Here is a 115,343-nt window from a genome sequence, read left to right as displayed (position 1 = left end):
TGCCAATCATGGAGGTGGCGGTGAACTGCGCCCCAAGCAGAGCATGACCTGGCATTACCCCAATCACGGTCAGCGGAATGGGCGCCATGATGATGAGCGGCACCAGATAGGAGCGGAACTGAGCCACCACCAGCAGGTAAATCGCTATCATGCCCACCGCATAGGCGATACCCATGTCACGGAAGGTCTCGTAGGTGATTTTCCACTCGCCATCCCACAGCACGGCCACTTCGGTCAGCCCTGAGGGTCGATTCACATAATGCTGGGCGTAACCCATCTCCTCGCTGTCAGTGATGGTGCCGGCCATCTCGAACATGCCGTAGAGTGGGCTGTCCAGTGGGCCTGCCATATCCGCCACCACCATCACCATAGGGATGAGGTTTTTGTGGATGATAGGCGCATCAATCACCCCTTTACGGATAGTCACCAACTCAGATACTGCTACCTGACCGCGGCTGCCGGGCAGCGTCATGCCCATGATGGCATCCAGATCCAGTTTGCTGGCTTCTTCAAGCTGCAAACGGATAGGCACCGGGCGGGAGCGATTGTCGATGTGCAGTACGCTCACATCCTTGCCGCCCACCGAGGTGGCTACCAGATCCACAATCGAGCCATAGGGCACCCCAAGGAGTGCGGCTTTGCTGCGATCGATAAGTACCTGCCACTTTTGCTGTGCGGCTGGCAGGAAGATGTCCATATCGACAACATCTTCGGTGGTTTTAAATACGCCCAACACCTTGCGGGCCGCTTCCTGACGCAACTGCTCATTCGGGCCGTAAACCTCGGCCACAATCGGCGACCACACCGGCGGGCCGGGGGGCACTTCCACCACCTTGACGTTGGCATTGAAACGGCGGCCAATCTCCTGCAGCGGTCCACGCACCGCCAGCGCAATGCTGTGGCTGTCGCGGCTGCGGTGTTTCTTGTCCACCAGATTTACCTGAATATCGCCAAGTTCGGGGCTTGAGCGCAGGAAGTAGTGACGCACCAGGCCGTTAAAGTTCATCGGCGCGGCTGTGCCTGCGTAGAGCTGCATATGCTGCACTTCTTCCACGCTGGCAAGCTCATCAGCCAGTGCGTGCAGCACCTTGAGGTTTTCCTCAAAGGTGGTGCCCTCCGGCATGTCCACCATCACCTGGAACTCTGACTTGTTGTCAAAGGGCAACATCTTGAGCACCACCGCCTGCAGCGCAGGCAGGGCCACGGCAACCATGATAAGCCCCACAATTCCCAGCCCCAGACCGAGGCGTGCCTTGCGGCCTTCATCGCCGCCAAGGAAGGGGCCAATCAGGCGGGTGAACAGGCGTACCATGCGCGGATCTTCACCGCCATGGGCGCCGGCATCATTGGCTGACTCACCATGGTGCTCATGGGATTTGAGCAGCTTGCGACTGAGCCAGGGCGTGAGCACAAAGGCTACCGCCAGTGAAATCAGCATACCCATGCTGGCGTTGATGGGAATTGGGCTCATATAAGGGCCCATCAGGCCGGAAACAAACGCCATCGGCAGCAGGGCGGCAATCACGGTGAAGGTCGCCAGAATTGTCGGGCCGCCCACTTCATCCACGGCCACCGGAATAAGCTCCTTCATCGAGGTCTTACCCATGGCCATATGGCGGTGAATGTTTTCCACCACCACAATGGCGTCATCTACCAGAATGCCGATGGAGAAGATAAGCGCGAACAGCGATACCCGGTTTAAGGTAAAGCCCCAGGCCCAGCTGGCAAACAAGGTCAGCGCCAGGGTGATGATAATCGCAATGCCCACCACCAGGGCTTCACGCATCCCCATGGTAAAGAGCACCAGCACCACCACGGCAGCAGTAGCAAAAATCAGTTTAAAAATCAGCGTATTTGATTTGTCGGCGGCAGTTTCACCGTAGTTGCGCGACACAGTGGCGTGCACATCGGCCGGCAGCAGGGTGTTTTCCAGCACCGCCAGACGTGCAATCACATCATCGGCAATGTCCACCGCGTTCATGCCGCTTTGTTTACCAATGGCGATGGTGACCGCTGGATAGCTGCCGTCTTTATTTACATGCTGCACCTGGGCGCGGGGCAGGTCGCTTTTCAGGCTCACTTCGGCCAGATCCGCCAGATACACAGGCTCGCTGTGGCCGCTGGCGCCGCTGCGGACCGCCACCACCAGATCGCGCACATCATCGACACTGCGCAGGAACTGGCCGGTTTGCACCTTGATTTCCTGATTGTCCTGCACCAATGGCATGGGCATGGAAATCTGATTGTTGCCCATCAGCGCCTGATTAATATCGGCATAACTGAGGCCATGTGCCGACAGGGCGGCCGGATCAATGCGCACATTGAGAACCAACTCATGTTGTCCGAGGGTGTAGATCTCGCGGGTGCCGGGAATGCGCTTAAGCTCGGTTTCCAGCCCACGGGCAACATGAGTCAGTTGTTCTGGGGTTGTCTGTTTCGATTCTGACCACAGCGTCAGGCTGACAATGGGCACGTCATCAATGCCACGGGGCTTGATTAATGGCTCACCAACGCCTGCGCCGCTGGGCAGTTTGTCGAGGTTGGAATAAATCTGATTGTAGAGCGCCACTATGGCGTCGTTGCGTTTTACCCCAACTTCAAAGATGGCAATGATCAGGGCGCCATCGGGCTGAGAGAATGAGTAAAGGGTGTCTATACCTTTGATTTCAGAGATAACCTGCTCGGCAGGCAGGGTCACCAAATGTTCCACCTCCGCCGGAGTGGCACCGGGGAAGGGGATAAAGACGTCGGCGAAGGTCACATCGATTTGTGGCTCTTCTTCTTTGGGGGTGATCATTACCGCAAACAGGCCTAAAAGCAGTGCCAGCAGCGCCAGCAGTGGCGTGATGGCACTGGCCTGGAAGGCGCTGGCGATACGGCCCGAGATCCCGAGTGCAGCTTTGTTTGAGTCAGTCATGGCTCATCCTCAACATCAGTGGGCTTTAACGGCGTAGCCATCAATGGCAATGATGTCGCCATCGCTAAGGCCAGAGAGAATAGAGACCTTGTCGCCCTGAACCTTGCCGGTGCGAACCTGTGTCAGCACAGGTTTGTCGCCGTGCATCAGGTAAACGGCGCTGAGCTCGCCGCGCTTAACCAGCGCCGAGGTGGGCACCAGCAGCATGGGGCGTTTGCCCTGCACAAAGCTGGCCTTGGCCCAGCTGCCTGGCTGAACGTCAGTGCCCTGCGGCAGGTCGATACGCACCTGATAGCTGTGGCTTTGTGGCGAGGCGAAGCTGAAGATGGTCAGCGCATCTGAATCCAGAGTGCGGCCATCGGTCAGGGTGACACTCACTTTTGGGTTGGCTTTCAGACCGTCGAGATAACGGCCGGGTACCTGCATCACTGCGCGCATGTGTTCGGTGCCAAACCCTGACAGCAGCGGCTGACCGGGGTTAACTGTTTCACCCAATTCGATATGACGCTCGGTGAGCACACCGGCAAAGGGGGCATAAACAGTGGTGTAGCTTAAGGATTCACGGGCACGCACGATGGCGGCATTGGCGGCAGTGACGGCCTGCTCGCTGCTTTTGGCACGGGCAATGGCTTCATCCAGGCTGCCCTTGGAGATGGCGCCCTTGGGAAACAAATCCTGATAGCGTTTTAAGGTGGCCTGGGCCTCGGTATTGACCGCAATGGCGCGGGCGTAGTCGGCTTCGGCGGCGGCCAGCGATGCCCCTTGCTCCTTGCTGGTGATCTCCAGCAGCGCAGCACCGGCAGGCACCAGGTCATTGACATCGAAGTGGATTTTCACGATACGGCCCGAGGTTTGGGCTGATACGGTGGCGGCCTTGACCGGTTCAATCAGGGCGTCCAGAGTCAGCAGCTGGTCTTCCTCAGTGTGTTGTACCTTGATGGTTTGGCCGGCAGCGGCACCCAGGCTCAGGGCAAGAAAAGAAGCGCCCATGAGCAGTTTGAAAGAGGTCATAACAAAGCTCCCAAAAGTTCCATGAGAAAATTCTAATGAAAAGTTCAGTGCTCGGCAATCATTTCATTAGAAAAATTTCATGTATCGTGATCATGGTAATAAAAACAAAGGGAAGCCAGTGGCTTCCCTTGTCTGAAAATCAGTCTGTTAAATAATAGGTCACGGTACTGACCACACGCACCTTTTTGATTTGTGGTGAATTGCTGTCCCGGTCCGAAATAATAAACTGGCCCTGGCTGGCGGTTTTGATTTTGCCGAGGCTGGAGCTTGAGTCCTTGGCGAACTTCTCAGCCACTTCACGGGCATTTTGCGTTGCTTCCTGCACCATGGCGGGTTTGATGGCGTTGAGCTCGGTGTAGAGGAATTCGGGGCGGCTTTCGTATTCATTGCCGCCAATGGCAATGCCATCCCGGGCGAGGGCGGCAATTTGTTTACGGGCTTCGAGCAGCGCCGATACCTTGGTGGTGTACAGCGAGACAGTCACTTTGGCGGCGTAGCGGAATTTCAGGTTGGGATCGCTGTAACCCTGGGCGGTTCTGTCTTCAATGGCGGGCAGAGAGAGGGTGATTTCATCATCGCCGAAGCCCTGGTTTTTAAGGAAGGCCACAACCTTGTTGGTTTTGGTTTCCACCGTGTCGTACAGCCGTGGCAGGTCGTTGTCGACTTCGGTAAAGCGAATAGGCCAGATGGCGACGTTGGCCATTACTTCCTGCTCGGCCAGCCCTTTTACGCTGACCGTGCGCTCCATGTCCTTCAGGCTTTGGGCGGTGTCCTTGATACTGATGCCAAGAAAACCCAGGCCGGCCGCCACAGAGACGCCCAGCAGCAAGGCTGGCAGTGATAAACTTCTTTCCATAGGTAAGTTCCTGCGGTCATTACAGAATTTACCCAAGAATACGTGAAATACTCCCGCCTTGCATCAGTAAAGGGCATGACCTCAGTCGGCGTCACTCATTTGCCAGAGTTCCACCTTGTTACCGTCGGGGTCGATAAACCAGCCAAAGCGGCCAAACTCGGTGTCTTCCCGCTGCGGCAGCACATTGGCACCGCCGGCTGCGGCCTGGGTCAGCACGCCTTCGAGGTCGTCCACCACCAGATTGAACATAAAGTCGTGTTTGGAGGGGGCGAAATAGTCGCTGGACTCATCGAAGGGACTCCAGACGCTGTAGCTGCTTTTGGGCAGGTCGGTGGCGCGAAAGGCGCAGCCTCCCCAGTGTTCCACCGGCAGGCCGAGATGGGTCTTGTACCATTCTGCCAGCGCCTGCGGGTTTGGGCTTTTAAAGAAAACGCCCCCCAATCCAATCACCTTTGCCATGTGCTTTCCCCTGTTTGGGCAATGTCTGCCTGATTAAAGGGTAGGCGACAGTGGCGATGGATACAAAAAAGCCGCGACAGGCGCGGCTCTTTTTTCACTTCAACTATCAGAACTTATAAGAGTACTGCATAGAGTAGTAAGTGGCGTTGGAGCGGGTGTGCGCCACAACCAGGCCATCGGTCAGTGCTGCTGGGTAGAGTGCGCTCTGCTCCAGCACTTCCACATCTTCACCGCGCACGAAGGCCACGCCGAAGTCGAGGGTAGAGTGCGCGCTCAGGGCATAGCTGGCACCCAGGGTATACCAGTTGCGGTCTGAGTCAGGGATAGAGATAGAGCTGATTTCGTTTACTACGCCCTTGTCGTGCATGTAACCGGCACGCAGTGTCCAGGCATCAGACAGCGTGTAAGTACCGCCTACGCTGAACAGCCAGGAGTCATCCCAGGCATAGTGCTTGAGCTGGTATGACGGAATGCTGGCATCGCCCAGACGACCATCTTCGAGGGTGATTTCTTTAAAGTCGCCCCAGGTAGTCAGCTGCGCAGTGTAGTGCACGGCAAACTTCTCGGTCAGCTGGTGGAAACCGGCAACCTGGAAGATATCCGGCAGCGGGATAACAATCTCATCGTAGTTGGCAGCAGCGCCAGCCTGAGGCACGAACTGGCTGATGTCGCCGCTGGCTTTGAACTCAGGGCTGAAGCGATAGCTCATACCGATACGGTTGTCGGCGTTGAACTCGTACACCGCGCCCACGATACCGCCCACGGCCCAGCCGTCAGCATCCACGTTAACCAGGTTGACGTTGGTCATGCCAACGTTTGGTACAGGCAGCTGGCCTTCACGGGTCAGTTTGCCTTCGCCGTAAATCAGGTCGATACCGGCGCCCAGGCTCAGCTGGTCGTTTACGCGGTAAGAGACACTGGCGTTGAGGTTCATGGTGACAACTTCGGTGTTACCCAGCAGATCAACCGGCGCAGGGATGGTGCCCATACCTGGGATAGTCACGGCATTGTTGGCCAGTGCGCCCACGTCGGTACCGGTACCGAAGTTGGAGAAGGCCGCCACACCAAAGGCCCATTTATCATTGATGGGGTTGATGTAGTAGAAATTAGGGATGATTTTGGCTTCAGCGGCCGCATCTTCGGAGCCGAAACACACAGGAGAGCCGTTCAGGCACACGTCTTTTACGGTGACGTCGATATCGGCGTAGGTCACGCCCATGGACAGGGCGGCGCTGTCGAACAGAGCCATGGCAGCAGGGTTGCGTGACAATACAGAGGCGTTGTCGGCAATCACGGCATCACCGGCAAACGCACGGCCGATACCAGTGGCAGATTGGCTGTTGAGCTGGAAACCGGCAGCCATGGTCTGGGTGCTGGCCAGGGCAACGGCGGCGGCAAGCAGTGTCTTGTTGAAGTACTTCATCGTCTCTTCTCTTTTTTGTGGTCATGCCGCAGGCAAAAGGGCCTGACGGTAAAAATTAACATGGCATCTTAGGAGTATGACTGTACCGCAACAAGTCCGACCAGAGCTTTTGCTTTAGTTGAAACCTGTTAAAAATCAGTTAATTTATATGGGGTGTCGATAAGCGGATTACCAATGGTGGCGTTTATCTGCTTCACTGGACTGGCCAGTTGGCGGGGCTTTGTGGCAAGTTGAATGTGGACGGCTGTTTAGTTAAGCATTTACCGAATCAGTGGGATTGGGATACAAAGGGTTACAGTTTTCAGACAATAAAAAAGCGTACAAGTGTACGCTTTTTTATCTTCCGGGGCTTAGCTCATCGGGTTTGGCAATGGCTTATATCCCCGAGACCTTATCTGGACTGCGCTGATTTGCGCTCATTAAAGCCGCTGTTTGAAGTCATCAAAGGCGCTGGTGACTTGCTCATCCACCGCTGCCAGCTTGCTGAATACCACCCCAGCCAGGGTAGCAAACACAAAGCCCGGCAGAATTTCATACAGGTTGAACATGCCACCACTGAGCTGCTTCCACACCACAACGGTAACGGCACCTGTGATGATGGTCGCAATGGCGCCGGTTTTGCTGTAATCGCGCCAGAACAGCGACAGCAGAACCACGGGGCCAAAGGCGGCACCAAAACCTGCCCAGGCGTAGCTCACCAATCCAAGAACGCTGCTTTCGCGGTCAAGGGCAACGACCCCGGCAATCACGGCAATAGCCAGTACGCCAAAGCGGCCAACCAGCATCAGTTCTTTATCCTTGGCTTCGGGGCGGAACTTGCGATAGAAGTCTTCTGTCACCACGCTTGAGCACACCAGCAGTTGGGAGTCGATGGTGCTCATGATGGCCGACAAAATCGCTGCGATCAGCAGACCGGCAATCCAGGGATTAAAAGCGACCTGGGCCAGATGGATAAACACGGTTTCGGCGTTTTTCAGTGGCTCGTTGGCAAAGTACAGGCTACCGGCAAGCCCTGTGGCCAGCGCGCCCATCAATGACACTATCATCCAGCTCATGGCAATACGGCGGGAAACCGGCAGATGATCAGGGCGCTCAATTGCCATAAAACGCGACAGAATATGTGGCTGACCAAAGTAACCAAGGCCCCAGGCCATCAGCGAAATGACTCCAAACAGGGTAGTGTTTTCACTGATAAGCGACAGCATCTCAGGCGACAGCGAGTCTATGCTGGCGTGGCTGTCGGTGTTGGTGAAAATCGCCATGGGCACAATCAGCAGGGCAATCAGCATCAGACAGCCCTGGAAAAAGTCGGTCCAGCTTACTGCAAAGAAGCCGCCCACGAAGGTGTATCCGACGATGATGGCCGAGCCAATCACCAGCGCTGCTGTGTAGTCGAGGCCAAATACTTTCTCAAACAGGATGGCGCCACCGACCATGCCGGACGAGGCATAAAAGGTGAAGAACACCAGGATAGTGAGGGCAGAGACAAATCGCAGTACACCGGCTTTGTCGTGGAAGCGCTTTTCAAAAAAGTCAGGCAGGGTCAGGGCGTTGTCTGCCAACTGGGTGTAAATCCGCAGCCGTTTGGCCACAAACAGCCAGTTAAGCCAGGCACCCAGTACCAGACCTATGCCAATCCAGGCTTCACCCAGACCGCCCATATAAACGGCCCCAGGCAAACCCAGCAGCAACCAGCCGGACATGTCGGATGCGCCTACGCTCAGGGCGGTCACCCCGGGGCCCATTTTACGGCCACCAAGAATGTAATCGTCTACGGAATCTGTGGCCTTAAAGGCCCAAAAACCTATCCCCATCATCAGGACCAGATAGCCCACAAAAGTAACCAGAATCGGTGTATCTATGCTCATGCTGTGTTAACCGTCAGTTTTTATTTGAATTATGTTTTACCAATCCGAAGGCAGTAAGCTACCCCAGGTCAAAATAAGCGTGGTTCGAGAAGAAACCGGATTGGTGAAGGCATGCTATCAGAAGTTTGCGCGGGATCCCAATTTGGGCCCAAATAGCGACGCTAATCTGACCAGTCCCCCGGAAAAGGGACTCATCAGATCAGCGGATATGACAGAAATGAAATCGAATCAGATAAAGCTTTGCCGAATTTCTTTCTTGGCGGCTTCCAGTGCTGAGGCCTGTTCACCGACCAGCAACATAAAGGCTTCGTCGGTTTTAAAGCCAAGTCCCTGATAGTGGTTGTCAGCAAACTGCTCGTCGAGCTGCATACGCTCTTCCAGCGGCACAATAAACAGGGTGACCTTGCCTTCGGCGCCTTCCAGCACCAGATGCAGGCTGCGAACGCCCTGAAAATCGCAGTAGGCCTTGTACACCACCCGGCCGGGGGCCGTGTTGAAATGAGCTTGCTCCAGACCGCGGATGCTCACCAGGCTGGCATTGAGATCCCCAAGCGCCACATCACTTTCACTCTTTAACGCCTTGGTTTCGTGGTACACGTGGGCGAGGGCATGCTCGCCCAAATCCACCGGCCCCAGGCGCAGCAGGCTGAAGCTCAGGCCAAAGGCAAAGGCAATGGAGGCCGCCATCGCCACCATAAAGGTGGTGCGTCTGCGGCTTTGGTGGTGCTGGGTTAACTGCTGACGCAGCAGCAGTTTTTCAGCCAGATCTTCAGGTACATCCACTTTCATGGCTTTTTCCAGGCGCCGGTCAAGACTCTTTAAGTCACTGACAAAGGCGTCCCGGCCTTCAGCTTCACCCATGGCCTTCAAAAATTCAGGATCCTGACTCTGGGGCTCGCCATAGGCCCGGCGGCGAAACTCAAGTTCATCCATTTGATTGACCTCGGAATTCGGGTTGTTCGAGCGCTTCTTTAAGCTGGTTTCTGGCTCTGAAGAGGCGCGTCATCACGGTATTTCGGTTCAGCTCGAGCAATTCGGCAATTTCGTCACCACTGAAACCACCAATCACCTGCAACACCAAAGGCTCGCGGTATTCGGGCTCAAGTTTGGCGATTTGCCGTCTCAGCCAATAATGTTCGGTTTCATCCTCGGTGCTCTGGCTGATGGCATCTTCCAGTGCGTCCTGCTCGATGTCGCTGTAATCAAACTGCTTACGCTCGAAGCGGCGGGCATTTTCGCGGCGAAGAATGGTGATAAGCCACGCCTTGGCAGCCTTGTCATCCTTGAGGGAATCCAATGACTTCCAGGCACGCAAAAAGGTTTCCTGCGTGATATCTTCGGCCACGTGTTTATCGCCGCAAAGCCAGTAGGCGTAGCGGTACACATCGGCATGCAGAGCCCTGACCAGGCTGTCGTAACGTCGTTGTTTATTCAGCATGTCAGAGTTGACCGACTCGGGTGCGAATTTCTTTCGCATCTTGGAAAACATTTTTTATCCCCAGTCCAATAGCAAGCCTCCCGGGCGGGAGGCTGGATGCCCCGGCCGCAGGTTGAGCTATTCGGGTTACTCATCTGCGGCCTGACATATTCAGTGTAGCATTGCGGATTTTACCCCGGCGTGCAATGGCACGCCTCGCAAAACTCTCTACGGATTTAGGGACTTGAGTGCGGTATCTGGGTTTTTGGCAGGGGCTTGTTGCAGTGCCTTGAGTGCCTGTAGCAAGGGCGCGCCATCGATGGCACCCTGCTGTTTGCCATAAAGCGCCCGCTGGATAGCATCGAGCGCTGCAGCGAGCTGCGGCGACAGGGATTTGGCTTTTTCCAGGGTGACGTTGTCGCCGGTTTGGGCAGAGAGATACGCCAGGGTCATATTCAGCATGGCCTTGCCATCACCGGCGGCGCAGGCCTGCTCAAGGGCACCTTTGGCGGCGCTTTGCGGCGCTGCATTCAGGGTTTCTTCCTGGCCCACGGCCTGGCGTTTACGGCTGCTGAACCAACCGGCCGCGGTGGCAAGCCAGCCCAGTGCGAAAAAGGCGGCGAGCCATGGCCAGAAACCGGCATCGGTTTGCACTGTCACCGGACCTGGCTGCGGCAGCACAGCCGTTTGCGGCATTACGCCTGTGACACGGATGGTGCGGGCCGGAATAACCGCCACTTCGCGCTTTTTAAGATGCGGGTTCCACCAGGGCACTTCGATGGCCGGTAACTCGAAGGTGCCGACTTCATTGGGCACTATGGCTTCGGTGAGCCTTAACTGCACCACCAGCTGTTCGTCCCGCAGGAAGGTTTGAACCTCGGGTTTTTCGGGGTAGGTTTTAAGCTCCGCGGGCAGCACACTCGCCAATGACGGCAGGCTGGTTTCGTCAGCATTGGACGCCAGCAGGGTCAGGGTGCGGGTAATAGGGGTGCCAAGGGCAAACTCTTCCACATCCTCGGGGAATTCTTCTTTCAGCGCCACAAGGTCGGCCACAAACCAGTTGCCCCGCCAGCTTTCCGGCTTGTCTTTAACCAACAGCTGTTGTTCTTTACCGGTGGCTCGCATTGGTCGGCTTTCGTTGAAGCTGAACATGCCGCCATTGCCGCGCACCGGCACCAGCACATCCCCTTCAAATACCGGCGGCTTGACGATCAGTGTGCCTGCTTTGTCAGGGGTGATGCCATACACACGTTCAATCACCCGGAAACGACGGCCATTGACGATATCCATCGACTCTTTATCTTCGCCAAGCTGTTTTATCCGCGCGCCTTCGATGGCTGGAACCGACAAATCGCCGCGCTGCAGATCCACCGCCAGAAACAGTTTGACCTTGTACAGCGCCATCTGCCCCAGATACACATTGGCTTGCAGCAACTCGGAAGTCACAAACAGGGTGCTGGAGGTGCGGTCGACACTTTCGCGCTTGCTTACGGTAAGTGAGATAGGGTCTGATGACACCCCATCGATACTGAATGCCGGGATTTGCAGCGTGCCTGTGTTGCGGGGCGTCAGCAAAATCTGCCAGCGGGTTTCCTTGTGGCTGTCGAAATTCACGATGCGGGTCGAGCGGCTCATGCTGGTGCGGCCCACCAGAAAGTTGCGCATCAGGCCCGACGTGTCGAGACGGCTGGCTTCCACTTCATCGTCGGCGACTATGGTTAGCACCAGGCTTTCGTCGCGGCCAACGGGGTTTTTATCGACCGAGGCATCGAGGCGACTCAGTGCCCAGCTGTGGCTTGTGACTGTCAGCAGAAAAAGGCCGGTTAGAAGCTGTTTTACCACTTTTCTTTTTCCTTTCTGTGATCGCCGCGGGCACGGCGGATCTGATATTCCAGTTGCATCTTGTTGCGAAGCAGTACCGCCGGGTCATCGTTCACGGCTTTCAGCGCCCGCATCATTTCCGGCGGCAAATCAGACTCCTTGATACTGGGGTCGACCACGGCTACCTCAGCCTGCTCGCCCTGGTTATCGTCCTGTTTGTCACCCAGCGACGCGCTTTGGGCAGCTTGCTGATTGTCGTCAGCCTGATTGGCTTCCAGTCCCTGACGGGCTGCCTGCTGAGGCTGTTGTGTATCCTTTTGCTGCGCTGCCTGGGCTGCGTCAGCATTCATGGGCGCGTCCTGTTTGGCCTGATCGTTATTGGCGTTATCCGCCCCGGAATTCGCCGATTCGGTCGACGGATCTGAAGGCTTAGGTGCTGAGTCAGCGGAAGCGTCGGGCTGCTGTTTGGCATCGCCACTGGCTTTTTGGCTGTTATCCTGCTGATTGGCGGCCTGGTTGTCGCCGGACTGATTATCAGCCTGGGACGAGCCTTGCTGGTCGCTGCCATTTTGCTGGTCTGCGCCATTTTGCTGGCTCTGATCACCCTGATTTTGCTCGCCAGACTGATTTTGTTGCTGGTTTTGCTCCTGGTTTTGTTCCTGATTCTGGCTTTGGGACTCGTCTTTATTTTGCTCTTTGTTGTCCTGATTCTCGCCATTGCCATTTTGCTGCTGTTGCTGCTGAGCAAGCGCCTTTGCAAGCGCCAGGTTCTGTGTCGCGGCGCTGAGATCGGGATTCTTTTTCAGCGCCTCGGCATAGCGGTTGGCTGCATCATCATATTTTCCAAGTTGCATCAGCGCGTTACCCTGGTTATACAGGCCGTTGGCACTTTGGTCCTTGTTGAAACCGTCGAGCGCCGCTTCAAAATTTCCGGCGCGGTAATCGGCGGCGGCTTTCCAGTCTTCGCGCGTAAAGCCGGAAGCGGCGTCAGCGAATTTACCTTCTTTAAAGGCGTCCATGGCGCTTTGGTCGCGGGTTTGCCAAATGCTGGCTTCGGCGCTTGGCGGCATTGCAGGCAGCAAGGCACACAGCAGCAGGGCGCCGAGGATGCCGCGGCGGAAACTGATAAGCGCTGGCAGAAGCAGCAGCAGCGCAATATAGGGCCCCAAATCCTGCCAACTGTCGCCGCTAAGCTCGGTTTCCTTGGCGTCGCCTTCACGGTCAAGCCAGCTCACCAGGTGCTTTACATCGCTGCCATCGAGGCCCGCAGGCAGCCAAATACCGCGCTCATCACTGGCAAGTTTGGCAAGAACAGCGGCATCCAGCCTTGGCATGACCAGCTCATCGTCATTACCACGTACCAGCTTGCCGTCCGGCAGCTTCATCGGCGCGCCCTGGGCGGTGCCAAATCCATAGACGCTGAGACGCAGCTTGCTGTCTTTGAGCGCCCGGCGAATATCGGCTGCATCCACTTCATCCAGGCCATCTGTCATCAGAATAATGTCGCCGCCGGGGTGACCGCCGTGCACCAGCAAATCACGGGCGAGGGCAACACCTTCTGCGGGGGATGACCCCAAAAGCGGCATGATATCCGGGCTCAGCGATGGCAGGAGGTTCAGCAAGGTGCTTTTGTCTCGGGTAAGCGGGCTGATGACAAAGGCATCACCGGCATAGGCAATCAGGCCGGTGTCGCCTTCCGGCAGCGCCTCAATCAGGTCGGTCGCCCGGAACTTGGCCTGAGTCACGCGGTTTGGCACCAGATCGGTAGCAAACATGGACACCGACATGTCCATCACCAGCACCCGGCCGCCACCGGCACTGAAGACCGGCATGGGTTCTTTGTCAAATGCCGGACCTGCAAGGGCGAGGGTGGCGATAAACCAGCTTGCGGCAAGCAGCCACAGGCTCTTATTGGCCTTGATGCGGTTGTCACCGGCCATTAACAGTCCCGCCAGATGGGGGGCAATGTAGCCCTGCCAGGCCGATACGGCGGCGCGGCGGCGCCATAAGAAATACAGCAGCAGCGCGAGTGGAATAAGGGCAAGCAGCCACTGCGGGCGAATAAAGTGGATCATCCTTTCCCCCTGATCTGGCTGGTGCGCGCCAGAAACCCAGCGCTGGACAGTGCACTCAGCAGGCTGAGCAGCAGCGCTGCGGCGAGCGGATAGTAAAAGAGTTCCTTTTTCGGCCGGTAAGTTTGCACATCACGGGCAACGGGCTGCAACTTGTCGATTTCCTGATAGATGCTTTCAAGCTCGCTGCTTGAGCGGGCACGGAAATAACGGCCGTGGGTTACCTCGGCAATGCGTTCAAGCTGGGCTTCGTCCATGTCCACCGAAGGGTTGCTTCGGTCACGGCCGCTGCCACGGCGCGTCGACACATCGGCGCCCACGCCAACGGTGTAAATGGTCACCTTGCGTTCGGCGGCAATGGCGGCAGCGGCATCGGGGTCTATATTGCCGGCGTTGTTGGTGCCGTCGGTGAGCAGCACCAATACTCTGTTACTTTCTTCAAGGTTTTCAAAACGTTTTACTGCAAGTGCTATGGCTTCACCTATGGCCGTTTGCCGGCCAACCAGACCCACACGGGCTTCCCGTAAAAAGGTTGCCACCGAGCGTCTGTCCAGGGTCAGCGGCGATTGCAGGTAGGCGTGATCGGCAAACAGGATTAAGCCGATGCGATCGCCCGCGCGCCGCTCGATAAAGTCGCCCACCACCTTTTGTACCAGGGTAAAACGGTCAACGATGCGGCCATCTAGTTCCATATCGGAAAACTCCATTGAGCCTGAAAGGTCAACGGCCACCATCAAATCCCGTCCCTGGCTTGGCAGCTCAATGGGCTCGCCAAGCCACTGCGGCCGGGCAACGGCCAGCAATAATGCAGCCCACATCAGGTATTGCAGATAGCGTTTGCGGCCAGCGCTGTTCGGACTCTGGCTAACCGACAATGCGCTGCTGCCGGGCAGATGCAGGTGACCTGAAATGCCGGGCTGTTTGGCTGGGCGGATAAGCAGCGGCAAAGGCAGCAGCAGTAATATCCACGGCAGGGCGAGGGTCAGCATGGTTAAGCGCCCCCCGATTGACTGAGATTGGCTTTTTGGCCGTTTAACATTTGGCTGCCGCTCTGGTTTAAGGTCGCCTTTACCGTTTGCGGCAATGTAATCAGCCACTGTTCTGCCAGTGCTTTCAAGGCCTCGGCATCGGCTTTGGCCATGGGCGCTGGTTGATAGGCGCTTTGCTGTAACAGACTGAAGTTGCCCTGGGCACAGCCTGGCAGTCGCTGGTTCAAAAAGTCGGTCCAGGCGGCACCGGTGAGCGATGCGACTTCGGCGCGGGGAAAATAGCTTAATGCAGCACGCTTTAACAGGGCGCTCAGCTCAAGGGCAAACTGCTCTGATGCGGGAGAGAGCGAGCCAAGCAGCGACAGCGCCTCATCCCTTGGCTGCAGCCAGGCCTGCCTGGCGGCGCGGCGTTTACGCCAAAACCAGATAGATATGGCCAGTATCAGCACCAAGAGCAGCGCCGCCGCCCATACCCAGGGCGCGGGCGGCCAGGCGGGCACCTCGGGGGGCAGCACTATGTCTTTCATTTGAGCCAACATCGGATTGGCCTGGGGTGAGGCGTTCGTATCCATGGCAGTTAACGCAAGTTATCCAATTGATTTGCCAGCGGCTCGCCGGCATCGACAGTTTTCAGGTTGACCCCAAGGCGGCTCATCATGGCACGAAAATGGGCGCTGTTTGCCTGTTGCCCGTGCAGCCAGGCATCGTATCCACGCCTGTCGAGCACACGCTCTACGCCGGATTCTCTCACCGGCAGGCTGAAGTTGGCTGGCAGCGCAATGCGGCCTTCACGCAGGGGGTCGGTTATCAAAAAGGCGCCCAGTTCGCAGTGACGCTTAAGATCCAGCAGCGGCCCGAGGCAGGCTTCGCTGAAGCCGGCACCGTCGGACAGAATCCAGATAAGTGAGCCGGGTTTGGCGATGCGCCCAAGACGCTGGCAGGCCCGCAGCAGGTGGTCAGGCTCCCGCGGTGCCTGACTGAACTGCGACAGTTGGTGATCGTGCACCTTGGTCAGGGCGCTGATGAGTGCCAGCATGCCCGCTTTGCGACTCTTGGGTTTGAGCTCCAGGTGCTCATGCTCACTGGCAATCAGGGCGCCGACCCTGTCGCCATGGTTGGCGGCGCGCCAGCCCAGAGTGGCAGCAAGGTGGCAAAGCTGTACCGCCTGCAGCATCAGGGTGGAGCCAAAATACAGGCTGTGGCTTAAGTCCAGCAGCAGTATGACCGGGCGCTCACGCTCTTCAACAAACAGCTTGGTGTGCGTCTTGCCGGTGCGGGCCGTGACCCGCCAGTCGATGGTGCGGACATCGTCGCCTTTCTGGTACTGACGCACCTCGGCAAACTCCATTCCGCGGCCCTTGATTTTGCTGGCGCGATGTCCGGCCATGCCAGCGCGGGCCTGACTGCGCACATCGGGCAGGGCTCGGGCCAGCTCCTGGCAGGCGAGCAGCTCCGGGGTATCCAGATGCACGCCATCGGCAAAGAGTGGCATTGCCTTTATTGGACGCGCTGAGGCTTTAACGGCTTGGCTTGGCATCAAGGCACGGCAACCTGGGTGAGAATATGTGCTATCACGTCATCGGCACTGATGCCTTCGGCCTGGGCGCGGAAGCTCAGCAACAAACGATGTCGCAGCACATTGGGTGCAACCGCCTGAATGTCTTCCGGCGACACGAAGTCGCGGCCATCCAGCCAGGCCCGGGCTCTGGCACAGCGCTCCAGTGCCTGACTGGCACGGGGGCTCACGCCATAGTCGAGCCAGTTGCCAAGCTCTTCACTGTATTTATGGCCCTGACGGGTGGCCATCACCAAATCGACAATATAGTGCTCAAGCGGCTCGGCCAGATACAGCTCCAGCGCCTCGGTGCGGGCCTCGAAAATATCGGCCTGGGCGATGGGCGTTATCTGTGGCAATTCACCACTGAGCGCCTCATTTCGCGACAGCTTGAGAATTTGTCGCTCGGTATCGGCATCCGGGTAATCCAGATTCAGGTGCATCAGGAAGCGGTCGAGCTGCGCTTCCGGCAACGGATAAGTGCCTTCGTTTTCGAGCGGGTTTTGAGTCGCCATCACCAAAAAGAACTTGGGCAGCTTATAACTTGTCTTGCCCACAGTAACCTGACCTTCGGCCATGGCCTCCAGCAGTGCCGACTGTACCTTGGCCGGCGCACGGTTAATTTCATCCGCCAGAATAAGGTTGTGGAATATGGGGCCTGACTCAAACTCAAAGGTGCCGGTCTGGGCACGGTAGATGTCGGTACCGGTCAAATCCGCAGGCAGCAGATCCGGCGTAAACTGAATGCGGTGGAAATCGCCCTCAACCCCGTCGCACAGCGCTTTAACCGCGCGGGTCTTGGCGAGACCCGGTGGGCCTTCAACCAGCAGGTGGCCATTGGCGACCAGGGCAATCAGCAGGTTTTCCGTGAGCACCGGCTGACCGATGATCAGGGTGTTGAGGTATTTCCTTAAGGCTTGAAATCGGCTCAAAGGCATGATGCTACTCGATTTATTCTATTGATTAGCTTGAGACATTCCCTATGGTAAAAAATTCCCTGCCACCTTGGCTAGAGGTAAAAATACAAACAGCTGTTTAAAACCCGGTGACAAGAAGTTAGAATCAGGTCACACTTTAATGGTCAGACCTGTTGTTTGCAGTTCAGGTCAACAAGGAAATGAGCAGCTCGGGACAGCGGCCCGATGCGGATAATAAAGAGGGTGACAAATGAGTGACAGACAGCAGGTAACCAACGCCCGTGGCGAACGCATCGCCATTGTAGCGGGTCTTCGTACCCCCTTTGCCAAGCAGGCGACCGCCTTTCACGGTGTGTCGGCGTTGGACATGGGTAAGATGGTGGTAAATGAACTCCTTAGCCGCAGCGAGCTTGACCCCAAGCTGGTTGAGCAGCTGGTATACGGCCAGGTGGTACAGATGCCTGCCGCCCCCAACATCGCCCGTGAAATTGTGCTGGGCACCGGCATGGACGTGTCCACCGATGCCTACAGTGTTACCCGCGCCTGTGCCACCAGTTTCCAGTCCACAGTGAATATTGCCGAAAGCATTATGACCGGCAACATCGAAGTGGGTATTGCCGGCGGTGCCGATTCATCCTCTGTGCTGCCAATCGGGGTGTCGAAAAAGCTCGCCCATGCGCTGGTTGATTTGACCAAAGCCCGTACCTTCGGCCAGAAACTGGCGATTTTCCGCCGTTTGGGGCTTAAAGATTTGCTGCCGGTGCCGCCTGCAGTGGCGGAATACTCTACGGGTTTGTCGATGGGACAGACCGCCGAGCAGATGGCGAAAAGCCATGGGATCAGCCGCGCCGATCAGGATGCGCTGGCGCACCGCTCACACTCCCTTGCGGCCGAAACCTGGGCTTCAGGCGTGCTGCGTAACGAAGTGATGGTGGCCCATGTGCCGCCATACAAGAGCTTTATTGAGCAGGACAACAACATCCGCGCCAACTCAGAGCTTGAGTCCTACGCCAAGCTGCGCCCGGTGTTTGACCGCAAACACGGCACTGTGACCGCCGCCAACAGCACCCCGCTCACCGACGGCGCCTCTGCCATTTTGCTGATGAGTGAAGGCAAGGCCAAAGCCCTGGGTTATACCCCCATCGGCTACATCAAGAGCTACGCCTTTGCTGCCATCGATGTGTGGGAAGACATGCTGATGGGCCCATCTTACGCCACCCCGCTGGCTCTCAAGCGCGCTGGTATGCAGCTTGAAGATCTGACCCTGATTGAAATGCACGAGGCCTTTGCCGCCCAGGCACTGGCCAACATGAAGATGTTTGCCTCGAAGAAATTTGCGCAAGAGAAGCTGGGTCAAAGCCGTGCCATCGGTGACATCGACATGACCCGCTTTAACGTGCTCGGCGGCTCCATTGCCTACGGTCACCCCTTTGCCGCCACCGGCGCCCGTTTGATCACCCAGATGTGTAACGAGCTTAAGCGTCGCGGCGGCGGTACCGGTCTGACTACGGCCTGTGCGGCCGGTGGTTTGGGCGCGGCAATGATCCTGGAAGTGGAGTAACGGACAATGGAAAAGACCTTTAACCTGACCCGCCGCGACGACGGCATTGCCCTGCTGACCATGGACGTGCCGGGCGAAACCATGAATACCTTAAAAGCGCAATTTGCCCCCGAGATCACTGCTATTTTGCAGGAGATCAAAGCAGATAGCAGCATTAAGGGCCTGGTGCTGATTTCCGGTAAAGCCGACTCCTTTGTGGCCGGCGCCGATATTTCCATGCTGGATGCCTGCCAAACCGCAGAAGATGCCAGATTACTGTCCCGTCAGGGCCACCATGTGTTTGCCGAACTGGAAGGCCTGTCTATTCCCGTAGTTGCAGCTATCCACGGTGCTTGCCTTGGCGGCGGCCTTGAGCTGGCGCTGGCCTGTCATCAGCGGGTTTGCAGTGACAGCAGCAAAACCATGCTGGGTGTACCTGAGGTACAACTGGGTCTGCTACCGGGCGGCGGTGGCACCCAACGTCTGCCACGTCTGGTGGGTATCGCCAAGGCGCTGGATTTGATGCTGACCGGTAAGCAGGTGCGTCCCAAGCAGGCGATTAAGATGGGCCTGGTGGATGATGTGGTGCCTGAATCTATTTTGCTCGAAACCGCCATTAAAATGGCCGGGGCGGGTAAAAAGACCCGTAAGCCGCAAAAGACCTCACTGGTAACCAAGCTGCTGGAAGGCACCCCTGTGGGCCGTAACATCATGTTCGATCAGGCCAGCAAGCAGGTAATGAAGAAGACCCAGGGTAACTATCCTGCGCCATTCAAGATTATCGATTGTGTCCGTGAAGGCATGGCCAGCGGCATGGACAAGGGGCTGGAGCTGGAAGCAGCGCACTTTGGTACGCTGGTGGCAACCCCCGAGTCTGCCGCGCTGCGCTCTATCTTCTTTGCGACGACCGAAATGAAAAAAGAAACCGGTGCCGGTGAGGCCAAGCCGCGCAAGGTGGCCAAAGCCGTGGTGCTGGGTGGCGGCCTGATGGGCGGCGGAATTGCCTCTGTGACCACCACCAAGGCCAAGGTGCCGGTGCGGGTGAAAGACATCAGCGAGAAGGGGCTGTCCAATGCGCTTGGCTATGCTTATTCGCTGCTGGACAAGGGCATTAAGCGCCGCCATATGACACCGGCTCAGCGTGACAAGCTGATGTCGTTGATGACCACAACCACCGAATATCGCGGCGTAAAAGATGCCGATATCGTGGTTGAGGCGGTGTTTGAAGACTTGAACCTCAAGCATCAGATGGTGCGCGATATCGAGAAAGAGTGTGGCGAGCACACTATTTTTGCGTCAAACACCTCGTCGTTGCCTATTACCCAAATTGCCGAGGCTGCGAGCCGGCCGGAAAATGTGATTGGTCTGCATTACTTCTCTCCGGTGGAAAAAATGCCGCTGGTCGAAGTGATTGCGCACGAGAAAACCTCACCCGAGACCATTGCCACCACAGTCGCCTTTGCCCGCAAGCAGGGTAAAACGCCGATTGTGGTAAAAGACTGTGCCGGTTTTTATGTGAACCGTATTCTGGCGCTGTACATGAACGAAGCGGCGCAGTTGCTGCTGGAAGGTCAGCCGGTTGAGCATCTGGATAAGGCGCTGGTGAAGTTTGGCTTCCCGGTGGGCCCAATGACATTGCTCGATGAAGTGGGCATTGATGTGGGCGCCAAGATTTCACCGATTCTTGAGAAGGAGCTTGGTGAGCGCTTTAAGGCTCCCGCAGCTTTCGACAAGCTGATGGCCGACGATCGTAAGGGCCGCAAGAACGGCAAGGGTTTCTACCTCTACGGCAAAGCGGCCAAGAAAGGCAAGAAGGTGGATGAGAGCGTCTACGGGGTGCTGGGTTTGGTGCCCGGCAGCGCCAAAGAAGCCGGCGAGATTGCCGAGCGCTGCGTAGTACAGATGCTCAATGAAGCAGTGCGCTGCCTGGAGGAGGGCATTATTGCGTCGCCCCGTGACGGTGATATTGGCGCCATCTTCGGTATTGGCTTCCCTCCGTTCCTGGGCGGTCCTTTCCGTTACATGGATACCTTGGGTGCCGCCAAAATGGTGAGCCTGCTTGAAGGCTATCAGGCGAAGTATGGCGAGCGTTTCGCGCCCACTGAATTGCTTAAATCCATGGCGGCTGACGGTAAACGTTTTTACGGGTAAGCGTGCCTTTTGATCAAAAAAGCGGCAATTAAATGCCGCTTTTTTATTGCCATGAGGAAAAAAATTGCCTGAAAAATGTTCGAATGTAGCGCCGTGATAAGGTAAACTCAGCGGCTCTTTTGCAAGACATTAAGTGCAGGATGCGCCCGGATAGACGTTGAGGTGATAGATGTTGATATTACTTATCCTGTTGATGAGTGTCGGTTCTGCCTGGTATTTGGGGTTAATGGCGTTTTCCCAGGGAATGCCGGTGAAGCGCTGGGCATTTGTCGGTGCTTTGATTGGCCCTGCGGGTTATCCGCTTTTTACCACCCACAAGCGCCTGAATGAGCGCAGGGCGGGGCGCCTGTCCGGCAACGGCTTTTGGTGCTGAAATCCTCTTAAACGACAAAGGGAGCCGATTGGCTCCCTTTGTCTTTGGTCATGGCAAACTCAGTTCCACCAGCCCTTGGCGTTTACGACCTGCAGTTCGGTGATACCTTTCGGCAGTGCCACCTTCTTACGTTCCTGCTTGGCCAGTCCCAGTGCTTTCATGATTGAATCAAACATAACCTAATCTCCCTTGATAGCGCCGCTGATTAAGCGGTTTGGCTGTAGCGGATGTTTGGTACGCCAGCGGTTTCGGTGTAACGGATGTTGGGTACACCGGCAGTTTGGACGTCGCTGTAGCGGATGTTAGGCACGCCAGCGGTTTCGGTGTAACGGATGTTGGGCACACCGGCAGTTTGGACGTCGCTGTAGCGGATGTTAGGTACGCCAGCGGTTTCGGTGTAACGGATGTTGGGCACACCGGCAGTTTGGACGTCGCTGTAGCGGATGTTAGGTACGCCAGCGGTTTCGGTGTAACGGATGTTGGGTACACCGGCAGTTTGGACATCGCTGTAGCGGATGTTAGGCACGCCAGCGGTTTCGGTGTAACGGATGTTGGGTACACCGGCAGTTTGGACGTCGCTGTAGCGGATGTTAGGCACGCCAGCGGTTTCGGTGTAACGGATGTTGGGTACACCGGCAGTTTGGAAATCGCTGTAGCGGATGTTAGGTACGCCAGCGGTTTCGGTGTAACGGATGTTGGGCACACCGGCAGTTTGGACGTCGCTGTAGCGGATGTTAGGTACGCCAGCAGTTTGGACATCGCTGTAACGGATGTTGGGTACACCGGCAGTTTGGGCGTTGGTATAGCGAATGTTCGGTACGCCAGCGGTAGCAGAACTTACATTGTTAGCGGCAGCAACAGCGACAGTAATCAGGGCAACAGTTGTCAGAATTCCTTTGATCATTTTTATATTCTCTCAGTTGGTTGTTTAAATGTTGACGCTGAGAGAGATGATGCAGGTGTTGTGCCAAAGTTGCCTTGGTTACTGTTTTAATTACCTTTGGTTGTATTTTTGCGCAAGGAATTCGGCCAGATCCTGACGCAGCAGTTCGGCAAACTCCTGTTCAGGAACGGCTTTGCTGTAGATATAGCCTTGAATTTCTTCACATTTAAGTGCTCGAAGAATATTCAGCTGAGAAGGAACTTCCACGCCTTCACCCACCACGGTCAGTCCCATGTTGTGGGCGATGGTGATGATGGAATCCACCATCTTCAGATCCCGGTCAGACTTGTCGATGTCATCCACAAATGCCTTGTCAATTTTCAGGGTATGGATGGGGAAGCGTTTCAGGTACGACAGCGATGAATAACCGGTACCAAAGTCGTCAAGTGCCAGGCTTACCCCCATCTTGGCCAGCTGCTGCATGACTTTGATGGCTTTCTCAGGCTGCTTGATGACGGTGCCTTCGGTGATTTCCAGCTCCAGATTGCCGGCTGGCAGTTGAGTGAGTCGTAAAATTGACTCGATACGCTGCTGCAGATCGGGAAGGGCAAACTGACGTGACGACAAATTGACAGCCACCCGGCCATCGAATATCCCTTGCTCACGCCACTTCTGAGCAGCAAAGCAGGCTTTGCGCATCACCAGATCGCCGATTTCTACAATCAGACCGGTTTCCTCCGCCAGGGGAATAAACTCGGAAGGTGGAATGAGACCGTGCACCGGGTGCACCAGCCGTACCAGCGCCTCCATACCGGCCATGCGGGAGCTGCGCAGATCAATTTTGGGTTGGTAGTAGACTTCAAACAGATCGTCTCTTAAGCCTTCGCGGATGAGGTTTTCCACCTCCAGTTGCCTCATGGCATTGCGGTTAAGGGACTCAGAATAGAACTGATAACGGTTACCGCCTGCCGATTTTGCGTGGTACATGGCGATATCGGCTTTACGCAGCAGCGCCTGCTCATTTTGCTCATCTTCCGGATAGAGCACGATACCAATACTGACGCCCACGACCAGCTTTTCACCCGCGAGTTCGAATGGCGCCACAAAGGCATCCACCACCCCTTTGGCGATAGCAGCAGAGCTGCCGATGTCCGGCTCTTTGTCGATAAGAATGGCAAATTCATCGCCGCCCAGGCGATATAAGCTGGTGTGGGCGGGCAGGGCGCCTGACATGCGCCGCGAGACCATCAGCAGCAACTCATCACCAATTTGGTGGCCGAGTGAGTCGTTAATCTTTTTAAAGTTATCCAAATCCAACACCATAAGGGTGTGGTGGGTATCTTTCTTAACCAGGTTACTCAGCGACACCTGCAGGTTTGAGCGGTTTGGCAGCCCGGTCAATAAATCATTGTTGGTGAGCTTTCTGAGCTCCTCTTCCTGCATCTTACGGCGGGAAATATCAGAAAACACCCCAACAAAATGGCTCAGGGTACCTTGTTCGTCATAAATGGCATCGACGGTGAGCTCCATCAGGAACGTAGAATTGTCGCCACGTTTGGATTCAACTTCAGCGCTCCAGCGGCCCTGCTGGCGCAAAATGATCCGCACCTGCTCAGAGTACACATCCGGGTAACAGGCAAAATGCAGCACTGTGCCGATAAAGCTGTCTCGGTCGAGCATACAGATATCACAGCAGGCTTCGTTCACTTCCACAAAACGGAAGTCATTATCGAGAATGAACATGCCTTCTGAGATATTCTCAATAGCCCGTTCGAACAGCTTGAGTTGTTCTTCTGCTTGTTTGAAATTGTTGATGTTTTTAATAGTGCCTGTCATACGCAGGGCGTTGTCACTGTCGTCCCGCTCTACAATTTTGGCCCGGTCGAGGATCCAGACCCAGTGCCCATCTTTGCCTTTCACCCGATATGCAGCTTCGAAGTGATCCGTCTCACCATAGAAGTGGCGATTAAGCGCTTCGCGTACTCTTTCCTGATCCTGAGGATGAATGTTGCTTTCTTCATCACCACGGCCTGAACGATGACCGTCCTTGGGAAACTCCAGCGAGCCCCAGATGTTGGAGCGATAGATTTTGCCAGTTTCTATATCCCAGTCCCACATTTCATCACCGCTGCCCCAAAGGGACAGTTTGAGACGCTCTTCACTGATAGCTATCTGTCGCTGCACTTCCCGGCGGCGCAAAATCGCCTTCATGATGGTGATGGAGACGACAATCACCATCAGTGCGTAGGCCAATTTGGCTTCTCTGGACATCCACCATGGTGGAGTAACTACTAAATTTAACGACTTTACTGGGCCTGTGAACTGAGATAATTGATCGACAGCATAGACCTCAAAAGTGTAATTTCCAGGAGAAAGGTTTGTATAAGTGGCGTGCCTGTTAGATTTAGATGGGATCCAGTCATCAGAAAGCCCCTGCAACCTGTAAAAATACTCGACAGAACCATCATTTACCTTTGGAGTTGAAAATTCCAAAGTCAGAGGGTAGTCAGAGTATTTTACTTTCACTTCATTGGAGTGATTGATTGCTTTTTCTAAAAACTCCGAGCCAATTTTTACTGTTGAGTTAAATATTAAAAGATCATCAAGTGATGTTTCCAAATTACGGCTTACGTAGTCAAGGTATTTTTTGAGGGTTTGAGGTTGAAGAACGGATACACCGTTAACGCCACCAAATAATATACCATCGTTAAAATAACCGATCCCTTGATTGTTGTATTCTTCTTGGCTTCCATTTTTAGAGGATAATTTGAATGTGTTATTGCCACTCTTAATCCAAATTTCACCAATGGACGACGCGTAAATGCTATTATCTATAATTTTAAGGCTGTAAACTGGTTTTTCAGTTTTAAATGTCTGACTTATGGCGTTGTCAGCCTTACTTATTTGATAGACACCGTTACCGGTTCCAAAGTATATAAAGCTGTCATGTTCATATACTGAGTATACCATTTCACCTTGGAATATCTCCCTTTGGTAATCTTTTCCAACCTCGGTGAGTCCATCTTGATGTGCTAAATAGTAAATGCCATCAACACCAGCAACTTGAAAAATCGGGCTCTTTAAAGTGAGTGGCACAGTCTCAGTTTTGTAGTTGTCACTCAATTTTATTTTAAGTAATTCAAAAGATTGAGTTCCAACAACTACCACATTGTTCTTTTCGTCATAATTAAGTGTGTAGGAAGGCTTGCTACTAATAACTATAGGCTTGTGATCTAAATTGGCTAGGTTGTAGAGGTATACACCTTTCTCTGACGCCACTACAAGCTCGTTATTTTCGGTCAAAAGTGCTGTCTTGAAGCCCCCAATTGTAGTATCGACTCTCAATAATTCATCAAGGCTAATATCTAATATCTTCAAAATAGGTGAATCGTCGCTGATTACCGTTTTATTAGAGTAGGTATTTATCGACCAAATGTTTCCATCTATACCTTTAAGCTTCTTTACAATATTGCTTTCTGTATCTATGGATATAAATCCACGATTTGTATCAGTAATAATTTTTTTGTTTTTAGTCGCAAATAATTCAGGTTTTAGTAAATGGTTGCTCTCATCAATTACACCATAATGTTGCGGAGAGAGAATAAAGTTGCTGACGCTAAGTACATTTCCTTGAAGGATTACTCTGTTGTCTGAATAACTGACAGCATCCTTTAATTCTTCGTACTCGTAGGCATTTCCAAACTCATCAATCTTTACAAGAGTCGATTTTGTATCTATTAATAATGAATTAGAGGCTTTTTCTATGCTGATAGCGTTATTCGCAAAGATGGAGCATTCATTGAAGTTTAGAGAGCACTTAATAACAGTGCCGTCTTGGTTTCTAACAAAATAGTGGTTGTTAAACTCAACAATCTTTTTTATGTAATGGAAATTATTATTGGTAAACTCACTGACTTTTTCAATGTGTTTATTAAACTCAATTAAACTGTTGTCAGTACCAATGAGTAATCTATCGCCAACCCTATTTATTGACCATATTGGTTTGTTTTTTATACTGGTTTCATGAAAGTTCTCAAATAGTTCGTCATAGAAGAATAGACCTTTATCTGTCCCAATGTACAGATCTCCATCTTCAGTATACAAGCTCAAGATAAATGAGCTTGTTAACCCAGACTCTTTACTTGAGTAAAAATTTTTGAACTCCTTGCCATTAAATCGATTCAAGCCGCTCAAGGTGCCAAGCCATATATAGCCGTCATCATCTTCCGCAATCGCTGTTACCGTATTTTGCGATAGCCCATCTGACACCCCATAAGTAGTGGTGTTGATAGTCAACTTTGCTTCAGTAGCGTGACTGAACTCCGTTGTCGTATTGGTATGAGACGCCGCTTGATTAGAAAACAGGCATAATGAAAAGCAGATAATGGCAAGGGCTTTTTGCATATGTTGTTGTAGGTTTTTATGCAGGAACAGTTGCACTTAAGTGTTATCCCACTCTTTCAGAAAGTGACTGGTTTGTCAAAAGGGTTGAGAATAATTTTTCTTTACACGCCAGTCAGATGCGCAAAAAGCACCCGGGTGGTTCAGTGCTGCAACAGCAGTGCCTGAATCTGATGTCGCGTTTTTCAGCATGTCGTGCTGCGATTAGGTGGTTTTCAGGCAGGCTGTGCGTCAAAATCGTCTCAGAGACTGAATTTCTCTGACTGAAGTTTGAAAGTCCGCAGATCGGTTATCATTCGTTCGGATGTCAGCGCGTCCAGGTGACGATGTTGTTCTCCGGTGCTGAACATCACCAGTCGATCGCAGTGCTTGGTGCGCATTTTCTGCATCATGAATTTAATCAAATCGGCTCGGGTGAGCTTTTCGATTTCGGCCACCACCAGTTCGCGCTGATTAAAACCATAGTCCTTATTCCCAATACTGACCCAATAGCGTTGGCCGCGGGTTTTGAGATTGGCATCGTGCTCCATAACCTGGTTAATCAGGCCAAGTTTGGTCGCTTCCCATTGCTCCTTGGTAATTTGCATGACCGCATAGCTGAAGTCGGCAATGAACTCATCTATTGCTTCGAGTAATTGCAGCGGTCCGGCGGAGGGGGACTGAATATAGAAAATCATCCCTGGGTGACGGTTCAGAGGCAAATAGCCTGTGCCTACCATATAGCCCAGTTGCTGCTCGGTGCGCAGTTCGTGGAAGAAGGTGGATGACATTGTGTGGTTCATCAGCGCAAACAAGGCCATTTTCTCTGGCGTGGCAGAGGGCGACTGATAGTAAACGATGATGGCGCTGTCCTGGTGGTTGATAGAAAGCTCCCTCAGAACTGTGCCCTTACCTGCGAGGTTGACAAGCTCACGGGCCGACTCGCCGCTGGGGGTGGAAACCAGCGACAGTATATGGCTGAGCCGCTCGGCCAAGGCTTTGGCTTCATCAGTCAGCCAGTCGCCATATACCAGGCCTTCAAGATAAATCTTTTCATAAAAGGCGCGTACGTGGTCGTGCAGGTCTTCCAGGGTGCACTCTTCCAGCATCTGGGCCATCCGCAGCGGCTCATAGGAGCGTCGCTGCAGGGTTACCGTAAGGCTGGTAAAGAGTTGCGAAATGGGCTTGGCCTGGGCGGCGTTATACCAGCTGCGAAGCAGTTGCCGCTTGGTGACATCAAAGCGCTCCTGGGTGAAGTTGCGCTCGCGGGCCTTGTTGATAAGCAGCGCCAGCAGGGTTTCCTGATTACCGGTAAAGCCACTTAAATGCAGTGTCAGCCCACCCTGGTGCGGGTAGATGTTGTAGTTAAGACCTGCGACTTCGGCCGGATAGGTGTATTCGGTCAGATAGTCGAGCAGCATTTCCACATAAAGCCGGGTTAGCGCTGCAGTGCGTGGATCGGCGCTGGCATGGTCTGAGTCCAGCGATAAGAACAGGTGCCCCTTGGGGACCTTGAATTCATCATCTTTTTTATGCCACAGCCGGTAACCAGCCGCTTCGGCCACCACCACAGGTACCTCAGACTGGCTTTTATCGGGCCTTGCCTGCGCATCATCCACAATGAAGGGGTTGGGCTCCGGCAGGGCGAGGGCATCAATGTCACCGGTAGGTGTCCAACGCGCCCGCTCTTCGTCAGTGAGTTTTCGCACCAGATAGGGGGTGTGGTACCAATCGGCCTGGGTGTTGGTATCCAGCTCCTGACACACCAGCTGTACCCGCAGATTATCCAGGCTCATCTGCTCAAGCAGCCCGGCACACTCGCCAATGTCGAGCCCGTCCATGCGGTAATCGCCGAACATCAGGTCGTCTACGCCGTAGTGATGCATGTTAATGGACAGGTGGCTGGCCAAATCCATCGCCTTAATTTGTTCCTGATAGCGAAAGGCGAGTCTCAGCAGGCTGGCGCGCTCACGATAACGCCAGTCTTCCAGTCCCGTTTGCTTGATAAGTTCAAGGTATTCAAAGGTCAGACGAATAATATCATCCAGCTTGCCAAGGCCACGATCAGTAAGCTGAAAGCTGATGTTGTAGTCTTTAAAGTTGTAGCCGTTGACGCCGCCACCGGCAGAAATCTGATTTACCCAGCCTTTTTCTTTCAGTACGGCCTGCAGACTGCCCTGGCTTTCGTTGCCGAGTAAATGGCTTAAAAAGGTCAGCGGTTTACGGCGGTACAGGTTATCGATGCCGGGGAGCGGGAAGGTCAGGGTCAGCCGCTTTTGCTCTTTCAGTGGGATTGCCTGCACCCACACGCCCAGCTCTGCAGCAGTATAAAGTGGCTCAGTGGGGTAGCGCTTGACGATGGCGCCGTTGGCAATGGCGCTGAAATAGGTGCGCGCCTGCGCTTCAAGGGTATCCAGCGAGTCTGGCGACACCAGACACAGGGTCATCAGGTTTGCGCTGTAATGGGCGCGGTAAAACGCCAGCAACTCTTCACGCACTGCGTCCTGATCGCCTGCCAGGGTCTCAAGATTTCCAACAGAAAACTTGCTGAACGGGTGTTTTGGGTTCACGGTTTCCTTATGAACCTGATACACCCGGCGCACATCGTCTTTCAGTTTCAGGCTGTATTCCGACTCAATGGCCTGCCGCTCTCTATCAACCAGTTCGCGGTTAAACAGAGGTGCAATGAAAAACTGGCTGAAGCGGCTTAAGGATTCCTCAAAGGCATCGGCATTGATGGTGAAGAAAAAATTGGTGTGCTCGGTGCCGGTCCAGGCGTTGTTGCTGCCGCCATGTTGGTTGATAAAGGCGTGATATTCACCGGGATCCGGGTAGGCTTCGGTGCCCAAAAACAGCATATGCTCAAGGAAGTGTGCCATGCCGGGCCTGTGCGCCGGATCGTCGAAATGGCCCACATTGACCGCCATGGAGGCGGCAGCCTGACTTGCCTGATGGTCAGACACCAAAAGCACCCTGAGCGCGTTATCCAGCTCAAGGTAACGATATTGACGGTGATCGTTTGGACTGGTGACGGGTTTCTGGTTGACCGGCAAGGCGAGTCTCCAATGTCGAGGATTCGTTATATATTGATAGCCAGACAGGTTTTTGGCAAACAATCCGTGGGCTTGTCGACTAAAGATTAACGCTTTTTCAGTTTGTCACATCATGAATTCGGGCTACAATTGGCGCGAAATAACACAGAGGGCGGCGAAAGAAGTATGCAGCTATTTTTGATGAGGCACGGTGAGGCAGGCTATCAGGCACTGTCGGATAGAGACAGAACCCTTACCGACACCGGACGTTACCATACCAGCGTTATGAGTAACTTCCTCACCCGTCTTGTCAGCGAGTTCGATTTGGTTCTGGTCAGCCCCTATCTGCGTGCCCAGCAGACCTGGCAGGAGCTGGCGACCCATTTCCCCGAGCCGCGTAAGTGGATGACTCTGGATGATTTAACGCCATCTGCCGATCCCGCAACCGCCGCCAGTCTGGTGGTGGCCTATGCCGAGCAATATAAGGCCGATAAGGTATTGGTGATTGCCCACATGCCGCTGCTCGGTTACATGGTCAGTGAGCTGGTGCGTGGCACAGAGCCGCCACTGTTTGCCACCTCAGGTGTGTGTCTGCTGGATATACACGGTGAACAGTGCCATCAGGTGTGGATGCACAACCCCCATACCATCAATTGAACCCATTCAATAAAAAAGCAGCCTGATGGCTGCTTTTTTTGTGCTTTTAACATGGCTTCAGCGTCGATGGGGCAGGTCGCCTAAATCGACCAGTACCAGCAGTGCTGCATCACCGCCCCATTCTTTGGGCGCCTGATGGAAGGCCAGTACCTGCGGATGCTGCGCCAGCCACAGCGGTAACTGCTGCTTGAGCACCCCGGTGCCATAGCCATGCATCACACTCACGCACTGGCACTGCTCGCGGATAGCCGCTTCAACCAGTGCCGCCAGCTCCAGCTTGGCCTCGGTCTGGCGCATACCGTGCAAGTCCAAAATCAGATCCGGCACATAATCGCCCCGGCGCAGACGTTTAAGCACCAGATTATCGGCATGGTCGGCACGCCAGCGCATTGGGCCTTCGGTTGGCAAAAGTGGCTGGAAGGTATCTGAAAAATAATGGGAAACCGCCAGCTTCGGCGCCTGCTCTTCGAGCTCGGCGCGGGTCTTTACCGGGGTGCCAAAGTGCTTTTTATCCTGAGTCAGCGGACGAATGCCGTCGACCAGCGCCTGAAACTCCTCCAGGCCTTCTTGGGAGATAATCTTGGTCATGGCGCTATTTTATTGAATCCTGTGCCAAGTGAACAGAGTTCAGTTACAATGCCCGCAAACCATATCGCTGGAGCCTGTTTTGGATAAGATATTTGTTGATGAAGCGGTCACCGAGCTTCGCACCATTGGAGATATGCTGCGCTGGGCCGTGAGCCGTTTTAACGATGCCAAGGTCTATTATGGCCACGGTACCGACAACGCCTGGGACGAGGCAGTGGCCTTGGTATTCCATGCGCTGCACCTGCCCGACGATCTGGGCCGTGAAGTCATCAACGCCAACCTCACCAGCAGCGAAAAACACAAGATTGTTGAGCTGATTATCCGCCGGGTGCGTGAGCGCCTGCCAGTGCCTTATCTGACCAACCGCGCCTTCTTTGCCGGTCTCGAATTCTACGTGGATGAGCGGGTGTTGGTACCACGCTCGCCCATTGCTGAAATGATTGAAAACCGTTTCGGTCCATGGCTTTACAACAAGCCAGTTGGTCGCATTCTCGATTTGTGTACCGGCAGCGGCTGTATCGCTATCGCCTGTGCCCACACCTTCGAAGAAGCCGAAGTGGATGCGCTGGATATCAGTGAAGATGCGCTGGATGTGGCGCAAATCAACGTGGAATCCCACGAGCTGATTGAGCGGGTGTTCCCGATGCAGTCTGATCTGTTCTCCGCCATTCCCAAGGGCCCGCAGTACGATTTGATTGTCTCCAACCCACCTTATGTGGATGAAGAAGACATCGGCGATATGCCGGATGAGTACCACCATGAGCCAGCCATAGGTTTGGCCTCTGGCCGCGACGGCCTAGACATCACCAAGCGTATTCTGGCCAATGCCGCCGACTACCTGACGCCATCGGGCATCCTGGTGGTGGAAGTGGGCAACTCCATGGTGCACCTGATGGAACAGTTCCCCGAAGTGCCTTTCACCTGGGTCAGCTTCGAGCGCGGTGGCGATGGTGTGTTTGTGCTCACCCGCGACCAGCTAGTTGAAAATGAATCACTGTTCGCCATCTATAAAGATAGGGAATAATGGGCCGGCCCCGGTAGCGCCGGGGCAAGCCACTGAGGTTACAGTTTAAACAGACAAGAGGATACGCGCGCGGATGTCGGGGAACAGCATAGGTCAGAATTTCGTGGTCACTACCTTTGGCGAGAGCCATGGGGTGGCGCTCGGTTGCATTATCGATGGTTGCCCTCCGGGCCTCGAGCTTACCGAAGCCGATATGCAGCATGATCTCGACCGCCGCCGTCCGGGCACCTCCCGCTATACCACGGCGCGCCGTGAGCCGGACGAAGTGCGTATTCTGTCGGGTGTTTTCGAAGGTAAAACCACAGGAACTTCCATTGGTCTGATTATCGAAAATACCGATCAGCGCAGCCAGGATTACAGCAATATCAAAGACCTGTTCCGCCCTGGTCACGCCGATTACACCTATCAGCAAAAGTACGGCCTGCGCGATTACCGCGGCGGTGGCCGTTCGTCTGCCCGTGAAACCGCCATGCGGGTTGCCGCCGGTGCCGTGGCGAAAAAGTACCTCAAAGCCGTGCATGGCATTGAGATTTACGGTTTCCTGTCACAGCTTGGCCCCATTGAGGCTGAGCACATCGACCGCGAGCAGATAGAGCAAAACGCCTTTTTCTTTCCCGATGCCAGCAAGCTTGAGGCGCTGGATGAGTATATGCGCGAGCTGAAAAAATCCGGCGACTCCATTGGTGCCAAGGTCAGTGTGGTTGCCACCAATGTGCCCGTGGGCCTGGGCGAGCCTGTGTTTGACCGTCTCGATGCCGACATCGCCCATGCGCTGATGGGCATCAATGCCGTGAAGGGCGTGGAAATAGGCGATGGTTTCGCGGTGGTGACCCAAAAAGGCTCCGAGCATCGTGACCTGATGTCACCGGAAGGCTTTGCCAGCAATCATGCCGGTGGCGTGCTCGGCGGCATTTCATCCGGCCAGCCGATTGTGGCCCATATGGCGCTTAAGCCAACCTCCAGTATCAGCATTCCCGGCGAGAGCATGACAGTGCAGGGCAATACCGCGGAAGTGGTCACCAAGGGCCGTCACGACCCCTGCGTCGGCATTCGCGCCGTGCCTATTGCCGAAGCTATGTTGGCGATTGTATTGATGGATCATCTGCTCAGACACCGTGCTCAGAATCAGCACGTGCACAGCGAAACCCCTGTGCTGGGGATGCGCTCTTAAGGAAAACCGTGTTCAAGACGTCACCCATGAGCGCCGAGGTTCAGCTACGCTGGCTCGGCGCCTGTTATTTCTTCTTCTTTGCCATTCTTGGCGTCATGGTGCCTTACCTTGGCGTCTTCTTCGAATCCCGCGGCTTTAACGCCACTGAAATCGGCTCCCTGCTTGCTATCCTTATGGCCACCCGCATCATTGCGCCGAATCTGTGGGCGATGGTGGCCGACAAAACCGGCATGCGCAGCGAGCTGATTAAAATTGGCGCCGGTGCCGGTGCACTTACCTATTTAAGCTTTTTCTATCCCGGTGCCTTCTGGTACATGGTGGTCAGCCTCACGGTGTACACCTTTTTCTGGAATGCGATTTTGGCCCAGCTTGAGGTGATAACCCTCGAGACTCTCGGCGATAAGCCCCAGCGCTACGGCATCATAAGAAGCTTTGGCAGTCTGGGTTACATAGTGCTGGTGGTGGCCGCCGGGTTTGCTATCGGTCACTGGGGGCCAGAAGTGCTGCCCTACATCGGCATGGGCCTCTTTGCAGGTATGCTGGCGGCCTGTTTACCGCTGCCTGCCAATCGGGTGAAGCTAAGCCGGGATACGCCCAAGGTGAAAATCAAACTGGCTGGTCCCATCGGCTGGTTTCTATTGTCGGCCATTTTACTGCAAATGAGCGCCGGGCCTTTTTACGGCTTTTTCGTGCTGTACCTCAAAGACGCAGGTTACAGCGAGTCCACCGCAGGCCTCTTTGTTGCCCTTGGGGTGATTGCCGAAATCGTCATGTTTATGCTCGCGCCCAGGCTGCTTGGCAAATACGGCATCAAGCCACTGCTGTTTATCAGTATTTTATTTACCGCATTTCGCTGGTTGATGATGGCCTGGGGCGTCGAGAGTTTGTTCTGGCTGTCGCTTAGCCAGCTGTTGCATGCCTTTACCTTCGGCTTAGTGCATGCAGCCTCTATTCAGTTTATTCATCAGCAGTTTGATGTGAGCCGGCGCAGCACAGGGCAGGCGCTCTATGCCAGTCTCAGCTTCGGTGTCGGTGGTGCGCTGGGGACCTGGGCCTGCGGCCTGGTCTACAGCCATAACCCCAGCCTGTGCTGGGTACTGGCAGCAGCTTTTGCCTTTGTGGCGGCGCTGTTGGTGTTGCCGCTGCCGGGGCGCAGAGTCGAAACGGCAGCCGTTTAAAGATAAGTTAAAACAGAATAAGAAGTACCCACAAAAAGAGGAACACCATGGCCAGTAAGTTCAGATTGGGCCTCATTATTAACCCGCTGGCGGGGCTTGGCGGCAGCGTTGCCCTTAAAGGCAGTGACGGGGTGGCCGAAGAAGCGCTTTCCCGAGGCGCCGAGCCGAAGGCACATTTGCGGATGCGCACGGCGCTTGAGCAGGTGCTGCCCTATAAAGCGCGGTTTATTGTTCACACCGCCGCAGGCAGCATGGGTGAAGACCTGTGCCGTGAACTCGGCTTCGAGGTGCAGGTGCACTATCAACCCAAAGGCGAGAAAACCACGGCAAAGGATACCCGTGAGGCAGTAAAAGCCTTGGCCAGTGAGACTCTGGATTTGCTGCTTTTTGCCGGTGGCGATGGCACCGCCCGTGACGTATTTGCCGAGGTGGACGAGCAGCAAGTAGTGCTCGGGGTGCCGGCCGGAGTAAAAATCCATTCGGGTGTCTATGGTATTACCCCCAAGGCCTCGGGGTTGGTGCTCAAGATGCTGATGCAGGGCGAGCTGGTGTCGCTGATGAGCGCCGATGTGATGGATATAGACGAAGACGCCTTTCGTCAGGGCACGGTGCGGGCCCGTCGTTTTGGCGAGATGCTGGTTCCGGCCGAGCCACGCTACGTGCAGGCAGTGAAGATGGGCGGCAAGGAAGTCGATGAGTTGGTGCTTGCCGATATTGCCGCCGAAATCGTCTCTGAAATGGATGACAGCCTCTATATCATGGGCTCCGGCAGCACAGTGGCTGCGGTGATGGAAGAGCTTGGGCTCGATAATACCCTGCTCGGTGTGGATTTGGTGCAGGACCGTACGCTTATCGCCTCGGATCTGACTGCTCAGCAGTTGCTTGAGCAAACCGAAAATCAGCCACTTAAGCTGGTTATCACCCTAATTGGTGGCCAGGGCCATATCCTTGGCCGTGGCAATCAGCAGCTGTCACCGGCGCTTATTCGGCGGGTGGGTAAAGAAAATATTTTGATTGTTGCCACCAAAACCAAGCTGAAAGCCCTTGAAGGGCGACCGCTTATCGTGGATAGTGGCGACCCAGAACTGGACCAGGCCTTGACTGGTTATTATCGGGTAGTGACAGGCTACCGCGACTATGTGATGTATCAGGTCGCAAATCCGACGGAGTAACAGATGTTTGAGAAATACGACACCGCCCTGGATAACTGGATTGAGGGCATAGTAGCGAGCGGCGATGATGACGCCCTGTTTGCCAGCGGCTATTTGCAGGGCCACTTTGCGGTGGCATTGGCCGAACTTGAAACCGAAGGCGGTATCGATAATGCGCTGTTGGATGGCAAGATGGAAAAGTGCCTTGAAACCGCCCGTGGTGAGCTGTCTGACGCCGACTACGAGCTGGTAGAAGCCGCCTGGGCTCAGCTGCGCGGTCAGTTTTAACGGCGACAGTTGCCGGGTATCGAACACCAAGTCGCTTGGCATCAAATACTTGGCATCAAATACGAAAAAGGCAGGTTGAACCTGCCTTTTTGCTTTTCGTAACTCAGCTGCTGTCAGTCCAGCGCTGTTGTCAGTCCAGCGCCTTGCCTTTTTTAAGCTTCCTAAGCCACATCCGGTTGGGGTTTAACGCAGCCATTACGCCCGGCTCCAGCACAGGTAGAGTGCCTGAGAGGCTGTCTGCCAGACACTCCGCAATCAGGGGGCCGCTGGATAATCCCCGTGAGCCAAGACCCGAGAAGATATAAAGCCTGGGATGCACAGGCGCAGCGTGGCTTTGCCAGTACTGGGCACCCCTGGGGCCATGGCCAACGGCTTGATATTGAGCCTGAATTTCTGCTACATCAGGCGCGGCGCCCGCCATCGGCAGATGATCGCGGCTTACCATCCGAATACCTGCGCGGGCGCTTTGGCTGCTGATATCCAAATCCTTCACCCAGTCTTTGCCGGGATAACTTTCCTGCATCTTGTGCAGGTTTTCCTGCTGCTCCTGCTCGCGATACTCGACTGAAGTATCGCCGCGCACATAACTCGCGCCCATGCAGTGGCTGCCGCTATCGCTTGGCGTGAAATAACCATGGGCGCAGAGCACGGTTTTAAGCTGTCCAAGCTTGCCTTGGGTGGGTACGTGGCTTACCTGACCTCGAAAGGGCGCCAGTTGCAGCGCCTGGGTTTGAACAACGTCTGTGATACGGTGGCCGGTGGCCAGCACCAAATCCTTTGTATCAATGTCGCCTGCCGGAGTGCACAGGCGCCAGCCATCACAGGTTTGCTCAATCGCGCTGATATTCACATCGAAATGGCACTCAAGCCCATGGGCTTTGGCTTCTGCAATGGCGGCTTCACAGAGTTTGGCCGGCGACACCCAGCCGCCGTGGGGGTAATAGATGCCGCCCTTATCGATGGCGACACCGGCGATGTGATTGGCCTCTTGGGCATCGACCCGCCTGGCGACTTCTTTGGGCCAGGCTCTTCCCAAAAGTTTTTCGATGCGCTCGGCGGCGCGCTCATCGTGGCCGGTTTGCAGCACGCCACAAAAATCAAAGGGCAGGGGATGATGGGCGAGGGACTCGACAAAGCGTTTGGCATACAAAAAGGCCGGTACAAACAGCCGGGTCAGATGATCGTCTTCCGGGGTCAGCAGCGGATAAATGGCGCCCTGACGATTACCGGAGGCGCCCATGCCGGGGGCGCTGTCGGCGCAGTAAAGCCTGACCTTATGGCCACGGCGAAGCAGTGATAGCGCAAGGCTGGCTCCAGCCACCCCAGCGCCGACAATGCTGATGTCCCTTGCCGAAAAAGGCGGCGTCACGGGAAGAGTTGCTGGCATGTCTGGCCTGGTATCGCCAATCAGTACGCTGCCCTGGTGCAAGAGCGCAAGCGCTGTCTGCTCAAATGGCCCGCTGGGGCGAATAAGCACATCGACACTGGCTTTATCGAAGCACGCGAGGGCGTCGGCTTTGTTTTGCTCACAAAGGTAAAAGTCGAGCCAGCAGCTGTCATCAAGATGAAACCTTTGTCCGCCTTTAATGTGGCTCGCGGCCATGGCAAAGTGCGATAGCGGATGGCTGGCATCTTTAGCCAAGGCGTTAAGTTCTGCCTCATCTTTTAGCAGCATGATGATCTGTAATGGCTTTTTAGCCGTATGCTGTATGCTGGTGATTGAGGCGGCGCTGATACTGTCATTCTGGAGAGTGGCAGTTTGGTTGTCAGCAACGGGCGTAATTGTTCGCACGGCCGCGAGCAGCCACTGCCAAAGCGGCGGCTCAGGCAGCGCCTCAAACAGCACAACACAGGGGCCTTCAGGCAGGGGCAGTGATGATGGCAGGGCCATATCGATGGCAAAAAACTCGGGCATGGGGCTAAAAAAATTTACTCAATGTCGCGAAATTGGCATTATTTTACCGCCCTTTATGGAAAGCTGACCACTTAAAAGCGCCAAAGGGGATACTATTGGCGCACTAAAATTGGTACTCCCAGTACGGAATGGATAGTAAAACATGAAAAGAGTCGTTATCACCGGCATTGGCATCGTTTCCAGTATCGGTAACAACAAACAAGAAGTGACCGAATCACTCAAGGCCGGACGCAGCGGTATTACCCATTCCGCTCAGTTTGAAGAGATGCAGCTTCGCAGCCACGTTTGGGGCAATATCAAGCTGGATCCCGCTGAGCATATCGACAGAAAGGCGCTGCGCTTTATGGGTGACGCGGCAGCTTATGCCTATCTCGCCATGCAGGAAGCCATCAGCGATGCCAACCTGACTGAAGAACAATATTCCAATCCCCGCGTGGGCCTGGTGGTGGGTACCGGTGGAGCCTCATCTTCCAACCAGGTGCAGGCGGCTGACACCCTGCGTGAAAAGGGTGTGAAGCGCGTAGGCCCTTACATTGTGCCGCGTATCATGGCTTCTACTGCCTCTGCTTGTTTGGCAACCCCATTCAAAATCAAAGGCTTCAACTACTCAATCAGCTCTGCCTGTGCTACCTCTGCCCACTGTATCGGTCACGCTGCCGAACTTATCCAAATGGGTAAGCAGGACATGGTATTCGCCGGTGGTGCCGAAGAGCTGGACTGGACTCTGACCATGGGCTTCGACGCCATGGGCGCGCTGTCTACCAAGTACAACGAAACCCCTGAAAAAGCCTCACGCACCTATGATGCAGACCGCGACGGTTTTGTTATCTCCGGTGGCGGCGGTATCGTGATTGTTGAAGAGCTGGAGCACGCGCTGGCCCGCGGCGCCAAGATCTACGCCGAAGTTATCGGTTATGGTGCCTCTTCAGACGGTTACGACATGGTAGCCCCAAGCGGTGAAGGCGCCATGCGCTGCATGCAGATGGCCCTGGCCGATGTAGACACTCCAATCGACTACATCAACACCCACGGTACTTCTACCCCGGTTGGTGATGTGCGCGAGCTGGAAGCCATCCGCGAAGTATTTGCCAGTAACGTGCCTCCTATCGCGTCAACCAAGTCACTGACTGGTCACGCGCTGGGCGCAGCTGGTGTGCATGAAGCCATCTACAGCTTGCTGATGCTGGAAAACGGCTTTATCGCTGCCTCTGCCAACGTAGAAAACGTTGACCCACAAGCGGCTGACATGCCGATTGTGACCGAATACCGCGATGCAGAGCTCACCACAGTGATGAGCAACAGCTTCGGTTTCGGCGGCACCAACGCCACGCTGGTGATGCGCAAGTACCGCTAAGCGGCCGCGTCAGACATATTTGCGAGCACAGTTTTCGCAAAATCAAAAGGGAAGCCAGGCTTCCCTTTTTTATTGTCTGTTACAATGCGCGCCATGCAGCAACAGGAGCTTTGCAGATGAAAATCCTTGCCGATGAAAATATGCCCTATGTGGACGCGCTCTTTGGGGAGCTTGGCGACATCCACTATGTTAATGGCCGCAGTTTAACTGCGGAGCAGGTTGCCGATGCAGACGTGCTGCTGGTGCGCTCGGTCACCAAAGTGAATGCCACGCTGCTTGCACAAAATCAGCGACTTAAATTTGTCGGCAGCGCCACCATAGGCACAGATCATGTTGATAAGGCCTTGCTGGGGAGCCTTGGCATTCCTTTTGCCAATGCACCGGGCTGCAATGCCACTGCCGTGGGTGAATATGCCTTTATCGCCATGCTGGAGCTCGCCAGCCGCTATAACGAGCAGCTAAAAGGGAAGAAAGTCGCCATCGTCGGGGCCGGCAACACAGGCTCGGCCCTGAGTCGCTGTCTGGATGCCTACGGCATTGAATATCGACTCTGCGACCCGCTGCTGGCTAAGTCCGGCGATACCAGAGCGTTCCATAACCTCGATGAGCTGATAGCCTGGGCCGATGTGGTCACCCTGCATGTGCCGCTCACCAAAGAGGGCGAGCATGCCACCTGGTATCTCTTTGATGAAAAACGCTTAAATGCACTCAAGCCAAACGCCTGGCTGCTTAACTGCTGCCGCGGCGAAGTGATAGATAACCGGGCGCTGATAAAGGTGAAAACCAGCCGTACTGACATTAAGTTGGTGCTGGATGTGTGGGAAGGGGAGCCAAGCCCCATGACTGAGCTGGTGCCTTTGGCCGACATCGCCACCCCGCACATCGCCGGTTACAGCCTCGAAGGCAAGGCCCGCGGTACTTTTATGCTGTATCAGGCGCTGTGTCATGAGCTTGGTTTAAGCGCCGACAAGAGCCTGGACACCTTGCTGCCACCGTTTCGTTTGGCCTCGGTTTGCCTGCAGTCAGTGCCAGATGAAAAGGCGCTGCTGAGTCTGTGTCGCAGCGTATATGACCTGCGGGATGACGACTGGCAATTCCGCCAAAGTGGCACCGATAGCCTGGGTTTTGACAATATGAGAAAAAATCACAAACACAGGCGAGAATTCAGTGCCCTTAAGCTGGAAAACGTCATGGGATCTGAGGTAGATTGGTTATCCTTTTTAGGTTTTTCTAACGTCGGTTGAGTATTATGTCGCAGGAATTTAATGTCGTTGTATTGGGTGCATCGGGCGCCGTGGGTCAGACTATGATCGAGATCCTCGAAGAGCGTAATTTCCCCGTTGCCAATCTTTTCCCTCTGGCCAGCGCCCGCAGCGCCGGTGATACCGTGACCTTCCATGGTAAACAGGTGGAAATTCTTGACGTTGAAACCTTCGACTGGTCCCAGGCGCAAATTGGTTTCTTCTCTGCCGGTGGTGATGTATCTGCCAAGTGGGCGCCAATTGCCGCCGACAATGGCTGCGTGGTTATCGACAATACCTCCCACTTCCGTTACGACCTTGATATCCCGCTGGTTGTGCCGGAAGTTAACCCGGAGGCCATCGCTGACTTTCGTACCCGCAATATCATTGCCAACCCTAACTGCTCGACCATCCAGATGCTGGTGGCGCTGAAGCCGATTTACGATGCTTACGGTATCGATAGAATCAACGTGTGCACCTATCAGTCGGTATCCGGTACCGGCAAGAAGGCCATCGAAGAGCTGGCCGGTCAGTGTGCCAAGTTGCTGCAGGGCCTGCCGGTAGAGCCAAGCGTTTATCCAAAGCAGATTGCCTTTAACGTGCTGCCACACATCGATAAATTCCAGGATAACGGCTACACCAAGGAAGAAATGAAGATGGTGTGGGAAACCCGCAAAATCTTCGGTGATGACTCGATTCTGGTAAACCCAACGGCGGTGCGTGTACCAGTGTTTTATGGTCACTCAGAAGCGGTACACATCGAAACCCGCGACCCTGTTGATGCAGAAACTGTAAAAGCGCTGCTGCGTGATGCCCCTGGCGTAGTGCTGTTTGAAGACGATGATGACTATCCAACAGCGGTGACCGATGGCGCTGGCCAGGATCCTGTGTACGTTGGCCGTGTGCGTAACGACATCTCTCACCCCAACGGGATCAACCTTTGGGTGGTGTCTGACAACATCCGTAAAGGCGCCGCACTGAACAGTGTTCAGATTGGTGAAATTCTCATCCGCGACTACCTGTAAAACAGCCCGAAGTCGCTGAGATTGTTGAAAAAGCCCGCAACGCGCGGGCTTTTTTTGTTTTGCAAATGTGAACAGTAGCAGGGCATGGATTTCTGGTTTATAGTAATCTCAATAAATACAATTGCCTAAAGCAAGTCGTCACCGGGCGAACCTTGAGCGCTTGAAAGGGAATAATTGATGAACTTTCGTACCTCCTATCTCGCAGGCATTTTGGCCTCATTAATGGCCGTTGCTGCCATTCCCCTGTTCAGTGAAGTTGAAGCCGCCGAGCCGTTAAAAATAACAGGTCCAGATGGACAAAGCCGCGAAGCCAACCAGCGTCAGTATGGACCCACCACCCCCCAGGACACCTTCTGGAGTATCGCGCAAAAAGTCAGACCCGACAGCAGTGTCAGTGTTTATCAGGTGATGGCCGCCATTTACGATGCCAACCCCCACGCATTCAGCGGCGCCAACTACAACACCCTCGAGAAGGGCATGATCCTGCTGATTCCGTCCAGGGAAGTCATGCTGTCCATCCCCAAGAGCATGGCACAGCAGCGCGCTGAATCTCAGGACAAGGCCTGGCGCACCGGCAAAGTGGAAACCAAACCGACAACCAAGCCTGCGCCAGTGAAAACCGACACACCAAAAACCGAAACAGTTAAAACTGAGGCGCCAAAGACCGAGCCCGCTCCGGTTGCCGTGCCTCAGATTGACCCCAAACTGGTTGATGAAAATCAGGCGCTGTCCGCCGAAATCAGCCGCTTAACCGAAGCTCTTGGCGTTCGCAATAATGATATCGAGGCGCTCACCGCTCAGGTCAATCAACTGACTGAAGAAGTGCAGGGCCTCAATGAATCGGTTGCCCAGCTCAAAGAGCAAAACGAGCAGCTGAAAGCCGAAAACAAAGAACTTAAACAAGCGCAGGCTCTCGCCGAAGTCGAGGCCAATAAGCCCGACGATATGTGGCGCAACCTGATGGATAACCCGCTGCTGCTGGTGCTGGGCGCTGTTATTCCGGCGCTGTTGGTGTTGCTGCTGGTGTGGATGTTCCTGCGCCGCCGCTCCAAGGGTGACGCCCCCGCCACCATGACAGAAACCGCAGTGGCCACTGCAGCCACCGCGGCCGTTGCGACGGCTGCCACCGCAGCTGTGATGGCCGATGAGCCAAGCGCCGATGAAATGGCTGTTCATCTGGATTCAGGGGACGAAGACGAGTCTCTGGATGCCTTGCTCGACATGGACAATGTCGACCTCAAGCCTGAAGCCGTATTGGAAGGCGAAGATCTGGTGGTTGAGTCGGCCGAGAGCGATGATTTTGCCGACGATGGCCAGTCGCTGGATGATCTCTGGGCCGAAGCCATGGGCGAGCAGTCCGATATGGAAGACGTAATGTCGACCGATCCTGCCGATTTGATGGCTGAGCTGGAAATGCCGGCTGAAACTGCCGACTCGGAAGATCTGGATGCCCTGATGGGTGAGCTGGATGCTGACATTGCCGCCAAAGATGCTGCCAGCGACGATGACCTTGATGCGTTGATGGCGGGTTTTGATAGTCCAGAGCCAGAAGCTGAAGCAGAGGCCTCAACAGAGCCTCAGGCGGAAGACGACCTCGATGCCCTGATGGCCGGTTTCGATATGGCGGAGGAAAGTGCAGAAGCTGCCGTTTCTGCTGAGCCGGAAACTGCGGAGCCTGAAATTGACGCCGATGCCATTGCTGCCGAACTTGAAGCTGAGCTTGGTGCCGATGCAGCCACCATGGATGCCGAAGAGGATTTGGATGCACTGCTGGCCGGTTTTGACGCCCCGGCAGAGACAGAAGCAGTTACTGAAGCTGCTGAAAACGATTTGAGCGACGCTATTGCAGCAGAGCTGGACACTGAGCTTGAAGCAGAGGTTGATACCGAAGAAGATTTGGACGCGCTGCTGGCCGGTTTCGATGCCCCGGCAGAGTCTGAAACTGTTACAGAAGCAGCCACTGAAGCCGCTGCAGACGATTTGAGCGATGCCATCGCTGCAGAGCTTGACGCTGAGCTCGATGCCGAGGCAGAAACCGAAGAAGACCTTGATGCACTGCTGGCGGGATTCGATGCGCCAGCGCAAACCGAGATGCCTTCTGAAACAGTTGCGTCAGACGATTTATCTGATGCCATTGCCGCTGAACTTGATGCCGAACTCGACGCAGAGGCTGAGACTGAAGAAGATTTGGATGCGCTGCTGGCAAGCTTTGATGCGCCAGCAGAGGCCGCTGCTGAGACTGTCCCAGATACTGTCTCAGAGACTGCCACCGACGACCTCAGTGATGCCATTGCCTCCGAGCTTGATTTAAACAGCGAGCTTGATGCAGGCAGCGCTGAAGCCGAAGAAGATACCGATCTCGATGCCTTGCTGGCATCTTTCGATGCGCCGGACGAGGTTGCTGGCACCGATGAGGACATAGCCGCCGGTCTTGGCGATGAATTGCCGCTGAGCGATGCAGACGATGATTTGGATTCGCTGCTGGCAGGTTTTGAGTCCGATACTAATGACATTGCAGGCGATATCGCTGCCGATGATGCAGACGATGGATTGTCTGGCGCGGATGTGGCTCTGGCCGGTGCCGCGCTGGCAGGTGCTGGCGCCGCTGTGGCCAAATCGGATAGGGCGGACAGCAAGGCGCCGCTGGAATTTAGCTCGTCGGCCCCTAAAGATCCTGTGGCTGTCTCTGCCAAGGATTCAGGTTTCTTTGACGATCTCAAGGCTAACAAGGGCTCGAACGTACTCGAGTGGGAACCCTCCAAACCCGATGCCGATGCCACAGTTGATGTCAGTGATGACGATCTGCTGTCAGCCTTTGCCGCCCAGGGCGATGATGGTGATGACGAGTTTATGCTGGATGTGGACGAACAGCACAGCATGACAGTGGATGAAGCGCTGGCGGCGCTGGATGCCAGTGAAAAGTCCAAACGTCAGGCCAAGGTGGTCATGGATAACGATTTAAGCAGCTTCCAGAAGGAAAATGGCTTTATCGATATCGACAAACTGCTTAACGATGCCGATGACAGCGAGCCTGAGCCTTATCGCGAGCTGGACATGGATATTGGTGAGGTGAACAGCCTGATTGGTGATACCGCCATGGTTGACGTGGATGATGAGGAAAACTCAGTCAACGCCAAACTGGATCTGGCCCGTGCTTACATCGAAATTGACGATAAAGACAGCGCCCGTGCGCTGCTCAAAGAAGTGGAAATGGACGGTAATGACCGTCAGAAGGCCGAAGCGGCCGAGCTTCTGGGCGAAATAGGCTAAGCGGATATCAGCTAGTAAGCGGCGCCCTGTGCGCCGCTTTTTTATGCCCGTTTTATACCGGCTTTGTGGTAATATCGCCGCGCTTTATCGATTTTGACCGGCAGGATATTTGAAAGATGCGCATTGCTTTGGGGATTGAGTACGACGGCAGCAAATTTTATGGTTGGCAACGCCAGGCCGAGGTGAACTCGGTGCAGGCTGAGCTTGAGCGGGCATTGTCCATCGTTGCCAACGAACCCATCGAGGTGCAATGTGCTGGACGTACCGACGCAGGCGTGCATGCCACCGGCCAGGTGGTGCATTTCGATACCAATGCGGTGCGAAAAGAAGGCGCCTGGACCCTGGGGGTGAATGTGCATCTGCCTGACGATATCGCCGTGCGCTGGGCAATGCCGGTGAGCGATGATTTCCACGCCCGTTTTTCTGCTACCGCCCGCCGTTATCGCTACGTGATTTTCAATCACAATTTCCGCCCCGGCATTTTGCGCAAGGGCGTCAGTCACTACCACGGCGACATCGATGTCGAGCGCATGCATGAGGCCGCCCAGGCCTTGCTGGGTGAACGTGACTTTACCAGTTTTCGCGCCATAGGTTGCCAGTCCAACACCCCGTTTCGCAATGTGCACAAGGTGAGCGTCAGCCGCCATGGCATGTATATAGTGGTGGATATTCAGGCTAATGCGTTCCTGCATCATATGGTGCGCAACATTGTGGGCTCCCTGCTGGAGATTGGTCTTGGGAACCAGCCGCTGGATTGGATGGCTACCCTGCTTGAGCTCAAAGACAGAAATCATGCGGCCGCCACGGCCAAACCCCACGGTCTGTATTTGGTGGATGTGACCTACCCGGAAAGCTTTGGTTTGCCAAAGCTTGCGCTGGGGCCACTATTCATGCCCGACTAATAGGTTTCCCCTTCTCAGCAACTGATACAGGAAAGGAGTCTTGATGACGCAGCACACAGTTTCGGCGCCGCCAAAAGGCGCCTCTCTCAACGACTGGCTCGACTACCTGCTGGCCATTCACCCCAAAGAAATCGATATGGGCCTTGCCCGGGTGAGTGAGGTCGCAAGCCGCCTTGGGGTGAAGTCGCTGCCCGGTACTTTGGTTATCACAGTGGCGGGCACCAATGGTAAAGGCAGCACCTGCGCCATGCTGGAGAACATTCTGCGCGGCGCCGGACTTAAGGTGGGCGTCTACAGCTCGCCCCATATCCTCAAGTACAACGAGCGTATTCGCATCGATGGCAAGGACGCAGGCGATGAAGCTATCCTGAAGGCGTTTGATGCCATTGAGACCGCCAGAGGCGAGATTTCGCTGACTTTCTTTGAATTTGCCACCCTCACCGGGCTTTTGCTGTTTAAACAGGCCGGGCTTGATGTGGCGATTCTGGAAGTCGGCTTGGGGGGCCGGCTCGATGCCACCAACCTGATTGATGCCGATATTGCGGTGCTCACCTCCATCGATTTGGATCATAAAGAATATTTGGGCGACACCCGCGAGTTGGTTGGCCGCGAAAAGGCAGGAATCTTCCGCGCAGCCCGGCCAGCGGTGGTGGGCGAGCCAGACCTGCCTGTAACCGTCAACGAAGTAGCCGACAATCTCGGTGCGCACTTGTACCGGGTAGGGCAGGAGTTTTCGTACCAGCGCTCGTCCGATAGCTGGAGCTACCAGGGCAAGTCGCGCACGCTTACGCAGATGCCGCTGCCACAATTGCCGCTGCCCAATGCTGCCACCGTCATTGCCACTATCGAAGCTGTGGGCGAGCGTTTTGATATCAGTGACCGGCAGTTGGTTGATGGGATTGTGACGGCACGTCTGGCCGGCAGACTTGAGCAAATCAGCGACTCGCCGCTGATCATTGCCGATGTGGCCCACAATCCCCATGCGGCCCGTTTTTTAAAGCAAGAACTGTCGCGCTGGCCCGGCAAGCGGGTGCTGGCACTTTGCGGCATGTTAAAAGACAAAGACTTCGGCGCTGTGCTCAGTGAACTCAACCCTGTTGTGGCTCACTGGTATCTGGTGAGTTTGGGCGGCGAGCGGGGAGCCAGTGCGTCCGCGCTGGCGGCCAGTTTGCCATCCGGCGCGGTATTTGACACATTCGATGAGATAGCGGACGCCAAAGCGGCCATTATCGCCGAAGCAGGGGAGACGGATGTGGTAATTGTGTTCGGTTCTTTTTACACTGTATCCGGATTTAAATCATTAGCTTAAAGGGAAGCCGTTTTGTCCAGTCAGTTTCAGAATCGCTTGGTCGGCACCATAGTGCTGGTAGCTCTGGGGGTTATCTTCCTGCCAGACCTGCTTGATGGCAAAAAAGATAAGGTGCAGGAGGAGTTTGCCGAAATTCCGCTGCGGCCAGAATCCCGGGTGGTGAATGCACCGGAAGAGAGCTTCGCCGTTGAGGAGCTGGCGCCACTGGATTTGGGCGACAGTCGCAAAGCTACCGAGCAGGCTGACAACAGCGCAGCGCAGGATGAGAGCCTGACACAGGCGCAGGCGGATGAGGACAAGCCTCAGACAGCTGCAGCTCAGATTGCCACCAAGCCCGACAGTCGCACCGAGACAAAAACAGCAGCCAAAACCGAGGCTAAAGCAGACAGCAAGCCGCCGGCTAGTGCGGCTGAAACCAAGCCAGCGCCCAAGCCTGTGGTGAAAGCCGAGCCAAAGTCCGAGCCCAAGTCTGCGCAGCAAGCCGCCTGGACCTTGCAGCTCGGCGCTTTCAGCAATGCCGCCAACGTGGATGCCTTGGTGAAAAAACTGCGCAAAGCCGGATTCAAGGCCTATACGCTGCCTGCCAAGCCCGTGGATGGCAGCCTGACCAAGGTGTTTGTGGGGCCGGATGTGTCCCAGGCCAAGGTCGAGCGTCTTAAAGTTGAAGTCAAAGCCCTGACCAAGCTCGACGGCAAGGTCCTGTCTTACAATCCGCTTGAGCAGTAGCGCGCCGCTGGCGCAGCAACACCACAGTTAAACCGCAGCGAGCCACCCCTTTGGGATTTATTTTGACCTTGGGGGTGAGAAACTGCTCGCGCTCTGGTAGAATCGCGCCGATTCAGAAACCCAACCGGAAAACAGCCTTCCATGGTTTGGATTGATTACGCCATTATTTTTGTCATCGGACTGTCCACCGTTATCAGTCTGATCCGCGGCTTCGCTAAAGAAGCCATGTCCCTGCTGGTGTGGTTCGCCGCCTTTTTTGTCGCCAGCCAATTCTATGAAGATCTCGCCGTTCACCTGACACAGATGCAGGATGAAATGCTCCGTAACGGCGTTGCCATTGCTATTCTTTTTGTGACCACCCTGATTTTGGGCGCCCTGGTGAACTACATCCTCGGGCAGCTGGTGGCTAAGACCGGATTATCGGGTACCGACAGACTATTAGGTCTGTGTTTCGGTGCCCTGCGCGGCGCATTGATTGTCAGTGCGCTGCTGTTTTTTATGGATGCCTTTACCGGCGCTCCCAACACGGTTTGGTGGAAGGAGTCCAGGCTGGTGCCGGAATTCGGAGTTGTGATCCAGTGGTTCTTCCACTACCTGGAAAACACCTCAAGCTTTGTACCCAAATTATAAAAAATATACACAACAGAACATCTTAAAAGAGGACACTCTCCCATGTGTGGTATCGTCGGAATCGTTGGCCATTCCTCGGTTAATCAGACCATCTATGACGCACTGACAGTGCTGCAACATCGTGGTCAGGATGCAGCCGGAATTGTCACAGTAGACAATGATGCATTCAGGCTCAGAAAGGCTAATGGCCTGGTGCGTGATGTGTTTGAGCCCAAACATATGCAGCGCCTGCAGGGCAACGCCGGTATCGGGCATGTGCGTTATCCCACCGCCGGTAGCTCAAGCTCCTCTGAAGCCCAACCTTTCTATGTAAACTCTCCTTTCGGTATTTCTCTGGCTCACAACGGTAACCTGACCAACACTCAGGAACTGGCTGCCCGCCTGAAGCAGCAACGTCGCCATGTGAACACTACCTCTGACTCGGAAATCCTGCTGAACCTGCTGGCCGACGAGCTGCAGCAGGTGCAGTCTGAGCACCTGAGCGCCGATCAGGTATTCGATGCCGTGGCCAAGGTGCACGCCCAAACCCGCGGTGCTTATGCTGTGACCGCCATGATTGTGAACGAAGGTCTGGTGGCGTTTCGCGACCCCAATGGCATTCGTCCGCTGGTGCTGGGTAAGCATGAAACCGCCAAGGGCACCGAGTACATGGTGGCCTCTGAGAGTGTGGCGCTGGACGCCGTTGGCTTTGAGGTGATGCGCGATGTAGCGCCTGGCGAAGCTGTGTATATCACCCTCGATGGTCAGCTGTTTACCCGCCAGTGCGCCGAAACGCCGGTGTATTCGCCCTGTATCTTTGAGTTTGTGTACTTTGCCCGTCCAGACTCCACCATCGACAAGGTCTCTGTTTACGCCAGCCGCGTTAACATGGGCGCCAAGCTCGGTGAGAAAATCAAGAAAGAGTGGTTCGATAACGACATCGACGTGGTGATCCCTATCCCTGAGACTTCCTGCGATATCGCGCTGGAAATCGCCCGGGTGATGGATCTGCCGTATCGTCAGGGCTTCGTGAAGAACCGCTATATCGGCCGTACCTTTATCATGCCCGGCCAGCAGGAGCGTAAGAAGTCGGTTCGCCGTAAACTGAACGCCATCAATGCTGAATTTAAGGGCAAGAACGTGCTGCTGGTGGATGACTCCATTGTGCGTGGCACCACCTCTGAGCAAATCATCGAAATGGCCCGTGAAGCCGGTGCCAAGAAGGTGTACTTTGCCTCAGCCGCCCCTGAAATCCGTTTCCCCAACGTTTATGGCATCGACATGCCGACCTCGAATGAGTTGATTGCCCATGGCCGTGACGTTGATGAAATTGCCAAGCTGATTGGAGCCGATGGCATCATCTTCCAGGATCTGACCGATCTGGTGGAAGCCGTGCGGATGGAAAACCCGGAAATCAAGCGTTTCGAGACGTCGGTATTCGATGGCGACTACATCACAGGTGACGTGACCCAGGGTTACCTGGATCACCTGACCCAAATGCGCAATGACGATGCCAAGGCTAATCGCAACCGCGATATCGGCACCAACCTCGAGCTGCACAACGTCGGTCACCCTTAAGCCGTAAAGGGTCCATTAAAAAACCAGCGCCTGGCGCTGGTTTTTTTGTTTGGGTTATCAGGCCCAAATGGCAATGGCAAAACAGCCAAGCCAGACGCTAAACAGTCCCGTCAGCGTGAGGCGTCCCGGTGAGCGTACATGCCAGCACTCTTTGCCGATGCAAATAAGTGGAAACAACACCAGTGGCCAATATTGGGCCGGCAGGCAGATGATGGCAGCGAGCATCAGCAGCGCCGAGCACAGCAGCCACTGGTGAGTAATAACAGACAGTTTGGAATACATCTTGAGTCCAGGCGGTGAGCAGGTGCCGCCATTTTGCAACTTGTTGAGAATCATTCTCAATAAAATTTACATACAATCGTTATCTTCGGCGTAAATCTACCCATTTGGGCAGCGGCATGTTTGCGCCGCAGCGGGATTTTCGCTACATTTACTGTAAATTCATCCAGTATTTTTGAGCCGTTGCATTCGCCATGATCCTGTATATCGCCGAAAAACCCAGTTTGGGCCGCGCCATCGCCGATGTATTACCCAAGCCCCATAAAAAGGGGGATGGCTACATTGAGCTTGGCAATGGCGACTGCGTGACCTGGTGTATTGGTCATCTGCTGGAGCAGGCCGAGCCGGATGCCTATTCTCCCGAGTTTAAACAGTGGCAGCTGGCCCATTTACCGATTATTCCCCAAGAGTGGCAGCTCACGCCCAGAAGCTCGGCCAAATCCCAGCTGGCGGTGGTAAAACGCCTGATCAAGCAGGCCAGCAGCCTGGTTCATGCCGGCGATCCGGATCGCGAAGGGCAGTTACTGGTGGATGAAGTGCTATCCCATGCCAAGGTGCCGGTTGCCAAACTCGCAGCCACCAAGCGTCTGCTCATTTCCGACCTTAACCCCGACGCGGTGCGCCGGGCACTCGGGCAAATGCGCAGCAATAAAGAGTTTGTCCCACTCGCCACCTCGGCACTGGCCCGTAGCAGGGCTGACTGGCTGTATGGCCTGAATATGACCCGTGCTTACACCTTGCAAGGGCGCAAAGTGGGCTACAGCGGCGTATTGTCGGTCGGGCGGGTACAGACGCCGCTGTTGGGATTGGTAGTTCGTCGCGACCAAGAGATTGACCATTTCACCCCAAAAGATCATTTCGAGGTGCTTGCCCATCTGGTGACGGAAAAAGGCGAGCACTTCAGCGCCAAATGGCAGCCCAGCGAGGCCTGCCAGCCCTATATGGATGAAGAGGGCCGGGTGCTTTCCCGTCGCCTTGCCGAAACTGTGGTGAGCCGTATTGGCGGCAAGCCAGCGCTCGTCACCGACGTCAGCAATAAAGACAAGAAGCTCGCGCCGCCTTTGCTTTATAGCCTGTCAGCGTTGCAGATTGATTGCGCCAAACGCTTTGGCATGAGTGCAAAAGAGGTACTGGATACGGCCCAGAGTCTTTATGAGCGCCATAAGCTTATTACCTACCCACGCTCTGATAGCCGCCATTTGCCCAAAGAACAGCTGCAACTGGTTCCTGACGTTACGGCGGCTGTGATGGCCAATGCGCCGGAACTGACCCAGGGCGTGCCGGAGCCAGACTTACGGCTGGTATCCAAAGCCTGGGATGATTCCAAGGTGGATGCGCACCATGCGATTGTACCTACCGGCAAGCGCATGGCTCTGGCGAGTCTGAGTCTGCGCGAGCGCCAGCTTTATCAGCATATCGCCAGGCAGTATCTGGCGCAGTTTTACCCCCACAGACTGATGTCTGACAGCCAAATCAACCTCACAATCGACGGCGGCAGTTTTGTTGCCAAAGCCTCGGTAGAGCGCGCCCCCGGCTGGCGGGTGCTGTTTCAGGGCGGCGCCAAAGACGCAGATGAAGGGCCTGATGATGCCAGTCAGAAAACGCCACTGCCGGTGCTGAAAAAGGGCGATACCGCCCAATGCCACCATGGGGAACTACTGGCAAAGCAAACCCAGCCGCCAAAACACTTTACCGACGCAACCTTGCTTAGCGCCATGACGGGGATTGCCCGGTACGTAAGCTCTGCAGAGATTAAGAAAATCCTCAAGGACACCGACGGCCTCGGCACAGAAGCCACCCGCGCCGGGATCATTGAGCTGCTGTTTAAACGGGGCTTTTTGGCAAGGCAGGGGAAGAGTATTGTATCAACGCCCGCCGGGCGCGGCTTGATAGCCAGCCTGCCGGAGGTGGCCACTACCGCGGACATGACGGCGCTGTGGGAGCGTCAGCTCAATGATATTTGCCAGAAGCAGCTTTCCTACCGTGGCTTTATGCAGCCACTTATCACTGAGCTGCATGGACTCATTCAGGCGGCAGCTTCGACCTTGCCGGTGGCTCTAAGCGGAGTTAAGTCAGATAGCAAGCCATTCAAACGGACGGCCAAAAAAGGCGGTTATCGCAAAGGGGCGCCGCGGCGCACAGCAGCAAAGGGCACATCAACTAAGAGCACATCAGCCAAGATAGCATCACCTAAGAACACTTCGGCAAAGCCCGGTTCCAGTGCCGGTACCAAGTCATCATCCAAGCGCGGTGCTCAGGCCTAAAGCCCGTCGAAGAGGAGCGTTCCGGCCTAAAGCCATCGAAATGCTCCGGCCTTAAGACATTGCAGCGGTGAGCTTAGAAGATCAACCCACCGCTGAGCTATTGCAGACCGTCAATGCAGGTCCAGTCGAAAGCCGCGCGCTGTCTAACCAATAGTCAAACCAATAGCCTAACCAATAGAAATTGAGCTGAGCACTCAAGGTGGCATCGCGCTCAACCTGCACGGCCGCTTGCTTCGTCGGCAGTTTTCTGCCGACTGGCAGCTGAGTCGGCTGGGTGCAAGTCGACGTCTTGCTGAGTCGACTTGATCTTCACTCAAATAGAACTCAGTCAACTAGATACTCAGTCACACAGATACTCAGTAAAACAGATGCTTGAGCTACTGGCTGTTTAGGCGACTTTGTATGAGGACTGTTTGCGCCAGACTTCTTTCCAGTCAGCGGCTGCGATACTGATTGCTGAGCGCGTCGTACTCGAACCCTTGCAGTTTATTGTCGAGGGTCTGCTCTTCGAGGCCAAGCTCGTACAGCAGAGCCTGCTTGTCAGGGCAGTTGAGGCGCAGCTTTTCGTTCACTATGCCCAGCAGAATTTCCGGGCTCAGCTGCTCAGGATTACGAATTTCCATGGCATGTCTCCTCGGTGATCCAGCAGTCAGTATCGGGCAAAAAAAAGAGTAAGCCAAGATTTGGCTTACTCAACAGGAAAAGCGATAACCAAGATGGTTAACACAAACGCTCAATAGAGGAGGAACTCCACTGAGTGTGCCAATAAGCCCTTAAGTGAGGCTGAAATCGGCCAGTATTTCTTTATCGCAATATCTCTGTGCGATTGAGGGCGATAAGTCTGCTCAAAATCCGCTCACCATCCATACGAATACCGTTGTGCTCGTATTCCGATGTGAGCCAGTATTTGAGGTTGGCCACCTTGCGGGCTGTCTCCAGGCTGTAATCCATTTCCACAAACATATCTTCACTGTAGATGGCGGCGGCAACCGGCACCTTGTTTTGGGCGAGCTGGTCGATGTCGTACAACATGGGCCAGTCGTCTTTGGCCGCCAGCAATTCGGCGCATTCCTTGAGTGGTTTGAGGTTGTCGAAACAGTCAAACATCCAGGGGTAAATCATCTCGCCGGTAAGCAGCATAGGCGCACCTGAAGGAGCATCAAACTCTGAGTACTCGGTACGAATACGATGGGCGGCCCAGCGCGATGCCTGCTTTTGGCAGTAAATGGCTTCGTGCAGCAGCGAAAACAACGGATTGGTGTTGTAGTCCAGCATGTGTATAAAGCGTTCGGTGAAAAGCGGATTTACCTTCACCCCTGAAGCTGTGTGCATCAAGGCCTGCTCCAGCAGGTAATACACGCCCTCTGGCCCGTCTTCCATCCCCAGATGGATCCCAAGCAGCTGCAACATTTTTGGCTCAAGTCGCTGTCCGCCCGGCAGCAGCACTTCTTGTGCCAGCAAATGCTGGTGCAGCTTTTTAAGCAACCCGGCGGCATCCGGGAAGCGGCGATGAAACTCAAGGTTTTTCTGTTTAACCCGCTTATAAGTGGCGCGGTACACCTCATCGGCGCTGCGGCCAAGTGGCGGGATCCCTCCGGTGATATAGGCTTCTTTCAACCCTTCCGGGGCGGCGGACAGGTAGCGCAGTACGCAAAAGCCCCCAAAGCTCTGGCCAAGGATAGTCCAGGGTGCGTCCGGGCTCAGTTGTTTACGGATAGCCTCGGCGTCCCGCACTATGTTGTCGGCCCGAAAATGGCTTAAGTAGTCGGCTTGCTCGCTGGCAGACAGGTGCGCGAGGCTGGCGTAATTCACAGGTGTTGACAGCCCTGTGCCCCTTTGGTCGAGCAGAAGCACCCTATACTCCTCCAGCGCCCGCTTCATCCAGCCGCTGTGGCTCACAGGCCGCTGGGCAGCAAAGCCTGGGCCACCCTGAAAATACACCAACCATGGCAGGTTGGCGTCTTGCTTGTCTTTACGAACCACGCTGCGGGCAAACACCTTGATATGGCCTTGATCCGGCGCCTTATAATTAAGCGGCAGCTCGAACTCCAGTTTGGTGGCGAGCATCTGGGGCAGGGCGTGATATGACGGCATGTAAAAGGTCCCTAAATTGGTGGTGTTTGCGGATTGTATACAAAAGTTGTGGGGTCGCAAGGGATGAATGTGCGCAAAAGCCCCACCGAGATCAATTTGCGGCGCTTAAAACTGGCACACAATAGCAAGGATCCCTTATTCTAGCGCCAAAGCAAACCAGAGAATGCGACGATGAAATACCAGATCATTCCAGTGACGCCCTTCCAGCAAAATTGTACCCTCATTTGGTGTGAAAGCACCCGAAAAGCCGCCGTGGTTGACCCGGGCGGAAATCTCGAACGGATTTATGAGGCGTTGGAAAAACAAGGGGTTCAACTGGAAAAGATCCTGTTAACCCATGGGCACATTGACCATGTGGGCGGCGCAGCCAAATTGGCAAAAGAAACCGGTGTTGCCATTGAGGGCCCCCATATTGACGATGCTTTTTGGCTTGAGAATCTGCCGCGCCAGAGCCAGAACTTCGGCTTTGCCCATTGCGATGCGTTTGAGCCTGGTCGTTACCTCGCCGAGGGCGAACGGGTTTCTGTGGGCGAATCTTTGCTGGAGGTGTTGCATTGTCCAGGGCACACGCCGGGGCACATTGTATTTTTTGATGCCGAGGCAAAGCTGGCTTTGGTTGGCGATGTGCTGTTTCGCGGCTCTATCGGCCGCACCGATTTCCCAGGCTCGGACCACCAGGCACTTATCCAATCTATTACCACCAAATTGTGGCCTCTTGGCCAGGATGTGGAGTTCATTCCTGGCCATGGTCCCATGTCGACCTTTGCCGAAGAGCGCACCCACAACCCCTTCGTCGCCGATCAACTGCTGGGATAAAATCTGTTGCACGGCGAGAGCTTGGCTCTCGCCACTCCTGCCGTTAGCCGTATTCTAAGCGGTTAAAAAATATGCGCGTTTGTCACAATTTCCTCCTACACTGAAAGCTGACACTAGAGTGGAATCTCGAGGGAATCATGAACGCGAAGAAGATGATGAGCCTGGTATTTGGTGCCATTGGGTTAACTGCCGTTATCACAGGGATACTGACTGCCATGGTGGACAGCCGTATCGACCGGCTAAATGACGCCGCCCGGGTGCGCTATCTTTCCTATCAATTGGCCGACGAGCTTCGGCAAAGTTCCGACGATCTGACCCGGCTTGCCCGTACCTACGCCATTACCGGCGATGAAAAGTACGAGCGCATGTATCTGGACATCCTCGCGATCCGCAACGGCGAAAAGCCCCGCCCTGAAAATTATCATCAGATTTATTGGGATTTGGTGCTCAATTACGGCGAAAAGCCCAAGCCTGACGGCAAGTTGCAGGCCATCAAATCCATGATGAAAGAGCTTGGCTTTTCCGATGAAGAGTTTGGCTACCTCGATGAAGCCCAGCGCAACTCAGATGCACTTGTAGGCCTTGAGGTGCGCGCCATGAACGCGGTTAAGGGCCTCTTTATTGACCCGAACAGCAAAAATTACACGGTGCAGGGCGAGCCCGATATGGCGCTGGCGCGGGAGCTTTTGCACAGCAATCAATACCATGCTGAAAAAGCCAAGATTATGGCCCCCATCGATAAGTTCTTTACCGCCCTTGACCGGCGCACCGGGGTCGAGTTTGAGTCTCAGTTAAGCAATCTGCATGCGGCCCTTATTTGGGCTCAAAGCGCGCTGGTACTGATGATCCTGGTGGCCCTGGGGGGCTTCTATCTGGTGAAATCCAATATTGTCAGCCCGCTGGTCAAAACCTGTCGTCAACTGGGTTCTATTCAAAAGGCCAAGGATCTGAGCCAGCGTATTTCGGTGAATGCCCAAGGGGAAATTGCTGAAATTGAAGAGCAAATCAACAGTTTCATTACCTCACTCTCGGGGTCGCTGCAAAGCACAGACACCATTGCCCGCGAAGTGGCAGAGCTGACCAACCAAACCCGGACGGCGGTGCGTCAGTCGAGGGAGAATACCGATTCGGTCGCCCATGAGCTGGATACCAGTGCCAGCGCCATGGAGGAGATGACCGCCACCTTGAGTCATGTGAGTGAAAATACCCAGGATGCCGAAAGCCGCGCCGCTGAAAACGAAACCCACGTGACCCTCGGGCAGGAGACAGTGCATCAGGCCATGAAGGCCATGGATATTCTGGAAAGTGAGTTCAGTAACACCCAAAACGCCATGCAGCACCTGGTGAATGAAAGCTCGCAGGTGAGCAATGTGCTTGGGGTCATCAAGGCCATTGCCGAGCAAACCAACCTGTTGGCACTGAATGCTGCCATCGAGGCTGCCCGTGCCGGCGAGCAGGGCCGAGGCTTTGCGGTGGTGGCCGATGAAGTACGCTCATTGGCGCAGCGAACCCAGGATTCCACCAAAGAAATTGACGATATTGTTGCCAGCTTACAAAGCCGTACCAGTCAGGTCAGTGGCTCTGTGACTCAGGCCGCGGGGATGATGCAAAAAGCCGGTGATGAGCTGAAACGTATCGTGTCTGTATTTGAGGACATTCGCCAAAGTACCGCTGCAATCCACGGGGTGAATACCCAGGTCGCCACATCAACCGAAGAGCAGTCGCTGGTTTCACGGGACATTGCCAACAGTCTGATGGTGATCCGTGATTCCTCCATGACAGTGAAACAGATCATCGATACCCTGGAAACAACCTGCTCCGAGCTGGATGGCAAAGCCAACAAGCTCAGAGAGCAAGCCGCCGAATACCGCTATTGATGCCATTCTCTGACCTGGTCTTAAAAAAGAATCACACTTTTTTGGGCCAGGTCAGCTTTTTGTAATTCACTTTCACTTATTGTTTGCCCCATAACATAAAGATAACGGGGTCAACACATGTACGAACGATTGCCTGTGGCACTCGCTGCCGGGCTATTGGCGGCGCTCTGGGTGCTGCTTTCCAGCCATTTCTCTTTGGTTACCTGGGTCGGCTTTATAGGTTGCAGTGCCTATTTTGCCCAGGGCAACCTCAGTCTCAGCGGCCTGGGTTCTACCCTGGCAACCACCTTGTCCGGGGTCTTCTGGGCCTGGCTTATCATCTATGGTGCTGACAAGCTCGATGCGGGAGCTGGCGCCGCCATCCTCACAGGTATTGTTACCGGCGCCATGTGTCTGCAGGCCCATAAACGCTTGCTCGCCTTTATTCCGGCTACCTTCCTGGGTTGCTGCTCGCTGTTTGCGCTAAATGGCGACTGGCATGCTGCCGTACCTGCATTGGTACTTGGCGCATTGATGGGGCTGGGGATGAGCTGTCTGACCAGTCTTTTCAGCCGTTTGTTGCCGATGCCGCAACTCTCTGAAACCGAGTGATGTGCTAAACATGATGCGCCTGGCGGTCGCCATCTATACTTAGCGGGCGACCTGAAACGCCGAGTGGCACAGGAGAAACCTTCGATGAAGCAGATAACATTCAGAAAAATAGACGCTTTTCTTATTAAGTTCAGTCTTAACGGTAAGTTTTGGCTCGTGTGCTCCATGGTGGCAGCCATTACAGCTGCGGTGGCGCTGGCAAACCATCAGCTGCAGATAAAGGCCATTGAAGCTGCCAGTGCGGCCCAGGTGCAGGGGCAAGTGGATGCCTTTGCTGCCGTTGCCAATGCCGAGGGGCTTAAAGGCGAGGCGCTTGCTGGCTTTGCCTCAAAATATAGCTTGTCGATTGGCAGCGGTCAGGGCCGCAGTGGCGATCGCGTTAGCGCCGCAGCCCAGGTCAATGGCGAGCGGATCACGCTCAGTGCAAATGTGGCGGCCAGTGAGCAGGAGGCGCGCAGCCAGGCTAATATGATGCTCCTTTGGGCTGCGATCGGATTACTGCCGCTGTTTCAGCTCAGTTACTGGATTTCCACCTCCCTCGGTGGCGGCCTATGGGATATGTACATGGCCATTAAGCGTCTTGCCGATGGTGATTTGACCCAGCGGCTTAACTTCTTCGGAACCGATGATTTCAGTCTGATTGCCCGTGAAATCGACCGCTGCGCCGACAACATGAGTGATATGGTCAGCGCTATTCGCAGCAATGCCGATACCCTCAAGCGGGCATCGGGCGCCTTTTCATCCCAGGCGCGCAGCAGCGATGATTTGGCCAGACGCCAGCACCAGTTTCTCGATTCAGTGTCTGTGGCCATGTCGCAGATGACCTCGGCGATAGAAGAAGTCTCGGCCAATGCCGCCTCAACCTCGAGCCAGACCCGACAGAACGCAGGTGCGGTGCAGGACAGCCAAAAGCGGATTGCCGCTACTGTTACCGGCATTGCTGAGCTTTCCGGCAAAATTGGAGATGCCTCAAGCTCGGTGGAGGCCCTGTCTCGTGAGGCCACTGAGATAAGCGCTGTGGTGACAGTGATTAACAGTATTTCCGAGCAGACCAACCTGCTGGCGCTCAATGCTGCCATTGAAGCTGCCCGCGCCGGTGAGCAGGGAAGGGGCTTTGCGGTAGTGGCGGATGAGGTACGTACCCTGGCGGGCCGCACTCAGCAAGCGACAGTGGAAATTCAAACCATGATTGAGAGTCTGCAGGGCGGCACCCGCTCCCTGTCGGGGATCACCGGTGAAATCGTCAGCCGCGCCGAGCAGGGTAAAACGGCGGTATCGGATGTGGGCGAGGATGTGGGCAGTATGGCCGAATCGGTTAATCAGGTGTTTGATATGGCAAGCCACATTGCGGCGTCGGCGGAAGAGCAGAGCGTGGCCTGCCGCGAAATTGCCTCGCAGCTTGCGGAAATTCGCAGCCAGTCTGGCGTCATCAGCGACAATGCCCACAAGGCACTGGAATTGTCGGAGGAGCTTGCCGGCGCATCTGTAGCGCTTGGGGATATTCTCGGCCAGTATCGCACTTGAGCTTGAGCCTCGCTGTCAGTGTTGTCAGTCGGTGCGATTAGCGAGCACAGCCGATGCTGCATTTATCCAAGCAGCGCATTTATCCAAGCAGTGCATTTATCCAAGCAGTGCATTTACCCAAAAAGAAAAGCGCCTCCAGGGCGCTTTTTTGTTTGGTATCAAATTAAGCATAGCGGCCGAATTATTCGAACTCGCTCCACACCGGGGCGTGATCCGATGGCTTTTCCATGGCTCGGATATCGTAGTCCACACCAGACGCTTTAAGCCTTTCGGTAAGTGACTTGGTGGTGAGGATAACATCAATACGCAGGCCGCGATTGTCGTCAAAGCCTTTGCTGCGATAGTCAAACCAGGAATAGGTGCCTTCTTTTTCAGGGTGCAGCACCCGGAAACTGTCATCGAAGCCCCAATCTTTCAGGGTTTGCAGCCATTCGCGCTCTTCGGGCAGGAAGCTGCACTTACCGGTTCTAAGCCAGCGTTTGGCGTTGTCCGGGCCGATGCCGATATCGAGATCCTGCGGGGAGATGTTGATATCGCCCATCACGATAATGTCATCGTCTTTGCTGTAAGACTCGGTCAGCAGGCGCTGAAGATCGGCATAAAACTTACGCTTGGCCGGGAACTTGGTTTCGTGGTCACGGCTCTCGCCCTGGGGGAAATAGCCGTTCATCACAGTGAGCAGTCTGCCGTTTGGCTGGCGGAATTTGCCAATAATCATCCGCCGCTGGGCGTCTTCGGCATCCCAGGGGTAACCCTTCTCCAGTGATTCGGGCTCTACCTTGGACAGCAGCGCCACACCGTAATGAGCCTTGCCGCCGTGGTAGTACACCTTGTAGCCCATGGCTTCCACGTCAGCCAGAGGAAAGGCCTCGTCGTGTACCTTGGTTTCCTGCAGGCCGATGATATCTGGGTTCTGGGTATCAATTAGCGCTTGCAATTGATGCAAGCGTGAACGCAGGCCGTTGATGTTAAATGAAATAACCTTCATCAGGGCAGCACTCGCTTGAAAGGCTTCACAATCACTTTTTCATACACGCCGGCCTGAATATAAGGGTCGGCATCGGCCCAGGCCTGGGCGGCTTCCAAAGACTCAAATTCGGCAACCACCAAAGAGCCGGTGAAGCCAGCTTCGCCTGGGTTGTCGCTGTCGATGGCAGGGTGAGGACCGGCCAGCATCAAACGGCCTTCATCGCTTAACAGCTGCAGACGGGCAAGGTGGTCCGGACGGGCGGCGAGACGTTTTTCCAGGCTGTTTGGCACGTCTTGAGACGAGATCATGTACCACATTATTTGAGTTCCTTCTTTTTCTCTTCGGGAATATGTTTGAACAGATAAGCCACAGTTACAACCGTGTTGATCAGGGTGGCGGCAGTCAGACCAAAGACCTTGAAGTTCACCCAGGTTTCCTGGGGCAGGCTAAAGGCCACATAGATGTTAATCAGGCCACAGGCGACAAAAAATGCCACCCAATACCAGGTCAGGCGTGCCCAGATTTTATCTTCTACGGGCATTTCCTGGCCGAGCATAGACTTAAGGATAGGTTTGCCAATCAACTGGCCCACAATCAGCGCTGTGGCAAACAGGCCGTAAACTATGGTCACCTTCCATTTGATAAAGGCATCGTCGTGGAAATACAGGGTCGCACCACCGAAAACCGCCACCAGAACAAAGGTCACCAGATGCATCTTCTCTACTTTTTTGAAGAGCATATAGGTGACAGCAAGCTGGATAAGGGTTGCAACCACCAGGGCGCCGGTAGCGGCATAAATGTCGAAAAACTTATAGACGGCGAAAAAGACCAGCAGGGGCAAAAAGTCGAGTAACTGCTTCATGGGACTTCCACTGAAAAGACAAAGGCGCAGTGTAACACGCTCCCATATGAGGTAAAACAGGGAGGTAAAACACCGCGCCGGACTGCAGTTTGCTTGAGTGCTCAGCCTTGCCAGTTCAGGGTATCTACCAGAGTTGCCCGCACGCCAAAGCTCTGGATAGCGCTTAAGGTGGCGTTATGGTGTGCCTGAATGAGCTTGCCTTCGAGGTGCGGTTTATCGGCAGTGGTGTGGGCATCGCTGATAAGCTCCACCGGATAGCCCAGCGCCAGCGCGCGGCGCACCGTGGTATCAACACAGAATTCGCTGGCATAACCGCAGATAGCGAGTGTCTCCACATCCATTTCATCCAGCAGCGCCTTAAGACCAGTGCCGAGGAAGCTGTCGGGGGTGGATTTGCCGACAAGATAATCGTCTTCGTCGACTTCGAGCCTGCTGACAAGTTGCCAGCCTGGGGTCTCCCGGGCAATGGCAGTGTCTGGCTGCTCATGCTGGATAAAGATGACCGAGGTGCCATTCTCGCGCGCGGTGTGGGTGAGGGTGTTGATGCGCGTGATAACCGCATCGGCATCGAAGGGGGGCTTATCGCCTTCAAAAAGCAGGGTCTGAACGTCAATTACCAGCAATGCCTTGGCCATGGGCCACTCCTTAGCTGCTGTGTCGGCACTGTGGCTTGGATCACTGTGCCGAAAGTATCTGGTACCGTTAAGTTTTATTTCAGCAGCTGCCGCGAGTCAACCCGTAGCGGGTGGGAATTGTGGTTTCTTTTTGGCGGGAAATAAAAAAGCGGGCTGGGCCCGCTTTTTGCTCTTTTGCTACCGAATGCCTGCTCAGGTGGCTGCTTTCATGGCCTCAGCAAAGGCTTTCAGCTCGGCGCAAAGCGCTGGAATATCATCCTTCATCGCCTCGATGCGCTTCACCACCGCAGAGCCGGAGATGGCACCTGCGGCACCGGCGGCGATGGCTTCACGTACCTGCGCAGGTTCGGCAATACCAAAGCCCAAGAGTGGCGGCGGCGCGTTAAACTCCTTAAGTGCACTCAGAATGGAATCCAGCGGCAGACCAGCCTTATTGTCGGCACCGGTTACACCTGCGCGGGACAAAAGATAGGTGTAGCCTTCGCCGAGGCTTGCCACTTGCTTAAGGCTGTCGCGGTCAGCATTCGGCGGCGCGATAAAAATCGGCGCTATGCCTTCGGCCTTGGCGGCGGTTACAAAGGGCGCAGACTCTTCCACCGGCACATCGGCAATCAGCACTGAGTCGACGCCAGCCGCTTTGGCGCGGCGGTAAAAGGCCTCGATGCCGTTGGCATACACCAGATTGGCATAAAGCAGCAGGCCGATTGGCAGCTCTGGGTATTTGGCACGGATTTGCTCAATCATATTGAAGCAATCGTCCGGGGTGGTGCCGGCATCCAGCGCACGAATGTTGGCGCCCTGGATCACAGGGCCATCGGCGAGCGGGTCGGAGAAGGGAAAACCCAACTCCAGACAGTCGGCGCCGCCTTCGACAAGGGCATCGATAATGGCGAGGCTTGCCTCAATGCCGGGGTCGCCCAGGGTCACGAAAGGCACAAAGGCACCGCGCTTCTCGGCAGCCTGGCGGGCAAAGGCGTTTGAATATCGGTTCATGGCAGTACTCCTTATGCGCTGGCCTTGCCGTCTAAAATATCGGAAACGGTGAAGATGTCTTTATCGCCACGGCCGGAGAGGTTCACAACGATGATTTGCTCATCGGTGGCCTCTTTTGCGAGCCGCAGGGCATAGGCCAGGGCGTGGGCGGATTCCAGCGCCGGGATAATGCCTTCACTGCGGGCCAGCAGCTGGAAGGCGTCAAGCGCCTCATCGTCGGTGGCCGACTCATAAGTGGCGCGGCCAATCGCATTGAGGTACGCATGCTGCGGGCCAACCGATGGGAAATCCAGACCCGCTGAAATCGAGTAGGACTCTTCAATCTGGCCGTGTTTGTCCTGCATCAAAGGCGCCTTCATGCCAAAGAAGATACCGGTCTTGCCGTGCTTGAGCGGCGCTCCGTGCATTGGGGTATCAATGCCCTTACCGGCGGGCTCTACCCCAATCAGCTTCACCGATGGCTCATCGATAAAGTCGGCAAACATGCCGATGGCGTTGGAGCCGCCGCCGACACAGGCGATAACCGCATCTGGCAGACGGCCTTCTTTTTCCAGCATCTGCGCCTTGGTCTCGGCGCCAATCATGCGCTGAAACTCACGCACAATGGTTGGGAAGGGATGCGGCCCTGCAGCGGTGCCGAGCAGGTAATGTGCTTTTTCGTAGCTGCCGGACCAGTCGCGCATGGCTTCGTTACAGGCATCCTTAAGGGTGGCAGAGCCCGAGGTAACCGGAATAACTTCGGCGCCCATCAGGCGCATACGGAACACGTTGGGGCTCTGGCGGGCCACGTCTTTGGCGCCCATGTAGACTTTGCACTTCAATCCCAGCAGGGCACAGGCGAGCGCGGTGGCTACACCGTGCTGACCGGCACCGGTCTCGGCGATGATTTCTTTCTTGCCCATGCGTTTTGCCAGCAGTGCCTGACCCAGCACCTGATTGGTCTTGTGGGCGCCGCCATGCAGCAAGTCTTCCCGCTTCAGGTAAATCTTTACCCTGGGATTGGGCGAGAGGTTACGGGTCAGGGTCAGCGCTGTTGGGCGACCGGCGTAGTTTTTCAAAAGATCGTGAAATTCTTTCAAAAACTCAGGGTCTTGCTGGGCCTCAACGAAGGCGGTTTCCAGCTGTTTCAGTGCCGGGATCAGAATTTGCGGCACGTACATGCCGCCGTATTCACCGAAGTAGGGGTCGAGTTTAAGCTCGCTCATGGCTATCTCCAATCTGGTCAATCTGTTAATTCTTCACAGGCCCGGCCGGTGCCGGGCGCTAAAATGCAATCTGTCAGTAGTTTCTGAGCGCGGTAAAGGCTCTGGCTATCAGTTCAGCGGACTTAACGCCGGGGGCTGTTTCGAGCCCAGAGTTAAAATCAAGCCCCAAAAAGCCCTGGGTGGCGGCGGTGGCGGCGTTGTCGGCATCCAGACCACCTGCCAGCATGGCGCGCTCTTTGCCCTTAAGCTCCAGGCGCCAGTTAAAGCGGCTGCCGGTGCCGCCAAAGCCCTGGGCATTTTTGCTGTCAAAAACGATACGGTCGACATTGGCCGGAATGGTACCCACGGCGTTTTCTTCAACTGCGACCGCCTTCCAGAGGGCGCAGCCTTCCGGCAGTTTGGCTTTAAGCGCATCGATAAAGGCTTCATCTTCGCTGCCGTGCAGCTGCACTGCTGCAAGCTTAAGCTCGCTCACGAGGGCGGCGATGTGCTCAGCGCTGTCATTCACAAACACGCCAACCAACGCCAGTGGCTGGGCGGCAGCTTGATTGGCAAGACTTAGGGCGTGGGCGGCATCGTCACTCACAAACCGTGGCGACTTGGGGGCAAAAATAAGCCCGCCATACACGGCACCGGCCTTGGCTGCGGCGGTGATGTCCTCGATGCGGGTCAGGCCGCAGACCTTGTTTTCACCGAAAATAAGCCTGCGACAGGCCAAGTCCAAATCCTTTTCGGCCATCAGCGAGCTGCCCACCAAAAAGCCCTGCACCATGGGCGCGAGGCGCTTAACCTGGGCATGGTTGTAGATGCCGGATTCGCTCACCACCAGGGTATCGGCCGGAATGTGCGGCGCCAGCTCTTCGGTGGTGGCAAGGTCGGTGCTCAAATCCCGCAGGTTGCGGTTATTGATACCGATGATGGGCGCTTTAAGGGCAATGGCGCGCTTGAGCTCTTCTTCGTTGCTCACTTCGGTGAGGGTATCGAGCTGATATTTGGCGGCCTCGGCGGCGAGGGCGCGGTAATCGTCATCATCGAGCACACTCAGCATCAGCAAAATCGCATCGGCGCCCTGATGAGCGGCCAGCTTCACCTGATAGGGCGCGATAAAGAAGTCTTTGCACAGCACCGGCTGACTGATAGCGGCGCGCACTTTGGGGATATAGTCCATATCGCCCTGGAAAAACTGCTCGTCAGTCAGCACAGACACTGCGGCGGCGTAGCGGCTGTACACAGAGGCGATGGCCACTGGGTCGAAGTCGGCACGGATCAGCCCCTTGGAGGGGCTGGCCTTTTTACATTCCAGAATAAAACCGGCCTCGGGCGCCGCGAGGGCCTGATACAGGCTGCGGTCAGAGACTTTGGGCGCAAGGCTTGCCTCGGGGAAACGCTGCTTGAGCGCCTCGATATGGGCATATTTGGTGTCGATAATCCGGGTTAACACGTTGCTCATCTATCTTTAATCCTTATGCCTTGTCCTGCTGACTCATGGCCGCAAGGCCAACAAGCTTTTCATATGCCTTGCCGGAGGCGAGGGTGTCAATGGCAAGTTTGAATCCGGCCTGCGGGGTATCGGCAAGGCCTGCCACATAAAGTGCACAGCCTGCGTTCAGTGCCACGGCGTCGCGGTGGGCACTCTTGCCTTCGCCTTTAAGAATTGCCGTGCTGATGGCGGCGTTTACTGTAGGGTCGCCGCCCTCCAGCGCCGAAACGTCGATGCGCGCAAGGCCAAAGTCCTCGGGGCTTAAGCGGTAGTCGTTAAGCGTGCCGTTATTAAGTTCACACACCTGGGTGTCACCGTGCAGCGCCACTTCATCGAGTCCTGAACCATGGACCACCATGGCGCGCTTCACCCCAAGTGCGGCCAGCACTTCGGCGATGGGGCGCACCAGCAATTCGCTGTAGACGCCAAGCAGCATGGCATCGGGGCGGCTTGGGTTAATCAGTGGCCCGAGTACATTGAACAGGGTACGGGTTTTGAGCGCCTGACGCACAGGCACCGCGTATTTCACGCCGCCGTGGTAGTGGGGGGCGAACAGGAAGCAAATACCCAGAGCTTTTAAGCAATTGGCGGCAGTTTGTGGCGCCATGGTGAGCTTGATGCCAAGCTCACCCAGCAGATCGGATGAACCTGACTTGCTCGACACGCTGCGGTTGCCGTGCTTGGCCACATTGGCGCCGGCTGCAGCGGCCACAAAGGTGGCGGTGGTGGAAATATTGATGGTGTTAAAGCCATCGCCGCCGGTGCCAACGATATCGAGAACCGGACCATCCAGCGCTGGGCGTGGGAAAGGGTTTGCAGCGCTGCGCAGTGCATCGGCGGCGCCGCAAATTTCGTCAATGGTTTCGCCGCGCACTTTGAGGGCAATCAGCAGCGCCCCTATGGTGATTTCATCGAGCTCACCTTTTACCAGCGCCGAAAACACGCTCGCGGCCTCATCGCGGCTCAGCTTTTCACCCAGATAAGCCTTATCCAGCAGGGCTTTAATCGTTTCATTCATCGGGTGGCCTCCTGCTTAAGCTTGCTGCCGGTGAGGTACTCAAGGCTTTGCACCAACAGGGTGCTGCCCAGAGTGGTGAGAATGGACTCGGGGTGGAATTGGAAGCCGAGTGCCTTGTGCTCTTCATGCAGAATCGCCATCGGCATGGATTCAGTGGTGGCGATGACTTTCAAGCATTCGGGCACCTTGGTAGCCACCAGACTGTGGTAGCGGGCAACGGGCAATGGTGAAGGCAGGCCTGCAAAAATGCCGCTGCCGTCGTGCTCGGTGGGGCTTGCCTTGCCGTGCACCACAGTTGGCGCGCGCTCGACCTTACCGCCGTAATGCTCAACCAGCGCCTGATGACCAAGGCAAATGCCGAGGATAGGCAGCTTGCCGGCGGTGAGCTTAATCAGCGCCATCAGGCAGCCAGCCTCGTGGGGCGCACCCGGGCCGGGGGAGAGCACCAGCGCGCAGTTACCTTCGGCCAGCATCTTTTCAGCCAGCAGCTTTGGATCGACGTCGTTACGGTAGATAAGCACTTCAAAGCCCAGGGAGCGGAACTGATCCACCAGGTTGTAGGTGAAAGAGTCGAAGTTATCCAAAAGATAGAGTTTCACAGGCCACCTCCCATTTTGATGGCAGAGATCACTGCCTGTGCTTTTTGTCTGGTTTCATCAGCTTCTGCCTGAGGATCTGAGTCGTACACCACGCCGGCGCCTGCCTGGATATGGGCGGTGCCGTCTTTCACAAACGCCGAGCGGATAACGATACAGGTATCCATATCACCGGTGCCGGACAGATACCCTACGGCGCCACCGTAGCTGCCGCGGCGAATGTGCTCGGTTTCACGGATAAGCTGGGAGGCACGTACCTTGGGCGCACCAGTTAAGGTGCCCATGTTCATGCAGGCCTGATAGGCGTGCAGGGCATCGAGATCGCTGCGAAGCTGACCGGTCACCCGGCTGACCAGATGCATCACGTGGCTATAGCGGTCGACTTTGAGGAGTTCGGCCACTTTACGGGTGCCGCTTTGGCTGATGCGGGCGATGTCGTTACGGGCAAGGTCGACCAGCATCAGGTGCTCAGACAGCTCTTTCTTATCGAGCCTAAGTTCCAGCTCAATGCGGCCATCGAGGTCGTGATCTATATTGCCACTGGCATCCTTGCCGCGCTTGCGGGTACCGGCAATGGGGTAAATTTCCACCTGATTGCTGCTGGCATCGTACTTAAGCGCGCTCTCCGGGGAGGCGCCAAACAGAGTGAAGTCGCCGCTCCTGAAATAAAACATGTAGGGGCTTGGGTTGGTTTTGCGAAGCGCACGGTAGGCGCCAAGGGAGTTGGGGCACGGCAGGCTGAAGCTTCTTGATGGCACTACCTGGAAGATATCACCGGCGATGATGTGCTCTTTGAGCGCCACTACCGAAGCCTTGAAATCTTCATCACTCACGCTGGCAGTGGCTTCCAGCGACACCCCTTTGAGCGGCTTGGGCGCTCTTGGCTTAGCGGCGATGGCATTTATTACGGCGGCGCGGCGGCTAAGCTCATCCTGCATTTTGCCACTCGCATGTTGAACAGTGCCACCGGCGTTCTGGGTGTGGAACTCAGTCAGCACCAGCTCGGCGGATTGAGCTTTGTGGTCAACTAAAATCAGGGTGTCGGCAAGGTAGAAGAGGTAATCGGGGCAGCTGTTGGCGCCTTCGCGGGCCTTGGGCAGCGGCTCAACCGTGTCAATCAGGTCGTATGCCAGTACGCCGCCAAGGAACAGATCTTCAAACTGCCTGTTATTGCCCACATCAATATGGCGGATAAGGGCACGCAAACCATCGAGCGGTGAGGTGGACTTAAGGCGCGCATCTTCATCCAAAAGCCCGCTGTCGCGATTGAGCTGCACGTCGAGCTTACCGCTTTGGGCCAGGGTATCTGTGTAATCAATATTAAAGAAAGCGGCGATGGCGGGCAGCAGGGTGTGGCCGTTGCCATCCAGCGCGGAAAACTCAAGCTGGTAACCCCGGGCACAAATACGCAGTGCGGCGTGGGTCATGATGATGCTTTTCAGGTTTTCCTTGCTGTCGATTTCGGCCGACTCCAGCAGCAGGGTATGGGGTGCATCCTGGGTGAGACTCTCGTAGAGCGCCAATGGGTCGTCCTGGTATGGCAGTGCCTGCTTGACCAGAACTCCCCGTGCGATGGCATCAAAAGCCGTTTGTGTCATCAGATTATCCTTATTGTTACCTTGTGCCGCTTTCCCCGGGCCATAACGCAGAAAGGCCCGCATTGTGCGGGCCTTTCTATGAATCTTGTCTCTGTCAAATGAGCACGAAGCTTCACACCACCCGCGTTGCTGGGAAGTGCCACCACCAGTTGATGATAGAAGCGTTGATTGGCTGCATTTGATTTTTGTCTTGTGAATTCAGGTATTGGCCTATAGAAAACCCCAGGGGCGGGGGAAAGTCAATTGAATATTTATCATAATTTATACCCGCGCGGGTTTTCCGGCGCGATGCGCTGGCCGCGAAGCGAAAGTTTGAGGCGCTTTTATCAATGGTTTCAAGTAGAATAACCGAATGAACGATGAAAATTATTTGGTTGATCTGCACTGCCATACCACGGCATCCGATGGTCAGCTTCCACCGGCTGAGGTTGTCGGCCGCGCCATTGGTCAGGGCGTGAATATGCTGGCCATTACCGACCACGACACAGTGGCCGGACTGGACGAAGCCCACCTTGCCAATCAGGACGCAGGGCAAGCCCTTACCTTGATTGACGGGGTTGAGATTTCCACCCGCTGGCACAGCTACGATATCCACGTAGTGGCGCTCAATATCGACCGTCACAATCCTGCGCTGCTGGCCTTTTTGGAAAACCAGCGCAACCTGCGTGAGCAGCGGGCACAGCTTATTGGTGAGCGGCTTGCAAAGGCTGGCATTGAAGGCACTTACGAGGCGGCTAAGGCGCTTGCGGGCCACGCCGCAGTAAGCCGTGGCCACTACGCCAGGGTGCTGGTGGAGCGCGGTGTTGCCACCGACATGGCCGGGGTGTTCAAGCGCTATCTGGCCCGCAATAAAACCGGCTATGTCCCCAACAACTGGGGCGATATGGCCACTGCCATCAGCATCATTCATGGTGCCGGCGGTGTGGCGGTGCTGGCGCACCCAAGCGGCTACAAGATGTCGGCCAAGTGGCTGAAAAAGCTGGTGCGGGAGTTTAAAGAGGCGGGCGGCGATGCCATGGAAGTGGTGCTCGGCCAGCAGACGCTGGAAGACAGAGCCAACCTTGTGGCGCTGTCTCATTTGAATGGCCTTGCCGGCAGCCTTGGCAGTGATTTTCATTTTCCCGGCAGCTTTGTTGAGCTGGGCAAAAATTTATTCCGGCCCCAGGGCATTACCTGGGTCTGGGAAACGCAACCTTGGGGGACGCGCGCGTGAGTCAGTTTTTTTATGTGCATGAGGAAAATCCTCAAAAACGCCTGATAGATCAGGCGGTCAACATTCTTCGCAGCGGCGGAGTTATCGTTTATCCCACCGACTCCGGCTATGCGCTGGGCTGCCTGATCGGCGATAAAAACGCCATGGAACGCATTGTGCGTATTCGTCAGATGGAGCAGGACCATCACTTCTCGCTGATGTGCCGCGATTTGTCGGAAATCGCCACTTACGCGCGGGTGGAGAATCAGGCCTACCGCCTGGTAAAACACTGCACCCCAGGGCCTTACACCTTTATTTTCAAGGCCACCAAGGAAGTGCCGCGCCGTCTGCAAAACGACAAAAAGAAAACCATAGGTATTCGCGTGCCGGACAATGTGATTGCGCTGGCGCTGCTGGAAGCTTTGGGCGAGCCTTTGATGTCTACCAGTCTGGTGATGCCGAAAGAAGAGTTTGCCGAGTCGGATCCTGAGCATATCCGCGACATCCTTGAGCATCAGGTCGAGGCCATTATTCATGGTGGTTACCTGGCTGAAAGCCCTACGACTGTGGTTGACATGTCTGAGGGGACTTTCGAAGTGCTGCGTGAAGGCGCGGGCGACATCAGTCCTTTCCTTTAAAGGGCGGCCAAACTCAGGTATAATCGCGCGCTTTCGTATCGGCGACCGGTCCTTATGGGCTAAAAAGCGGTGGAAATCTCCCCGCAGGCGCACGAGTGAGTGTATGCAATAGTGCATTCGGTGGAGGATACATGCAGGGCGTTCAGCAAAGTTTGCCCCTGGCAGTGGTGCGCGGCGAACCCGTAAGGGAATTGCCGGCGGATCTCTTTATTCCCCCCGAGGCGCTGGAGGTCTTTCTTGAGGCCTTCGAAGGGCCGCTGGATTTACTGCTGTACCTTATCCGCAAACAAAAGCTGGATGTGGTGGAGCTGCCACTGACACTCATTGCCGCGCAGTATCTTGAATACATTAAGCTTTTAACCGATGCCCGCATCGAGCTTGCCGCTGACTATCTGGTGATGGCGGCAACCCTGGCGGAAATCAAATCCCGTTTGCTGCTGCCAAAAATGGCGGTGGAAGATGACGAGGAAGAAGACCCGAGAGTCAGGCTTATTCGTCAGCTCAAGGCCTATGAGGCCATTCGGGAAGGCGCCTTTAAGCTTGATGAGTTGCCAAGGCTTGAGCGGGACGTTCATCAGGCACGGGCCACACCTGCGCCGGGGCTGAAGCCGCAAATCATTCCGCCTGATGTATCGCTGAAGGAATTGGCGCTGGCTTTTGCCGAAGTGTTGAAACGGGCGTCTGCCTTTGAGCATCATCAGGTGAAAAAAGAAGTGCTCTCCACCCGGGAGCGGATGAGCGAAATCCTCGGCAAGCTAAACCATGAGAGTTTTACGCCGTTTTCCATGCTGTTTGGTGTGGATGAAGGACGTGCCGGGGTAGTGGTGAGTTTTCTTGCGTTGATGGAGCTGGTGAAAGAGAGTCTGGTGGAGCTGTACCAGGCCGAGCCCCTCAGCGGCATTTATGTGAAGGCAGCCTGATGGCACAGATTAATAATTTACAGCTCAAACAGTTAATTGAGGCTTGTCTGTTCGTTCAGCAAAAGCCGATGACCATTAAAGCACTGCGTGAAGGGGTGCTGGCGCAGTTCTCGGTCTCCCGGGAGCGGGTCAGTGCCGCCATTGGCGAGCTGGTGGTCGATTATCAGGAACGTGGGGTAAACCTGGTGAAGGTGGCGGGTGGTTACCGCTTTCAAACCCAGGAAGCCCTGAACCCTTTTCTGCAAACCCTGTGGCAGGAGAAGGCGCCCAAATATTCGCGGGCAACCATGGAAACCCTGGCGGTCATAGCTTACCGCCAACCGGTCACCCGGGGGGACATAGAACAGGTGAGGGGGGTTGCCCTTGGCAGTCATATCCTCAAAACCTTATCTGATCGTCGCTGGATCAGAGTGGTAGGGCACAAAGAGGTACCGGGACGCCCGGCGCTTTATGCCACTACTTCAGAATTTTTGGCCTATTTTGGCTTGGACAGTCTGGCATCGTTACCTGTGCTGGCCGATCTCGAGTCATTGGATGCGTTGTTTGGTAAGCCCTCCGAGGCGCCACAACCGCAGGAAGAGTTAACTCATGAGTGAAAAATTGCAGAAAGTCTTGGCCCGTGCAGGCCATGGCTCCCGTCGTGAGATGGAGGCATGGATTGCTGCAGGACGAGTGAGTATCAACGGCGAAATCGCCAATCTGGGCGACCGTGTCGACGCCGATGCCAAAGTGCGTCTCGACGGCCGTCTGGTGTCTATCAAATCAGCCGACGACATCATCTGTCGGGTGCTGGCGTACCATAAGCCTGAGGGTGAAATTTGCTCGCGCAAAGATCCTGAAGGCCGTCCAACCGTGTTCGACCGTCTGCCCAAGCTGCGTGATGCGCGCTGGGTAGCGGTGGGCCGTCTGGACATCAACACCTCGGGTTTGCTGCTGTTTACCTCCGATGGGGAGCTGGCTAACCGCCTGATGCACCCTTCAAACGAAGTGGAGCGTGAATACGCAGTGCGTACCTTTGGTGATGTGAACGATTTCACCATCCAAAAGCTGCGTACCGGCGTAATGCTGGAAGATGGCCCAGCCCAGTTTGACTATATCAAGTCCGCTGGCGGCGAAGGCATGAACCAGTGGTGGCACGTGGGTCTGCGCGAAGGTCGTAACCGCGAAGTACGTCGTCTGTGGGAATCCCAGGAAGTGCAGGTAAGTCGCCTTATCCGCGTGCGTTACGGCATGATTGAACTGCCCAAGACCCTGCCACGTGGTGGCTGGACTGAGCTGCCGCTGGAGCAGGTGAACTACCTGCGTCAACTGGCTGGCATGGATCCGGAAACCCGTTCCATGCTGGGCGCAGACAAGCACAGTGTGGCCCGTGCCGCTCAGGTGCGCAGCGCTAAAATCCGCCGCGCCGTGCGTAAAAGCAAGGTGGGTGCAGCAGGCAGTGGCAAACGCCCCAAGCCAACCCGTACCCGCAGCTAATCCGCGAACACGGATTTCAGCTTAAAAAAGGCCGCTTATGCGGCCTTTTGTGTTATATGGTTCTGTATTCGTTGAATTTGCGGGAACTGCCATGAAACTGCTGTCGGTAACAAAAATCTGGGATAAGGGCGAGCACAATGCCTTTACCGATCTGATTGAGTTTCAGGGGCGGCTTTACTGTGCCTTCCGGGAAGGCTCGGCCCACGTATCGCCCGATGGCGGGCTTAGGGTGCTGATGTCGTCCGATGCAGGACGCAATTGGCACAGTGCAGCCTTTATCCGGGTTGCGAAAGGCGATTTACGCGATGCCAGGTTATTGGTGTGGCAAGGGCAGCTGTATCTTTTTGGGGCCCGAACTTTGGAAGGCGAGCCGCTGCAGTCGCTGATGTGGCGCTCAGAGGATGGCTCTCAGTGGCAGGAAGCGCAGCCGTGTGCCGACAGCGGATACTGGCTGTGGCGGGTCATTGCCGCGGCAGACTGCCTCTACGGCGTAGCCTATCGCCCTGGCCCGGACGGTGACGTGCGGCTGTACCGGGCGAGTGCGGGACAACCGCTTCAGGGCGTGGATTTTACCAGCCTGGTAGCCCCCTTAAATCAGGATGGTTACGTCAATGAGTCGGGACTTGAATTCAGCGGCGGTACCCTGACTTGCCTGCTTAGGCGCGATCCTGTCTGGGATGAACGTAAACTGGCCCTGCTTGGCAAAGCTGAGGCGCCATTTACTGACTGGCGCTGGCTGGAGCTGGATTGCCGCATCGGCGGCCCGGTGGCCTTTCGCTGGCGTGGCCGTCTGCTGGCGATTGTGCGGCTTTATGGTGATAAAGTTCGAACGTCGCTGGTGGAGATTTGCGAAACCACAGGCCATGTTGCCGAGCATCTGGCGCTGCCGTCCGGCGGCGATACCAGTTATGCGGGGGTACTGATGCGCGCTACCGGTGATTCTGATGAGCTTTGGGTGAGTTACTACTCGAGCCACGAAGGCAAAACGGCCATTTATTTCGCCAGCCTGTTACTCGAATAACCATCAAAAACGGCAGCCAAGGCTGCCGTTTTTTGTATGGATGCACCAGGTTCAGTGTCAGTTGTGATTGGCCAACATAAAGTCCAGTGCGGCGCGAATGGCGGCGACCTGAGCGGCGTTGCACTCTTCAGCCGTTGCCTTGGGGCTGTCCGGATACACTTCGGTGGTGGTGGTGAAGGTCGCCTCGGTGATACCGGCGCACAGGCCCAGTTTTTTCACCGGATAGTTAATCACCCCGTGCTGCACTACAGGCGAGCCGATAATGTTGCCCTTGTCATCCGGCGGCGCAATATGGGTCACTTTTTCAACGGCGTCGATAATGGCCTTTTGGAACGCTTCCTGGGGGTTATCGCTGTCGCCCACCAGATAGAAACCGTCCGGGATCACATCGGGTTCATAGTCTTTGCCATCACGGGCGGCCAGCGCCGGGCGGAACTCGGTTTCGTCGCTGTCGGTGGTTTCGTGCAGGTCGATGTGCAGTACAAAGTCATGCTTGTTGGCGGCAACCAGTTTAAGCAGCGCAGCTGACTCTTCAGAGGGGCTGTTTTCCACAAATGAGCGGTTGGGATCCACCGCCTTTGGATTCCAGCGGTTGATGATTTCATAGCCCCAGGGACTGACGCAGGGGGCGACAAGTAAATTGACCTTACCCTGATAATCCGCGGCATGCTGATGCAGGAAATCCAGTGCGCCCTGGACGCCGCTGGTCTCGTAGCCATGCACGCCGCCGGTCACCAATGCCAGTGGCAGGCCAGCCTGCCAGTCATTCTTCAGCGCATACAGCGGGAAACGCTCAGGGTTAATGGACAGGGCGCCGTAGTTCAGCAGCTCAAAGCCGGCAGCCAAAGGCAAAATGCGGGACAGCACTTCTTCCTGATAGCTGCGCTTTACGGTTTGGGCGTCAAACCAGGCCTGTTTGTCGGCATCACTCCAGGGCGTGCCAGGAGTGCCAATGGGATAAGAGGCTGTGGGGTAGGGAGTCGTCATAGTCATAAGTTTTTATAATTTGCTGAAAATAAAAAAGCCCGCGGTGGCGGGCCTTGTTGATACTGCTTACTGCGCGCTGAAGGCCTGACCGTTCTGGTCTTTGCTGTTATCTGCCATCAGGTATACATACAGTGGCATCAGCTCTTCGGCGGTTTTTAGGGTTTGCGGATCTTCACCCGGATAGGCATTGGCGCGCATCTTGGTGCGGGTGGCGCCGGGGTTGATGGTGTTGGCGCGCACACTGGTGCCATCGCACTCGTGGGCCAGAACCTGCATCATGCCTTCGGTGGCAAATTTGGAGAATGAATAAGGGCCCCAGTAAGCACGGCCGGTGCGGCCAACACCGCTGGAGGTAAACACCACAGAGGCCAGTGGCGCCTTGCGCAGAACCTTCAGCAGATGTTTGGTCATCATGGCCTGCGCCGTCACGTTTACCTTCATCACTTCTTCGAGTGACACCAAATCGATATGCTCGAATGGGCCAAGTACGCCCAGCACACTGGCATTGTGCAGCACGCCGTCGAGGTGGCCGAATTGCTCTTCAATGGTCTCGGCCATGTCGCGATAGTTTTGCTCGGTGGCGCCTTTCATATCCAGCGGAACTATGGCTGGCTTGGGGAAACCCGCTGCTTCGATTTCATCGTAAACCGCTTCAAGCTTCTTCACCGTCCTGCCCAGCAGGATCACGGTGGCGCCATGGGCGGCATAGGCGAGGGCGGCGGCACGGCCAATGCCGTCACCGGCACCGGTTACCAAAATGGTTTTGCCTTTCAGGGCGTCGGGTGCAACTTGATATTCCAACATGGATTTGAACTTCCTCTTGGCGCAACTTCCCGTCAATATTGAGGGTTTTCTAGAGTCAAACAACTGTTTCAAACAAATGACTGTTTATTGGCTGCTCGCATCGGCATTCTGTGTGACAAAAATGTAGCGAACTCAATATTTTTGCGTTAAGTTGAAACGAGTTACGGACAACATAAGTCCGGTTGGCTTCGCAATATCGGCTATTGTGACCAATTTCTTGGGGAAAACAAAATTATTACAACAAGATTTGGGGAAAAAAGATGAAAAGACTCATTTTGGGAGTAGCAATCGCCTCTGCCTTGGGCCTCACAGGCTGTGGTGGTGAGGACAGTGTCAATGAGCTCAAGGACAAAACAGAGCCGCTGATCCCTGAATCACACCTGGTGTTTGACCCAACGGCGGGCAAGGTGCCACTGCCAAGCGACCTGCTGTTCAGCGGTACCCTTGATGGCACCTTAAATATACCTTCCTCCGCAACAGATCCCGGAGAGGCTGTTAGTGCGGGTGTTCATCCATCCAGCGGCGATTATACTCATCCGCGTGTTGCAATGGGTGCCCTCGACGGTTGGTCCACCACTCAGCCAATTTCGATCGATTTTGAACCCCCTTCAGAGCCCGCAAACGATCCACTTAATCCAAACAAACGAAACCCATTGCGAGACAAAAACGGTGATGTAATCCATCTTACTGAAGCCTCGGTGTTCCAGCCTGGTGCAGTGCGTCTGTTTGAAGCCACCGTTGGCGGTGCTCTGTCATCGGACGCCGAGTGTAAAGCCGCTGCTTCTGTGTCTGCCTGTAAGATTGGTGACGAGCTGCAGTTTGGCGTTGATTTCATCAGCAAGGCCGTTGGCAACAAGATTGTGATTGTGCCGCTCAAGCCTCTCAAAGCCGGTCATTCTTACATTTACGCCACCACCAATCTGATTGAAGATTCAGAAGGGCGTCCGGTTGCGCCTTCATCGACCTATGCCTCGGTGAAGATGGACATCACTACTCACCCGCTGGGGACTGAAGCACAGCGTGGACTGCAGGCGTTGGTGAACAGCTATGAAAATGCCCTCGAATCCAAGGGTGTCGACAAGGCCAGCATCAGCTATTCAAGCCTGTTTACCACTCAGTCGGTTAATCCGGCTTATGAAACCTTAAAACTGCTGATGGCGAGCAACCCAGCCTTTACGCCATCGTTTGAAGTGAATCCAGCCCCTGCTGGTTACACTGTGGCGCAGACGCTGCAACTGACACCCGAGATGGGCCTGCCTTATGTACTGGCGGACCTGGCTGATGTGTGGAAAGCAACGCTGAAGCTGCCAGTATACGGCGACTGTTCATCCAACGGCTGTTTAAGCGCTGACATGAAGCCTACCATCAACGGCCGCTGGAATGCCCTGGGTGACAGCCCTGTATCTGTGCTACTGGCACTGCAGGCAGGTACCCTGAGTCAGCAAAACTTTGGTGCCCAGGCTGTGGCGCAAGGCATTGAAGACCCATCGGCAGCCCTTGCCAACCCAGCGCTGCTGGCCGGGAAGCAATTTAAGCTCGACGATGGCACACCTGCTGACAAAACCCGTCACGTCACCAAGTTCAACCCCATTCCGGCGCCCAAGACCTATGAGTCTGTGCCTGTGCTTATCACTGTGCCTAATGCAGCCAAACTGAAAGCCTTTACCGAGGCGCAGGGGCAGGTATTCGTGCCACCAACGAGCGGCTGGCCGGTTAACATGGCCATGCACGGCCTGGGTGGTGGTAAAGAGATGGCGCTGGCCTATGCAGGCAGCTACGCCGGTGTTGGTGTTGCGACCATTGCCATCGATATGCCGCTGCACGGTGAGCGTGGCTTCGATGCAGACAAAGACGGTGTGTACGAAGTTTCCGCCAGTGACCCCTCGTTCGGCGACGCCATCGGCAAGCCAGATGCGTTCAAGAACGGCTCGCCATTGGTATTTGTGAACATCGCAAGCTCACTGTCAGTGCGGGACAATTTCCGTCAGGCGGTTGTGGATCATCTGGGTGTGCGTCTGGCGCTCACAGGTATGGCGCAGTATCTGGCTGCCAACAACCAGCCACAGCTGTTTGATGTGAGCAAGGTGTCGTCTCAGGGCCTGAGCCTTGGCGGTATTGTGAACACCAACTTTGCCACTTATGCCTCAACCGGTCTGGTTGACCCAACGACCGGCAACGCATTGCCAAATGCCTACGGCATTACGGCGGCATCGCTGGTGGCACCTTCCGGTGGTCTGGCCGGTGCTTTTGCGGGCTCAGCCACCTTCGGCCCTGTGCTGTTTAACACCATCACCACTACGGAAGACTTCCAGGCGCTGGTGGATGCCGCCAATTTCCTAGGTTATCAGCCAGGTAGCCCTGAATATGCCGCACTGGTGCAACAGGTATACGAAGGCTTTATCCCAAGCTTTGCCTTTGCGATTCAAACCGGTGTGGATTCCATCGACCCGGTTAACCACGCGCCTATGCTGAAGGCTACCGGTCTGCCGGTGCACCTGATAGAAGTAGTGGGTGATGGCAACGGTAACGCGCCGGATCTGGTTCTGCCAAACAGCGTTGAAGGCTTCCCGCTGTCAGGTACTGAGCCGCTGATAGCGACCCTCGGCCTTGAATGCCGCGATGCCACCGAAGTGGGCTCAGGCGCAGTACGCTTTATCAAGGGCCACCACAGCTCTGTTGTGAACCCAAGCGAAGTGCCGGATGCCACCGACGGTAAAGCGGCCGCTGCAACTGCAGAAATGCAGTGGCAGGTTGCAGGTTTTGCCAAGACTGCGGCAGCAGGTCAAGCCACTATTCTGGTCAATGACCCAACAGTGCTCAAAGGTTGTGAGTAATCGGTATTTTCGATAGTAAAAACCGGCCGTTAGGCCGGTTTTTTTATTGGATTTATATGCTGACTTGCTAGAATAGCCCCACTTTTATGTACGCCCGAACGCTTCGGGTGCCGGGACGCTTTGGAGCCACATTTGGAATTTTTATACGACTACGGACTCTTCCTCGCCAAGGCGATCACCCTGGTCGCGGCCATAGGTGCCGTGCTGGTGATCCTGTTCGCCTCAGCAGCGCGCACCAGGGGTGACAAGGGGGAGCTGGTGCTGACCAATGTTTCCGAAGAACTGGAACATTTGAAAGACCATCTGAAACACGAGCTTTTGGATAAAAAAGCCTGGAAAGCCTACGAAAAGGCCAAAAAAGCAGAAAGCAAAGCTGCCGAGAAGGACGAGAGCGTCAAGCCGCGCACCTTCGTTCTCGACTTCAAAGGCAGTATCGATGCCCATGAGGTTGCGTCACTTCGCGAAGAAATCAGCGCCATTATTACAGTGGCAGAAGCCGGTGATGAGGTTTTGGTGAATGTCGAAAGTGGCGGCGGTATGGTGCATGGCTACGGACTGGCGGCAAGCCAGCTCGACCGCCTGCGTCAGGCCAATATTCCCCTCAGCATCTGTATCGATAAGGTGGCCGCCAGTGGCGGTTACATGATGGCCTGCGTGGCCGAGCGCATTTACGCCGCGCCTTTTGCGATTGTCGGTTCTATCGGTGTGGTGGCTCAGCTGCCCAACTTCAACCGTTTGCTGAAAAAGCATGATATCGATTATGAGCAGCATACCGCCGGCGACTTCAAACGTACCCTGACACTGTTTGGTGAAAACACCGAAGAAGGGCGGCAGAAGTTCCGTGAAGAGCTGGAAGAAACCCATCAGCTGTTCAAGGCCTTCGTTGGCAAGTATCGCCCTGAACTGGATTTATCCAGAGTCGCCACCGGTGAGCACTGGTACGGCCAACAGGCGCTGGAGCTGGGTTTGGTGGATGAAATTGCCACCAGTGACGACCTGATGCTGGCCGCGGCCAAAGACAGAACCCTGATTAAGGTGCGCTTCCAACCCAAGAAAAAGCTTGCTGACAAGCTGGCCCACAGCGCGGCGCTTTCGGTGAGTACCTTCTTTGGCAAGCTTGCGGAAAAGAATAAACCGCTGCCCTGAACAAAAAGATAAACGTATCGTTTCAAGAGCCTGCTTTTGCAGGCTTTTTTGTGCCTGACGTTTGCAAGTCCTGCACGCTGGCCGGCGTGCATACGGGGTTTTCTTCACCACATAAATGGTATACAACAGAGAGTTCGGGGGAGTCACAAACGGTTGTTAACATGTCAAATTATCGCGCCGGCGCCATGGTGGGGGATCAAGGGTACCCCGCCTGGGAGCTGGCTCAGGTGTTGGGTGCCATTGGGCGGCTCTTTGGTGAGGCCTGTTACCGGGATGTTTGCGAGCACCTTGGGGTTGCCCCAGAGGTGCTTGCGCATATGACCCTGGTGCCGGTCTGGCAAGTGGCAGGCGCCATGGAGGCGCTGTGCAGTTTCAGCGACGATTGCCAGATAGGTATGCGCGCCGCAGCCGATTACAAGGTGGCAGAGCTTGGCTTTTTGAAAGGCTACCTTGCCCGCTGTGAGACCCTTGGCGATTGCTTTGGACTGCTGAACGATAACCCTGAGTGGGCAGGCTCCATGAGCGACAGTTTGGTGAGTGTGACCAGCTCCGCCCTGAGCGTGCGCTGGATTAACACCCTAAGACTGCCCAACTCGCTGTTTCAGTGCCACTTTCTGCACAGTCTTGGGGCTCTGGTGGTGCTGGGCCGAGCCCTTTGCGGCGAGCGTTTTAACCTGGATTCGGTGGCACTGGCGTGTCCGCCCCACGAGGCTGATTTTATCAGCAGCCTTTGCGGGGTGACCCCAGAATTTAACGCGCCCTTCTATGAGTGGCGGGTTGCCACCGACACCCTCGCATTGCCGGTCCGTTACACCTTCAGCGATGAAGAGCGCAAAGAGCCCTGTCTGCCCCAGCCCAGCTTCATCGATGGGGTACTGGAGCAGCTCAAGTCACAGATGCCGTTGCTGCCCACATTGACCGATATGGCCCAGGCCCTTGGCATGAGTGAGCGAACCTTACGCCGAAAGCTTGCCGATAATGGTTGCAGCTATCAGCGGCTGTTGGATCAGGTGCGAAGCCAGGCAGCCATCAGCCTGATTTTACAGGCCAATCTTAGCGCCGATGATATTGCCGAGCGGCTGGGCTTTACCGACGTGAGCCACTTTCGGGCGAGCTTCAAGCACTGGCTTGGCGCGCCGCCCGGCAAGTTTCAACGGCTTATTGGCAGTTCCCAAGGGCAGGGGACATCAAATCAATCCAGCGACTGATCTGCGCTACCGCTTCCTGATGGACCAGATTGCGCCCAAGCGGCGGCATCCGGTCTTTTGGGGCTGACAGGGTTTGGCGATAGACCACAATCGAGTGGTCGCCATTACCCGGTACTATGTCGTAGGACAGGCCACGCTCGCCACCATCCCAGCCCGGCGGCTGCTTGCAAATGCCGTACTGCACGCTTTCATGGTCAACCTCAAACCCAAGTCGCAACCCCGACACGCTGGCAAAGCCGCTGGCCTTATGGCAATGGGCGCAGTTCACATCCAGATAGCCCTTGGTGCGGGCGGTAAGGTCGGCGGTTTCATCGGTAATGGCGAAGGTGCGCGGCAGTGCGCTGAGCTCCACATTGCCGGTTAGCAGCCCCTTATCTTTGAAATACACCAGCTGATTGATAGTCTCTGAGCTGCCGCTCCTGTTGATGTCGCGGTTTAGCAACAATGGCTTGGGGCCAATGGGTTTAATCACCGCCAGCTCCTTTTGCAGATCCTGGTGGCAAATTTTGCACTCGGCCCGGCTTGGCACGTGATAGCTGAAATTCAATGTTTCTGCGCCGCGGTTAAGGCTGTGGGCAATATCTGTGCCCGCTTCGAAGAGCACTGCTTCCAAGGTGCCACTGCCGTTATCGCGCCACACGTAGGGCAGAGCGGTCCAGCCCGACTCGCGCTGGATAAGCAGCCGGGTTTCGATAAGCCTTGCGTTAAGCGGGTCTTGTTGTTCGGTATCGGCAGGAAGATAAAAGCTTTTGACCAGCACAGTGCCCACCGGGAACTCAAGCTGGCCGTCAACGAGGCTCATCTGGGTTCCGGGCGGTAAAAAGAGAAAGCGGCGCTTGATGGCGTAATCGGTAAAAAGCTCGCTGGCAAGCATGTAGGGCTCGCCGCGACCATTTGGCTGGGCGCCGGGATTGGCCGGGTCGGCAAATAAACGGTAATCACTGAGCTTGGCGCAGTTTTCCTGCATCAATGCCTGATAGTTAATTTCGCCTTCGGTCGCAGCGCATAAACCTGCGTCTGAACCTGAGCTGCCAGTGCTGCCATTTCCGGCGCCGCCACTTCCTGACCCACCACCTCCGGAGCCGCCACTTCCCGAGTCGCCATTTGTGCCAGCGGGTGGCGCGAATGGGCTGTCTTCACCACCACCGCAGCCACCCAGGGTTAACAGCGCGGTCAGCAGCATGATGATGCTTCTCACATTGCGCCGCTGCAGGGTACTTTTATTTTTAGCCCTTGGCATATGCTTACCTCCTTGCCAAAGAAAAGGCCGGATAAACCGGCCTTCAGCTGTTACTCAATACTTATCAGTTGGAGCAGGCGGCTGCAGGCAGACGCTTAATCCATTCATGGATCAGGGCAACACCCTCGGTATGGGCCAGGCTGCGGCCGATTTCCGGCATGCGGTCGCCAGGCTCGTTGCTCGCCATTCTGAAGTGCATGATGGAGCTTTCGGGCTTGGTGGGCACCACATCGTAACCCAGGCTGCCGCCGCCGTAGGCCACAGGCTGCTTACAGGTTCCGTGGGAGAAACCGTTGTCATCGCCGTAGGCGCGCCAGTACTCAAGCTTGAGGCCGGTGTTGGAGGCGTTGCCTTCCGGGCGGTGACAGTGGGCACAGTTGATGTCCAGATAGCCTTTGGCGGTGTTCATCAGGGTGTCGTTATCCAGACTGGTAACCTTGGTTTCGTCGCCGTCGTGGTATGCAGGCACCTTGGGCACAGTGGCCAAATCAGGCAAGCCCTGCAGCATACCTGCGCTCTGCCAGCGGCTGAGCTGGTTCACGGTAGCGTCCTGATAGGCGAAGTCGCCATTGAGGAAGCGTGCCTTGGGGCCAATGGGGACGAAACGTGGGTAGTCTTCACCTTCGGCCTTGAACTGGTGGCACTGCTTACACTGGTTGATGGAAGGCACCATGTAGTCAAAGGTTAGCGTCTCGCCGTTGTGCTTCACGGTTTTGGCCTGCACGGCACCGGGCTTGGTGAGCACGGCTTCATCCTTTTGGGCGTTCCACACATAAGGCAGCGCAGTCCAGCCGCTGGCGCGGTGGATAAGCAGACGGGTTTCAATCAGATCTTCGTTTTCGATGCCCCGTTTGGCGGTGTCTGCGGGCAGGGCGAAGGTTTTGCTGATAACGGTTCCCACCGGGAAGTCGAACACTTCATTCTCTGAGTACTGCGCCTTGGTGCCGTCAGGCAGGAATACGAAGCGATACTTACTGGCGTAGTCAGTAAACAGCTGCGTATTCAAGTCATAAGGCATGCCGCCATTGGCGTTTTGGGTTGGATCTGTGCCATCGCTGAACAGATTGTAATCCGACAGTTTAGGGCAATTGGCCTTGGCCAGTGCATTCCAGTTTACGCCGCTGCCAGCGGTTTCACACAGGCTCACATCGCCATCACCTATGATGCCGCCATCGCCGTCGCCAATGGTGCCACCGCCGCCAATCAGGTTACCGCCATCACAGCCGGCGGTGTCGTCGTCCACGCCGCAGCCGAAAATTTGTTCACCGAAGGTGACGGTATGCACCGGCAGGCTGACCTGGGCACATTTCATCAGATTGGTTTGCGTTTTTTCATACATCACATCGGCAATGCTCAAATCGGTATTGCTGTTGCCGTAGAGCTGTCCCAGGCTGACATCGCCGTTGTTTTGCATACAGACGTTGTCGCTGCCATCGTCGGCAAAGGGCATCTCCTTCAGGCCAAGGTAAGCGGCGGTGCCGTTGTTGGCCAGCAGTTCACCCAGACCATCGTAGAGGATGCCCGGCATGGCGCCGTGGGTCAGCACAAAGGCATTGATGATGTCGGTGATAAGATAGCCGTTGGGCTTTTTGCCGTAACCGCTGATTTCGTTGTCGTGCACGTAGATATTGCGTGGCACCGGACGCCAGCCATCTTCAATGGCCTGGCCGGGTTGGCCGTAGTTGGCAACAAAATCGCTGATCTCAGGTTCGGCGATAAAGAAGCTTGAGACTGTCAGCCCAAGGGTGTCGTGGTTGGTTATCTGGTTATTGAAGATTTCCACGTCGCTGGTGGACAGCACAATCACCCCTGTGCCCGGAGGCACAATATGCACGCCGGCCGGGTTGGCGGAGGCGTTGGCAAAGTTGTGGGTGTTGTTGTCGTACACCTTGTTGTCGAAGATACGCACGCTGGAGCCGTATCTGTGGTTATTGATAGGCAAGTCGAACACCAGAATACCACCGGTGTTGCCCATGGCCTCGTTGTTGTATACGTCGGCGTAGCGGCTGTTTTCAATCTCAATGCCAGCCACGTTTTCCTTGGCGATGTTGTTGCGTACCACTATGTATTCAGACTGACCCACGTAGATGCCCGCATCGGCGCTGCCGCGTACGTAGCTGTCTTCAATCAGGATGTTTTCGCACTCTACCGGATACAGGCCGTAGGCGCCGTTGTCTTTGTCGAGGGCGCCTTCCCACACAGCGCCCAGGCGGCGCAGTATGATGCCATTGGTGTTCTTCAGCTTGATGCCGTTGTTTTTGGCTTCATACACCGACAGATCCTGGATGGTAATGTTCATCGCGTTTTGCACGAAAATACCGTCGCCGGAATTGGCGTTGGCAAAATCCAGAATGGTGTCATCTTTGCCGTAGCCCATCAGGGTCACGTTTTTGGCAAAGGCGCCATCACCATCCACGTCGCCGTCAAACAGCAGGGTGGACTGGATTTCGAAGCGGCCCTTGGGCAGCACAATCACATCGCCGCTTTGGGCGTTGATCAGCGCTTCCTGAATACGGGTGGTCAGGTTTTCACCGGCTTCCACCATGATGGCGCCTTCGGGGAAGGTTGGACCGCCGGTGGCCGGTGGCGTGACTGCCGGTGGCTCCGGTGTTGGCGCAGGATCTTCACTATCGGAAAAACAGCCGCCCAGATGAAGGGCAACGGCCAATGCTACCGTCGTGGGTAGCCAGTGCTTTCGAGTCTTGATGTGCATGAGTTCTCCTCATTATTGTTATAATGCTGTTAAGAAACCTTGCACGAACGTACAACATAGGCAATGAGAAATCCGGCCAAACTGATATGGCCGCCAGAAAGCGACGCTTGGCTGCTCAGTCTTTAAGCAAGGCATTACATAAGCCCTTAAACAGCTTGTTGTGTGCGGTCTGTTTCAGGTGCGATTAACGCTTGCTTTGCAGCGTTTGCTGTGATGGATTTGCAGGAAATGCTCTATACGTTCGCCTGACTGAAATCAAACGCGGCTTGCGACATGGGGGATTGCGGGCGGCAACATCCTGCCGTGCAGCTTGGCGGGATACAGCCTGGACACACAGCGCGAAAAGCCAGTGAAAAACCAGCGCAAAACTTGAGAAAAGCCGGTGAAAACCTGCGAAAGAAGAAGTAACGAGCAAGCTGATGTCAGCCTGGTAATAAAAAACGCGCCCGAAGGCGCGTTTATTGTTTTAGATCAGGCTAGGTCGCAAAGGTTATTTCCAACGAATTATCGTCGACAGCTCGTGGGTCTGCCCTGGCTCCAGCACGAGCTTGTCTTCCAGTACATTGGCCGCTTCCAGGCAAACCATGCTGAGGTAGTCTTCATCGTTAAAACGGGTCAGCCACTTGGACTTGTCAATCCAGGGATTCCACAGCACCGCTGACTGGCTGTTCTCCCGCGCCACTTCAATCACGCCTTCCGGGGTATGCAGGGTTTGCATTGGGCCAAGGTCGGTGTAGACCCGGTCGGTTTCCCGGGTAAAGGTCACTTCATCGCCATCTTGCGGGTAGGGGCCTTCGCCAAACTCGATGTACTTGGCACCGCTGAAGCCTTTGGCGACCAGGGAATGAATATCCTGAATAGGGAAATAGCTGTGCAGCGCCTGGGTCAGGGTCACGGTTTCCTGGCCCACATTGCGGTTTACCAGGGTGACTTTGAGCACCTCGGTCAGGTGGAAGCGGACTTCCACTTCGGTGTCGTGTGGCCAGAAGCGCTTGTCCTGTTCGCTTACGTTCAGGGTGAAGCTGAGTTCGACCGCTTCGTTGGCCATGCGGGTGTTTCTCAGGCTCCACACACGGGTGCGGGCAAAACCGTGCTGGGGAAAGTCGGGGTTGCTGTGCATACCAAACCAGGGCCAGCAAACCGGAATGCCGCCACGAATGCCGCTGCCGGGTTGATAGTCGTCCGCCTCTGATACCCAGAGCAGCGGCGCCTTATCGGCGGGCTGGAAAAAGTCTATCTGGGCGCCCTGTAAGAAAATTCGCGCCTTGCAAAAACGGGTATCGACATCGACATAATCGAGTCCATTGGGGTGTTTTTTGGTGGTAACCGACGCCATGGATGACATCCTCCATCAAGATGTTACGGGCCAGACCCGCTGAATACTCAGGCTACTTTACCCAAGAATTGGCGCCGGTATAAGCCGTAAAAAGTGCAATTACGGGTTTTGTCTGTTCGCTTGCTGAAACACTGAGCTGAAATGCCAAACATTCCCCCGTGGCTAGCCGGGGAAGGAGTGAAATAAGCAGATTTGCAGAGTCAGCCTGAACGTTGGGGCTCAGGTTCAGGTTCGGGCTTGCTCGCTGGCGACGATAGCTTCGATGCTGTGGGGGTGCACTTTTACCGTCAGCCCCTGATAGCCAAAGGCGATGGTAGGGTTGGCCAGCCGTTCGGCTTCGCCCTTGGGGGAGCTCATTTTGACTTTCACATCGGTGTTGCCATCGAGCACCGCAGCAAGTGAAGGGACTCTGGCAATCAGCTGCGCCGCCAGTTCCTCGCAGCTCTGAGCTTCACTGCCTTTTCCTGGGGCTTCGCCTTGGTCTGCACCGGGCAGGACCAGTTCGATATGCTCCCAGCCTTCCTGTGGATAGCGTTTGTCCGACGGGAAGGGCAGCTCGATGCAGGGCACTGACATGCTGCCAAGTATGAGCGGTTGATGCAGGCGGATGATCAAAATCGGTCTGCCATTGATGATGTTGTCGCTGATAATATCGCCAAGCTTGGCAAAATCGGCTTTCAATTGCTCGGCGCCCTCGACACTGTTGACCCGCAGTGATGCATGGTCACATTCAAGCTTGAGCCCATCCAGCCCGAGCTTTTTCATCAGTTTCAGAATATTGGCTTCAAACTCGGCCCAGTTGGCGTACAGCTCACTTGCGTGCATCAAGGTTACCTCTTATGGCCAGATTTCGATGGGCGTGCCTGGGTCAATCAACTGCCACAGCTCATCCATTTCTTTGTTGGTCACGGCAATGCAGCCATTGGTCCAGTTGTACTTTTGGGCTTCTTCGGCGCTCAGAGGGGACTTGGGGTCCTGGCCGTGGATCATAATGGCGCCGCCGGGGCTTATCCCCAGCGCGCTGGCACGCAGCAGATCTTCTTCGTTGGGATAGGAGATATGGATAGAGCGGTAGTAGGCGCTGTCGGCCTTCTTGAAGTCGAGAATATAACGGCCCTGAGGAGTGCGCTGATCGCCTTCTTTAAGCTTGTGGCCTTTGGGGTTGTCTCCCATGGCGATGCGGTAGCTTTTAATCAGCTCACCACGGTAAAACACCTGCATCTGGGCGTCGGACTTGTTGACCACCACCAAATCCACCTTTTGACCAGGCTTGATGGCGGCCGCGCTGGCGCCAAAGGTGGCCAGCAAACACACAAAACAAAACAAACGGAACATGATTACCCCAAAGAATACGACTAAGCGCCTCGTGCAGCCCCCGATTCTACCCAAGCAGGCCTGCGCTGAAAAGTCGGCAGAAAACCTGATTGAGAATTGTTTTTGAGCCAGACCCCAGTGCGTGGCACACTGTTAGCGTTTTGCTGCGATATCAGGGATTTCAGGGACAGTACACCATGACTCAAGCGCCTGCTGCGCCAGAGAGCGAGCTACAGAAAAAACTCAGGATCATTATTTTTGGCACAGATACCCCTGCCGGACGCTGGTTCGATCTGGGGTTGATCCTGTGCATCATCGCCAGTGTTACTTTGGTGCTGCTGGACACGGTATCCAGCATTAACGAGCGCTGGGGCGATGTTATCCACGCCCTCGAGTGGGTATTTACGGTGATTTTTACCCTGGAATACCTGCTCAGAATTTATTGCTCTGCCCATCGTTGGCAGTACGCCCGCAGTTTTTACGGCATTGTGGATCTGTTGTCGGTGTTGCCAAGTTATCTGGCGCTGTTCTTCCCCGGGGCCAATTTTACCCTCATCATCCGGGTACTGAGGCTGTTTCGGATCTTCAGGGTGCTCAAACTGCTGCGTTATTTGAGCGAAGGGAATCTGCTGCTCAAGGCCATGATGCAGTCAGGCCGTAAGGTATTTCTGTTTTTCTTCTCGGTGAGCCTTATCATCATGGTGCTCAGCGCCATCATGTACATGGTGGAAGGCCCGGAGAATGGCTTTTCATCCATTCCCAAATCCATCTACTGGACCATAGTGACCATCACCACGGTAGGCTATGGTGACATCACCCCCAAAACCGAATTAGGTCAGGCGATTGCCGCACTGACCATGTTGATTGGTTACTCGATTATTGCCATCCCCACCGGGATACTTACCGCCGAGATTTCCCAGGAAATGGGCCGCAATCGCGATTTGCGCCGTTGCAGCAACTGCCTGAAAACCGGACACGATCAGGATGCTGAATATTGCAGCCGCTGTGGCAGCGAACTGCAGCGGGAGGTTTAAGCCACTACCATGACCGATGCCAAATTTGTAGAAGGCCCTATTCTTCGCCACATTCTGGTGATGAGCTCCACCGCCGCCGTGGGTATTTCCGCACTGTTTGTGGTGGACCTGATTGATATCTTCTTTTTGAGTCTGCTTGGGGAAGCAGAGCTTGCCGCCGCCGTGGGCTACGCGGGTACCATCTCGTTTTTCACCACCTCGATTGGTATTGGCCTCTCGATTGCGCTGGGGGCACAGGTGTCCCGTGCCATCGGTGCCAAGGAGCCTGAAAACGCCAAGCGGCTGATGATGAGTTCGCTGCTGGTTACCCTTGCTGTGTCTACCCTGGTGGCCATTATTGTCACCTTAAATATCCCATCGCTGGTGGCACTGGTTGGCGCCAGCGGCCGCACCGCAGAGCTGGCCGCGAGTTATCTCTATATTCTGGTGCCCTCGCTGCCGTTTATCTGTCTTGCGATGGCGCTGGGTGCTGCACTCAGGGCAGTTGGCGATGCCAAGCTGTCCATGGTGTCGACCCTGGTGGGCGGCGGCGTCAATCTGGTGCTCGACCCGATTTTTATCTTTCTGTTTGCCATGGGTATTGAAGGGGCGGCAGCGGCATCTGTGCTGGCAAGACTGTCGGTGCTGTTGGTGGCCGGGCGCGGCGTCTTTATCAAGCATCAGCTCGGTACCAGGCCCACAATGGCGGGCGTCATCGGTGATTTATCGCCTATCTTCGCCATCGCCGGGCCTGCGATGTTGACCAATATTGCCACCCCCATAGGCAACGGCTTTATGACCCGGGCGATTGCGGGTTTTGGTGATGGTTATGTGGCCGGCTGGGCTGTGCTTGGCCGCTTAACACCGGTGGCCTTCGGGATGATATTTGCGCTTTCCGGCGCCATTGGCCCCATTGTGGGGCAAAACTTTGGCGCCCGGCGTTTCGATAGGCTGCGGGAGTGTCTTACTCAGTCGCTGCTGTTTTGCGGTGCCTATGTATTGGGGATGTCGCTGATTTTGTTTATCGCCCAGGACTTTATTGTTCATGTGTTTGATATGAAAGGGGATGCAGCCGAGTTTATCGGTTTCTTCCTAACCTATATCGCGGTGTTTTTTGTGTTCTCGGGCGCGCTCTTTGTTGCCAATGCTTCGTTTAACAATCTCGGTAAAGCCAAATATTCCACCGTGTTCAACGTGGGCAAGGCTACCTTGGGTACCTTGCCGTTTATCTGGCTTGGGGCGCAGTATGGCGGCGTATACGGGGTACTGATTGGCCAGGTGATAGGCTCGGTGCTCTTTGGTATTGCAGGGGTGTATACCGCCTATCGGTTGGTGGGGGCAATTGAGGGCGATAAGTCCGCCGCCAGGGCTGATGTGGATGATGAAGTGATGCCCGCCAGCAGCAGTCCGCTGTCGTCTTCGTTTGCGCAGATGGCAACCCACACCGAGGAGAAAGACTGCCTGGGCGCTCAGGAGGCCACCGAGTTTTTGGTCACCCCCGACAGCGACGCTGTGTCAGGGAAAGGACCATCATCGCGCTAGCGGGCGCACCTTGATGAATCTGGCAGAACCGGCAAATAAAAAACAGGCTCCATATGAGCCTGTTTTTTTTATGTCCGATGCATTTTGGCAAGGTTTATGCGAAACCGTTTCTGCGGGATAACTCGTGCCAAAAAGCGTGTGCCAAAACTCATTTCAATAAGCGTGAGTTAAGTGTTTTGGGCAAAAAAAGGCTTTGCACCTGCGCCCAAATAGCGTTTCACCGCCGCCGTGGTTCAGCCGGGCTGACCTTTGAGCTCTGCGACATTGGAAGTATCGCCTTCGGCCTGAGCATCAACAACTTGAGCCTCTACAGCCTGTGCTTCTGCTTCCATTTTGGCGCGCTCGGCCTTGGAAATGTATCTGTCTTTGGCTGCACCGGCGTTGGGTTTTTCTTTCTTGTTTTCCCGGGCCTTGGTGCGCTTGGCCATTTTTTTGATGAGTGCCTGTCGTCTGTTCATTATGAGCTCCAAAATCGAGCGGCGAATACTACCGAAATAGCGCGTGTTTTTCCAGTGTCAGCCTTTGCTGCCAAAGCGCTGTCTGTCCTCATCGGATGCGCTTTCGTTGCACTCGCCGCGGATCTCGGCTCTGTCTGCCTGGATAAGCCGACTGATTTCGGTGCTGCCTTCCCGGCAGTAGCCCGACATTGCCAGGGTGCGGGCAAGGCCGATTTCAATCTGTTCGGTCCAGGCGGTTAAGTCCACCGATGGGCGACTGCGGCTGCTGCGTGCCAGGTTTCTCGATGGCAGTGGTGGTAAGGCGTCTGCGGCGCTGGGAGCACTGGCGCTTACGCTGTAGGTGAACAGCTTCAGGCCGTTGTCTTTGATGCTGGTGCTCAGGCGATCGCGAATTTTTCCGGCATAGCTGATGTCCGGCTCATCTGTGTCCGGGGCGCTGCTGGAGCAGGCGCCGAGGCTTAAGGTGACGATGGCGAGCAGCAGACTTCTTGATAACACTGTTTTCTTTCCCCGGAAATGATTGATAATCAGATGTATCAAGAGTACCCATATCCAATCGGGAATCAATTCATTTTCATGCTCGAGTTCTGGCAGGGCCTGCTGGCCAACATACAGTGGCAGCTGAGCGGCGCCGATGCGCTGGGGCTGCTGTTGCTTACGCTTTGGCTGTGGCTGATTTATCCATCCCGGGATTTGGCTGAGCTTGCCGCCAATCGGCAATTGCAGGGCAGGGCGCTGCTGGCGCTCAGCGCCATGATGGGCATTTGGCTGTTCAATGCCAGTATCCATGGGCTGTTGCAACTGCATTTTCTTGGACTGGTTACCCTGATGCTGATGTTCTCATGGCGACTGGCCACGATACTGGCGCTGCTGCCGAGCGCTTTTTATTGCGTGTTTGTCTTAAAAGCCCCCGGCCACTTTGGTGCTTACGCGCTGATGGGCGTGTGTCTGCCACTGTTTGTGGCCTTTGTTATTCATAACCGCAGCTTTTACCTGCTGCCGAAAAATCTGTTTGTGCTGATTTTTGTCAGTGGCTTTGCCAATGCTGGCCTCAGTCAGCTGAGTCACGAGAGCTTTTGGTCGCTTTGGCTCGGTATTTCCGGCGCTTACAGTTGGCAGGTGCTGTGGCATGACTATCTGTCGCTGTCGATTCTGATGATGTTCCCCGAAGCTTTGCTCAATGGCATGGCGGTGACCCTGCTGGTGGTGTATCGCCCCGAGTGGTTGGCCGACTATTCTGACCGCCATTACCTGTGGCGTGGCTAGGCACAGTGCAAGTTCAGTCGAAAACTCAGACAAAAACTCAGACAAAAGCTCAGACGAAAGCGCAGATAGAAGGTTCAGAAAAAGTCAGGGTTACAGGCTGAGTTCAGGAACCGGGAGCCTAATCTGAAGGTCGAACAGGTGATCGGTGCCCGTAAAATCGCCGCCGACAAGGATAACACCTAAGGTTCACTTGACTTTGACAACCAATGTCAGCATCTTGGGGCGTTCGAATTCCTTCCCCGGCAGGGAGAGCCACACAAGCTATGACGCTGTTTTTTCTGGATAACCAGCGCTTTCATGCCGAGCCCGGCGAAACCATTCTTTCCAGCCTTAAACGGGCGGGTCATCCCCATAATTATTCCTGCACCAAAGGCCTGTGCCGCTGCTGCCTATTGAAGCTGGATGAAGGTCTGGCTCCAGCCAGGGCGCAAAAGGGGCTTGAGCCAGATCTCAAAGCCGAGGGGCTGCTGTTTGCCTGCCAGTGCGTGCCCAAAGAAGGCATGAAGTTATCAGTGCCCAATGAGGCGGTGTTAATGCCAGCCAGGCTGCTGGATAAGCAATCCATTGGCGCCGATGTGCTCAGGCTGGTGTTAAGGCCACAGGATGCGACCGGGTTTCATGCGGGCCTGTGTGTTGGGCTCAGGGCGCCTGGCGAAGATGGCCAAAGTGCTGGTATGGGCCGAACCTATGGCATTGCGCCTGGGCTGGGTGAGGGCACAATCGCGTTTCATATCCGGCGTAAGCGCAATGGCCAGTTCAGCCAGTGGCTGTGCCAGCAAGCCAACGTGGGCGACACCCTGATGCTGACCCGCCCCTGGGGACGCTGCGATTATCGCAGTGAGTATCTTAATGACGAGCTTATTGTGGTGGCCTTTGGTACAGGAATCGGCCCGGCGCTTGGCATGGTGCAGGCGGCCTTGCTCGCTGGCCATGAAAAGCCGATCCATCTGTACCATTGGGGTAAGTATCTCGACGATTTGTATCTGCACCGGCCGCTGCTAAAACTGATGCTCGAGCATCGCAATCTGTTTTATCAGGGGCTGATTGCCGCCCAGAGTGACAAAGAGCGTATCGACAACAACCGCGTGCGGCTGATTGGTGTACCCGAAGTGCTCAAAGAGCGCCATGAACTGGGCCGCGATAAGCGTCTGTTTCTGTTTGGCGAGCCGGATATGGTAGCCAAGGTCACCGAATATGCGTTTTTGAGTGCACTGGATATGGAGCGTATTCACAGCCAGTCGTTCGAGTATCGCGACCTTCGCAAACGGCCCCGTAAATAGGCGGATTTATTGCACCAAAGGCGGATAAAGGTTGCAGTGTCTTTTTTAATTTCATTATGTTAAGTTTCCTTGAAGTCGTTCCGGACGTCTGGAGCATAGGTAAATTCAAGGAAGAAGCATGCAAATACGTTTAGCCTCCGAAAACGATCTCGACAATCTGGTTCCGCTGTTCAACGCCTATCGCCAGAGCCTGGGCAAAGAGTCCGATCCCATTGGGGTGAGGGAGTTTATTGCCAGCCGCCTTTGCGAAAATGACTCGGTGATCTTTGTGGCACTGGACGAGCACAATGCTGTCGGGTTCATTCAGTTATACCCCTCATTTTCATCGCTGCATTTGAAGCCTATTTGGTACTTTGATGACAGCTATGTGACCCCAGCCTATCGTGACCGCGGTGTGGCCCAAATGCTGGCCGACAAGGCCATGGAGCTTGCCGGCGAAACCGACGTGCTGATTGTTCGTCGCACCCTGGTGGATGATTCCACCTCAGTGGCACTCGACACCGACACTGGCGATCGCAACATCTATCAGCTGCTCGCTTCCCGCTAAGGGCGTTGGACTTGGTTGGACAACTTGCTAAAATGCCGCCGATTTTTGCATAGTCCAACCGGGGGATCCGATGAACAAAGGTTTGGTAACCAATGGTGTGGCCGCAGCGGTCACGGCGGCAGGCTTGGCCACGGGCCAGCCCCTTGTCACCTCTGTCGGCCTGTTCTCGCTGTCGGGCGCGATTACCAATGAACTTGCCATTCATATGCTGTTTGAAAAGGTGCCGGGCCTGTATGGTTCCGGGGTTATTCCTGCCAAGTTTGAAGCCTTTAAAACAGCCATTCACAATCTGATGATGAGTCAGTTTTTTACTGACGAAAACATCGACCGTTTCTTAAGTGGTCAGGCAGGCAGCAAGATGCTGGATCTGACCCCCGTCATCGACAAAATTGATTTAAGCCCCGCTTTCGATGCGTTAGTGGCCACAGTGGCGCAATCATCCTTTGGCGGCATGTTGTCCATGTTTGGCGGCGTGGAAGCGCTCGAACCCATGAAGGCACCCTTCGAAGAAAAGATGAAGGCCTCGTTGGCTGAAATCGCGAGCTCCGACAGCTTCCATGAGCTTTTGGTCAATGAGTTGGAAAGCCCGCAAATGCTCAGTGATTTCAAAGGGCAGATAGCTCAAATCGTGCAAAGCCGACTGGATGAACTGACCCCCGAGCTGGTGAAAACCCTGGTGCAGGAGATGATCCGCGAGCATTTGGGTTGGCTGGTGGTCTGGGGCGGCGTATTTGGCGGTCTCATCGGTCTTGTTGCCGGATTGCTGCAGGGATAAACTGGCGTTGAATGGGGCGCATGAAGCGCCCCGACACCTGACTTGCACGTCGTGAGCCGCCGTAAGTGTGAACTTTGGGCCGCGCAGGACGCTCAGCATGACTGTGAAAGGGAGCGCAGTATGAACCGGGTCGATTGCATCAACTATCTTGAGATCCCCTGCCGGGACCTTAACGCCACCAAAGCCTTCTTTGCCGCCGCCTTCGGTTGGCAGTTTATGGATTACGGCCCTGAATACAGCTGCTTTCTCGATGTCGGAATCGATGGTGGCTTCTATCAGGCCCCTGCCAGTTTCAGCGCCCAGGCGGCGCCCCTTATCGTGCTTTACAGCGACAACCTTGCCCTGAAGCAAGAGCACATCATGCACCATGGCGGTCGCATTGTGCGCTCGGTGTTCAGCTTCCCCGGCGGTCGCCGTTTTCATTTTGTCTGTCCCAGCGGCAACGAGTATGCCGTCTGGTCAGAATAGGAGAGCAAGTGCCACATTGTGTGATTGATTTTTCGCCTAATTTAATGGGCGACGAGCTGGCTCAAAAGCTCACTGAAGCCTGCCATGGCGCCATGCTGCAAAGCGGTCTGTTTGACCCTGTGTCGGTGAAAACCCGCGCCCACAGGGCCGATGCGGCGCTCACCGGTCAGGGCGATGACAGCTTTATCCATGTGGATATTGCCATTATGCCCGGCCGCAGCAGCGAGCAGAAACTGGCACTGATGCAAGCGGTCGCTGATGCCATTGCCGCGGCGGATGTGGTGGCATCGAGCCTGACCATGGAAGTGCGCGAGCTTGTACAGGCGCACTACATGAAGAAGCTCGCCTGAGACTGGCAATGGACAAGGTCCCGTCGCCCTGTGTACGCAACTGTTGCCTTAACGATGACGACATCTGTATCGGCTGTGGCCGCAGTTATCAGGAAATCCTCGATTGGCACCTGGCAGACAGCGCCGCGCGGGAGCTTATTCTCAAGCAGGCTTTTACCCGTTTAGAGGCAATGGAACGTTGCTGGCGCGGCAGAATACAGGACGAGTAGCGTTTGAGCGCAGTTATGCTTCAAAGCGCTGGCAAAGATAACAAAAAGCCCCGCAATCGCGGGGCTTTTACATTGCTGATTATCAGTAACTTTGAGCGTGCACTTCACGCACTGCGCGGCCGGAGGGGTCGATAATGCCTTGCAGGCTTTCATCCCAGGCAAGCGCCTCTGGGGTAGAGCAGGCGACACTCTTGCCACCGGGGACGGTCAGCGCAGCAGACTCCAGCGGGAACAGCTCTTCAAAGAAGCAGCGATAGAAGTAAGCTTCCTTGGTTTCCGGCGTGTTGTGCGGGAAGCGGAAGCGGGCGTTGGCGAGCTGCAAATCATCCACCTGAGCGGCAGCCTGCTCCTTGAGACCATCAATCCAGCTGTAGCCTACGCCATCACTGAATTGCTCCTTCTGACGCCAGGCAATCTCAGCTGGCAGCTTATGCTCAAAGGCTTCACGCAGAATGTGCTTCTCGATTTTGCCCTTGCCGGACATCTTGGCGGCAGGGTTTAAGCGCATTGCTACGTCCATGAATTCTTTGTCGAGGAAGGGCACCCGCGCTTCCAGACCCCAGGCCGCCATGGCCTTGTTGGCACGCAGGCAGTCGAACAGGTGCAGCTTGTCGAGTTTACGCACCAGCTCCTCGTGGAAGGCCTGTGGGTTTGGCGCCTTGTGGAAATACAGGTAGCCACCAAAAAGCTCGTCGGCACCTTCACCTGATAGCACCATCTTAATGCCCATCGCCTTGATTTTACGTGCCATCAGATACATAGGGGTGGCGGCGCGAATGGTGGTCACATCGTAGGTTTCAAGGTGAAAAATCACGTCCTTGATGGCATCCAATCCTTCCTGGAAGGTGAAATGGATTTCGTGGTGAATGGTGCCAATGGCGTCCGCCACCTTGCGGGAGGCTGCCAGATCCGGCGAGCCTTTAAGACCCACGGCAAAGGAGTGCAGCTGTGGCCACCAGGCTTCGCTTTCATCGTCATCTTCGATGCGACGTTTGGCAAAGGTTTGGGTGATGGCGGAAACGATAGAGGAATCAAGACCGCCCGAGAGCAGCACCCCATAAGGCACGTCTGACATCAGCTGGCGCTTGACCGCAGCTTCCAGTGCGGCGCGCAGCTCATCCACGCTGGCCTCGTTCTCGGCCACGGCATCATAGGATTTCCAGTCACGCTGATAGTAGTGTACGGGCGCGGCGTCGCTGCTTGACTGGTAGTGACCGGGAGCGAAGGTTTCCACGGTTTTACACACGGGCACCAGCGCCTTCATTTCAGAAGCCACGTAGAAGTTGCCCTGGGCGTCGCGGCCAGTGTAAAGCGGAATGATGCCGATATGGTCGCGACCAATCAGGTAGGTACCCTTGGCCTTGTCGTAGAGCACAAAGGCGAAGATGCCGTTGAGTTTGTCGAGGAAGTCGCTGCCATATTCCTGATACAGCGACAGGATCACCTCGCAGTCACTGTTGGTCTGATAGCTGTACTTGTCGCCAAGCTCGGCTTTGAGTTCTTTGTGGTTGTAGATTTCGCCGTTTACCGCCAGCACCAGGCTGCCGTCTTCGCTCAGCAGTGGCTGGGCACCGTGTTCAATGTCGACAATGGCAAGGCGCTCGTGGGCCAATACTGCGTGGTCATCGGCATAGATACCTGACCAGTCGGGGCCGCGGTGACGCAGCAGCTTGGACATTTCCAATGCCACCTGGCGCATGGCTTTGGCATCGGACTGGATATCGAGAATGGCAAAAATCGAACACATAACAAACTCCGCACTTTACTTCCTGAGCATCAATGTTTAGCCACTTTGCCAGCGAAATCTTCAATACGCAAACACAAAAACTGATGAATCGACATTTAAATTGGTTTTTTGGTGGTGTGATCGCGAGATTTGCGCCTCAAAAAATGATGAAACGCCAAAATTACGCACAAGATTTTGATGATGCTGGATTTTTGGGGGGGTGAAGCCGACTGGGATTGGCAGATCGGCAACCGCTTGGCAGCACTGCAACTTTTTGCTGTTTTGAGTTGTTTGCACACAAAACAAACAGGGCATCCGAAGATGCCCTGTTTAGTTAACCTTGTTGCTGACAAAAGCCTACTGAACTCAGTTCGCCGGTCTTAACGGATAAAACTCGCTGCGCTGGTAATAGCCGGGGCGGTGTTCGTTGTTGGCAAGTTCACGGGCCACTTCATAAAACACCGCCATATCCTCCAGCGCGCCGGATAAATCCCACTCGGCGCGGTATTCATCACAGACATTGTGGTAGCAGCCTTTCATCTTGGCCTGCATTTCCTGCTTGTAGGCGGCGGTGGCCTCATCAACCGGGATGCTGCCGCCACCGGCAAATACCGCAGGTACGCCAAGCTTGGCAAAGCTGAAATGGTCAGAGCGGAAAAAGCCGCCGGAGGCCGGGTTCTTCTCCGGCACGGCTTCGCGGCCCTGAGCTTTGGCGGCGGAGGTGAGGTAGTCTTCCAGCTGCGATTGGCCCTTACCGACTATGGTGAAGTCTTTGGTGCGGCCATACACATTGGTGGAGTCAAGGTTCAGCACTGCAATGCTGTTATCGATGGGGAACAGCGGGTGGGCGGCATAATAGCGTGAGCCCAGCAGTCCCTGTTCTTCGCCGGTGGTGGCGATAAAGGTCAATGAGCGACGGTTTTTAAAGCCCATGGCATCGAGCGCCGCGAACTGACGCGCAATTTCGAGAATGCCCGCTACGCCCGAGGCATTATCCAGGGCGCCGTTATAGATTTTGTCGCCCTCGCGGCTGTCATCTTTGCCGATATGGTCCCAGTGGGCGGTAAAGAGGATATGCTCGTCGGCCTTGTCGGTGCCGGGCAGGGTGGCGACCAGATTGTGGCTGTCAGAGAAACTGGCACTGTTGGCAAAGGCGATATCGGCGCTTTTGCCAAGGGGCTGATTGAGTGAGTGCTGGGCTGCTGCTTTGCTGAGGATATCGAGGGAGAGATTGGCTTCGGCAAACAGCGCCTTGGCGGTTTCCAGCTGCATCCAACCTTCTACCTGAACCCGGGGAGCAGCATCCGGGCTGGAAACCAGATCCTGCTGCGGGCCAGTCCAGCTGTTTTCCACCACAGACCAGGGGTAAGACGCAGGCGCCGTGTCGTGGATGATGATGGCGCCAAGGGCTCCCTGGCGGCCAGCTTCGGCAAATTTGTAGTCCCAGCGACCGTAGTAGGTCATGGCTTTGCCTTTGAACTTGCCACTTTCAGGCAGCGCAAAACCCGGGTCGTTCACCAGAATAACAGCAATCTTGCCGTTCATATCGAGCCCGGCGTAGTCGTCCCAGCCATATTCGGGGGCCTTGATGCCGTAGCCGACAAACACCAGAGGTGCATCCTTGATATCGATGCCCTGATTGTTATGGCGGCTGCCAAGCACTATGTCTTTGCTATAGGCGGGGTGCAAACTGCCGAGGCGAATGCTTTGCTGCTCTGATGCGGTGTAGGTCACCATGGGCACGCTTTGTAAAAAGCTGCCGTTGTTGGCGCCCTTGAGTCCGGCGGCCTTAAAGGCAGTGGTCAGATAATCGAGGGTGAGGGTTTCGCCCTGGGTGGTGGGGGCTCTGCCTTCAAAGGCGTCGGATGACAGCACTTTGATATCATTACGGAAACGGGCCTCATTGAAGTCCGGCTCTGGCACTTTTTGGCTGACCATACCGCCCTGGGAGCAGGAGGTAAGCAGCAAAAGCCCCAGCGGGAGCAAAGGTTTCATAGGGTACCTTGTTATTTTTGTGTTGTTTTTGTTTGAATTTGATTGCGGCGCCCATAATGACAAAGGCCGCTTACCTGTGACAAGGCAAACGGCCAAAATTTAGTGTCAATTTGTGACTGTGGCAGCGCTGCTGCCAGCTTCAAACCGTTACACCACGTCGATATCGCCGGCGCAGTTAAACACGTGATTGGGGCGAAACGGCTCTTTTTCGATATCTTCGAGACGACTGACGCCCGAGAGCACCAGGATGGTTTCAAGCCCCGCCTGGAAGCCCGCCAGAATATCGGTGCGCATGTTGTCGCCGATGATCACCGTATTGTCGGAATGGCCGTTAATATGGTTCAACGCCGAGCGTATTATCCAGCTGCTGGGCTTGCCCACGTAGAAGGGTTTGCGGCCGGTAATACGCTCGATAGGGGCACACAGAGCGCCGCAGGCCGGTGAATACGCGGGGCCGTGGGTGTCCGGATTGGTGGCAATAAAGCGGGCACCGGCGGCCACGAAGCGGGCAGCTTTATGGATCATGTCCCAGTTGTAGGAGCGGGTTTCACCCACAATCACAAAGTCGGGGTTAATGTCGGTGATGGTAAAGCCCGCCTTGTACAGCTCGTGGGTGAGGGCGCCTTCGCCAATCACAAAGGCCTTGCTGCCCTGCTGATGCTTTAAAAAATCCGCCGTAGCCATGGCGGCAGTATAGAAACACTCTTCCGGCACATTAATCCCTGCCGCTTCGAGGCGGTTTTGCAGATCTTTGCCGGTCTGCACCGGGTAGTTGGTGAGGATCACCAGCGGATTGCCTTGCTCGAGAATGCGATGAATAAACTTGTCGCTGCCAGGTACCAGCTTGTTGTCGTGAAGCAAAACTCCGTCGATATCACAGATGATGTTTTTCATTGAAAAATCCTTAAGACTCCCGTCCCTGGAGAGAATAATGGACGGCTTGTCTATCTAATGCCAATTGGTGCACATTTTCAATGGCGGATTGAAAATTGCCACAGTAGACAGATGCATGGCTGAGACTTGGGATATTGCTGTGACCTAAAAAAACAAAAGAGGCCGGTGGCCTCTTTTGCGGGTGCAGATCAGTGAAAACGGATATCAATCCGGCGCATAACCGCCTGGGCCTATGGCATCGCCATCGAGGAAGGCAGTGTCGTCTTTCATCGCAAGACGGCCCTGAGCAAACCATTTCACCACCAGTGGGTAGATGGCATGCTCCTGCTCATGAACCCGCTCGGCCAGCAGGGTAGCGTCATCACCTTCGTAGATGGGTACCTTGGCCTGCAACACCACAGGACCCGCATCCAGCTCTGGGGTAACGAAGTGCACGCTGGCACCGTGCTCGCTGTCACCGGCGTCAATGGCGCGCTGGTGAGTGTCGAGGCCGGTGTACTTGGGCAGCAGTGACGGATGAATATTGAGCATACGACCCAGGTAGCGGGTCACGAATCCATCGGAGAGGATCCGCATAAAGCCAGCCAGCACAATCAAATCGGGCTGGTAGGCTTCAATCACCTCGGTCAGACGCGCGTCATAGTCCGCACGCTTCTCACCCTTGCGGGCGATGACGCAGCTGGTGTCTATCTCGGCGTGATGGGCACGTACCAGGCCATAGGCATCGGGCTTGTTGCTGATAACGCCAACCAGCTCCACACCATGTTGGCCATGGCACTGGTCGATAATGGCTTGCAGGTTACTGCCACTGCCAGAGATAAGGACGACGACGCGACAACTCATTACAGGATCTCCACCTGCTCTTCATCGCCGTTACGCTCGGCGATATGACCAATGTGCCAGGCGTTCTCGCCTTCGGCCTTGAGCAGTTCAAGTGCGGCATCCACCTTGTCTGCAGGCAGAGCAACAACCATGCCCACGCCGCAGTTGAAGGTGCGATACATTTCATAGGTTTCGATGTTGCCGGCGCTTTGCAGCCAGTCAAACACCACGGGCCACTGCCAGGAGTCACCTTTCACCACGGCCTTGCAGTTTTCAGGCAGTACGCGGGGGATGTTTTCCCAGAAACCGCCACCGGTGATGTGCGCCATGGCGTGAACATCGTTTTCGGCAATCAGTTTCAGCAGTGATTTCACATAAATCTTGGTCGGTTCCAGCAGGTGCTTGATAAGCGGCTTGCCGTTCAGATCCATTTGAGGATCGGCCTGGCTCACTTCCAATACCTTACGGATCAGCGAGTAACCGTTTGAGTGAGGACCGCTTGAGGCCAGGGCAATCAGCGCGTCACCGGCTTTCACCTTGGTGCCGTCGATGATGTCAGCTTTCTCAACCACGCCCACACAGAAACCGGCCAGGTCGTAGTCTTCGCCTTCGTACATGCCAGGCATTTCGGCGGTTTCACCACCGATAAGGGCACAACCAGACTGGAAGCAACCTTCACCGATACCGTTTACCACAGAGGTGGCGGTTTCCACGTCCAGCTTGCCGGTGGCGTAGTAGTCGAGGAAGAACAGCGGCTCGGCGCCCTGAACGATCAGGTCGTTCACACACATGGCAACAAGATCCACACCTACGGTGTCGTGGCTCTTGAAGTCGATAGCCAGACGCAGTTTGGTTCCCACACCGTCAGTGCCAGACACCAGAACAGGGTGCTTGTACTTGGAAGGCAGTTCACACAGGGCACCAAAACCACCCAGGTTACCCATCACCTCAGGGCGGCGGGTACGCTTAACGGCAGACTTGATGTTTTGAACCAGTGCATTGCCTGCGTCGATATCGACACCGGCGTCTTTATAGCTCAGTGGGGTAGGAGTGCTCACGGAGGATCCTCTAGATAGGGTACATCGAGTGGTTTTTATTGGGGGCGTATTCTACCAGTTTGTGAGGGGTGTCGAAAGGGCAGTTTTGGTTTTAAGCGGGGGTTTTCGCCAGCAGGGAAGCGACTTGCTTCACGATTCAACGTTTTCACAAAACTTTCTGTTTTATCTAAAGAACAAATACACTAAAATCGAAAAAATTTGCCCGAAAAATGCCAACACGCAGGAGTGAGACATGAAAGTTGTCGAGGTTAAGCATCCCCTGGTTCGCCACAAGATTGGTCTGATGAGAGAAGGTGACATCAGCACCAAGCGTTTCCGTGAACTCGCCGCCGAAGTGGGCAGTCTGCTCACCTACGAAGCCACCGCTGACTTTGAAACCGAAACCGTCACCATCGAAGGCTGGAATGGCCCGGTGGAAGTGGATCAGATTAAAGGCAAAAAAGTGACTGTAGTGCCGATTCTGCGCGCCGGTCTTGGGATGATGGATGGTGTGCTTGAGCATATTCCCAGCGCCCGTATCTCTGTGGTGGGTATCTACCGCGACGAAGAAACCCTCGAGCCTGTGCCTTACTTCGAAAAGCTGTGCAGCAACGTGGATGAGCGTATCGCCCTGGTGGTTGACCCCATGCTGGCGACCGGCGGCTCCATGATTGCTACCATCGACCTGTTGAAAAAACGCGGCTGTAAGCATATCAAAGCGCTGGTGCTGGTGGCCGCGCCGGAAGGTATTGCCGCACTCGAAAAAGCCCATCCGGATATCGAGCTGTACACTGCGGCTGTCGATAAATGCCTGAATGAAAAGGGCTATATCCTGCCAGGTCTTGGTGATGCCGGTGATAAGATTTTCGGCACCAAGTAAGCTGCTCTAAAACTGAAAAAGCGCCCGAGGGCGCTTTTTTGTTGCTTGATAATTCACTTCACAGCATAACTCAGGTCAGAGCAACACTTACGTCAAAGCAACACTTCCGTCAGAGCACCATAGCCGCTATCCAGCCAAACACCAGCAATGGGATGTTGTAGTGGATAAAGGTCGGGATCACGCTGTCACGCATATGGTCGTGCTGGCCGTCGGCGTTAAGGCCAGCGGTAGGGCCGAGGGTGGAGTCAGACGCAGGCGAGCCTGCATCCCCCAGCGCAGCGGCCGTGCCCACCAGAGCAATGGTGGCCGGTACCGAGAAGCCAAACGACAGCGCCAGCGGTACATAGATGGTGGCAATGATCGGGATGGTGGAGAAAGACGAGCCAATGCCCATAGTGATAAGCAGGCCGACCAGCAGCATCAAAAAGGCCGCCAATGCTTTGTTATCGCCAATCAAACCGCTAAGAGACGACACCAGATTGCCCACATCGCCGGTGGCTTTCACCACGGCAGCAAAGCCTGCTGCGGCAATCATGATAAAGCCGATATTGGCCATCATGCGCACGCCCTGGGTGAAAATATCCTGGTCAGCCACATGCTTAAGGGCGCCGGAGAGGCTGAACACCATAAAGCCAATCAGGGCACCGAAAATCATCGAATCTGTGTAGAGCTGCACCGCCAGGGTTGCCAGCACGGCGATAACTGCCACCACCAGGCTGCGGGCATTTACCTTGGCTTCCGGCTCGGCGGCAAGAATGGTTTCTTCATCATAGTCTCTGGGTTTGCGGTAGCTGATAAACACTGCCACCAACAGGCCCAGGATCATGCCGATAGCCGGAATGAGCATGGCGCCGGGCACCTGCTCGCGGCTGGCTTCAAGGCCATTACCGGTCAGGTTTGCCAGCAGAATGTCGTTCAGGAAGATGCCGCCAAACCCCACAGGCAGCACCATATAAGTGGTAACCAGACCAAAAGTCAGCACGCAGGCCACCAGACGGCGGTCGAGCTTCAGCTTTGACATCAGGTGCAGCAGCGGTGGCACCAGAATGGGAATAAAGGCAATGTGGATTGGCAATATGTTCTGGGAGGCCATCGCCATGGCCAGGAGTGCAATGAGCAGCAAAATACGCACGGCGCCGAGGGCTTGGGTATCGTTTTCCCGGCCAAGCTTTTTAATTACCGACTGGGAGATAACTGTGGTGAGTCCGGAATGGGACAGGGCAACCGCAAAGGCGCCAAGCAGCGCGTAACTCAGGGCGATCTGGGCGCCGCCGCCAAGGCCGGTATTAAAGGCATTTATGGTGGCGGAGATATCCATCCCGCCCCACAGCCCCGCTGCCAGGGCGCTGATGGTCAGCGCAATAACCACGTTTACCCGCGCAAGGCTCAGGCCCAGCATCAGGCAAACCGCAATAACTACGGAGTTCATCATGAAAAAGTCTTCATCGAGTCAAAAGGGCTATTTTTGACAGTCTTTCCCACGCTTGTCCAGCAGCTTGCCTGAAATGACGCTGAAATTTGGCAATTGTGATCCTGCGCGGTTCCACAGATGCAAAGACCGTGATCTGCATAAGGGCATTACGGCGATAAAATACGCTTCCGGCCCCTTCTGTATGGCAATTGTGTGATATTAATCCGATTTGGGTTGTAAGCGTACGGGCACCTCTTATAATGCTGAATATCCAACAGGAAAGTTCGTTTTATCCATAGCTCAATCCATAGATGGAGGTTACCAATGAGCGTATTAGTAGGTCGCAAGGCCCCCGATTTTACTGCTGCTGCCGTTCTGGGTTCAGGCGAAATCGTTGACAACTTCAACCTGACTGCTGCCATCAAGGGCAAGCCAGCCGTGGTTTTCTTCTACCCACTCGACTTTACCTTCGTTTGTCCTTCTGAGCTGATCGCCTTCGATCACCGCATGGAAGAGTTCACCAAGCGTGGTGTTGAAGTAATCGGTGTGTCTATCGACTCTCAGTTCAGCCACAATGCATGGCGTAACACCCCAGTAGAAAAGGGTGGTATCGGCCCTGTTAAGTACACTCTGGTTGCTGACGTTAAGCACGAAATCTGCCAGGCGTACGACGTTGAGCACCCAGAAGCCGGTGTGGCTTTCCGTGGTTCTTTCCTGATCGACAAAGAAGGTATGGTTCGTCACCAGGTAGTGAACGATCTGCCACTGGGTCGTAACGTTGATGAAATGCTGCGTATGATTGACGCGCTGCAGTTCCACGAAGAGCACGGTGAAGTGTGCCCAGCCGGTTGGGAAAAAGGTAAGAAAGGCATGAGCGCCAACCCAGACGGCGTTGCTGCTTACCTGAGCGAAAACGCTGACGACCTGTAATGGTGTCGGCCTGAGCGCCTATAAATAGAAAAGCCGCCCAAGGGCGGCTTTTTTGCATCTTGCCGGTAGCGATTGATCTACTAAGTCCAGAGACGGCGATGGTTATTCATCGGCCCCGGCTTCTCCATCGGCCTCTGCTTGTGCACTCTCTTCTTCGTCCAGGGTTGCGGCCAACGGCCAGCCGCCGAGGGCTTTCCAGCGGTTAACAATATGACAAAAGAGCTCAGCGGTGCGCTCGGTATCATAGAGGGCGCTGTGTGCTTCTTTATTATCAAAAGGAATGCCGGCGATTTTACAGGCCTGGGCGAGCACTGTGTGACCAAGGGCCAAGCCTGACAGACAGGCGGTATCGAAGGTGGCAAAGGGGTGGAAGGGCGTACGCTTCACGCCGCTGCGTTCAATCGCCTTGGTGACAAAACCATGGTCGAAGGCGGCATTGTGGGCCACCACCACGGCGCGGTGGCAATCGCTGGCCTTCATGCCTTTGCGTACGGCCTTGAAGATCTCCAAAAAGGCCTCTTTTTCACTGACAGCGCCGCGCAGCGGGTTATTGGGGTCAATGCCATTAAAAGCCAGGGCGGCCGGTTCCAGATTGGCCCCTTCAAATGGCTCGATATGGAAATGCAGTGTCTTGTCCAGACCCAATACACCGTCATCATCCATTTTCAGCAGGGTGACGGCAATTTCCAGCAAGGCATCGGTTTGGGCATTAAAGCCCGCGGTCTCAACATCGATAACCACAGGATAGTAGCCACGGAACCTGTATTTGAGCTTGTTGGGGTTGAAGGCGTCGGACATCAGAACTCTCTGGCAATTTCAAAGGGCGCTATTATGCTAAAAGCAAAACGGGCTGTCATGTTTGATTGTACAAAATCCAGGCTAAAGAAACCCTTGTTTTGGTCGATACCCTCAAGGTAGGCACACTCAGGTGAGATTTCTTATGTGGTGTAATTGGTGGCGTAAATGCCTTGTGGTACCCGTGTTACTGTTGCCTTTAGGGGCGGCGGCGGACATGCGTCATTATGTGGCATCCATAGACGACTCGCATTGGCGACTGGCGGAAAACTCCCGCATTCGCTGCTCGCTTGAGCACGATATCCCGGCTTATGGCAAGGCGGTGTTCTCCAGTGCTGCCGGAAAAGAGCAGAATTTGCTGTTTACGCTGGATATGTGGACCAAGCCGGATGCGGCCACCCAGGCAACGCTGGTCAGCAAGGCGCCGGCATGGCGTCCCGGTGAGCAGCAAAAAAACATCACCCGCCTTAGCTACATGAAAGACTTCAACGGTGAAGTGCCGAAAAAAGCCGCCTGGTCGATGCTGACCGAACTGGAGCGCGGCCGTGAGCCTACCTTTTACTACGCCGATTGGTACAACAGCGACAACAAGGTTGCCGTGGGCTTGTCTGCTGCCAATTTCCGCCGTAAATACAGCGAGTTTCGTCAGTGTCTGTCGGGGCTTTTACCCTACAGTTTTGATGATATCGCCTTTACAGTGCTTAATTACGAAGCCGGTGGCACCGAGCTGACCCGTTTCTCCAAGGCCCAGCTTGCCCGGGTGCAGGAATATTTGAGTCAGGATCCGGAAGTTGAGCTGATTGTGATCAACGCCTACACCGACAGTTACGGCGGGCGCAGCATCAACCAGAAGGTGTCGGATAAGCGCGCCGCCTCGGTGAAGGAGTTTTTTGTCAGCAAGGGGATCCCGGCCAACCGCATTCAAACCGAAGGCCATGGCGAGACCCGCCATGTGGCATCAAACCAGGGGGCGGATGAGCGCGCCCGTAACCGCCGGGTCGTGGTACAGATCACCAAGGCAATTTAAGACCTATTGAACGAGAAAGGTCGCACAGTGCGGCCTTTTTTGTTGCGCGGATGCAGCAATGCGAGGCATAAAAAAAAGCCCGCTTGAAACCAAGCGGGCCGCAAAAGAATAAGCATTGCAATCAACAAATTGAAGGAAGGAAGTCAAGCATAAGAACCAGGGATGATATCGATGTGTCAGACACAGCGATAAAATGTTCTTTGTTTTCACAATCTGCCAGGCAGACACTTCCGGAAAACGAGGCCATTTTAGTCAGGTCGGATGAGAACAACAAACGAGAAAAATTGGAATTTGAGATTAGAAAAACTAATCATACTTTTAGTGATCTCCGTCACCAAACTGCCATAATACGCATAAAAACGGTTATTTAAGCAGGCAGTGAGCATAAAAAAGCGTATTGCATCGCTTGAACATGTTACGAGAGCATTAACAAGTACCATTGTACAAAGTTTCGCCCCATCAAAGCTTTGCCGTTGCCTGTGGTGTATTTGGGGGTATAGTTGGCAGCGGCAATGCAACGCAATCCAAAGGATGTATAAAAATGACAAGCAGAATCAGCACCCTCAGCCTGCTGACCCTGGGCCTTGCCCTGGGGCTCGGCGGCTGCCATTCAAAAGACACGGCCGTCGCGTCCGATAGCCGCGCCATGGCCTATCCAGCATCACAAGCCAGTGCCGTGGTTGAAGAAATCCACGGTGTCAAAGTGGCTGACCCTTATCGCTGGCTTGAAGAAAACAGCCCGGCCACCGAAGACTGGGTAAAACGCCAGCAGGCGTTCGGCGATGACTATTTGGCACAGATCCCCAACAAGCAGGTGGTGGTTGACCGCATTACTGAGCTGTGGAACTTCGAAAAAGTGGGTGCACCGTTCGAGCATGGTGAAAATTTCTTCATCTTTCGTAACGACGGACTGCAATCGCAAAACGTACTTTATGTGAGTGAAAAGGGCGGCGCCGAGCGTGTGCTGCTGGACCCTAATAAACTCTCTGCCGATGGCACCGTGGCCTTGTCCGGCGTGTCTGTTAGCGGCGATGGCAAAACGCTTGCCTACGGTGTATCCAAGTCAGGTTCCGACTGGCAGGAGTGGGCCTTTATCGATGTGGCCAGCGGCCGTAAGCTGGGCGATAGCCTCAAGTGGATCAAATTCTCCCGCGCCGAGTGGAACCACGACAACAGCGGCGTGTATTACTCCCGTTACGATGCGCCAGCCGGCGGCGATATCCTCTCGGATGTGAACTACAACCAGAAGGTGTATTTCCACCGTCTGGGCGACGATCAGGCCAAGGATACCCTGGTGTTCGAGCGCCCGGATAACCCGGATTGGGGCTTCTCAGCTTCAGTGTCTGACGATGGCAACTTTTTGCTCATCAGCATCTCTGTAGGCACCGACAGCCGCAACCGCTTCTTTTACAAGCCGCTTAAAGATCGCAGCCTGAAAGTGGTTGAACTGATGAGCGAGCTTGAAGCCGAGTATCAGTTCCTTGGCAACGAAGGCCCAGTGTTCTACTTCAAGACCGACCTTGATGCCCCTAAAGGCCGTATCATTGCCGTAGATACCCGCAAGCCCGGCAAAGACAAATGGCGTACCATAGTGCCGGAAAGTCAGGATCCTATTGCTGCCGTCAGCATCATCAGTGAACATCTGGTGGTGAGCTACCTGCATGACGTATTGGGTCAGCTGTCCATCTACAATCTGGATGGCGTTAAGCGTGAAGATGTGCCGCTGCCAGGCAAGGGAAAAATTGCCGGTCCCTATGGCAAGGCCAGCAAGCCTTACTTCTATTACGTGTTCAACAGCTACGTGCAGCCGCAAACCATTTACAAGTATGACTTGAACAAGGGCACCAACGAGCTGTTCAGCGCGCCCAAGGTCTCGTTCAACCCAGATGATTATGTGTCTGAGCAGGTGTTTTACTCCAGTAAAGACGGCACCCGCATTCCTATGCTGGTGAGCTACAAGAAGGGGCTGAAAAAAGACGGCAACAACCCGACACTCCTGTATGCCTACGGCGGATTCTCCATCTCCATGACCCCACGCTTCAGCCCGGCTACCATTGCCTGGCTGGATATGGGCGGCATCTACGCCGTACCTGCGCTTCGTGGTGGCAGCGAATATGGTGAAGAGTGGCACAAGGCCGGTATGTTCGGTAAAAAGCAGAATGTGTTTGACGACTACTTTGCCGCCGCCGAATACCTTATCAGCGAAAACTACACCAACAGCGGCAAACTTGGCGCTTACGGTCGCAGCAACGGAGGTCTGTTGATGGGCGCTGCCGTTACCCAGCGTCCCGATCTGTTCGCCGCCATCCTGCCTGCCGTGGGTGTACTGGATATGCTGCGCTTCCAAAAGTTTACCATCGGCTGGGCCTGGACTGCGGAATACGGCAGTGCTGACAATGCCGCGGACTTCCCCTATCTGCTGGCTTACTCGCCTTATCACAATGTGAAGCAGCAGGCTTATCCTGCCACTATGGTGATGACCGCCGATCATGACGATCGCGTGGTGCCGCTGCACAGCTTCAAGTTTGGCGCCATGCTGCAGGCCAAACAGCAGGGTGAGGCGCCGGTGATTATGCGCATCGAGTCCAAGGCCGGCCACGGCGCCGGTAAACCAACCTCAATGCAGATTGCCGAGTTTGCCGATATTTATGCCTTCCTGTGGCAGAACTTCGGTCTGACTTTGCCAGAGAAGCTCTGAGCGCAAAACGCACAAAAAACGCGTTGATACAAGGGGCTTCGGCCCCTTTTATCATTTATTTTTCTTTACAGTTGCCGCAGTGGCAGCCATTCACAATCCGGACATGGATAGGTATAGTAGGCCTCACTTTTATCAAAGGATTTGTGCGCATTTCCCATGTTTGTGTGGCCGATTTCCGTTTATTACGAAGATACCGATGCCGGTGGGGTGGTGTACCACTCCAACTATTTGAATTTTTTCGAGCGAGCCCGCAGCGAATGGCTCAGGGCACTCGGGATCAGCCAAACGGCGCTGCTTGCCGAGGATATCGCCTTTGTGGTGAAACGGGCCGAGATTGAATTTCGTAAGGCCGCACGCTTTGAGCAGAATCTTTTTGTGCATTCCGCTGTCATAGAAATGAAGAAAGCCTCCATGGTTTTCGAACAACGACTTCTGGATGAGGCCGGCACCTGTTACTGCGAGGGACACATAGTGGTTGCCTGCGTGGCATTGTCAAAGATGCGGCCCCATGCCATTCCACCCCATATTGCGCAGGAGTTAACACAAGGTGCACGCTGATATTTCTTTTCTGGGACTCTTTTTACAGGCGAGCTTACTGGTCAAGCTGGTAATGCTGATCCTGGTGGGCCTTTCGGTGCTTTCCTGGGCGGTGATTTTACAGCGCCGCAATCTGCTGAAAGCTGCCAAGGCCCGCTCACTCAAATTTGAAGACAAGTTCTGGTCTGGGGTTGATCTTAATCGCCTGTATCAGGAGCTGTCTGCCCGCGGTGAAGCCAATACCGGCCTCGAAGCCATGTTTGTCACCGGCTTTAAAGAGTATTCGCGGCTGTCGCGTCTGTCTGCCCGGGTGCCAGGCGCCGTGATGGACGGTACTTACCGCGCCATGCGGGTAACCCTGTCCCGTGAGCTAGAAAAGCTTGAAAACCACCTGCCACTCCTGGCAACCATAGGTTCAACCAGCCCATACATCGGCCTTTTTGGTACTGTGTGGGGTATTATGAACGCCTTTATCGCACTGGGCGCGGTGCAAAACCCGACTCTGGGTATCGTTGCGCCGGCCATTGCCGAAGCCCTGATTGCCACGGCCATGGGTCTGGCAGCCGCTATCCCGGCGGTGATTTTCTATAACCGTTTCTCCACCGATGTGGAAAAACTGGAAGGCGCCTACGTGAACTTTATGGAAGAGTTCTCCAGCATTCTGCACCGTCAGGCCTATGCCGAGAAGGAGACAGCCTAATGCACGGATACCAGCGCAAGCGGCGCCGGCCCGTGGCGGAAATCAACGTCGTGCCTTATATCGACGTGATGCTGGTACTGCTGATCATCTTTATGGCGACGGCGCCCATTGTGACTCAAGGGGTGAAGGTTGACCTGCCGACAGGCGAAGCCGAGGCTTTGTCAACCGACAGCAAGCCACCGGTGGTGGCCTCCATCGATGCCAACGGTGACTACTACCTGGATATTGGCAGTGGCAGCAGCGACAAAGACGTGCTGACACTGGAAGACGTTGCAACTCAGGTTGCCGCCGTGATATCTCTGGAGCCCGAGCGTCCCGTGGTGGTAAAAGCCGATCGCACCATTCCCTACGAAGACGTGATCCAATTGATGGTTGCCCTGCAGCAGGCCGGCGTGCCTTCGGTGGGGTTAATGACGGACTCGCCACAGGAGAAGTAACAGGGTGGCCGCTAAGAAGTCTCATTCCAGCTTAACCCTGCCAGTGGCTATTTCACTGGCAGTGCACATAGGCCTTATTCTGGTGTTGGCACTGGGAGCGCTGGATTTTTTCACCACCAAACTTGAAACCCCTGAACCTGCCGCTGCCGCCCCTGTACAGGCGGTGCTGGTGGATCAGCAAAAGGTGGCCGCTGCGGCGGAAAAGATAAAGCAGGAAAAACGTGACGCAGAGCGCCGCGAGCAGGCCCGCCAGGCAGAGCTTGAGCGTAAAGCCGACGAAGCCAAAAAGGCCCGCGAGCAAGAGCAGGCCAGGCTGAAACAACTCGAAACTGAGCGCAAGCAAAAAGAAATCGAAACCCAAAAGGCGATTGAAGACGCCAAGCGCAAAGAAGAGCAGGCCAAAGCTGACGCCAAAAAAGCGGAAGAGGAACGGGCCCGCAAAGAATCTGAGCGCAAGGCCGCCGAAGAGGCCGCCAAGAAAGCCGAAGAGAAACGTAAGGCTGAAGAAGCCGCGGCCAAGAAGGCCGAAGAGGAGCGCAAGCGCAAAGCGGAAGAAGAGCGCAAGCGTAAAGAAGCCGAAGCCAAACGCAAAGCTGAAGAAGAGGCCAAGCGTAAGGCCGCCGAAGACGCCAAACGTCGGGAGCAGGAGCTGGCTGACATGATGGCTGCCGAGCAGGCCACCATTAACGCCGCCCGAAGCCGTCAGCTGGTGTCTGAGCGTGACAGATACACCGCCATGATCAAGGCGACTATTCAGCGCCACCTGGTGGTGGATGAGTCGATGCGCGGCAAGAGCTGCAAAATGTTTATTCGTCTCGCCAGCGACGGTTTTGTCACCACAGCCGAAGCGAGAGAAGGGGATGGCGTGGTCTGCCGCGCCGCCAAGGCTGCCATTACCAAGGCCGGACGCCTGCCGGTGTCGCCAGAGCCTGAGGTGTATCAGCTGATGAAAGAAATCAATTTGACCGTGCAACCGGAAATCTAAAGGAGTTTCATGAAGATCATCGGAAAGTGGGCGCTGCTGGTACTGGCAGCCTTGTCTTTGCCCGTGAAGGCCGCACTGGATATCGTTATCACCGAAGGGGTGGATGCAGCCCGGCCTATCGTGGTGGTTCCCTTTGTTTGGCAGGGGACAGGTCCTGTGCCATCGCAAATCTCGGACGTAGTGCAGTCTGACTTAACCCGCAGCGGCACCTTTAAGGTGCTCGACAATTTGGGTCTGCCACAAAACGGCATTGCCACCCTGGCTGAATTTGCGCCGCAGAAGTGGACTGGTGTTAACGCCGAAGCGGCGGTCATGGGCGCCATCAAGCCTTATGGCCCGGATCAGTATCTGGTGACTTTCGATCTGGTCGATTTGCTTAAAGCCCAGCTCGGTGGTCAGGGCCCGGTGAACAAGCAGGACTTGCTGCTCGACAGCCGCCAGACGGTGATCACCGCAGCGCAGTTTCGTCAGTACGGCCACCGCATCAGCGATATCGTTTATGAGAAGCTCACCGGCATTCGCGGCGCCTTCTTAACCCGTATCGCTTATGTGGTTGTTAACCATGGTGAAAAATCGCCATATCGCCTGATGGTGGCCGATTATGATGGTTACAATGAGCAGATGTTGCTGCGCTCACCCGAGCCTTTGATGTCGCCATCCTGGTCTCCCGATGGCCGCCGTCTGGCTTATGTGAGCTTTGAAAACCGCAAGGCGGAGATTTTCGTGCAGGATATCTTCAGCCAGGAGCGTATCAAGGTTTCGAGCTTCCCCGGCATCAATGGTGCGCCAAGCTTCTCGCCCGATGGCAAGACCCTGGCTGTGACCTTGTCCAAAGATGGTCAGAGTGAAATCTACACCATCGACATTGCCACCAAGGCCATTCGCCGCATTACCAATCACTATGCCATTGATACCGAGCCAAGCTGGTTCCCCGATGGCAAGTCGCTGCTGATCACCTCCGAGCGTGGTGGTCGTCCGCAGTTGTATAAGGTGGGGCTGGATTCTGGCAAGCTCACCCGTTTGACCTTCGATGGCGAGTGGAACCTTGGTGGCTCAATCACTCCTGATGGTCGCAACATGATTTTTGTGAATCGTACCAACGGCCGCTTTAACATTGCCCGCATGGATCTGGAAACCCGTTTCATGCAAGTGTTGACCTCGACCCGTCTGGACGAATCCCCCAGCGTGGCGCCCAATGGCACCATGGTGATTTATGGCACCACGCATCAGGGCCGGCAGGTGCTCGCTGCCGTGTCTACGGACGGACGTTTCAAGGCAAGATTGCCGGTTGGCCAGGGTGAAGTGAAATCACCAGCCTGGTCGCCCTTCCTGTAACCGAATTATCATATTGATTGATTTAAGGATTTTAAAATGGAATTGAATAAACTGCTCAAAACTCTGTTGGTAGTGGCGCCGATTATGGCTCTGTCTGCCTGTAGTTCTACCGATTCAGCCACCGACGCCAGCGGCTCATCCAGCAGCATTGGCGGCAATGGCAGCGGCGCCGGTGTAGGCGGCGTGGAAACCGGCAGCGTGGCGGGTGTGATGAGCCCCGAAGAGCAGATGCGTATGAAGCAGGAAGAACTGCGCCGCGAAAACATCATCTACTTCGACTTTGACCGCAGTGAAGTATCACCGCTGGCCGCCGACATCCTGCTGGCCCACGGTAACTATCTGCTGGAAAACCCTTCTGTGAGCATTCTGATTGAAGGTCACTCAGACGAGCGCGGTACCCCTGAGTACAACATCGCCCTGGGCGAGCGCCGTGCCAAGGCCGTGGCCAAGTACCTGCAGTCCATGGGTGTTCAGCCTTCACAGATGAGCATTGTCAGCTACGGTGAAGAAAAGCCACAGGATCTGTCCCGCAGCGACGAGAGCTTCTCACGTAACCGCCGTGCGGTATTGGTGTACTGAGGTCAATAACGGGTAAGGATTGATGAAAAAAAGCGTATTACTGACAGCACTCTTGGTGGCGGGGCAGGCCATGGCCGCCGCGCCGGTGGAAGACATTGGTGGCGGCAGTGCCGATGAGCGCATTGCCAAGCTTGAGCGTATTTTAAAAGCCAAGCAGCAGACTGATTTCGACATGCAGCGCCGCCTGGATGCCCTGCAGCAGGAAGTGCTGGATCTGCGTGGTCAGACTGAGCAGCAGAACTATCAAATCAACCAGATGCTTGAGCGTCAGCGCAAGCTCTATGAAGAGATAGCCAATCTGCAGGCAGCCCCTGCGGCGAAACCGGCTGTTGCTGCCAGTGCAGGTGCAGCGGTTGCGGCAAGCCAAACTCCGGCTGCTCAAGCGGGCACTGTGGCGGTGGAAGCCTCGCTCAACGAAACCGCTGCCTATGAAAAGGCTATCAATCTGGTGCTCAAAGAGCGCAAGTACGACGACGCCATCACGGCTTTCCGTGGTTTCATCAAACAGTACCCGGGTTCCAACTACACCGACAACGCCAACTACTGGCTCGGACAGCTGCTCTATAATAAGAACGAGCTGGACGACGCCCGCGGCGCCTTCACCGTAGTGGTGGAGAAATATCCTGATTCCAGCAAGCGTGGTGACAGCCTGGTGAAGCTGGGTCTGATTGCCGAGAAAAAGGGCGATACCGTAGGGGCTAAAAACCTCTATCGTAAGGTGGTAAAAGAGTACGCAAACAGCGCTGCTGCCCGCATTGCACAGCAGCAATTGAACGCCCTTTAAACGGTTTTAATACATAAAACAGTCTCTTGGGCTGTTTTTCATGCAAACGGCAAAAGTTTCGGGAATTTACGCTTGCATGGATAACTGAAAAAGGTATTATAGGCGCCCTCAGCGCAGCCAAGGCAGTGTTGAGGGCAATCTGGAATGGGTCGTTAGCTCAGTCGGTAGAGCAGTTGGCTTTTAACCAATTGGTCGAAGGTTCGAATCCTTCACGACCCACCAAACTCCAGAACGCCGGATCTCCGGGTCGTTAGCTCAGTCGGTAGAGCAGTTGGCTTTTAACCAATTGGTCGAAGGTTCGAATCCTTCACGACCCACCACTTCCGGTGGTGGTGAGATCAAAGCAGTGTCGAGCGGGTCGTTAGCTCAGTCGGTAGAGCAGTTGGCTTTTAACCAATTGGTCGAAGGTTCGAATCCTTCACGACCCACCACTCGTGTGGGGCACTGTATCAAAATTTGGGTCGTTAGCTCAGTCGGTAGAGCAGTTGGCTTTTAACCAATTGGTCGAAGGTTCGAATCCTTCACGACCCACCACTTCCTTCGAAGTGGCATTCAGCGGTAAATCCCGGGACGGGTCGTTAG

At 55.2% G+C, this 115,343-nt stretch carries 101 protein-coding genes and 5 tRNA genes (2 of these 106 only partly in view); 58 read left to right on the top strand and 48 right to left on the bottom strand.

Going from position 1 to position 115,343, the window contains the following annotated elements:
- From STH12_RS09545 to STH12_RS09480, 14 genes are all read right to left on the bottom strand, one after another.
- On the bottom strand, window positions 1-2,917 hold the 5' portion of the coding sequence (locus STH12_RS09545) for an efflux RND transporter permease subunit (RefSeq protein ID WP_126167331.1). Its footprint begins 305 nt before the window's first position; only the first 2,917 of its 3,222 coding nucleotides appear in the window; the start codon lies at window positions 2,915-2,917; the stop codon falls past the left edge of the window.
- A 15-nt stretch (window positions 2,918-2,932) separates the two neighbouring features.
- Window positions 2,933-3,928, bottom strand: a complete 996-nt coding sequence (locus STH12_RS09540; protein WP_126167330.1) for an efflux RND transporter periplasmic adaptor subunit — start codon at window positions 3,926-3,928, stop codon at window positions 2,933-2,935.
- A 139-nt stretch (window positions 3,929-4,067) separates the two neighbouring features.
- The gene (locus STH12_RS09535; protein WP_126167329.1) at window positions 4,068-4,784 is read right to left on the bottom strand and encodes an SIMPL domain-containing protein; all 717 of its coding nucleotides are present in this window, start codon (window positions 4,782-4,784) and stop codon (window positions 4,068-4,070) included.
- A gap of 81 nt (window positions 4,785-4,865) precedes the next feature.
- Window positions 4,866-5,243, bottom strand: a complete 378-nt coding sequence (locus STH12_RS09530) for a VOC family protein (protein ID WP_126167328.1) — start codon at window positions 5,241-5,243, stop codon at window positions 4,866-4,868.
- A gap of 106 nt (window positions 5,244-5,349) precedes the next feature.
- On the bottom strand, window positions 5,350-6,666 hold the full coding sequence (locus STH12_RS09525; RefSeq protein WP_126167327.1) for an OmpP1/FadL family transporter: 1,317 nt from the start codon (window positions 6,664-6,666) through the stop codon (window positions 5,350-5,352).
- Window positions 6,667-7,085: 419 nt separating this feature from the next.
- Window positions 7,086-8,534 (bottom strand): sodium/proline symporter PutP, encoded by a 1,449-nt coding sequence (putP, locus tag STH12_RS09520; protein ID WP_126167326.1) that lies wholly within the window; start codon window positions 8,532-8,534, stop codon window positions 7,086-7,088.
- A 228-nt stretch (window positions 8,535-8,762) separates the two neighbouring features.
- Window positions 8,763-9,467 (bottom strand): DUF3379 domain-containing protein, encoded by a 705-nt coding sequence (locus tag STH12_RS09515; protein ID WP_126167325.1) that lies wholly within the window; start codon window positions 9,465-9,467, stop codon window positions 8,763-8,765.
- Window positions 9,460-10,023, bottom strand: coding sequence for a sigma-70 family RNA polymerase sigma factor (locus tag STH12_RS09510; protein WP_126167324.1), 564 nt, complete (start codon window positions 10,021-10,023; stop codon window positions 9,460-9,462). Before STH12_RS09510 ends, STH12_RS09515 begins: the two co-directional genes overlap by 8 nt.
- Before the next feature lie 156 nt (window positions 10,024-10,179).
- On the bottom strand, window positions 10,180-11,793 hold the full coding sequence (locus tag STH12_RS09505; protein ID WP_164551177.1) for a BatD family protein: 1,614 nt from the start codon (window positions 11,791-11,793) through the stop codon (window positions 10,180-10,182).
- A complete protein-coding gene (locus tag STH12_RS09500) occupies window positions 11,787-13,847 on the bottom strand; it encodes a vWA domain-containing protein (RefSeq protein WP_126167322.1) in 2,061 nt (686 codons plus the stop codon). Before STH12_RS09500 ends, STH12_RS09505 begins: the two co-directional genes overlap by 7 nt.
- On the bottom strand, window positions 13,844-14,833 hold the full coding sequence (locus tag STH12_RS09495) for a vWA domain-containing protein (protein WP_126167321.1): 990 nt from the start codon (window positions 14,831-14,833) through the stop codon (window positions 13,844-13,846). The genes STH12_RS09500 and STH12_RS09495 overlap by 4 nt, the downstream gene beginning before the upstream one ends.
- Window positions 14,834-14,835: 2 nt before the next feature.
- Entirely contained in the window at window positions 14,836-15,405 is a 570-nt protein-coding gene (locus STH12_RS09490; RefSeq protein WP_126167320.1) for a DUF4381 domain-containing protein, read from the bottom strand.
- A gap of 5 nt (window positions 15,406-15,410) precedes the next feature.
- A complete protein-coding gene (locus tag STH12_RS09485; RefSeq protein ID WP_126167319.1) occupies window positions 15,411-16,370 on the bottom strand; it encodes a DUF58 domain-containing protein in 960 nt (319 codons plus the stop codon).
- Window positions 16,370-17,326 (bottom strand): AAA family ATPase, encoded by a 957-nt coding sequence (locus STH12_RS09480; RefSeq protein WP_126167318.1) that lies wholly within the window; start codon window positions 17,324-17,326, stop codon window positions 16,370-16,372. Before STH12_RS09480 ends, STH12_RS09485 begins: the two co-directional genes overlap by 1 nt.
- A gap of 229 nt (window positions 17,327-17,555) precedes the next feature.
- Here STH12_RS09480 and fadI point away from each other — a divergent pair, with 229 nt between their 5' ends.
- The 3 genes from fadI to STH12_RS09465 all read left to right on the top strand — a co-directional run bounded on the left by fadI (window position 17,556) and on the right by STH12_RS09465 (window position 21,369).
- Window positions 17,556-18,866, top strand: a complete 1,311-nt coding sequence (gene fadI / locus STH12_RS09475) for an acetyl-CoA C-acyltransferase FadI (protein WP_126167317.1) — start codon at window positions 17,556-17,558, stop codon at window positions 18,864-18,866.
- Between the two features lie 6 nt (window positions 18,867-18,872).
- Window positions 18,873-20,996, top strand: a complete 2,124-nt coding sequence (gene fadJ, locus STH12_RS09470; protein ID WP_126167316.1) for a fatty acid oxidation complex subunit alpha FadJ — start codon at window positions 18,873-18,875, stop codon at window positions 20,994-20,996.
- A 169-nt stretch (window positions 20,997-21,165) separates the two neighbouring features.
- Entirely contained in the window at window positions 21,166-21,369 is a 204-nt protein-coding gene (locus STH12_RS09465; RefSeq protein ID WP_237158818.1) for a hypothetical protein, read from the top strand.
- 205 nt (window positions 21,370-21,574) lie between these two features.
- Here STH12_RS09465 and STH12_RS09460 read toward each other — a convergent pair whose 3' ends face one another.
- The 3 genes from STH12_RS09460 to STH12_RS09450 form a co-directional block, all read right to left on the bottom strand.
- On the bottom strand, window positions 21,575-22,273 hold the full coding sequence (locus STH12_RS09460; RefSeq protein ID WP_126167315.1) for a hypothetical protein: 699 nt from the start codon (window positions 22,271-22,273) through the stop codon (window positions 21,575-21,577).
- Window positions 22,274-22,363: 90 nt separating this feature from the next.
- Window positions 22,364-26,656 (bottom strand): EAL domain-containing protein, encoded by a 4,293-nt coding sequence (locus STH12_RS09455; RefSeq protein ID WP_126169482.1) that lies wholly within the window; start codon window positions 26,654-26,656, stop codon window positions 22,364-22,366.
- A 239-nt stretch (window positions 26,657-26,895) separates the two neighbouring features.
- Window positions 26,896-29,685 carry an insulinase family protein gene (locus tag STH12_RS09450; protein WP_126167314.1) on the bottom strand — a complete coding sequence of 930 codons (2,790 nt, stop codon included), beginning with the start codon at window positions 29,683-29,685 and terminating at the stop codon, window positions 26,896-26,898.
- A gap of 165 nt (window positions 29,686-29,850) precedes the next feature.
- On the opposite strand from STH12_RS09450, the gene sixA reads away from it, so the two are divergent.
- The gene (gene sixA / locus STH12_RS09445; RefSeq protein WP_126167313.1) at window positions 29,851-30,321 is read left to right on the top strand and encodes a phosphohistidine phosphatase SixA; all 471 of its coding nucleotides are present in this window, start codon (window positions 29,851-29,853) and stop codon (window positions 30,319-30,321) included.
- A 57-nt stretch (window positions 30,322-30,378) separates the two neighbouring features.
- Here the strand turns inward: sixA and smrB are convergent, their stop codons facing one another.
- On the bottom strand, window positions 30,379-30,909 hold the full coding sequence (smrB, locus tag STH12_RS09440; RefSeq protein WP_126167312.1) for an endonuclease SmrB: 531 nt from the start codon (window positions 30,907-30,909) through the stop codon (window positions 30,379-30,381).
- A gap of 79 nt (window positions 30,910-30,988) precedes the next feature.
- Between smrB and prmB the strand changes: the two genes are divergently transcribed.
- The 5 genes from prmB (at window position 30,989) to STH12_RS09415 (ending at window position 35,721) form a co-directional block, all read left to right on the top strand.
- Window positions 30,989-31,933 carry a 50S ribosomal protein L3 N(5)-glutamine methyltransferase gene (gene prmB, locus STH12_RS09435; protein WP_126167311.1) on the top strand — a complete coding sequence of 315 codons (945 nt, stop codon included), beginning with the start codon at window positions 30,989-30,991 and terminating at the stop codon, window positions 31,931-31,933.
- Between the two features lie 73 nt (window positions 31,934-32,006).
- Entirely contained in the window at window positions 32,007-33,104 is a 1,098-nt protein-coding gene (gene aroC, locus STH12_RS09430; RefSeq protein WP_126167310.1) for a chorismate synthase, read from the top strand.
- A gap of 26 nt (window positions 33,105-33,130) precedes the next feature.
- A complete protein-coding gene (locus STH12_RS09425; RefSeq protein ID WP_126169481.1) occupies window positions 33,131-34,282 on the top strand; it encodes an MFS transporter in 1,152 nt (383 codons plus the stop codon).
- Between the two features lie 47 nt (window positions 34,283-34,329).
- Window positions 34,330-35,454 carry an ATP-NAD kinase family protein gene (locus STH12_RS09420; protein WP_126167309.1) on the top strand — a complete coding sequence of 375 codons (1,125 nt, stop codon included), beginning with the start codon at window positions 34,330-34,332 and terminating at the stop codon, window positions 35,452-35,454.
- Between the two features lie 3 nt (window positions 35,455-35,457).
- Window positions 35,458-35,721: a YfcL family protein gene (locus STH12_RS09415; RefSeq protein ID WP_126167308.1), complete on the top strand. Its 264-nt coding sequence runs from the start codon at window positions 35,458-35,460 to the stop codon at window positions 35,719-35,721.
- A 130-nt stretch (window positions 35,722-35,851) separates the two neighbouring features.
- On the opposite strand, the gene mnmC1 is transcribed toward STH12_RS09415, so the two are convergent.
- The gene (mnmC1, locus tag STH12_RS09410) at window positions 35,852-37,636 is read right to left on the bottom strand and encodes an FAD-dependent 5-carboxymethylaminomethyl-2-thiouridine(34) oxidoreductase MnmC1 (RefSeq protein WP_126167307.1); all 1,785 of its coding nucleotides are present in this window, start codon (window positions 37,634-37,636) and stop codon (window positions 35,852-35,854) included.
- A gap of 142 nt (window positions 37,637-37,778) precedes the next feature.
- On the opposite strand from mnmC1, the gene fabB reads away from it, so the two are divergent.
- The 9 genes from fabB (at window position 37,779) to purF (ending at window position 49,650) form a co-directional block, all read left to right on the top strand.
- Window positions 37,779-38,990 carry a beta-ketoacyl-ACP synthase I gene (fabB, locus tag STH12_RS09405; RefSeq protein ID WP_126167306.1) on the top strand — a complete coding sequence of 404 codons (1,212 nt, stop codon included), beginning with the start codon at window positions 37,779-37,781 and terminating at the stop codon, window positions 38,988-38,990.
- A gap of 116 nt (window positions 38,991-39,106) precedes the next feature.
- Entirely contained in the window at window positions 39,107-40,234 is a 1,128-nt protein-coding gene (locus STH12_RS09400; protein WP_126167305.1) for a 4-phosphoerythronate dehydrogenase, read from the top strand.
- Window positions 40,235-40,239: 5 nt separating this feature from the next.
- Window positions 40,240-41,256, top strand: a complete 1,017-nt coding sequence (locus STH12_RS09395; RefSeq protein ID WP_126167304.1) for an aspartate-semialdehyde dehydrogenase — start codon at window positions 40,240-40,242, stop codon at window positions 41,254-41,256.
- A 177-nt stretch (window positions 41,257-41,433) separates the two neighbouring features.
- Entirely contained in the window at window positions 41,434-44,526 is a 3,093-nt protein-coding gene (locus STH12_RS09390; RefSeq protein WP_126167303.1) for a FimV/HubP family polar landmark protein, read from the top strand.
- A 116-nt stretch (window positions 44,527-44,642) separates the two neighbouring features.
- On the top strand, window positions 44,643-45,428 hold the full coding sequence (gene truA, locus STH12_RS09385) for a tRNA pseudouridine(38-40) synthase TruA (RefSeq protein ID WP_126167302.1): 786 nt from the start codon (window positions 44,643-44,645) through the stop codon (window positions 45,426-45,428).
- Window positions 45,429-45,471: 43 nt separating this feature from the next.
- Window positions 45,472-46,737, top strand: coding sequence for a bifunctional tetrahydrofolate synthase/dihydrofolate synthase (gene folC, locus STH12_RS09380; RefSeq protein WP_126167301.1), 1,266 nt, complete (start codon window positions 45,472-45,474; stop codon window positions 46,735-46,737).
- A gap of 12 nt (window positions 46,738-46,749) precedes the next feature.
- Window positions 46,750-47,463 (top strand): cell division protein DedD, encoded by a 714-nt coding sequence (gene dedD, locus STH12_RS09375; RefSeq protein ID WP_126167300.1) that lies wholly within the window; start codon window positions 46,750-46,752, stop codon window positions 47,461-47,463.
- 141 nt (window positions 47,464-47,604) lie between these two features.
- Complete coding sequence (locus tag STH12_RS09370; protein WP_126167299.1) at window positions 47,605-48,093, top strand: CvpA family protein; 489 nt, start codon at window positions 47,605-47,607, stop codon at window positions 48,091-48,093.
- A gap of 42 nt (window positions 48,094-48,135) precedes the next feature.
- Window positions 48,136-49,650, top strand: coding sequence for an amidophosphoribosyltransferase (gene purF, locus STH12_RS09365; RefSeq protein ID WP_126167298.1), 1,515 nt, complete (start codon window positions 48,136-48,138; stop codon window positions 49,648-49,650).
- Between the two features lie 57 nt (window positions 49,651-49,707).
- Here the strand turns inward: purF and STH12_RS09360 are convergent, their stop codons facing one another.
- Window positions 49,708-49,932, bottom strand: coding sequence for a hypothetical protein (locus tag STH12_RS09360; RefSeq protein ID WP_126167297.1), 225 nt, complete (start codon window positions 49,930-49,932; stop codon window positions 49,708-49,710).
- Between the two features lie 191 nt (window positions 49,933-50,123).
- Here STH12_RS09360 and STH12_RS09355 point away from each other — a divergent pair, with 191 nt between their 5' ends.
- Window positions 50,124-52,193, top strand: a complete 2,070-nt coding sequence (locus STH12_RS09355) for a DNA topoisomerase III (RefSeq protein ID WP_126167296.1) — start codon at window positions 50,124-50,126, stop codon at window positions 52,191-52,193.
- A gap of 434 nt (window positions 52,194-52,627) precedes the next feature.
- Here STH12_RS09355 and STH12_RS09350 read toward each other — a convergent pair whose 3' ends face one another.
- Together STH12_RS09350 and STH12_RS09345 are read right to left on the bottom strand one after the other, a co-directional pair.
- Entirely contained in the window at window positions 52,628-52,816 is a 189-nt protein-coding gene (locus tag STH12_RS09350) for a DUF4250 domain-containing protein (RefSeq protein ID WP_126167295.1), read from the bottom strand.
- 181 nt (window positions 52,817-52,997) lie between these two features.
- Window positions 52,998-54,287 (bottom strand): alpha/beta fold hydrolase, encoded by a 1,290-nt coding sequence (locus STH12_RS09345; RefSeq protein WP_126167294.1) that lies wholly within the window; start codon window positions 54,285-54,287, stop codon window positions 52,998-53,000.
- A 171-nt stretch (window positions 54,288-54,458) separates the two neighbouring features.
- Here STH12_RS09345 and STH12_RS09340 point away from each other — a divergent pair, with 171 nt between their 5' ends.
- The 4 genes from STH12_RS09340 (at window position 54,459) to STH12_RS09325 (ending at window position 59,095) form a co-directional block, all read left to right on the top strand.
- Window positions 54,459-55,103 (top strand): MBL fold metallo-hydrolase, encoded by a 645-nt coding sequence (locus STH12_RS09340; RefSeq protein WP_126167293.1) that lies wholly within the window; start codon window positions 54,459-54,461, stop codon window positions 55,101-55,103.
- Window positions 55,104-55,240: 137 nt separating this feature from the next.
- On the top strand, window positions 55,241-56,980 hold the full coding sequence (locus tag STH12_RS09335; RefSeq protein ID WP_126167292.1) for a methyl-accepting chemotaxis protein: 1,740 nt from the start codon (window positions 55,241-55,243) through the stop codon (window positions 56,978-56,980).
- 117 nt (window positions 56,981-57,097) lie between these two features.
- A complete protein-coding gene (locus tag STH12_RS09330) occupies window positions 57,098-57,571 on the top strand; it encodes a DUF1097 domain-containing protein (RefSeq protein WP_126167291.1) in 474 nt (157 codons plus the stop codon).
- 84 nt (window positions 57,572-57,655) lie between these two features.
- Complete coding sequence (locus tag STH12_RS09325) at window positions 57,656-59,095, top strand: methyl-accepting chemotaxis protein (RefSeq protein WP_126167290.1); 1,440 nt, start codon at window positions 57,656-57,658, stop codon at window positions 59,093-59,095.
- A 181-nt stretch (window positions 59,096-59,276) separates the two neighbouring features.
- Here STH12_RS09325 and xthA read toward each other — a convergent pair whose 3' ends face one another.
- From xthA to STH12_RS09275, 10 genes are all read right to left on the bottom strand, one after another.
- Entirely contained in the window at window positions 59,277-60,083 is an 807-nt protein-coding gene (gene xthA, locus STH12_RS09320) for an exodeoxyribonuclease III (RefSeq protein ID WP_126167289.1), read from the bottom strand.
- The gene (locus STH12_RS09315) at window positions 60,083-60,382 is read right to left on the bottom strand and encodes a YciI family protein (protein ID WP_126167288.1); all 300 of its coding nucleotides are present in this window, start codon (window positions 60,380-60,382) and stop codon (window positions 60,083-60,085) included. Before STH12_RS09315 ends, xthA begins: the two co-directional genes overlap by 1 nt.
- Window positions 60,382-60,927 carry a septation protein A gene (locus STH12_RS09310; protein WP_126167287.1) on the bottom strand — a complete coding sequence of 182 codons (546 nt, stop codon included), beginning with the start codon at window positions 60,925-60,927 and terminating at the stop codon, window positions 60,382-60,384. Before STH12_RS09310 ends, STH12_RS09315 begins: the two co-directional genes overlap by 1 nt.
- A gap of 101 nt (window positions 60,928-61,028) precedes the next feature.
- Window positions 61,029-61,562: a cysteine hydrolase family protein gene (locus STH12_RS09305; RefSeq protein WP_126167286.1), complete on the bottom strand. Its 534-nt coding sequence runs from the start codon at window positions 61,560-61,562 to the stop codon at window positions 61,029-61,031.
- A gap of 192 nt (window positions 61,563-61,754) precedes the next feature.
- Complete coding sequence (gene trpA / locus STH12_RS09300) at window positions 61,755-62,555, bottom strand: tryptophan synthase subunit alpha (protein ID WP_126167285.1); 801 nt, start codon at window positions 62,553-62,555, stop codon at window positions 61,755-61,757.
- Between the two features lie 11 nt (window positions 62,556-62,566).
- Window positions 62,567-63,760 (bottom strand): tryptophan synthase subunit beta, encoded by a 1,194-nt coding sequence (trpB, locus tag STH12_RS09295; RefSeq protein WP_126167284.1) that lies wholly within the window; start codon window positions 63,758-63,760, stop codon window positions 62,567-62,569.
- A gap of 73 nt (window positions 63,761-63,833) precedes the next feature.
- Window positions 63,834-65,210, bottom strand: a complete 1,377-nt coding sequence (gene trpCF / locus STH12_RS09290) for a bifunctional indole-3-glycerol-phosphate synthase TrpC/phosphoribosylanthranilate isomerase TrpF (protein WP_126167283.1) — start codon at window positions 65,208-65,210, stop codon at window positions 63,834-63,836.
- 13 nt (window positions 65,211-65,223) lie between these two features.
- A complete protein-coding gene (trpD, locus tag STH12_RS09285) occupies window positions 65,224-66,258 on the bottom strand; it encodes an anthranilate phosphoribosyltransferase (RefSeq protein ID WP_126167282.1) in 1,035 nt (344 codons plus the stop codon).
- Window positions 66,255-66,857, bottom strand: coding sequence for an aminodeoxychorismate/anthranilate synthase component II (locus STH12_RS09280; RefSeq protein WP_126167281.1), 603 nt, complete (start codon window positions 66,855-66,857; stop codon window positions 66,255-66,257). The genes trpD and STH12_RS09280 overlap by 4 nt, the downstream gene beginning before the upstream one ends.
- Window positions 66,854-68,452 (bottom strand): anthranilate synthase component 1, encoded by a 1,599-nt coding sequence (locus STH12_RS09275; RefSeq protein ID WP_126167280.1) that lies wholly within the window; start codon window positions 68,450-68,452, stop codon window positions 66,854-66,856. The genes STH12_RS09280 and STH12_RS09275 overlap by 4 nt, the downstream gene beginning before the upstream one ends.
- 352 nt (window positions 68,453-68,804) lie before the next feature.
- Between STH12_RS09275 and rnm the strand changes: the two genes are divergently transcribed.
- From rnm to STH12_RS09245, 6 genes are all read left to right on the top strand, one after another.
- On the top strand, window positions 68,805-69,665 hold the full coding sequence (gene rnm / locus STH12_RS09270) for an RNase RNM (protein ID WP_126167279.1): 861 nt from the start codon (window positions 68,805-68,807) through the stop codon (window positions 69,663-69,665).
- A complete protein-coding gene (locus STH12_RS09265) occupies window positions 69,662-70,282 on the top strand; it encodes an L-threonylcarbamoyladenylate synthase (protein ID WP_126167278.1) in 621 nt (206 codons plus the stop codon). Before rnm ends, STH12_RS09265 begins: the two co-directional genes overlap by 4 nt.
- 131 nt (window positions 70,283-70,413) lie before the next feature.
- Window positions 70,414-71,202 carry a segregation and condensation protein A gene (locus STH12_RS09260; protein WP_126167277.1) on the top strand — a complete coding sequence of 263 codons (789 nt, stop codon included), beginning with the start codon at window positions 70,414-70,416 and terminating at the stop codon, window positions 71,200-71,202.
- Window positions 71,202-71,798, top strand: a complete 597-nt coding sequence (gene scpB / locus STH12_RS09255) for an SMC-Scp complex subunit ScpB (protein WP_126167276.1) — start codon at window positions 71,202-71,204, stop codon at window positions 71,796-71,798. The genes STH12_RS09260 and scpB overlap by 1 nt, the downstream gene beginning before the upstream one ends.
- The gene (rluB, locus tag STH12_RS09250) at window positions 71,791-72,678 is read left to right on the top strand and encodes a 23S rRNA pseudouridine(2605) synthase RluB (RefSeq protein ID WP_126167275.1); all 888 of its coding nucleotides are present in this window, start codon (window positions 71,791-71,793) and stop codon (window positions 72,676-72,678) included. The genes scpB and rluB overlap by 8 nt, the downstream gene beginning before the upstream one ends.
- A 91-nt stretch (window positions 72,679-72,769) precedes the next feature.
- Window positions 72,770-73,699, top strand: coding sequence for an exo-alpha-sialidase (locus STH12_RS09245; RefSeq protein WP_126167274.1), 930 nt, complete (start codon window positions 72,770-72,772; stop codon window positions 73,697-73,699).
- A 57-nt stretch (window positions 73,700-73,756) separates the two neighbouring features.
- Here STH12_RS09245 and STH12_RS09240 read toward each other — a convergent pair whose 3' ends face one another.
- Both STH12_RS09240 and STH12_RS09235 read right to left on the bottom strand, forming a co-directional pair.
- The gene (locus STH12_RS09240) at window positions 73,757-74,692 is read right to left on the bottom strand and encodes a M14 family metallopeptidase (RefSeq protein ID WP_237158814.1); all 936 of its coding nucleotides are present in this window, start codon (window positions 74,690-74,692) and stop codon (window positions 73,757-73,759) included.
- A gap of 60 nt (window positions 74,693-74,752) precedes the next feature.
- On the bottom strand, window positions 74,753-75,490 hold the full coding sequence (locus STH12_RS09235; RefSeq protein WP_126167273.1) for a YciK family oxidoreductase: 738 nt from the start codon (window positions 75,488-75,490) through the stop codon (window positions 74,753-74,755).
- 260 nt (window positions 75,491-75,750) lie between these two features.
- On the opposite strand from STH12_RS09235, the gene STH12_RS09230 reads away from it, so the two are divergent.
- From STH12_RS09230 to STH12_RS09220, 3 genes are all read left to right on the top strand, one after another.
- The gene (locus tag STH12_RS09230) at window positions 75,751-78,324 is read left to right on the top strand and encodes a VolA/Pla-1 family phospholipase (RefSeq protein ID WP_126167272.1); all 2,574 of its coding nucleotides are present in this window, start codon (window positions 75,751-75,753) and stop codon (window positions 78,322-78,324) included.
- 132 nt (window positions 78,325-78,456) lie between these two features.
- Complete coding sequence (gene sohB / locus STH12_RS09225) at window positions 78,457-79,470, top strand: protease SohB (RefSeq protein WP_126167271.1); 1,014 nt, start codon at window positions 78,457-78,459, stop codon at window positions 79,468-79,470.
- A 161-nt stretch (window positions 79,471-79,631) separates the two neighbouring features.
- Complete coding sequence (locus STH12_RS09220) at window positions 79,632-80,678, top strand: AraC family transcriptional regulator (RefSeq protein ID WP_126167270.1); 1,047 nt, start codon at window positions 79,632-79,634, stop codon at window positions 80,676-80,678.
- On the opposite strand, the gene STH12_RS09215 is transcribed toward STH12_RS09220, so the two are convergent.
- The 5 genes from STH12_RS09215 to STH12_RS09195 form a co-directional block, all read right to left on the bottom strand.
- Window positions 80,629-81,918, bottom strand: a complete 1,290-nt coding sequence (locus STH12_RS09215) for an SO2930 family diheme c-type cytochrome (RefSeq protein ID WP_164551176.1) — start codon at window positions 81,916-81,918, stop codon at window positions 80,629-80,631. The two genes, STH12_RS09220 and STH12_RS09215, sit on opposite strands and share 50 nt — an antisense overlap.
- 64 nt (window positions 81,919-81,982) lie before the next feature.
- On the bottom strand, window positions 81,983-84,631 hold the full coding sequence (locus tag STH12_RS09210; protein ID WP_126167269.1) for a parallel beta-helix domain-containing protein: 2,649 nt from the start codon (window positions 84,629-84,631) through the stop codon (window positions 81,983-81,985).
- A gap of 490 nt (window positions 84,632-85,121) precedes the next feature.
- The gene (locus STH12_RS09205; protein WP_126167268.1) at window positions 85,122-85,967 is read right to left on the bottom strand and encodes a D-hexose-6-phosphate mutarotase; all 846 of its coding nucleotides are present in this window, start codon (window positions 85,965-85,967) and stop codon (window positions 85,122-85,124) included.
- 225 nt (window positions 85,968-86,192) lie between these two features.
- A complete protein-coding gene (locus tag STH12_RS09200) occupies window positions 86,193-86,792 on the bottom strand; it encodes a VOC family protein (RefSeq protein ID WP_126167267.1) in 600 nt (199 codons plus the stop codon).
- Between the two features lie 12 nt (window positions 86,793-86,804).
- Entirely contained in the window at window positions 86,805-87,302 is a 498-nt protein-coding gene (locus tag STH12_RS09195) for a L,D-transpeptidase family protein (RefSeq protein ID WP_126167266.1), read from the bottom strand.
- A 176-nt stretch (window positions 87,303-87,478) separates the two neighbouring features.
- Between STH12_RS09195 and STH12_RS09190 the strand changes: the two genes are divergently transcribed.
- Window positions 87,479-88,315, top strand: a complete 837-nt coding sequence (locus tag STH12_RS09190; protein WP_126167265.1) for an ion transporter — start codon at window positions 87,479-87,481, stop codon at window positions 88,313-88,315.
- A 9-nt stretch (window positions 88,316-88,324) separates the two neighbouring features.
- Entirely contained in the window at window positions 88,325-89,836 is a 1,512-nt protein-coding gene (locus STH12_RS09185; protein WP_126167264.1) for an MATE family efflux transporter, read from the top strand.
- Window positions 89,837-90,069: 233 nt separating this feature from the next.
- Here STH12_RS09185 and STH12_RS09180 read toward each other — a convergent pair whose 3' ends face one another.
- Window positions 90,070-90,294, bottom strand: coding sequence for a DUF2986 domain-containing protein (locus STH12_RS09180; protein ID WP_126167263.1), 225 nt, complete (start codon window positions 90,292-90,294; stop codon window positions 90,070-90,072).
- A 57-nt stretch (window positions 90,295-90,351) separates the two neighbouring features.
- Window positions 90,352-90,792 carry a hypothetical protein gene (locus tag STH12_RS09175; RefSeq protein WP_126167262.1) on the bottom strand — a complete coding sequence of 147 codons (441 nt, stop codon included), beginning with the start codon at window positions 90,790-90,792 and terminating at the stop codon, window positions 90,352-90,354.
- A 78-nt stretch (window positions 90,793-90,870) separates the two neighbouring features.
- On the opposite strand from STH12_RS09175, the gene STH12_RS09170 reads away from it, so the two are divergent.
- From STH12_RS09170 to STH12_RS09140, 7 genes are all read left to right on the top strand, one after another.
- Complete coding sequence (locus tag STH12_RS09170; protein WP_126167261.1) at window positions 90,871-91,560, top strand: energy-coupling factor ABC transporter permease; 690 nt, start codon at window positions 90,871-90,873, stop codon at window positions 91,558-91,560.
- A 263-nt stretch (window positions 91,561-91,823) separates the two neighbouring features.
- Window positions 91,824-92,840: a 2Fe-2S iron-sulfur cluster-binding protein gene (locus tag STH12_RS09165; RefSeq protein WP_164551175.1), complete on the top strand. Its 1,017-nt coding sequence runs from the start codon at window positions 91,824-91,826 to the stop codon at window positions 92,838-92,840.
- Window positions 92,841-92,958: 118 nt separating this feature from the next.
- Entirely contained in the window at window positions 92,959-93,387 is a 429-nt protein-coding gene (locus tag STH12_RS09160; RefSeq protein WP_126167259.1) for a GNAT family N-acetyltransferase, read from the top strand.
- A 70-nt stretch (window positions 93,388-93,457) separates the two neighbouring features.
- Window positions 93,458-94,162, top strand: a complete 705-nt coding sequence (locus STH12_RS09155) for a DUF445 domain-containing protein (protein ID WP_126167258.1) — start codon at window positions 93,458-93,460, stop codon at window positions 94,160-94,162.
- 120 nt (window positions 94,163-94,282) lie between these two features.
- Entirely contained in the window at window positions 94,283-94,630 is a 348-nt protein-coding gene (locus tag STH12_RS09150) for a VOC family protein (protein ID WP_126167257.1), read from the top strand.
- 8 nt (window positions 94,631-94,638) lie between these two features.
- Window positions 94,639-94,980: a 5-carboxymethyl-2-hydroxymuconate Delta-isomerase gene (locus tag STH12_RS09145; protein WP_126167256.1), complete on the top strand. Its 342-nt coding sequence runs from the start codon at window positions 94,639-94,641 to the stop codon at window positions 94,978-94,980.
- An 8-nt stretch (window positions 94,981-94,988) separates the two neighbouring features.
- Window positions 94,989-95,189, top strand: a complete 201-nt coding sequence (locus STH12_RS09140; RefSeq protein ID WP_126167255.1) for a DUF1289 domain-containing protein — start codon at window positions 94,989-94,991, stop codon at window positions 95,187-95,189.
- A gap of 82 nt (window positions 95,190-95,271) precedes the next feature.
- Here STH12_RS09140 and asnB read toward each other — a convergent pair whose 3' ends face one another.
- Window positions 95,272-96,936: an asparagine synthase B gene (asnB, locus tag STH12_RS09135; RefSeq protein WP_126167254.1), complete on the bottom strand. Its 1,665-nt coding sequence runs from the start codon at window positions 96,934-96,936 to the stop codon at window positions 95,272-95,274.
- 32 nt (window positions 96,937-96,968) lie between these two features.
- Here asnB and STH12_RS21435 point away from each other — a divergent pair, with 32 nt between their 5' ends.
- Window positions 96,969-97,139: a hypothetical protein gene (locus STH12_RS21435; protein WP_164551174.1), complete on the top strand. Its 171-nt coding sequence runs from the start codon at window positions 96,969-96,971 to the stop codon at window positions 97,137-97,139.
- A gap of 142 nt (window positions 97,140-97,281) precedes the next feature.
- On the opposite strand, the gene STH12_RS09130 is transcribed toward STH12_RS21435, so the two are convergent.
- The 4 genes from STH12_RS09130 to purM form a co-directional block, all read right to left on the bottom strand.
- Window positions 97,282-98,910, bottom strand: a complete 1,629-nt coding sequence (locus STH12_RS09130) for a M28 family metallopeptidase (protein ID WP_126167253.1) — start codon at window positions 98,908-98,910, stop codon at window positions 97,282-97,284.
- 147 nt (window positions 98,911-99,057) lie between these two features.
- Window positions 99,058-99,804: an HAD-IIA family hydrolase gene (locus tag STH12_RS09125; RefSeq protein WP_126167252.1), complete on the bottom strand. Its 747-nt coding sequence runs from the start codon at window positions 99,802-99,804 to the stop codon at window positions 99,058-99,060.
- Window positions 99,805-100,008: 204 nt separating this feature from the next.
- Window positions 100,009-100,647, bottom strand: a complete 639-nt coding sequence (purN, locus tag STH12_RS09120; RefSeq protein WP_126167251.1) for a phosphoribosylglycinamide formyltransferase — start codon at window positions 100,645-100,647, stop codon at window positions 100,009-100,011.
- A complete protein-coding gene (purM, locus tag STH12_RS09115) occupies window positions 100,647-101,684 on the bottom strand; it encodes a phosphoribosylformylglycinamidine cyclo-ligase (protein ID WP_126167250.1) in 1,038 nt (345 codons plus the stop codon). The genes purN and purM overlap by 1 nt, the downstream gene beginning before the upstream one ends.
- Window positions 101,685-101,916: 232 nt before the next feature.
- On the opposite strand from purM, the gene upp reads away from it, so the two are divergent.
- Complete coding sequence (gene upp, locus STH12_RS09110; protein ID WP_126167249.1) at window positions 101,917-102,543, top strand: uracil phosphoribosyltransferase; 627 nt, start codon at window positions 101,917-101,919, stop codon at window positions 102,541-102,543.
- 109 nt (window positions 102,544-102,652) lie between these two features.
- On the opposite strand, the gene STH12_RS09105 is transcribed toward upp, so the two are convergent.
- A complete protein-coding gene (locus STH12_RS09105) occupies window positions 102,653-103,972 on the bottom strand; it encodes a Na+/H+ antiporter family protein (protein ID WP_126169478.1) in 1,320 nt (439 codons plus the stop codon).
- A 306-nt stretch (window positions 103,973-104,278) separates the two neighbouring features.
- On the opposite strand from STH12_RS09105, the gene STH12_RS09100 reads away from it, so the two are divergent.
- Window positions 104,279-104,884: a peroxiredoxin gene (locus STH12_RS09100; RefSeq protein ID WP_126167248.1), complete on the top strand. Its 606-nt coding sequence runs from the start codon at window positions 104,279-104,281 to the stop codon at window positions 104,882-104,884.
- Window positions 104,885-104,986: 102 nt separating this feature from the next.
- Here STH12_RS09100 and rnt read toward each other — a convergent pair whose 3' ends face one another.
- The gene (gene rnt / locus STH12_RS09095; RefSeq protein WP_126167247.1) at window positions 104,987-105,682 is read right to left on the bottom strand and encodes a ribonuclease T; all 696 of its coding nucleotides are present in this window, start codon (window positions 105,680-105,682) and stop codon (window positions 104,987-104,989) included.
- 214 nt (window positions 105,683-105,896) lie between these two features.
- Between rnt and STH12_RS09090 the strand changes: the two genes are divergently transcribed.
- The 14 genes from STH12_RS09090 to STH12_RS09025 form a co-directional block, all read left to right on the top strand.
- Window positions 105,897-106,706 carry a flagellar protein MotY gene (locus STH12_RS09090; protein WP_269467457.1) on the top strand — a complete coding sequence of 270 codons (810 nt, stop codon included), beginning with the start codon at window positions 105,897-105,899 and terminating at the stop codon, window positions 106,704-106,706.
- Window positions 106,707-107,352: 646 nt separating this feature from the next.
- Entirely contained in the window at window positions 107,353-109,404 is a 2,052-nt protein-coding gene (locus tag STH12_RS09085; RefSeq protein ID WP_237158859.1) for a prolyl oligopeptidase family serine peptidase, read from the top strand.
- Window positions 109,405-109,560: 156 nt separating this feature from the next.
- Window positions 109,561-109,962 carry a tol-pal system-associated acyl-CoA thioesterase gene (gene ybgC, locus STH12_RS09080; RefSeq protein ID WP_126167244.1) on the top strand — a complete coding sequence of 134 codons (402 nt, stop codon included), beginning with the start codon at window positions 109,561-109,563 and terminating at the stop codon, window positions 109,960-109,962.
- Window positions 109,952-110,641, top strand: a complete 690-nt coding sequence (gene tolQ, locus STH12_RS09075; protein ID WP_126167243.1) for a protein TolQ — start codon at window positions 109,952-109,954, stop codon at window positions 110,639-110,641. The genes ybgC and tolQ overlap by 11 nt, the downstream gene beginning before the upstream one ends.
- Window positions 110,641-111,078 (top strand): protein TolR, encoded by a 438-nt coding sequence (tolR, locus tag STH12_RS09070; protein ID WP_126167242.1) that lies wholly within the window; start codon window positions 110,641-110,643, stop codon window positions 111,076-111,078. Before tolQ ends, tolR begins: the two co-directional genes overlap by 1 nt.
- 4 nt (window positions 111,079-111,082) lie before the next feature.
- Entirely contained in the window at window positions 111,083-112,063 is a 981-nt protein-coding gene (gene tolA / locus STH12_RS09065) for a cell envelope integrity protein TolA (protein WP_126167241.1), read from the top strand.
- A gap of 9 nt (window positions 112,064-112,072) precedes the next feature.
- Window positions 112,073-113,398, top strand: coding sequence for a Tol-Pal system beta propeller repeat protein TolB (gene tolB, locus STH12_RS09060; protein ID WP_126167240.1), 1,326 nt, complete (start codon window positions 112,073-112,075; stop codon window positions 113,396-113,398).
- Window positions 113,399-113,434: 36 nt separating this feature from the next.
- Window positions 113,435-113,977: a peptidoglycan-associated lipoprotein Pal gene (gene pal / locus STH12_RS09055; protein WP_126167239.1), complete on the top strand. Its 543-nt coding sequence runs from the start codon at window positions 113,435-113,437 to the stop codon at window positions 113,975-113,977.
- Between the two features lie 22 nt (window positions 113,978-113,999).
- Window positions 114,000-114,761: a tol-pal system protein YbgF gene (ybgF, locus tag STH12_RS09050; RefSeq protein WP_126167238.1), complete on the top strand. Its 762-nt coding sequence runs from the start codon at window positions 114,000-114,002 to the stop codon at window positions 114,759-114,761.
- A gap of 146 nt (window positions 114,762-114,907) precedes the next feature.
- Window positions 114,908-114,983 (top strand) — tRNA-Lys (locus STH12_RS09045).
- Between the two features lie 22 nt (window positions 114,984-115,005).
- Window positions 115,006-115,081 (top strand) — tRNA-Lys (locus STH12_RS09040).
- Window positions 115,082-115,116: 35 nt separating this feature from the next.
- Window positions 115,117-115,192: transfer RNA gene (locus tag STH12_RS09035), tRNA-Lys, on the top strand.
- A gap of 27 nt (window positions 115,193-115,219) precedes the next feature.
- Window positions 115,220-115,295: transfer RNA gene (locus STH12_RS09030), tRNA-Lys, on the top strand.
- 38 nt (window positions 115,296-115,333) lie between these two features.
- Window positions 115,334-115,343: transfer RNA gene (locus tag STH12_RS09025), tRNA-Lys, on the top strand; it runs 66 nt beyond the window's last position.

The organism is Shewanella khirikhana (genome assembly GCF_003957745.1).
GTDB classification, from domain to species: Bacteria; Pseudomonadota; Gammaproteobacteria; order Enterobacterales; family Shewanellaceae; genus Shewanella; species Shewanella khirikhana.
This window is presented reverse-complemented; position numbering and strand designations above follow the sequence as displayed.

Coding starts and splice junctions, on each gene's coding strand:
- STH12_RS09540 (WP_126167330.1), bottom strand. CDS start 3,928: ATGACCTCTTTCAAACTGCTCATGGGCGCTTCTTTTCTTGCCCTGAGC.
- STH12_RS09535 (WP_126167329.1), bottom strand. CDS start 4,784: ATGGAAAGAAGTTTATCACTGCCAGCCTTGCTGCTGGGCGTCTCTGTG.
- STH12_RS09530 (WP_126167328.1), bottom strand. CDS start 5,243: ATGGCAAAGGTGATTGGATTGGGGGGCGTTTTCTTTAAAAGCCCAAAC.
- STH12_RS09525 (WP_126167327.1), bottom strand. CDS start 6,666: ATGAAGTACTTCAACAAGACACTGCTTGCCGCCGCCGTTGCCCTGGCC.
- putP (WP_126167326.1), bottom strand. CDS start 8,534: ATGAGCATAGATACACCGATTCTGGTTACTTTTGTGGGCTATCTGGTC.
- STH12_RS09515 (WP_126167325.1), bottom strand. CDS start 9,467: ATGGATGAACTTGAGTTTCGCCGCCGGGCCTATGGCGAGCCCCAGAGT.
- STH12_RS09510 (WP_126167324.1), bottom strand. CDS start 10,023: ATGTTTTCCAAGATGCGAAAGAAATTCGCACCCGAGTCGGTCAACTCT.
- STH12_RS09500 (WP_126167322.1), bottom strand. CDS start 13,847: ATGATCCACTTTATTCGCCCGCAGTGGCTGCTTGCCCTTATTCCACTC.
- STH12_RS09495 (WP_126167321.1), bottom strand. CDS start 14,833: ATGCTGACCCTCGCCCTGCCGTGGATATTACTGCTGCTGCCTTTGCCG.
- STH12_RS09490 (WP_126167320.1), bottom strand. CDS start 15,405: ATGGATACGAACGCCTCACCCCAGGCCAATCCGATGTTGGCTCAAATG.
- STH12_RS09485 (WP_126167319.1), bottom strand. CDS start 16,370: ATGCCAAGCCAAGCCGTTAAAGCCTCAGCGCGTCCAATAAAGGCAATG.
- STH12_RS09480 (WP_126167318.1), bottom strand. CDS start 17,326: ATGCCTTTGAGCCGATTTCAAGCCTTAAGGAAATACCTCAACACCCTG.
- fadI (WP_126167317.1), top strand. CDS start 17,556: ATGAGTGACAGACAGCAGGTAACCAACGCCCGTGGCGAACGCATCGCC.
- fadJ (WP_126167316.1), top strand. CDS start 18,873: ATGGAAAAGACCTTTAACCTGACCCGCCGCGACGACGGCATTGCCCTG.
- STH12_RS09465 (WP_237158818.1), top strand. CDS start 21,166: ATGTTGATATTACTTATCCTGTTGATGAGTGTCGGTTCTGCCTGGTAT.
- STH12_RS09460 (WP_126167315.1), bottom strand. CDS start 22,273: ATGATCAAAGGAATTCTGACAACTGTTGCCCTGATTACTGTCGCTGTT.
- STH12_RS09455 (WP_126169482.1), bottom strand. CDS start 26,656: ATGCAAAAAGCCCTTGCCATTATCTGCTTTTCATTATGCCTGTTTTCT.
- sixA (WP_126167313.1), top strand. CDS start 29,851: ATGCAGCTATTTTTGATGAGGCACGGTGAGGCAGGCTATCAGGCACTG.
- smrB (WP_126167312.1), bottom strand. CDS start 30,909: ATGACCAAGATTATCTCCCAAGAAGGCCTGGAGGAGTTTCAGGCGCTG.
- aroC (WP_126167310.1), top strand. CDS start 32,007: ATGTCGGGGAACAGCATAGGTCAGAATTTCGTGGTCACTACCTTTGGC.
- STH12_RS09425 (WP_126169481.1), top strand. CDS start 33,131: ATGAGCGCCGAGGTTCAGCTACGCTGGCTCGGCGCCTGTTATTTCTTC.
- STH12_RS09420 (WP_126167309.1), top strand. CDS start 34,330: ATGGCCAGTAAGTTCAGATTGGGCCTCATTATTAACCCGCTGGCGGGG.
- STH12_RS09415 (WP_126167308.1), top strand. CDS start 35,458: ATGTTTGAGAAATACGACACCGCCCTGGATAACTGGATTGAGGGCATA.
- mnmC1 (WP_126167307.1), bottom strand. CDS start 37,636: ATGCCCGAGTTTTTTGCCATCGATATGGCCCTGCCATCATCACTGCCC.
- fabB (WP_126167306.1), top strand. CDS start 37,779: ATGAAAAGAGTCGTTATCACCGGCATTGGCATCGTTTCCAGTATCGGT.
- STH12_RS09400 (WP_126167305.1), top strand. CDS start 39,107: ATGAAAATCCTTGCCGATGAAAATATGCCCTATGTGGACGCGCTCTTT.
- STH12_RS09395 (WP_126167304.1), top strand. CDS start 40,240: ATGTCGCAGGAATTTAATGTCGTTGTATTGGGTGCATCGGGCGCCGTG.
- STH12_RS09390 (WP_126167303.1), top strand. CDS start 41,434: ATGAACTTTCGTACCTCCTATCTCGCAGGCATTTTGGCCTCATTAATG.
- truA (WP_126167302.1), top strand. CDS start 44,643: ATGCGCATTGCTTTGGGGATTGAGTACGACGGCAGCAAATTTTATGGT.
- folC (WP_126167301.1), top strand. CDS start 45,472: ATGACGCAGCACACAGTTTCGGCGCCGCCAAAAGGCGCCTCTCTCAAC.
- STH12_RS09370 (WP_126167299.1), top strand. CDS start 47,605: ATGGTTTGGATTGATTACGCCATTATTTTTGTCATCGGACTGTCCACC.
- purF (WP_126167298.1), top strand. CDS start 48,136: ATGTGTGGTATCGTCGGAATCGTTGGCCATTCCTCGGTTAATCAGACC.
- STH12_RS09360 (WP_126167297.1), bottom strand. CDS start 49,932: ATGTATTCCAAACTGTCTGTTATTACTCACCAGTGGCTGCTGTGCTCG.
- STH12_RS09355 (WP_126167296.1), top strand. CDS start 50,124: ATGATCCTGTATATCGCCGAAAAACCCAGTTTGGGCCGCGCCATCGCC.
- STH12_RS09350 (WP_126167295.1), bottom strand. CDS start 52,816: ATGGAAATTCGTAATCCTGAGCAGCTGAGCCCGGAAATTCTGCTGGGC.
- STH12_RS09345 (WP_126167294.1), bottom strand. CDS start 54,287: ATGCCGTCATATCACGCCCTGCCCCAGATGCTCGCCACCAAACTGGAG.
- STH12_RS09340 (WP_126167293.1), top strand. CDS start 54,459: ATGAAATACCAGATCATTCCAGTGACGCCCTTCCAGCAAAATTGTACC.
- STH12_RS09335 (WP_126167292.1), top strand. CDS start 55,241: ATGAACGCGAAGAAGATGATGAGCCTGGTATTTGGTGCCATTGGGTTA.
- STH12_RS09330 (WP_126167291.1), top strand. CDS start 57,098: ATGTACGAACGATTGCCTGTGGCACTCGCTGCCGGGCTATTGGCGGCG.
- STH12_RS09325 (WP_126167290.1), top strand. CDS start 57,656: ATGAAGCAGATAACATTCAGAAAAATAGACGCTTTTCTTATTAAGTTC.
- xthA (WP_126167289.1), bottom strand. CDS start 60,083: ATGAAGGTTATTTCATTTAACATCAACGGCCTGCGTTCACGCTTGCAT.
- STH12_RS09315 (WP_126167288.1), bottom strand. CDS start 60,382: ATGTGGTACATGATCTCGTCTCAAGACGTGCCAAACAGCCTGGAAAAA.
- STH12_RS09310 (WP_126167287.1), bottom strand. CDS start 60,927: ATGAAGCAGTTACTCGACTTTTTGCCCCTGCTGGTCTTTTTCGCCGTC.
- STH12_RS09305 (WP_126167286.1), bottom strand. CDS start 61,562: ATGGCCAAGGCATTGCTGGTAATTGACGTTCAGACCCTGCTTTTTGAA.
- trpA (WP_126167285.1), bottom strand. CDS start 62,555: ATGAACCGATATTCAAACGCCTTTGCCCGCCAGGCTGCCGAGAAGCGC.
- trpB (WP_126167284.1), bottom strand. CDS start 63,760: ATGAGCGAGCTTAAACTCGACCCCTACTTCGGTGAATACGGCGGCATG.
- trpCF (WP_126167283.1), bottom strand. CDS start 65,210: ATGAGCAACGTGTTAACCCGGATTATCGACACCAAATATGCCCATATC.
- trpD (WP_126167282.1), bottom strand. CDS start 66,258: ATGAATGAAACGATTAAAGCCCTGCTGGATAAGGCTTATCTGGGTGAA.
- STH12_RS09275 (WP_126167280.1), bottom strand. CDS start 68,452: ATGACACAAACGGCTTTTGATGCCATCGCACGGGGAGTTCTGGTCAAG.
- rnm (WP_126167279.1), top strand. CDS start 68,805: ATGAACGATGAAAATTATTTGGTTGATCTGCACTGCCATACCACGGCA.
- STH12_RS09260 (WP_126167277.1), top strand. CDS start 70,414: ATGCAGGGCGTTCAGCAAAGTTTGCCCCTGGCAGTGGTGCGCGGCGAA.
- scpB (WP_126167276.1), top strand. CDS start 71,202: ATGGCACAGATTAATAATTTACAGCTCAAACAGTTAATTGAGGCTTGT.
- rluB (WP_126167275.1), top strand. CDS start 71,791: ATGAGTGAAAAATTGCAGAAAGTCTTGGCCCGTGCAGGCCATGGCTCC.
- STH12_RS09245 (WP_126167274.1), top strand. CDS start 72,770: ATGAAACTGCTGTCGGTAACAAAAATCTGGGATAAGGGCGAGCACAAT.
- STH12_RS09240 (WP_237158814.1), bottom strand. CDS start 74,692: ATGACTATGACGACTCCCTACCCCACAGCCTCTTATCCCATTGGCACT.
- STH12_RS09235 (WP_126167273.1), bottom strand. CDS start 75,490: ATGTTGGAATATCAAGTTGCACCCGACGCCCTGAAAGGCAAAACCATT.
- STH12_RS09230 (WP_126167272.1), top strand. CDS start 75,751: ATGAAAAGACTCATTTTGGGAGTAGCAATCGCCTCTGCCTTGGGCCTC.
- STH12_RS09220 (WP_126167270.1), top strand. CDS start 79,632: ATGTCAAATTATCGCGCCGGCGCCATGGTGGGGGATCAAGGGTACCCC.
- STH12_RS09215 (WP_164551176.1), bottom strand. CDS start 81,918: ATGCCAAGGGCTAAAAATAAAAGTACCCTGCAGCGGCGCAATGTGAGA.
- STH12_RS09210 (WP_126167269.1), bottom strand. CDS start 84,631: ATGCACATCAAGACTCGAAAGCACTGGCTACCCACGACGGTAGCATTG.
- STH12_RS09205 (WP_126167268.1), bottom strand. CDS start 85,967: ATGGCGTCGGTTACCACCAAAAAACACCCCAATGGACTCGATTATGTC.
- STH12_RS09200 (WP_126167267.1), bottom strand. CDS start 86,792: ATGCACGCAAGTGAGCTGTACGCCAACTGGGCCGAGTTTGAAGCCAAT.
- STH12_RS09195 (WP_126167266.1), bottom strand. CDS start 87,302: ATGTTCCGTTTGTTTTGTTTTGTGTGTTTGCTGGCCACCTTTGGCGCC.
- STH12_RS09190 (WP_126167265.1), top strand. CDS start 87,479: ATGACTCAAGCGCCTGCTGCGCCAGAGAGCGAGCTACAGAAAAAACTC.
- STH12_RS09185 (WP_126167264.1), top strand. CDS start 88,325: ATGACCGATGCCAAATTTGTAGAAGGCCCTATTCTTCGCCACATTCTG.
- STH12_RS09180 (WP_126167263.1), bottom strand. CDS start 90,294: ATGAACAGACGACAGGCACTCATCAAAAAAATGGCCAAGCGCACCAAG.
- STH12_RS09170 (WP_126167261.1), top strand. CDS start 90,871: ATGCTCGAGTTCTGGCAGGGCCTGCTGGCCAACATACAGTGGCAGCTG.
- STH12_RS09165 (WP_164551175.1), top strand. CDS start 91,824: ATGACGCTGTTTTTTCTGGATAACCAGCGCTTTCATGCCGAGCCCGGC.
- STH12_RS09160 (WP_126167259.1), top strand. CDS start 92,959: ATGCAAATACGTTTAGCCTCCGAAAACGATCTCGACAATCTGGTTCCG.
- STH12_RS09155 (WP_126167258.1), top strand. CDS start 93,458: ATGAACAAAGGTTTGGTAACCAATGGTGTGGCCGCAGCGGTCACGGCG.
- STH12_RS09150 (WP_126167257.1), top strand. CDS start 94,283: ATGAACCGGGTCGATTGCATCAACTATCTTGAGATCCCCTGCCGGGAC.
- STH12_RS09140 (WP_126167255.1), top strand. CDS start 94,989: ATGGACAAGGTCCCGTCGCCCTGTGTACGCAACTGTTGCCTTAACGAT.
- asnB (WP_126167254.1), bottom strand. CDS start 96,936: ATGTGTTCGATTTTTGCCATTCTCGATATCCAGTCCGATGCCAAAGCC.
- STH12_RS21435 (WP_164551174.1), top strand. CDS start 96,969: ATGTTTAGCCACTTTGCCAGCGAAATCTTCAATACGCAAACACAAAAA.
- STH12_RS09130 (WP_126167253.1), bottom strand. CDS start 98,910: ATGAAACCTTTGCTCCCGCTGGGGCTTTTGCTGCTTACCTCCTGCTCC.
- STH12_RS09125 (WP_126167252.1), bottom strand. CDS start 99,804: ATGAAAAACATCATCTGTGATATCGACGGAGTTTTGCTTCACGACAAC.
- purN (WP_126167251.1), bottom strand. CDS start 100,647: ATGAGTTGTCGCGTCGTCGTCCTTATCTCTGGCAGTGGCAGTAACCTG.
- upp (WP_126167249.1), top strand. CDS start 101,917: ATGAAAGTTGTCGAGGTTAAGCATCCCCTGGTTCGCCACAAGATTGGT.
- STH12_RS09105 (WP_126169478.1), bottom strand. CDS start 103,972: ATGAACTCCGTAGTTATTGCGGTTTGCCTGATGCTGGGCCTGAGCCTT.
- STH12_RS09100 (WP_126167248.1), top strand. CDS start 104,279: ATGAGCGTATTAGTAGGTCGCAAGGCCCCCGATTTTACTGCTGCTGCC.
- rnt (WP_126167247.1), bottom strand. CDS start 105,682: ATGTCCGACGCCTTCAACCCCAACAAGCTCAAATACAGGTTCCGTGGC.
- STH12_RS09090 (WP_269467457.1), top strand. CDS start 105,897: ATGCGTCATTATGTGGCATCCATAGACGACTCGCATTGGCGACTGGCG.
- STH12_RS09085 (WP_237158859.1), top strand. CDS start 107,353: ATGGCCTATCCAGCATCACAAGCCAGTGCCGTGGTTGAAGAAATCCAC.
- ybgC (WP_126167244.1), top strand. CDS start 109,561: ATGTTTGTGTGGCCGATTTCCGTTTATTACGAAGATACCGATGCCGGT.
- tolR (WP_126167242.1), top strand. CDS start 110,641: ATGCACGGATACCAGCGCAAGCGGCGCCGGCCCGTGGCGGAAATCAAC.
- tolB (WP_126167240.1), top strand. CDS start 112,073: ATGAAGATCATCGGAAAGTGGGCGCTGCTGGTACTGGCAGCCTTGTCT.
- pal (WP_126167239.1), top strand. CDS start 113,435: ATGGAATTGAATAAACTGCTCAAAACTCTGTTGGTAGTGGCGCCGATT.
- ybgF (WP_126167238.1), top strand. CDS start 114,000: ATGAAAAAAAGCGTATTACTGACAGCACTCTTGGTGGCGGGGCAGGCC.